Source organism: Streptomyces sp. MGP-BFMKR1, assembly GCF_057766585.1.
Genome location: NZ_CM173408.1, coordinates 1,577,425 through 1,692,767, shown reverse-complemented (window position 1 = coordinate 1,692,767; position 115,343 = coordinate 1,577,425). Strand labels below are relative to the sequence as shown.

General features: G+C 73.2%; 72 protein-coding genes and 2 pseudogenes (2 of these 74 only partly in view). 38 read left to right on the top strand and 36 right to left on the bottom strand.

What is annotated here, in order from left to right:
* Positions 1-365 carry the 3' end of an HvfC/BufC family peptide modification chaperone gene (locus tag AC3CHW_RS06175; protein WP_488469817.1) on the top strand. Its footprint begins 547 nt before the window's first position, so only the last 365 of its 912 coding nucleotides appear in the window; its start codon lies off the left edge, out of view; its stop codon occupies positions 363-365.
* Positions 362-1,714 (top strand): ferritin-like domain-containing protein, encoded by a 1,353-nt coding sequence (locus AC3CHW_RS06170; RefSeq protein WP_488469816.1) that lies wholly within the window; start codon positions 362-364, stop codon positions 1,712-1,714. Before AC3CHW_RS06175 ends, AC3CHW_RS06170 begins: the two co-directional genes overlap by 4 nt.
* Before the next feature lie 101 nt (positions 1,715-1,815).
* Here AC3CHW_RS06170 and AC3CHW_RS06165 read toward each other — a convergent pair whose 3' ends face one another.
* The 3 genes from AC3CHW_RS06165 to AC3CHW_RS06155 form a co-directional block, all read right to left on the bottom strand.
* A complete protein-coding gene (locus AC3CHW_RS06165; RefSeq protein ID WP_488469815.1) occupies positions 1,816-3,378 on the bottom strand; it encodes an alkaline phosphatase D family protein in 1,563 nt (520 codons plus the stop codon).
* Positions 3,375-3,956, bottom strand: coding sequence for a phosphoesterase (locus AC3CHW_RS06160; RefSeq protein WP_488469814.1), 582 nt, complete (start codon positions 3,954-3,956; stop codon positions 3,375-3,377). Before AC3CHW_RS06160 ends, AC3CHW_RS06165 begins: the two co-directional genes overlap by 4 nt.
* A gap of 171 nt (positions 3,957-4,127) precedes the next feature.
* Positions 4,128-4,991 carry an LLM class flavin-dependent oxidoreductase gene (locus AC3CHW_RS06155; RefSeq protein ID WP_488469813.1) on the bottom strand — a complete coding sequence of 288 codons (864 nt, stop codon included), beginning with the start codon at positions 4,989-4,991 and terminating at the stop codon, positions 4,128-4,130.
* Positions 4,992-5,596: 605 nt separating this feature from the next.
* Here AC3CHW_RS06155 and AC3CHW_RS06150 point away from each other — a divergent pair.
* On the top strand, positions 5,597-5,974 hold the full coding sequence (locus tag AC3CHW_RS06150; protein WP_381162814.1) for a hypothetical protein: 378 nt from the start codon (positions 5,597-5,599) through the stop codon (positions 5,972-5,974).
* Between the two features lie 109 nt (positions 5,975-6,083).
* On the opposite strand, the gene AC3CHW_RS06145 is transcribed toward AC3CHW_RS06150, so the two are convergent.
* The 15 genes from AC3CHW_RS06145 to AC3CHW_RS06075 form a co-directional block, all read right to left on the bottom strand.
* On the bottom strand, positions 6,084-6,482 hold the full coding sequence (locus AC3CHW_RS06145) for a hypothetical protein (protein WP_398608316.1): 399 nt from the start codon (positions 6,480-6,482) through the stop codon (positions 6,084-6,086).
* A gap of 132 nt (positions 6,483-6,614) precedes the next feature.
* Positions 6,615-7,493, bottom strand: coding sequence for an SCO6745 family protein (locus AC3CHW_RS06140; RefSeq protein ID WP_488469812.1), 879 nt, complete (start codon positions 7,491-7,493; stop codon positions 6,615-6,617).
* A gap of 232 nt (positions 7,494-7,725) precedes the next feature.
* Positions 7,726-8,466 (bottom strand): class I SAM-dependent methyltransferase, encoded by a 741-nt coding sequence (locus AC3CHW_RS06135; protein ID WP_488469811.1) that lies wholly within the window; start codon positions 8,464-8,466, stop codon positions 7,726-7,728.
* Positions 8,467-8,586: 120 nt separating this feature from the next.
* Positions 8,587-9,456 (bottom strand): glycosyltransferase family 2 protein, encoded by an 870-nt coding sequence (locus AC3CHW_RS06130; RefSeq protein WP_488469810.1) that lies wholly within the window; start codon positions 9,454-9,456, stop codon positions 8,587-8,589.
* Positions 9,453-10,568, bottom strand: a complete 1,116-nt coding sequence (locus AC3CHW_RS06125) for a glycosyltransferase family 9 protein (protein ID WP_488469809.1) — start codon at positions 10,566-10,568, stop codon at positions 9,453-9,455. The genes AC3CHW_RS06130 and AC3CHW_RS06125 overlap by 4 nt, the downstream gene beginning before the upstream one ends.
* Positions 10,565-11,971 carry a PfkB family carbohydrate kinase gene (locus AC3CHW_RS06120; RefSeq protein ID WP_398608321.1) on the bottom strand — a complete coding sequence of 469 codons (1,407 nt, stop codon included), beginning with the start codon at positions 11,969-11,971 and terminating at the stop codon, positions 10,565-10,567. The genes AC3CHW_RS06125 and AC3CHW_RS06120 overlap by 4 nt, the downstream gene beginning before the upstream one ends.
* Before the next feature lie 115 nt (positions 11,972-12,086).
* Positions 12,087-12,749: a D-sedoheptulose-7-phosphate isomerase gene (locus AC3CHW_RS06115; protein ID WP_398608322.1), complete on the bottom strand. Its 663-nt coding sequence runs from the start codon at positions 12,747-12,749 to the stop codon at positions 12,087-12,089.
* A 110-nt stretch (positions 12,750-12,859) separates the two neighbouring features.
* Complete coding sequence (locus AC3CHW_RS06110) at positions 12,860-14,098, bottom strand: glycosyltransferase (protein WP_488469808.1); 1,239 nt, start codon at positions 14,096-14,098, stop codon at positions 12,860-12,862.
* Positions 14,095-15,063 (bottom strand): glycosyltransferase, encoded by a 969-nt coding sequence (locus AC3CHW_RS06105; RefSeq protein ID WP_398608324.1) that lies wholly within the window; start codon positions 15,061-15,063, stop codon positions 14,095-14,097. Before AC3CHW_RS06105 ends, AC3CHW_RS06110 begins: the two co-directional genes overlap by 4 nt.
* Positions 15,060-16,124, bottom strand: a complete 1,065-nt coding sequence (locus AC3CHW_RS06100; RefSeq protein WP_488469807.1) for a glycosyltransferase family 9 protein — start codon at positions 16,122-16,124, stop codon at positions 15,060-15,062. The genes AC3CHW_RS06105 and AC3CHW_RS06100 overlap by 4 nt, the downstream gene beginning before the upstream one ends.
* The gene (locus AC3CHW_RS06095; RefSeq protein ID WP_488469806.1) at positions 16,121-16,804 is read right to left on the bottom strand and encodes a D-glycero-alpha-D-manno-heptose-1,7-bisphosphate 7-phosphatase; all 684 of its coding nucleotides are present in this window, start codon (positions 16,802-16,804) and stop codon (positions 16,121-16,123) included. Before AC3CHW_RS06095 ends, AC3CHW_RS06100 begins: the two co-directional genes overlap by 4 nt.
* Before the next feature lie 3 nt (positions 16,805-16,807).
* Positions 16,808-17,863, bottom strand: coding sequence for a glycosyltransferase family 2 protein (locus tag AC3CHW_RS06090; RefSeq protein WP_488469805.1), 1,056 nt, complete (start codon positions 17,861-17,863; stop codon positions 16,808-16,810).
* Positions 17,860-19,677 (bottom strand): carbamoyltransferase family protein, encoded by a 1,818-nt coding sequence (locus AC3CHW_RS06085; protein WP_488469804.1) that lies wholly within the window; start codon positions 19,675-19,677, stop codon positions 17,860-17,862. Before AC3CHW_RS06085 ends, AC3CHW_RS06090 begins: the two co-directional genes overlap by 4 nt.
* Positions 19,678-19,758: 81 nt before the next feature.
* Entirely contained in the window at positions 19,759-20,721 is a 963-nt protein-coding gene (locus tag AC3CHW_RS06080) for an NAD-dependent epimerase/dehydratase family protein (protein WP_488469803.1), read from the bottom strand.
* A 247-nt stretch (positions 20,722-20,968) separates the two neighbouring features.
* Complete coding sequence (locus AC3CHW_RS06075) at positions 20,969-21,574, bottom strand: flavodoxin family protein (RefSeq protein WP_398608330.1); 606 nt, start codon at positions 21,572-21,574, stop codon at positions 20,969-20,971.
* Positions 21,575-22,317: 743 nt separating this feature from the next.
* Here AC3CHW_RS06075 and AC3CHW_RS06070 point away from each other — a divergent pair.
* Positions 22,318-23,595, top strand: coding sequence for an MFS transporter (locus AC3CHW_RS06070; protein ID WP_488470980.1), 1,278 nt, complete (start codon positions 22,318-22,320; stop codon positions 23,593-23,595).
* 139 nt (positions 23,596-23,734) lie between these two features.
* Here the strand turns inward: AC3CHW_RS06070 and AC3CHW_RS06065 are convergent, their stop codons facing one another.
* From AC3CHW_RS06065 to AC3CHW_RS06055, 3 genes are all read right to left on the bottom strand, one after another.
* A complete protein-coding gene (locus AC3CHW_RS06065) occupies positions 23,735-24,667 on the bottom strand; it encodes a polysaccharide pyruvyl transferase family protein (RefSeq protein WP_488469802.1) in 933 nt (310 codons plus the stop codon).
* Between the two features lie 58 nt (positions 24,668-24,725).
* Entirely contained in the window at positions 24,726-25,652 is a 927-nt protein-coding gene (locus AC3CHW_RS06060; RefSeq protein WP_488469801.1) for a glycosyltransferase family 2 protein, read from the bottom strand.
* Positions 25,653-25,804: 152 nt separating this feature from the next.
* The gene (locus tag AC3CHW_RS06055; RefSeq protein WP_176164700.1) at positions 25,805-26,032 is read right to left on the bottom strand and encodes a DUF6480 family protein; all 228 of its coding nucleotides are present in this window, start codon (positions 26,030-26,032) and stop codon (positions 25,805-25,807) included.
* Positions 26,033-26,128: 96 nt separating this feature from the next.
* Here AC3CHW_RS06055 and AC3CHW_RS06050 point away from each other — a divergent pair.
* Positions 26,129-26,587: pseudogene (locus AC3CHW_RS06050) on the top strand (SDR family oxidoreductase); the annotation flags it as partial.
* 96 nt (positions 26,588-26,683) lie between these two features.
* Here the strand turns inward: AC3CHW_RS06050 and AC3CHW_RS06045 are convergent.
* The 3 genes from AC3CHW_RS06045 to AC3CHW_RS06035 form a co-directional block, all read right to left on the bottom strand.
* Positions 26,684-28,225 (bottom strand): alanine/glycine:cation symporter family protein, encoded by a 1,542-nt coding sequence (locus tag AC3CHW_RS06045; protein ID WP_488469800.1) that lies wholly within the window; start codon positions 28,223-28,225, stop codon positions 26,684-26,686.
* 690 nt (positions 28,226-28,915) lie between these two features.
* Positions 28,916-30,157 (bottom strand): magnesium and cobalt transport protein CorA, encoded by a 1,242-nt coding sequence (locus tag AC3CHW_RS06040; RefSeq protein ID WP_488469799.1) that lies wholly within the window; start codon positions 30,155-30,157, stop codon positions 28,916-28,918.
* A 406-nt stretch (positions 30,158-30,563) separates the two neighbouring features.
* Positions 30,564-31,124: a GNAT family N-acetyltransferase gene (locus AC3CHW_RS06035; protein WP_488469798.1), complete on the bottom strand. Its 561-nt coding sequence runs from the start codon at positions 31,122-31,124 to the stop codon at positions 30,564-30,566.
* A gap of 250 nt (positions 31,125-31,374) precedes the next feature.
* Here AC3CHW_RS06035 and AC3CHW_RS06030 point away from each other — a divergent pair, with 250 nt between their 5' ends.
* The gene (locus AC3CHW_RS06030; protein ID WP_488469797.1) at positions 31,375-32,475 is read left to right on the top strand and encodes an FAD-dependent monooxygenase; all 1,101 of its coding nucleotides are present in this window, start codon (positions 31,375-31,377) and stop codon (positions 32,473-32,475) included.
* 318 nt (positions 32,476-32,793) lie between these two features.
* Here the strand turns inward: AC3CHW_RS06030 and AC3CHW_RS06025 are convergent, their stop codons facing one another.
* The gene (locus tag AC3CHW_RS06025) at positions 32,794-33,630 is read right to left on the bottom strand and encodes a helix-turn-helix transcriptional regulator (RefSeq protein ID WP_187089436.1); all 837 of its coding nucleotides are present in this window, start codon (positions 33,628-33,630) and stop codon (positions 32,794-32,796) included.
* 137 nt (positions 33,631-33,767) lie between these two features.
* On the opposite strand from AC3CHW_RS06025, the gene AC3CHW_RS06020 reads away from it, so the two are divergent.
* From AC3CHW_RS06020 to AC3CHW_RS06010, 3 genes are read left to right on the top strand one after another with little or no spacing between them, the layout of a single operon-like run.
* On the top strand, positions 33,768-35,438 hold the full coding sequence (locus AC3CHW_RS06020; protein WP_488470979.1) for an AMP-binding protein: 1,671 nt from the start codon (positions 33,768-33,770) through the stop codon (positions 35,436-35,438).
* Positions 35,435-37,306: an AMP-binding protein gene (locus AC3CHW_RS06015; RefSeq protein WP_488469796.1), complete on the top strand. Its 1,872-nt coding sequence runs from the start codon at positions 35,435-35,437 to the stop codon at positions 37,304-37,306. The genes AC3CHW_RS06020 and AC3CHW_RS06015 overlap by 4 nt, the downstream gene beginning before the upstream one ends.
* Positions 37,307-37,308: 2 nt before the next feature.
* Positions 37,309-39,018: an AMP-binding protein gene (locus tag AC3CHW_RS06010; RefSeq protein WP_488469795.1), complete on the top strand. Its 1,710-nt coding sequence runs from the start codon at positions 37,309-37,311 to the stop codon at positions 39,016-39,018.
* 13 nt (positions 39,019-39,031) lie between these two features.
* On the opposite strand, the gene AC3CHW_RS06005 is transcribed toward AC3CHW_RS06010, so the two are convergent.
* The gene (locus AC3CHW_RS06005) at positions 39,032-39,772 is read right to left on the bottom strand and encodes a hypothetical protein (protein ID WP_176164704.1); all 741 of its coding nucleotides are present in this window, start codon (positions 39,770-39,772) and stop codon (positions 39,032-39,034) included.
* Positions 39,773-40,328: 556 nt separating this feature from the next.
* Between AC3CHW_RS06005 and AC3CHW_RS06000 the strand changes: the two genes are divergently transcribed.
* From AC3CHW_RS06000 to AC3CHW_RS05960, 9 genes and pseudogenes are all read left to right on the top strand, one after another.
* The gene (locus AC3CHW_RS06000) at positions 40,329-40,580 is read left to right on the top strand and encodes a YkoF family thiamine-binding protein (RefSeq protein WP_176164705.1); all 252 of its coding nucleotides are present in this window, start codon (positions 40,329-40,331) and stop codon (positions 40,578-40,580) included.
* On the top strand, positions 40,577-40,957 hold the full coding sequence (locus AC3CHW_RS05995) for a helix-turn-helix domain-containing protein (RefSeq protein WP_488469794.1): 381 nt from the start codon (positions 40,577-40,579) through the stop codon (positions 40,955-40,957). Before AC3CHW_RS06000 ends, AC3CHW_RS05995 begins: the two co-directional genes overlap by 4 nt.
* Before the next feature lie 489 nt (positions 40,958-41,446).
* Positions 41,447-41,947, top strand: a pseudogene (uraD, locus tag AC3CHW_RS05990) (2-oxo-4-hydroxy-4-carboxy-5-ureidoimidazoline decarboxylase); the annotation flags it as partial.
* Between the two features lie 98 nt (positions 41,948-42,045).
* On the top strand, positions 42,046-42,447 hold the full coding sequence (gene uraH, locus AC3CHW_RS05985; RefSeq protein WP_488469793.1) for a hydroxyisourate hydrolase: 402 nt from the start codon (positions 42,046-42,048) through the stop codon (positions 42,445-42,447).
* A gap of 181 nt (positions 42,448-42,628) precedes the next feature.
* Positions 42,629-43,552: a factor-independent urate hydroxylase gene (gene pucL, locus AC3CHW_RS05980; RefSeq protein WP_488469792.1), complete on the top strand. Its 924-nt coding sequence runs from the start codon at positions 42,629-42,631 to the stop codon at positions 43,550-43,552.
* A gap of 145 nt (positions 43,553-43,697) precedes the next feature.
* Positions 43,698-45,140 carry an 8-oxoguanine deaminase gene (locus AC3CHW_RS05975; protein ID WP_488469791.1) on the top strand — a complete coding sequence of 481 codons (1,443 nt, stop codon included), beginning with the start codon at positions 43,698-43,700 and terminating at the stop codon, positions 45,138-45,140.
* Between the two features lie 603 nt (positions 45,141-45,743).
* The gene (locus tag AC3CHW_RS05970) at positions 45,744-47,087 is read left to right on the top strand and encodes a nucleobase:cation symporter-2 family protein (RefSeq protein ID WP_488470978.1); all 1,344 of its coding nucleotides are present in this window, start codon (positions 45,744-45,746) and stop codon (positions 47,085-47,087) included.
* 164 nt (positions 47,088-47,251) lie between these two features.
* The gene (locus AC3CHW_RS05965; RefSeq protein ID WP_488469790.1) at positions 47,252-48,262 is read left to right on the top strand and encodes a LysR family transcriptional regulator; all 1,011 of its coding nucleotides are present in this window, start codon (positions 47,252-47,254) and stop codon (positions 48,260-48,262) included.
* 261 nt (positions 48,263-48,523) lie between these two features.
* Entirely contained in the window at positions 48,524-49,879 is a 1,356-nt protein-coding gene (locus AC3CHW_RS05960; RefSeq protein ID WP_459247782.1) for a carbohydrate-binding protein, read from the top strand.
* A gap of 255 nt (positions 49,880-50,134) precedes the next feature.
* Here AC3CHW_RS05960 and AC3CHW_RS05955 read toward each other — a convergent pair whose 3' ends face one another.
* Entirely contained in the window at positions 50,135-50,692 is a 558-nt protein-coding gene (locus tag AC3CHW_RS05955; protein ID WP_488469789.1) for a DUF3291 domain-containing protein, read from the bottom strand.
* A gap of 266 nt (positions 50,693-50,958) precedes the next feature.
* Positions 50,959-52,584, bottom strand: coding sequence for a malate synthase A (aceB, locus tag AC3CHW_RS05950; protein WP_488469788.1), 1,626 nt, complete (start codon positions 52,582-52,584; stop codon positions 50,959-50,961).
* 408 nt (positions 52,585-52,992) lie between these two features.
* Here aceB and AC3CHW_RS05945 point away from each other — a divergent pair, with 408 nt between their 5' ends.
* Complete coding sequence (locus AC3CHW_RS05945; RefSeq protein WP_488469787.1) at positions 52,993-53,544, top strand: hypothetical protein; 552 nt, start codon at positions 52,993-52,995, stop codon at positions 53,542-53,544.
* 59 nt (positions 53,545-53,603) lie between these two features.
* Here AC3CHW_RS05945 and AC3CHW_RS05940 read toward each other — a convergent pair whose 3' ends face one another.
* Positions 53,604-54,320, bottom strand: a complete 717-nt coding sequence (locus AC3CHW_RS05940; RefSeq protein ID WP_488469786.1) for a nucleotidyltransferase family protein — start codon at positions 54,318-54,320, stop codon at positions 53,604-53,606.
* Positions 54,321-54,489: 169 nt separating this feature from the next.
* Between AC3CHW_RS05940 and AC3CHW_RS05935 the strand changes: the two genes are divergently transcribed.
* The 3 genes from AC3CHW_RS05935 (at position 54,490) to AC3CHW_RS05925 (ending at position 59,154) form a co-directional block, all read left to right on the top strand.
* Positions 54,490-56,295, top strand: coding sequence for a serine/threonine-protein kinase (locus AC3CHW_RS05935; RefSeq protein WP_488469785.1), 1,806 nt, complete (start codon positions 54,490-54,492; stop codon positions 56,293-56,295).
* Between the two features lie 116 nt (positions 56,296-56,411).
* Positions 56,412-58,598, top strand: a complete 2,187-nt coding sequence (locus tag AC3CHW_RS05930; protein WP_488469784.1) for a serine/threonine-protein kinase — start codon at positions 56,412-56,414, stop codon at positions 58,596-58,598.
* A gap of 247 nt (positions 58,599-58,845) precedes the next feature.
* Positions 58,846-59,154 carry a DUF5955 family protein gene (locus tag AC3CHW_RS05925; RefSeq protein WP_398608352.1) on the top strand — a complete coding sequence of 103 codons (309 nt, stop codon included), beginning with the start codon at positions 58,846-58,848 and terminating at the stop codon, positions 59,152-59,154.
* A gap of 40 nt (positions 59,155-59,194) precedes the next feature.
* On the opposite strand, the gene AC3CHW_RS05920 is transcribed toward AC3CHW_RS05925, so the two are convergent.
* The gene (locus AC3CHW_RS05920) at positions 59,195-59,986 is read right to left on the bottom strand and encodes an IclR family transcriptional regulator (RefSeq protein WP_277319370.1); all 792 of its coding nucleotides are present in this window, start codon (positions 59,984-59,986) and stop codon (positions 59,195-59,197) included.
* A 501-nt stretch (positions 59,987-60,487) separates the two neighbouring features.
* Here AC3CHW_RS05920 and allB point away from each other — a divergent pair.
* Positions 60,488-61,807 carry an allantoinase AllB gene (allB, locus tag AC3CHW_RS05915; protein WP_488470977.1) on the top strand — a complete coding sequence of 440 codons (1,320 nt, stop codon included), beginning with the start codon at positions 60,488-60,490 and terminating at the stop codon, positions 61,805-61,807.
* A gap of 63 nt (positions 61,808-61,870) precedes the next feature.
* Here allB and AC3CHW_RS05910 read toward each other — a convergent pair whose 3' ends face one another.
* Together AC3CHW_RS05910 and AC3CHW_RS05905 are read right to left on the bottom strand one after the other, a co-directional pair.
* On the bottom strand, positions 61,871-62,230 hold the full coding sequence (locus AC3CHW_RS05910; RefSeq protein ID WP_488469783.1) for a DUF6126 family protein: 360 nt from the start codon (positions 62,228-62,230) through the stop codon (positions 61,871-61,873).
* Complete coding sequence (locus AC3CHW_RS05905; RefSeq protein WP_398608354.1) at positions 62,227-62,859, bottom strand: helix-turn-helix domain-containing protein; 633 nt, start codon at positions 62,857-62,859, stop codon at positions 62,227-62,229. Before AC3CHW_RS05905 ends, AC3CHW_RS05910 begins: the two co-directional genes overlap by 4 nt.
* Positions 62,860-63,020: 161 nt before the next feature.
* On the opposite strand from AC3CHW_RS05905, the gene AC3CHW_RS05900 reads away from it, so the two are divergent.
* From AC3CHW_RS05900 to AC3CHW_RS05860, 9 genes are all read left to right on the top strand, one after another.
* Positions 63,021-63,449, top strand: coding sequence for a guanyl-specific ribonuclease (locus tag AC3CHW_RS05900; RefSeq protein WP_187060692.1), 429 nt, complete (start codon positions 63,021-63,023; stop codon positions 63,447-63,449).
* A 1,055-nt stretch (positions 63,450-64,504) separates the two neighbouring features.
* The gene (locus AC3CHW_RS05895; RefSeq protein WP_488469782.1) at positions 64,505-65,485 is read left to right on the top strand and encodes a sugar kinase; all 981 of its coding nucleotides are present in this window, start codon (positions 64,505-64,507) and stop codon (positions 65,483-65,485) included.
* 440 nt (positions 65,486-65,925) lie between these two features.
* Complete coding sequence (locus tag AC3CHW_RS05890; protein ID WP_176164722.1) at positions 65,926-66,552, top strand: bifunctional 4-hydroxy-2-oxoglutarate aldolase/2-dehydro-3-deoxy-phosphogluconate aldolase; 627 nt, start codon at positions 65,926-65,928, stop codon at positions 66,550-66,552.
* Positions 66,553-66,861: 309 nt separating this feature from the next.
* Complete coding sequence (locus AC3CHW_RS05885) at positions 66,862-67,581, top strand: GntR family transcriptional regulator (protein WP_176166512.1); 720 nt, start codon at positions 66,862-66,864, stop codon at positions 67,579-67,581.
* Positions 67,582-67,967: 386 nt separating this feature from the next.
* Positions 67,968-68,975: a sugar ABC transporter substrate-binding protein gene (locus tag AC3CHW_RS05880; protein WP_449658154.1), complete on the top strand. Its 1,008-nt coding sequence runs from the start codon at positions 67,968-67,970 to the stop codon at positions 68,973-68,975.
* Entirely contained in the window at positions 68,972-70,036 is a 1,065-nt protein-coding gene (locus AC3CHW_RS05875) for an ABC transporter permease (protein ID WP_359331468.1), read from the top strand. Before AC3CHW_RS05880 ends, AC3CHW_RS05875 begins: the two co-directional genes overlap by 4 nt.
* A 143-nt stretch (positions 70,037-70,179) precedes the next feature.
* On the top strand, positions 70,180-70,983 hold the full coding sequence (locus AC3CHW_RS05870; RefSeq protein ID WP_398608473.1) for an ATP-binding cassette domain-containing protein: 804 nt from the start codon (positions 70,180-70,182) through the stop codon (positions 70,981-70,983).
* 504 nt (positions 70,984-71,487) lie between these two features.
* Positions 71,488-72,609, top strand: a complete 1,122-nt coding sequence (locus AC3CHW_RS05865; protein ID WP_176164725.1) for an ROK family glucokinase — start codon at positions 71,488-71,490, stop codon at positions 72,607-72,609.
* Entirely contained in the window at positions 72,606-73,148 is a 543-nt protein-coding gene (locus tag AC3CHW_RS05860) for a hypothetical protein (protein ID WP_398608357.1), read from the top strand. Before AC3CHW_RS05865 ends, AC3CHW_RS05860 begins: the two co-directional genes overlap by 4 nt.
* Before the next feature lie 82 nt (positions 73,149-73,230).
* Here AC3CHW_RS05860 and AC3CHW_RS05855 read toward each other — a convergent pair whose 3' ends face one another.
* The gene (locus AC3CHW_RS05855; RefSeq protein ID WP_488469781.1) at positions 73,231-74,529 is read right to left on the bottom strand and encodes a flavin-containing monooxygenase; all 1,299 of its coding nucleotides are present in this window, start codon (positions 74,527-74,529) and stop codon (positions 73,231-73,233) included.
* Positions 74,530-74,823: 294 nt separating this feature from the next.
* On the opposite strand from AC3CHW_RS05855, the gene AC3CHW_RS05850 reads away from it, so the two are divergent.
* Positions 74,824-75,471 (top strand): MerR family transcriptional regulator, encoded by a 648-nt coding sequence (locus AC3CHW_RS05850; RefSeq protein WP_488469780.1) that lies wholly within the window; start codon positions 74,824-74,826, stop codon positions 75,469-75,471.
* 159 nt (positions 75,472-75,630) lie between these two features.
* On the opposite strand, the gene AC3CHW_RS05845 is transcribed toward AC3CHW_RS05850, so the two are convergent.
* The 3 genes from AC3CHW_RS05845 to AC3CHW_RS05835 form a co-directional block, all read right to left on the bottom strand.
* Complete coding sequence (locus tag AC3CHW_RS05845; protein WP_398608360.1) at positions 75,631-76,215, bottom strand: HD domain-containing protein; 585 nt, start codon at positions 76,213-76,215, stop codon at positions 75,631-75,633.
* Positions 76,216-76,393: 178 nt separating this feature from the next.
* Entirely contained in the window at positions 76,394-77,002 is a 609-nt protein-coding gene (locus AC3CHW_RS05840) for a Fic family protein (protein WP_488469779.1), read from the bottom strand.
* Positions 76,989-77,711: a hypothetical protein gene (locus AC3CHW_RS05835; RefSeq protein WP_488469778.1), complete on the bottom strand. Its 723-nt coding sequence runs from the start codon at positions 77,709-77,711 to the stop codon at positions 76,989-76,991. The genes AC3CHW_RS05840 and AC3CHW_RS05835 overlap by 14 nt, the downstream gene beginning before the upstream one ends.
* Before the next feature lie 495 nt (positions 77,712-78,206).
* Between AC3CHW_RS05835 and AC3CHW_RS05830 the strand changes: the two genes are divergently transcribed.
* From AC3CHW_RS05830 to AC3CHW_RS05810, 5 genes are all read left to right on the top strand, one after another.
* Positions 78,207-79,406, top strand: coding sequence for a cytochrome P450 (locus tag AC3CHW_RS05830; protein WP_398608363.1), 1,200 nt, complete (start codon positions 78,207-78,209; stop codon positions 79,404-79,406).
* A 131-nt stretch (positions 79,407-79,537) separates the two neighbouring features.
* Positions 79,538-79,744, top strand: coding sequence for a ferredoxin (locus AC3CHW_RS05825; RefSeq protein WP_176164732.1), 207 nt, complete (start codon positions 79,538-79,540; stop codon positions 79,742-79,744).
* Between the two features lie 262 nt (positions 79,745-80,006).
* Positions 80,007-95,582 carry a type I polyketide synthase gene (locus tag AC3CHW_RS05820; protein WP_488469777.1) on the top strand — a complete coding sequence of 5,192 codons (15,576 nt, stop codon included), beginning with the start codon at positions 80,007-80,009 and terminating at the stop codon, positions 95,580-95,582.
* Between the two features lie 82 nt (positions 95,583-95,664).
* Positions 95,665-105,801, top strand: a complete 10,137-nt coding sequence (locus AC3CHW_RS05815) for a type I polyketide synthase (protein ID WP_488469776.1) — start codon at positions 95,665-95,667, stop codon at positions 105,799-105,801.
* A 25-nt stretch (positions 105,802-105,826) separates the two neighbouring features.
* Positions 105,827-115,343, top strand: partial view of a type I polyketide synthase gene (locus AC3CHW_RS05810; protein ID WP_488469775.1) — the 5' portion only. It continues 4,778 nt past the right edge of the window; the window shows 9,517 of its 14,295 coding nt (coding positions 1-9,517); its start codon is at positions 105,827-105,829; the stop codon falls past the right edge of the window.

Below are 115,343 nucleotides of genomic sequence, written 5' to 3'. Positions count from 1 at the left end.
CGTGCCTGCGGCTGCTGCGCACGCGCGCCGTCGTCCACCCGTACCTGCTGGCGGCGCGGCGCGGCACTACCGCCCCGGACCGGCCGCGGTACCGGCCGACCCACCTGGCCGTCAGCCGCCGCGACTACACGGTCGTCCTGCGCGAACTCTCCCCGGACCAGTACGCCGTGCTCCGCGCGCTGCCCCACGCCGCGACGGCGCGCGAGGCGCTCGGCGCGGTCCCCGCGGCCCGTGGCGCGCGCTGGCTGCGCGCCTGGACGACCGCCGGCCTCCTCATCCCGCCGCCCGCCCCGCGCCACCGTCCCCCCACACCCCCGCGACGCCCCGCGCGCACCCCCACCCGCGAAAGGACGCCCGCCCCGTGACCGCCACGGCACCCACCCAGGCCCCCCGACTCGCCGCCCCGCCCTTCACTCCGCCCGAGCCGCTCGTCCCGACCCGCAGGATCGAGACGTACGAGGAGCTGGTCTCCCACCTGCACGCCGCGGCCAAGGTGGAGATGTGCACCATCGGGCCGTACCTGTACGCCGCGTACTCCATCAAGACCCGCGGCTACTCGCAGTGGTCCCCGGGCATCGGGGCGCTGCGCACCCTCCTCGGCATCGCCGTCGAGGAGATGCTGCACCTGTGCCTGGCGCGCAACGTGCTGGTGGGGATCGGGGCGGGGGACCGCATCCGGTTCTGCGACGCGAACTTCGTCCCGACGTTCCCCAGCGACCTGCCGCACCGCCACCCGGCCCTGCCGCTGGCGCTCGGCCCGCTCTCCACCGACCTGGTGCGCAACACCTTCCTGGAGATCGAGAAGCCGCACAAGGTGCCCGCCAGCGACGACCTGCCCGCCGGCCAGGAGGTCGCCGACGGCATCGTGCACAAGGACGGCGACGTCTGGGAGTACGCCACCATCGGCGAGCTGTACCGCCGGGTCATCGAGGGCGTCAAGCACCTGGACGGCAAGGGCGAGATCCCCTGGAACAAGGACGGCGCGCGCGGGTGCCAGTACAACCGCGGGTTCTGGAACGAGTACGGCGGCGGGAAGCCGGTCATCGTCACCGACCAGAAGACCGCCCTCCAGGCCCTGAACATCATCATCGACCAGGGCGAGGGCGCCGACCCGAGCAAGGGCACGGTGCCCAAGAACCCGAACAACCCGCGCCCGGGCCTTGAGGAGTACACCCACTTCGAGCGCTTCAACCGGATGCTCCGCCACATCGAGGGCATCGGCATCGTGGACGGCACCCGCGAGGCGGAGGTCAACATCGACTCCGACCTCGCCGTCGAACAGACGCTGGCCACCAGCCCGCACCTGAAGGACTACCAGGGCCTGCCCATCCACCGCCCGCTGGCCCTGTTCAACGCCGCCTTCACCTACATGCTGCGGCTGCTCGACCAGTTGTACGCGACGCCCGTCGCCGACGCGCGGTGGGTCAACGACCCCAAGCGCTACCACATGGAGCGCGTCTTCATCGCCGTCATGCAGGGCGTCCTCTACCCCGTCGCCGAACTCCTGGTCTCCACCCCGCTCCCGATGAAGCACGCCCGGGTCGGCCCGCCCTTCGAGTTCTACGCCTTCTCCACCGACCCGCGCGACGGGGACATGCGGGACCAGCTCATCGCGCTCTGCCAGCAGGCGCTGCCGGACTTCCCGCAACTCGGCGGCGACGACGGCGTCCTGCGCCAGATCGACCTGCTCGTCCCCGGCCTGCTCCCGGCCTGAGCCACCGGCGGCGCCGGGCGTGCCCGGCGCGGGGTCGCGGGACCGTGCGGCCCCGCGACCCCGCGACCCCGCCTCCGGGCGCCACGGCGCCGCCCGGCCGGCTAGCGGCCGGTGGGCCTGCGGTACTGCGCCGGCGAGCCCTTGGTGCCCTCGTCCTCGTACGCGCCCGCGCGACCACGGTCCACGTGGAAGGTGGTGAGCGTGGTCACCGGGGACACCGGGTCGCGCCGGTCGCCGATCACCCGCATGTGGGTGCTCCAGCGCTCGGGCGTGACCTCGTACACGTCGTAGCCGTAGCGGTTGCCCTCGAAGTACTGGAGGTGCGGGTTGGCCGCGCCCATCAGCGGCCCGTTGGTCTTGTTCCAGTCCGCGCTGTAGGCGCCCGAGGTGACCGAGTGCGCGGTGAACTCGGTGCCGATGACGGGGGACGAGGCGTCGTCGTAGTCGGGCCGTACGTCGTCCACGAACGCCGAGTGCCAGTCGCCGGTGATCACCACGAGGTCCTCCAGGCCCGCGTCGTGCACGTGGGTGAGCACCTCCTTGCGCTCGGCGAGGAAGCCGTCCCACTGGTCGGTGAACATGTAGCCGCCGCCGGGCCGGCCGCGGAGCTGGCTGAGCATGATCGAGTTGGCCCAGCAGTGCCAGGCGTCACCGGCCCGGTCCACGCCGCGCTTGAGCCACTCCTTCTGCGCGCCGCCCAGGATGGTCCCGTCCGGCAGGTTCTGCGCGGAGCGGTAGGAGCGCAGGTCGAGGACGGTCAGCTCCAGCAGGTCGCCCCAGCGCCGCACTCGGTGGATCTCCGGGTCGGGCAGCGCCGAACCACTGGCGTCGCGGTGCGGCATGTGCTCGTACCACGCCTGGTACGCGGCGGCCCGGCGCCGCATGAACGGCGCCCCGCCGCCGGTCCCGCTGTAGTCGTTGACCACCTCGTGGTCGTCCCAGGTCAGGAACCACGGGTGGGCCGCGTGCGCCTCGCGCAGCGACGCGTCGCCCTTGTAGAGCGCGTGCCGCGCCCGGTAGTCGGCCAGCGTCAGGACCTCGGGCGCGTTGTGGTCGCGCACGTGGTCGCCGCCGACCGGGCCGTGCTCGTAGATGTAGTCGCCCAGGTGCATCACGAAGTCGACGTTCTCGCGGGCTATGCCGCGGTGGGCGGCGTAGAAACCGTCGTGGAACGCCTGGCAGTTGGCGGCGGCGAAGCGCACCGAGGAGACGCGGCCGACCGGCGCGGTCTTGGTGCGTCCCACCCGGCTGCGCTTGCCGAGCGCGCGGAAGCCGTACCAGTAGTGGCGCCCGGGGAGCAGCCCGCGGACGGGCACGTGCACGCTGTGGCCCAGCGTCGCGGACGCGGCGACCGTGCCGCGCGCCACCACCCGGCGCAGCCGCGCGTCGGCCGCCACCACCCACTCGACCTCGACGATCTCGGGCAGCTTCTGCTCGGCGGCCAGCGGCTCGGGCGCCAGCCGGGTCCACAGCACGACGCTGTCCGGCTGCGGGTCGCCGGAGGCTATGCCGAGCGTGAAGGGGGCGGGGTCGTAGTCGGCGCCCAGCGCCTCGGCGGCCTCGCGGGCCTGCGCGGGGGACAGGCCGGCGCTCAGCGGCCAGACGACGTTCAGGGCACCGGCGGCGGCAGCCGCCTTGAGCAGGTCACGACGGTTGAGCTTCACGCCCGGCCTCCGCGGTGGTGGGTGAGGGTCAGGGACAGGGCGTCGGCGTAGCCGTCGTTGGACGTGCCGCCACCGGCGCGGGTGAAGACGAGCAGGGCGCGGGCGGTGCGCGCGCCCGGCGGCACGGTGCCGGAGCTGGTGCGTTCCACCAGCCCGGTACGGCCCGCGCGCTCGGCCGCCGCCACGGGGCCGAGCACGGCCAGGGCGAGCGGCGTGCCGTCGGCGTCGCGGAACTCGACGGACAGCCGGGCCCCGTCCTGCTGCCCCGCGTAGCCGCCGAGCCAGGCGGTGACGGAGAACCGCACGGCGCCCCGGTCGACGGCGCGCCGCCCCACGCGCCCGGTGGCGGGCAGCCGCACGTCCTGCACCAGTGCCGTACGGGGCGAGTCGCCGCCCGAGAAGAACCGGCTGCCGCGCGCGGCCGGGCCGGGGTCGGCCGGCGTCGGGTAGCCGCCGCCCACGTCGTAGCCGACGAGGGCGGGCGCCCCCTCGGCTATCCGCCAGCCGGCCACCTCGGTGACCGGCTCCGCCGTGCCGCCGGGCCCCGCCTCGGCATCGCCGTTGACCAGCAGATTCATCCGCGCCTCCCAGAACTGAGGTGACGCGGGTGCGTCACGCGCCAGGCATCTCACCAGCGATGTGTGAACGGCAGTCGGCGTGCGGTGAAACGTCCCGCCGGGGCGTGCCGGGTGACATACCCCACCGGAGGTGTGCCGGCGGTGGCCGGCGCGCCCCCGGTGGGCGGGCGGCTAGAGCCGCGGCGGGCCCTGCTCGACGCGGCGCATGATCGGCGCCAGCCGGTCCACCTCGTCGTCGATCAGGTGGCGCTCGTCCCACCAGGTGGCCCCCGCGTCCCGCAGCGGCCCGATCAGGTCGCGGGCGCCCGCCGGATCGGCCGGGCTGATGCCGCCCACGACGAACTCGAAGGGCTCGCCCCGCCGCTCGTCGCCCCGCTGCCCGCGCACGTACTCCACCAGCTCGCGGTACTCGGCGGCGGCCGGCGCCTGCCCGTGGTCGGCCGAGGTGAACAGGGGCACGGCCCCGTCCCAGTGGGCGGCCCGGCGCATCGGCGCGCGGCGCGGCCAGAAGCCGGCGACCCAGACCGGCACCCGGGGCCGCTGCACCGGGGTGGGCAACAGGGCCACCTCGCGGGCCGTGAAGTGCCGGCCCTGGTGGGTCACGTCCTCGCCCGACCAGAAGCGGGTCACCAGGTCCAGCCCCTCGTCGAGGCGTTCGGCGAGCACCCGGGGGTCGGTGGACTCGCCGAAGCTGCCGTACTCGTCCTCGATCGGCCCGCCGAGACCCACCCCGAGGATCACCCGGCCACCGCTGAGCTGGTCCAACGTGGCGACCTGTCGGGCCAGTTGCTGCGGCCGGCGCCGGGCGACCGGGGTGACCATGGTGCCGAGCCTGATCCGCGAGGTGGCCAGCGCGGCGGCGGTCAGCAGCATCCAGGGGTCACCGAAGGAGCGGCGGTGGTACTTCTCGTGCACCACGTGGTCCCAGACGAACAGGCCGTCCCAGCCGGCCTCCTCCGCCGCCACCGCGACCTGGGCCACCGTACGGACGTCGGCGAAGTCTCCGAAGTTCGGGATGTTGAGGGAGAAGCGCATTCGAGCATGCTGCGTCATCGGACGGTGCGAGACAAGGACGCCCTGCCGCGCGCGAGCGTTCCGCGAGGAGAAGTTCGCGGAATTCTCCCGCTCACCCGGCCCCGCCTATCCCAGGAAAATCCGCAGCCCCAACCATTCGAGGGAGATGCGGGCCGCCGCCCGGGTGGCGCACGCTAAGGCCGGGTTATCCGGCACCACTACGGCCCTTTCAGGACGGCCGCGCTCGGAATGGTGGCGCATGCGGATACGAGGGGCGACCCCGTGTTCGACGGAATGCGCGCGGTGGGTGAGGGGGCGCGGTGCCACCCCGTGCACGCGCGGCAGAGCCTTCGTCGGAAGGGCTGCGACCAGGGAAGACTGACTCTTTGTCGGCCCGGTCGCGAGGCCGCCCGTGTCGCACGGGGGATCGACTGATGCCACGGCGCGGAAGTACAGCAAGGCGCCGTTTGTTCAGCAATGATGGCCCGCTCAGAGAACAATCGGCGTGGAGCGTGATACCTGCCCGTGCGCGAGAACTGAGACGTGAGGAAAGAGGAAAGCTGAATTCTCGCATGGCGCGGAAACCCCTTCCGGGTACCTGCCGTTGCCTCGCTACATTCATCAGCATGAACGCGAGAAGGAAATTCCTCAGCGTCGGCGCGGCGACAGTAGCCGCCCTCGGCGCCACCCTGGTCACGGCTCCCGACGCCTCGGCGCGGAGCATGCGCGGATGCGACTTCCCGCGCGTCTGCTTCTACAAGACCCAGGCGGACTACGACGCTCATCGTCCGACGGCCGCCTACAAGGACGTCACCAGCGGATTCCAGAAGTTGGGCTCCCGAGCCCGCGGTTCCGTCAAAGCCGTCAACAGCCGCAACGACGACGGCGCGATCGTCAAGTTCGCGAACAAGCCTGGCACGGTGTGCGTCCAGGCCGACTCGTGGTGGCATTTCGGCTCGGACGTGGTGACCCACATCCGAATCGTCGACAGCCCCTCCTGTTAGGGCACGGTCTACGGAGCGAGCGGGGCCGGCGTGGCATCCCGGCCCCGCTCGCGCGGTCTCTCCGACCGCGCCCCGCCCGTCGGTGTCCGCGCTCGCCGGCGGAGCGGCCTCAGTCCCAGGTGACGGACCAGACGAGCGCGCCCTCGGGGACGGCGGGCACGTCGCGGTAGGTGTCCACGAGGCCGATCAGGACGTCGGCCTCGAAGCCGTGCACCCACGTCCGGCAGGTGGCCTCGTCGGCCGTGGTGCAGAGGGCGAGCGCCTCGCCGGCCAGTGTCTGCGCCTCCACGGTCTCCGGGTGTGGTTGGACGCGCACCCACGCCACCTCCGGCCGCGCCTCGATCGCCCGCAGCCGCTCGGCCAACTCGGCCAGTGGCGGGCGCCCGTACCCCCACTGGTTGGGGGCGATGGACTCCTCGTCCGTGTTGCCGTCGAAGAACTCGTCCACGGTGAGCAGCGGCATCGGGCCGGCACCGGTTCGTCTGGTCACATCCGCGACGGAGATCATGCAAACGATCATCGCACCCGTGTTCGCACCACCGGGCGGCGCACCCACCGTCTCCCGGGCCCACCTCCACGCGCCGCGTACGGCCGAGGCCACACCCGAAGGTGCCCGTCCCCGGCGCGCGGTGCGCCCGGCTCACGCGTAGTCGTACGTCATGCCGATGCCCAGGGTGCTCTGCGCCGGGAGGAGGCCGGAGCCGACGAGGGTGAGGACCGGCGGCATGAGCAGGTCGGCCAGGCGGGTCAGCTCGTCGGGGGCGAGTGCGTCCCAGGGGGCGGCGGCGAGTTGGTCGGTGAGCTTCTCGACCGAGGTGCGGACCCGCCGCCCCTCGTCGGTGGCCCGGCCGTCGGCGTGCACCAGCCCGCGGTCGGCCAGCCGCGCGCGGGCGGCGGCCCAGTCCGCGTCGGACCACTGCCGGCTGCGGAACAGTTCCTGCGGCGCGGCGCCGACCGCCGCGTGCGAGACCAGGGCCTCGACGGGCCCGATGTGGTGGGCCTGGAGGGCGGCGACATGGCCGTCGCCGCGGTGCTCGCGCAGGAGGGTGGCCGCGTGCCAGAGCACCTCGTGCGGCTGCTCCGGCCAGGGCAGCGCGGCGTTGGCGGCGGCCATGGGCCGGCCCGCGACGCCCGCCACCTCGGCGGCGCGCCGGGCCAGCCCGGCGGCCTCGCGCAGCTCCGGCGACCCGACGTGGTCGCCCAGCAGCCTCCGCAGCGCGCGGTCCACCGCGACGCCGCGCGCCGCGAGCACCCGCTCGGGCGCGGCGACCCGCCAGGCCGGGCTGGTGTGACGCTCCACCATGTCCGGGCTGAGGCTGTAGAAGAGGGAGGTCACCAGCGCGGGTCCGACCGGGCCGAGGGGCGCCGCGCGGTAGGCGAAGTAGCTGGGCCAGCGCTCGTCGGTGGCGTACCCGAGCGCGGCGGCCTCCTCGAACGCCTCCGGCGCGTAGTACAGCGTGGCGTGCACGGGCTCCAGCAACTGCCACATCCGGCGAACGGTGTCGAGGCGGTGCGTCATGGCGCGGCCCTTCCTGTCACGGTCACTCACGGCAAATCTTGCCATTGACTAGATTGCGTCATCGTGGGGATCTAGTCAATGGCAAGATCCGGGTGGGGTGCGGAAGGGGAAGAGCGGCAGTGGCGGGCGTCGGCCCGTCGCGGGCGGCTCGCCTCAGCGACGTGTGGCACGGAGAGCCCGCGTGGCGCGGGCGGTGGGCATGGTGGGGGAGTGCCGCGACGCCTGCCGGCCGCTACAGGTCGGCGATGACGAGGCGGTAGCCGACGTCGAGCGACGCGCGGTCCAGCAGGTCGGCGTGGCGTTCGTGCCACCGGCCGTGGGACAGGTCCTCGGAGAGCCGGGCCAGGCCAGGGCGGGTCACCGCCTCGTCCGTCATGGCGAACATGGACATGCCGGCACGCACCTCCGGGTCGAGGTACGCCTCGGGGCGGCGCCAGTAGGCGGCGCCGAACCCGTCGGTGCAGTCATGCGGAACGGGGACCGTCTCGGTGCGGGCGCCTGGCAGCAGGGCGGTCAGTCGGTCGATCGCGACGGCCCGGGTGTCGTCGAACGCGGCCACCTCCGGCAGGTACTCGTCCAGCAGCCAGAACCCGCGCTGCACGGTCTGGTCCCAGGTGAGGATGACGACGCGCCGTCGGGCGATCCGCAGCAGTTCCCCGATGCCGGCTTCCAGGTCGGTCCAGTGGTGCACCGTCAGGAGGGCCATCACCGCGTCGGCGCTGTCGTCGGCGAGCGGGATCGACTCCGCGGTCGCGCGCAGGGCCCGCGCGGACCCGGCCGGACGCTGGGCGATCATCACCGGACTGGGCTCGACCGCCAGCACGGTGTGCGGCGGTTCGTAGGAGCCGGTGCCGGCGCCGACGTTGATCACTGTCGCGGCGTCGCCGAGCGCCGCGTGGATCTTGGCGGCGATCCGGGGGTCAGGGCGTCGGGTCTGGCGGTAGGTCGCGCCGATGGCGTCATAGGTCGTCACCCCGGAGAGTATGCCGGCTGGCCCGAAGTCAACTGCCGTGTGGGCGGCCCCGTTCACGGCCCCGTACGTCTCCGCGCCACGCCCACCAAGCCCGGTTTCCAGCCCACCCCCGCCGTGGGCTCACGCCGCCGACTCCACGAGTCGTACCCGGCGCTCGACCCGGGGCGGCAGTCGGCGGCGGTGGGCGAGGGCCGCCGGGAGCCGTCGGGCGGCGCCCCGCAGCGCCGCGCGGGCCTCGGCGTCCCGCAAACTGTCCGCGAGCAGCCGGGCCGTCTGACCGACGGCGTGCCGCAGCGGGCGCCGCATCCACGCCGTGAGCACCACGTTGCGGCGCACCCGGGCCTCGCGTCCGGGCCGGGGGCCGGTGTCCGGGTGGTGCAGGGCGACGACGTCGGGGCAGTGCGCGAGGCCCCACCGGTGCGCGTCGAGGTCGAGCGCGAGCAGCGCCTCCTCCGCGCCGAAGTGCAGTACCGGGTGGAAGCCGCCCACGTCGAGGAACGCGCTGCGGCGCACCACGGCCGCGCAGGCCAGGAAGCCCAGCACGGCGGGGCCCGGCAGGTCCGCGTCCCGGCCGAGCGGCGAGGTGGACAGCGCGTCGTTGATCGGGTCGGGCAGGCCGTCGGCGCCCACCCGCGTGCTGGCGGCGATCAGGGCCAGCCGCGGGTGCGCGTCCAGCAGGTCGGCCGCCCGGCTCAGCGCGCCGGGCTCCCACCACGAGTCGTCGTCGCTGAACGCCACGTACGGGGTGCTCAGCACGGCCGCGCCGTGCGTGCGCCCCACGGCGCCGAGGTTGCGCCCCGGGCTGACGAGGCGCACCTGTGGGAAGCGCCGGCGCACGGCCTCGGCGGTGCCGTCGGTTGACCCGTTGTCCACCACGACCACCGGTGGGCGCTCCGGCAGTCGCGTCAGTCGGTGCAGCGTGTCGAGGACGCGCTCACGGCGGTCGCGGGTGATGACCACGACGCCGACGCGGGGCGGGTGCGCGCTCATGGGACCGCCGGCTCCGCGACCAGCGGGCCGCGTGTCTCCGTGGCGAGGAGCGCGTGCACCGAGGCCAGCACCTCGTCCGGGGTGATGCGCAGCAGCCGCTCGTCCGGCCGCTCGCCGTGCGCGTCGCCGGGCCGGTGCGGGTCAGCCGCCGCGCCGTCGGGGGACGGGTGCCACAGGACGCGGTGCCGGGCGGTACGGGGCGGCCCCCACAGGCCGGGCGACACGGGCCCGAACAGGACGACGGACGGGGTGCCGAGGGCGGTGGCGAGATGGGCCAGGCCCGTGTCGCCGACGACGACCGCCCGGGCGCCGGCCACCAGGGCCGCGAGCCGGTCGAAGGGCACGTCCGCGGCGCCGCCGAACACGGCGTCGGGCGGCAGCCCGGCGCGCTCGGCGACCTCGGCGGCCAGCGGGCCCTCCCCGGCCCCGGCGGTGATCACCAGGCGGTGCCCCGTCGCGCGCAGCGCCGCGGCGACCGCCGCGAACCGCTCCGGCGGCCAGCACCTGGCCGCGGCGTCCGCGCCGGGGTGCAGCACGATGGCGCCGGCGGCCGGGGACAGGCTGGCCGGGGCGGGCAGCCGCAGGTCCGCCGGGTCGGCCGGCAGCCCGTACCAGCTCAGCAGCCGACACCAACGCTCCCGCTCGTGCTCGTCCGCGCGCCACACCGGCCCCGGCAGGTGCGGGGTGTCCGGGTGCGCGTACGCCCACAGTCGGCCCGGGCGCAGCCGGTCGAGCAGCAGGTGGCTGGGCGGGCCGTTGCCGTGCAGGTCGATCGCGACCTCGGGGGGCGGCCCGCTCCAGTCGAGGCGGCGGGGCACGGCCCGGCCGGGCGCGGTGGTGGGCAACAGGTCGTCGACGACGCCGGTGGCGCGGGCGGCGTCGGCCAGCCGGGCGGGCGCGGCGAGCACGATGCGCCGGCCCGGCAGCCCCCGGCGCACCGCCCGCAGCGCGGGCAGCGCGGTCAACAGGTCGCCCAGGCCCAGGGCGCGCAGCACCAACACGCGGCCGGGGCCGGACCCGGTGCCGGACCCGGGGTCGGCCGTGGCGCGCGCGGCGTCCGGTTCGAGCCCCTGGGCGGGGGCCGTGGCGCCGGTGCGCGGCTGCCCGGTCACCGGCGCGGCTCCCCGGCGGCGGCGCGGGCCGCCGAGCGGGCCGCGCGGTCGGCGAGCGAGGTGGTGGAGCGGCCGTCGAGGTAGGGCAGGACCAGCGCCTGGCCGCCCCACTCGCGCAGGGCCGCGGCCTCCGGCAGGGCGTCGACGGAGTAGTCGCCGCCCTTGACCCACAGGTCGGGCCGCAGCTTGCGCAGCAACGGCTCGGGGGTGGTCTCGCCGAACACGGCGACCGCGTCCACGCTGCCCAGACCGGACAGCACCCGCACCCGGTCGGCGACGGGGGTCAGCGGGCGCCCCGGGCCCTTGAGGCGGGCGATGGACTCGTCGGAGTTGACGCACACGATCAGGCAGTCCCCTATCCGGCGCGCGCTCTCCAACAGCCCCACGTGCCCGGCGTGCAGCAGGTCGAAGCAGCCGCCCGTGGCCACCACCGTCCCGCCGGCCGCGCGCACCGACGCGGCCAGCTCGAAGGCGTCCACGGACCGTCGGGCGTCGGTACGGGACGTCGGCGAGACCCCCCACAGGTCGCCCGCGCCCGCCCCGCCGGCGGCGACGAAGGCCGCCGCCTCCGCGACCCCGCGCTGCACGGCCTCCTCCGGCAGCGCGCCGTCGGCCAGCGCGCCGGCGGTGGTCGCGGCGAAGCAGTCGCCGGCGCCGCAGGGGTCGCCCTGGGCGCGGTAGGGCGCGGGCACCAGCATCGGCCGGTCGCTGCTCGCCTCCACCAGCAGCGCCCCACGCTCGCCCAGCGTGACGGCCACGGCCGCCGCCTGCCAGCGGTGCGCCAACCAGGCGCCGCGCGCGGCGTCGGCGCGCACCGAGGTGTCGTCGCGGGGGCACAGCGCGCGGGCCTCCGCCGCGTTGGGCGTGGCCAGCCGGGCCCCCGGCACGGGGGCGCCACCGCGCGGGTGTGGGTCCCACAGCAGCGGTGCCCGCGTGGCGGCCCGCGCCAACTCGGCCCGTACGGCGTCCGCGGCGCCCCGTCCGTAGTCGGCGACCAGCAGCGGCTGGCCGCTGGCCAGCACCGAGCGCACCGCGTCGCCCGGCTCGCCGCAGCGGCCCCCGCCCCGGTCCACGCGCACCAGCGGCCGGCCGGCCGCCCGTACCCGCGTCTTGACGGGCAGGCTGCCGTGCAGCGGGAGTTCGACCAGGCGCACCCGGCCGGCCAGGGCCTCGCGGACCGCCTGGCTCGCCGGGTCCTGGCCGAGCGCGGTGACCAGCGTGACCTCCCGGCCGTCGCGGGCGGCCAGCGCGGCGGCCAGGCCGGCGCCGCCGGGGCGGCTGCGGTCGTCGGTGACGTCCACCACCGGGGCCGGGGCGTCCGGGGCCAGCCGGTGGGCGTCGCCGTCGATGTCCTGGTCGAGCAGGGCGTCACCGACGACGACGAGCGGCGCTCGGGTGCTCACGGGAACCTCCTTCGCACGGTGGGGGCGCCGGCCGACCGGCGGCCCGTGCCGCCACGGCCGGCGGTGGGGCGATGTCCGCGCGGGCCGCCCGCCAGTCGGCCCGCGCCAGGCCGGGTCACAGCGGGCGCTCCCGGCGGGCCCCGGCCGCCTCCAGGGCGGAGCCCGCCGCGCCGGGCGTACGGTGCCGGGCCCGGGCGGCGTCGAAGCTCTCGCACAACAGGTGCACCGCCACCAGGTGGGCCTCCTGGACGGTGGCCGTGCTCTCCGCCTCGACGGCCACCACCTCGTGCGCGGCCCGGGCCAGCGGGTTGGGTGTGGGCCCGGTCAGCGCCCACACCCGCAGCCCGGCGGCCCGGCCGGTCTCGGCGGCGGTCAACAGGTTCTGGCTGCGCCCCGACGTGGACAGCAGCAGCAACACGTCGCCCGGCCGGCCGTGCGCGGCCACCTGGCGGGCGAAGACCTGGTCGAAGCCGTAGTCGTTGCCGATGGCGGTCACGCTGGAGGTGTCGGCGTGCAGCGCGATGGCGGAGTAGGCGGGGCGCTCCTGGCGGTAGCGGCCCACCAGTTCGGCGGTCAGGTGCTGGGCCTGGGCGGCGCTGCCGCCGTTGCCGGCCGCCAGCAGCCGGCCGCCGACGGGCAGCAGCGCGGCGAGTTGGCCGCCCCAGTCGGCGACGTCGTGCAGGCCGCGGCGGCGGAAGCGGAGCAGCGCCTCCTGGAGGGACTGGCAGTGGGCGTGTGCGCTCTCGTGAACGTCGCTGACATCGCTGACATCGCTCATGGTGGGATCGGGCGAGCGCGCGCGGTGCGCGCGGCGGGCCCGCGCCTCCCTTCGCTCTCGGTCTCGGTCGGGCGCCGGACACGCGATCCGGCGGGCGGTCAGGCGGGCGGTCAGGCGACCTTGGGCACGGCCGGACGGCGGGCCAGGGTCTCGCGGTAGACGGCCTCGGTGGCCGCGGCCACCTGGCCCCAGCCGTACCGGGTCAGCACGCGCCGCCGCCCGGCCGCCCCGCAGGCGGCCCGCAGGGACGGGCTGCGCAGCAACTCGGCGACGGCCTGCCCCAGCGCGACCGGGTCGCCCGGTGGCACCAGGCGGCCGGTGCTCGGGTCGGTCACGGTGTCCAGTTGCCCGCCGACGGCGCTGGCGACCACGGGCGTGCCGCACCCCATCGCCTCCAACGGCACGATGCCGAACGGCTCGTACGAGGCAGGGCACAGCACCACGTCGGCCGCCCGCAGCAGCGCCGGCACCTCCGCGCGCGGCAGGCCCCCGACGAAGCGCACCCGGTCGGCGACGCCGGCCGCGCGGGCCAGCGCCCGCAGCCGGCGCACCTCCGGTTCCCGCTCCACCCGCTCGGGCGGCGGCCCGCCGGCGATGACCAACTCGGCGTCGGGCACGTGCGCCAGGGCCGCGATGGAGACGGCGGCGCCCTTGCGCGGCACCAGGCGGCCGATCTGGACCAGCAGGTGCCGGTGGCCGCCGCGTTCGGCGACCGGGCCCCACGGGGTGAAGCGGTCCGGGTCGACGCCGCAGGGCACCACCGTCACCCGGTGCGCGGGCACGCCCATCGCCACCAGTTCGGCGACCTCGTCCCGACAGGTGGCGATGACCCGGTCGCAGCCCTCGCCCAGCTCCGTCTCACAGGCGACGCGCTCGGCCGGGCTGGTGTCGCACTCGCGCTGATGGCGGCGCTTGACGGTGCCCAGCGCGTGGTACGTGTGGGCCAGCGGCAGGTCAAGATCGCGGCAGGCGGCCAGGGCGGCGAGGCCCGACATCCAGAAGTGGGAGTGCACCACGTCCGGGGGCTGCCGCTGCCAGTCGCGGGCCAGGAAGCGGCCGAACTCGTCCATGTACGGAAGGAGTTCGTCCTTCGGGAGCTGCCGGTCCGGCCCGGCCGGCACGTGCCGTACCTCCACGCCGGGCCGCAGGAGCACGCGGCTGGGCAGGTCGACCGCGTCCTTGCGGGTGTAGACGGTCACCCGGTGGCCCCGGTGGGCGAGCGCCCCGGCCAACTGGGCAACGTGGACGTTCTGCCCGCCCGCGTCCACGCCGCCCAGGACCGCGAGCGGGCTCGCGTGCTCGGAGACGAGTGCGATGGACAGTCCACGGGCTTGCTCGACGGCGTTCATCGGGCCACCACCTCCGCTATCAGTTGCTCCCAGTCGTAGAGGAAGCGCTTGAGTCCGTACCGGGCGAGCGCGGCCTGTCGGGCGCGCGCGCCGTCCTCGGCCGCGGCGGCCGGGTCGGCGAGGTAGCCGCGGGCCGCTTCGGCCAGTTCCTCGGGCCGGGTGGACAGCGTCCCGGCGCCCGGCGGCACCGCCCGCACCGCCTCGGTGGTGGCCAGCGCCACCACCGGCATGCCCAGGTGCATGGCCTCCAGGAGGGACAGGCCGAGCGAGGTCCAGCGCACCGGGTGCAGGTACAGGCGGCAGGCGGCCATCGCGTCGTGCAACGACTCCTGCGGGAGGTCGGCCGCGCGGCAGCGGTCGGCGGGCAGCCCGAGGTGGTCGGCGAGCCCCTCGGTGCCCATCCCGAACACGCTCAGCGGGGCGGCCCGGGACAGGGCGGGAAGCAGGTCGGTGCCGGTGGTGCGACCGCGTCGGACGGGCTCGTTGACGACGACGGCGGCCCGTTCGACGTGGCCGCTGTAGCGGTGGCCGGGGTCGACGATCCCGTGCTCGATGACGGTGGTGGGCGTCGCCCCGTTGTCCCAGAACAGCCGGTTGAAGTGGGTGACGTGCACCAGCGTCAGGTCGTCCCGGTCGGCGCACGGGTGCCGGGTGTCCGGCACGGTGCCGTGCGGCGCGTTGTGCTCCAGGTAGACGGCCGGGATGTCGCGGCCGGGCCGGCGCCCGCCGAGCCACCGCTCGGCCAGCGCCTCCTCGTGCGGACGCTGGAGGACCACCAGGTCGACGGGGTCGTCCCGCAGTTGCGCCGGGGTGCGCTCGCGCACCGACTCCGGCCAGCGGAAGGTGCGCGCCCGCCCCAGCCCGTCGGGCCCGCGGTCCTCGGTCACGGGGACCAGGTACGTGTGCGGGCCCTGCACGAAGGCGGTGGTCCACGAGCCGTGCACGTGCCACAGCAGGATGTTCATACGGTCGCCCCTCGGTCGGGTTCGGTGGCGAGTCGGTCCGCCGGCGCCCCGCCGCTGACCAGCGCGTCGACGGCGGAGACCACGGCGGCGTCGGGCACCCCGTTCAGGCACGGGTGGCCGGGCACCGGGCAGCGGCGCGCCCGGGTGTCGGCGCACGGCGCGTCCTGCTGCCCCAGCAGCACGTGCGGCACCCCGTACGGCCGCCACAGCCGGGCCGGCACCACCGGCGCGAACAGGCAACCGACGGGCGTGCCGACGGCGGCGGCCAGGTGCGCGGGCCCGGTGTTGCCGACGACGGCGGCCCGCGCCCCGGCCAGCACGCCGGCCAGTTGGCGCAGGTCCGTCGCGCCGCCGAGGTCCAGCGAGTGGTCCCCGGCGACCCGGGCGGTCAGCGCCCGCTCACCGGGGCCGCCGGTGACCACCAGGCGGTGCCCGGCAGCGGCCAGCGCGGCGGCGACCCGGGCCGCCCGTTCGGGGGAGAGCGCGCGGGCGGGCACGGCGGCGCCGGGGTGGAAGACGACGTACGGCTCGGTGCCGGTCAGCTCCGTCGTCGAGGGCGGCGTCAGCACGCGCAGCCGGCCGTCGTCGCCGGGCGGCAGCGCGAACCCCGCCGCCCGGGCCAGGTCGAGCCCGGCCTCGGCCTCGTGCCGGTGCGGCGCCCGCTGGTGGCGCAGGTCGAGCAGCGAGCCGGGGTAGTCCACGCTGTCCGCCGCGATCCAGTCCACCCCGGCCAGCTTGAGCAACAGCGCGGCCGGCAGCGGGCTCTGGTGGAACGAGACGAGGACCAGCGCCCGGTCGAAGCGGCCCGCGGCCACCGCGTCCACCAGCGCGGCGGTCTGCCGCGCGGACACCGGCGCGGGGTCGAGGCCCACCCACGGCGCCTCGTGCACCAGCACCTCGTCCACGCCGGGAAGCAGGCGCGCGGCCCGCTCGCCGAGCGGACCGCACAGCAGCGCGGTGTACGAGGAGCCGGCCGCGGCGGCCCGCACGGCGGGCCCGGCCAACAGCACGTCGCCGGCGCTGTCCAGGCGGACGACGAGAGTGCGGGGCAGATCGCTCATGCGGCGCCTCCCGCCGGTCGCGCCGGGGCGGTCAGCAGCCGCACGGCCGCCAGCAGGTCGCTCGCCCGCTCGTCGGCCGCCGCCGTCTCGGCGGGCAGGGTGACCGGGGTGGGCACCAGCACGCCGCGCGCGCCCGCGGCGCGGGCCGCCGCCATGTCGGCGCCGATGTCGCCGATGATCGCGCAGCGGGCGGGGTCGGCGCCCAGCCGCTCGCAGGCGGCGAACACCAGGCCGGGGGCGGGCTTGCGGCAGCCGCAGCCGTCGTCGGGCCCGTGCGGGCACACCGCCCACACGTCGAACGGGCCGAGCAGCCGCTCCACCCGCCGGTGTACGGCGCTCACCTGCTCGCGCGTCAGCAGCCCCCGCGCGACGCCCGACTGGTTGCTGACCACCCCCACCGGGATGCCCAGCGCGCGCACGGCCTCCACCGCGGCCCCGGCCGTCGGCAGCGGGCGCACCCGCTCCGGGTCGCCGTTGTACGGCACGTCGACGACCAGCGTCCCGTCCCGGTCGAAGAGCACCGCCTGTGGGAGCCCGGCGTCGTCCGCGTCGCGCGGTACGCGGGTGGGCGGCACGCCGGCGCGCGGGGTGACCCACGGCCCGTCGGGGGCGCCTCCGGGGGCGCCCTCGGCGGGCGAGGGGACGAGCGGCGGGTGGGAGTCGCTGGTGTGGATGCCCATCGGCTACACCCGCTCGGCGCGCGGCCGGGCCGGCTGGCGCGCGGCGGTGGGCGGGCTCCCGGGCGGCAGTGGGCGCGCCGCGCGGTGGCGCACGAGGCCGCGCAGCCAGTGGTAGCTGGCCAGCGGCGGGATCAGCAGGCTGGTCAGCGCCATCGTGGCGACCTCGTCCCCGGTGCGCGGCCCGGGCGCGATGCGGGCCCAGGCGAACTCGGCGGTGCCAAGGCCCCACAGCGCGCCCCACCCGGCGGCGGCCCGACGGCGGCCGGCCAGCGCGCAGGCCGCCGAGGCCAGCGCGGCGCCGGTCACCGCCAGGTGCGCGGGGCGCCTGCCGCGCGGCGCGTCGGCCCGCCGCCACCAGGAGCGGCCGTGCAGCCGCGTCATGAGCACGTCGTCGGCGTTGCCGGCCTGCGCGCGCAGCGACACCAGGCGGTCGGCGGGCCGCACCGGATGGGTGGTCGTCCGACGGCCGGTCGCGATCCGCCAGCCGGCCGAGACCATCCGCAGCGCCAGGTCGGCGTCCTCGCGGAAGGCGCGCCGGAACCGCTCGTCGAAGCCGTCCACGGCCTTCAGCGCGGCGGTGCGGCAGGCCATGTCGGCGGTGATCCAACGCGCCGTGGCCAGGCCCGCGGTGCCGCGTTCCCAGTCCGTCGGCCGGCGGTCGGCGGGCAGCGGCACGGCGATCCGGGCGGTGACGGCGGCCGTGTCGGGCGTCGCGGCGGCCAGGTCGGCGGCGAGCGCGGTGGCCCAGCCGGGGGAGGGGATGACGTCGTCGTCGAGGAAGACCACCCACGGCTCGCGGGCGGCGCGCCAGCCGATGTTGCGCGCCGCGGCGGGCCCGCCCGCGCAGCCGAACGCGATCTCGACCCGGTCGCGCAGCACGTCGGGCACCGCGACCGGCAGCGCCGTGCACAGCTCCGGCGGCCGGTCGTCGACCAGCACGATCCGGCTCGGCCCGGGTTCGCCCGCGTCGGCCAGCGCCCGCAGGCAGGCGCTCAGGCTGGGCCGGCCCAGCGTCGGGATGACGACCGCGTACGGCGGCGTCGCGTCGGCGCCGCTCATCGGCTGCCTCCCTGGTGGTCGGGGGTGGGATAGCGGGCGGGCCCGTGGGCGGCCCAGTCGGGCGGCGCGGCGTCGTCGGCCAGCGCCGCGGCGTCGTCGGCGCCGGCGGTCGGCTCGTAGGAGCCCTGGCGGTACGAGCTCTGCCCGGCCGAGGCCGCCGCCTCGTCGCGGCGCGTGGCGAAGAAGTCCGCGCGGCGCACCACGAACGGCCCGATGGCCAGCAGGTCGACGGGCGCGGAGCCGAAGCACTCCAGCGCGTCGCGCGGGTCGTCGACCATGGGCCGGCCGGCCGTGTTGAGGCTGGTGTTGACGACCACGGGCAGGTCCGTTCGCCGTTCGAAGGCGGCCAGCATCCGGGCCACCAGCGGCTCGGTGGTCGCGTCGACGGTCTGGATGCGGGCGGTGCCGTCCACGTGCACCACGGCCGGGATCCGCTCGCGCCACTCCGGCGCCACGTCGTGCACGAAGAGCATGTACGGGCTGGGCAGCGGCCCGTCGAAGAGGTCGGGCGCCCGCTCGGCGAGCACCATCGGCGCCACCGGCCTGAACTGCTCGCGCCCCTTCACGTCGTTGAGCCGCTCCAGGTTCCCGGCGTGTCCCGGGTGGGCCAGCAGCGAGCGGTGTCCGAGCGCCCGCGGCCCGTACTCGGAACGCCCCTGGAACCAGGCCACGATGGCGTTGTCGGCCAACGCCTCGGCGACCGTCTCCGCGACGTCGTCGGGGCGTTCGTAGGGCACGGCCGCCGTCTTGAGCCGGGCCTCCAGTTCGGCGTCCGACCAGCCGCGGCCCAGCGCGGCGCCGGGCATCGGGTCCGGCGCGGTGCCCCGTTCGGCGCTGAGCAGCAGCGCGCCGCCCAGCGCGGTGCCCGCGTCGCCGGCGGCCGGCTGCACCCACACCGCGCCGAACGGGCCCTCGCGGGCGATCCGGGAGTTGGCGACGCAGTTCAGGGCCACGCCGCCGGCCAGCGTCAACACCTCGTCGTGGGTGTGCCCGTGCAGCCAGCGCGCGAGGTCGAGCAGCGTCTCCTCCAGGCACGCCTGGGCGCTGGCGGCCACGTCGGCGTGGTCCTGGGTCCACGCCTCGTCCGGCCGGCGCGGCGGGCACAGCTCGGGCCAGGGCACGCCCGCCGCGCGGAACCCGCCGTCCCCGGTGGCGTGCACGTACCGGCGCAGCTCGCCGAGCATGCGCGGGCGGCCGTGCGAGGCGAGCGCCATCACCTTGAACTCGTCCGACGAGCGTAGGAACCCCAGGTGCTCGGTCAGTTCCTCGTAGACCAGGCCCAGCGAGTGCGGCAACTCCTGCCCGTACAGCGGTTCCAGGTGCGCGCCGACGCGGCGGGCCGCCAGGTGCGAGGTGCGCTCGCCACGGCCGTCGAGCACGAGCACGGAGGAGGAGTCGGCGCCCGGGGCGCCGAAGGCGCTGGAGGCGGCGTGCGCCATGTGGTGCGGGACGAAGCGCACGATGTCCGGGTCGAGCCCGGGCAGCACGGTGTGCAGGAAGCCGGGCGCCTCCCGCGCGTAGGCGAGCCGCAGGTGGTCCCACGGGTCGTCGAGGCCCATGGTGTCGGCGGGGCGGGCCAGGGTGGGGTCGAAGGAGTACGCGACCGCGTCCAGGTCCTGGGGCCGCAGCCCGGCCTGGGCCAGGCACCACCGCGCGGCGTGCTCGGGCATCTCCCAGGCCGCGAACGGCACGGGGCGCTTGCCGTGCTTGCGGCGCGAGAAGCGTTCCTCCTCGGCCGCGGCGACGGTGTGACCGTCGATGACGAGGGCTGCTGCGGGGTCGTGGAAGAGGGCGTTGATTCCCAGAACGCGCATAGGACCGGGGGCCTTTCGGCGAATGCGACGGTGTCGTCGGGTCGGCGGGGGCAACGGCCGGGGCGGCGGCCGGCGGGCGGGTCAGGCGGCGAGTCGCTGACGGAACCAGCCGATGGTGCGGCGCAAACCCTCGTGCGCGGTGACGCGCGGCTCCCACTGGAGCTTGCCGCGGGCCAACGTGATGTCCGGGCAGCGCACCGCCGGGTCGTCGGTGGGCCGTTCGATGAACCGGACGGTGGACCGGGATCCGGTCAACTCCACGACGAGGTGGGCGAGTTCGAGCATGGTGATCTCGACCGGGTTGCCGAGGTTGACCGGGCCGCGCAGGTCGGACGCGGCGGCGGCGAGGATGCCGCGCACGGTGTCGTCCACGTAGCACAGCGAACGCGTCTGCCGGCCGTCCCCGGTGACCGTGAGCGGCTCGCCGGCCAGCGCCTGCCGGATGAAGGTGGGCACGGCGCGGCCGTCGTACCCGCGCATGCGCGGGCCGTAGGTGTTGAACAGCCGCACGATGCCGGTGTCGACGCCGTTCGCCCCCGCCTCCGCGGTGGTCAGCGCCTCACCGAAGCGCTTGGCCTCGTCGTACACGCTGCGCGGGCCCACCGGGTTGACGTTGCCCCAGTAGTCCTCGCTCTGCGGGTGGCGCTGCGGGTCCCCGTAGACCTCCGAGGTGGAGGCCAGCACGAAGCGCGCCTGGTGGTCGCGGGCCAGGGCGAGCGCGTTGCGCGTGCCCAGGCTGCCGGTCTCCAGCGTGTGCACGGGCAGCCGCAGGTAGTCAGCGGGGGAGGCGGGGGAGGCGAAGTGCAGGACGAGGTCCACCGGACGGTCGACCTCCAACGGCCGGCAGGCGTTGGCGCGTTGGAAGCTGAACCGCTGGCTGCCGAGGAAGGGCGCTATGTTCTGCTGCGCCCCGGTGCTGAGGTCGTCGATGCAGGTGACGTCCGTCCCCTGGTCGAGGAGCGCGGCGCACAGGTGAGAGCCGACGAAGCCGGCGCCTCCGGTGACGACGGCGTGGCGCCAGCGAGGTGCGGCAGAGGTGTTCATGTGCCCTCCTTCGGTGCCGGGCGGGTTGGCCGGTCGCGGGGGTGACGGCCGGCCCGGGCGTGGTGCTCGTGCGTGCTGCCGGTGTCTTCGTCGAAACGAAATACCCCAACAAATGGGCTTAAACAGCTTTCAGACTGACATGAGTGTCTGTGTCCCGCGACACTGCCGGAGCGTTCCGCCCCGACCGGACGGCGCGCGGCGGGCCGTGTCGGCGGCGCGCGGAGCCGGGGCGGCGGTCGGCCGGCGCTCAGGAAGGCGGCGGGCCGAGCGGCCGGACGCTGAGCGCCTCCGCTACTCCGATCAGGTTCGCGGCCATGGCCTTGCCGGTCGACCGCGCCCAGTCGTGCCCACGCTCGTCGTCCAGGAAGTCGGGCCCGGGCCCGGGCCCCAGGTGCCAGTACGTCCACGACTGGCCGGGCACCGTGAACCCGATGTCCACCAGCGCCCCGCTGATCTCACTGATCACGTGGTGCGCGCCGTCCTCGTTGCCCGTCACCACGACGCCCGCGACCCGGTTGAACGCCACCGGCCGGCCGGCGTCGTCGGTCTCGCTGAGCATCGAGTCCATCCGCTCCAGGACCCGCTGGGCCACCGACGAGGGCCGCCCGAGCCAGGTGGGCGACGCGATGATGAGGATCTCCGACGCGAGGATCTGCTCGTGCACGGTCGGCCACTGGTCGTCGCCGCCCATGTCCCGCTCGACGCCGGGGGTGAGCTGGAGGTCGACCGCCCGTACGACATCGGACGGCACCCCCCGACGGGCGCACTCCGCCACCACCACGGCGGCCAGCGCCTCGGTGTTGGAGGGGGCGGGGGTCGGCTTGAGGGTGCAGTTGATCACGAGTGCCTTCATGTCTGCCGGAGTACCCGCCCCACACGGTTCACGCGGGCCAAGCGGGTGAGTCGCGAAGCGTCGCGCGGGGGTAGCGGTGCGTAGGCGGCGGCGCGCCGGCCCCAGGGCGTCCGTACGTACGCCCGTACGCGCCCGTACGCACGGCGCCGCGCCAGGTGCCGTGAACCGCGTGCCGAGGGTCGTACGGCCGGTCGGGAGCGCCCCGTACGGGCGGCCGGAAGGGCTCCGACGGACCTTGTGACCAAGGGCACGTAGGCGTTCAGTCCATGGGAACGCAGGGGAACTTCCCTTCTCACCTGCGAGAGAGAGGCCCGGGTCACAGCGGCGGGCCGCCGTCGTCTGTGACAGTGGTGCCTTGGCTGGGCGCGGTGAATCGATCGATCCCGCCCCACGCGCAGCGGCGGCCCGACCGTGGCCACGACCGCACGGCGCGGGCCAGCCTCCCTCACCCGAGTCCGTTCTCCGAGCCTGCTGGGCTCTTCACGAAACGTGCCGAAGTGCCCCTTTCTGTCTCCACCCTCGCCCGCGTGCCCGCGCCCGCCCCGGCGCCCGACGCGAGCCTTGACGTCCCCCGCGAGACGGCCCACGCCGTAGCCGACCCCGACGCCGCGCCCGCCTTCGCGGACACCCCCTCCCGCACGGAGCGGGCCCGCGCCCGCCTCGGGCGCAGGGGCGCGCCGGGCCGCGCCAACGAGGGCACCACGCGTGAGCGCTCGCCCTGGCGCTGCCTGCGCTACCCGAGCATGCGTTGGTGGTCGCTGGCGAACCTGGTGTCCAACGCGGGCACCTGGATGCAGCTCACCGTGCAGAACCTGCTCGTGCTCCAGGTCACCGGTTCCGCCGCGGCGACCGGTCTCTCGCTCTCCGCGCAGGCCGGGCCCGGGCTGCTGCTCGGCGTGTTCGGCGGCGCGGCCGTCGACCGCTGGCCCCGGAAGCTGACCGCCGCCGTCAGCCAGGCCGTGCTGGGCGCCGTGGCCTTCACCACCGCCGTACTGGTCGCCTTCGACCAGCTCAACCTGGGGCTGCTGATGGCGCTCGCGGTCGTCACCGGCCTCGTCGCCACGATCGACGGCCCGGCGACCGCCCTGCTCGGCAACGACCTCGTCCCGCGCGAGGACGTGCCGTCCGCCATCGCCCTCGGTTCGGTCGTGCACAGCGTCGGCCGCCTCGCCGGCACGGCGGCGGCCGGCGTGGCCATCGGGGTGTTCGGCACCGCCGCGGCCTACGTCACCAACGGGCTGTCGTTCCTCTTCGTCGCCGCCGTCATCCCCTTCCTGCGCTTCGCGCCGCCCGAGCCCGCCGAGCCGGACACCGCCACCACCCGGACGGCGTCCGCCGACCAGGCCGCCAGGGAGAGCGCCGCCGCGCGGATGACCGCCCGCGAGGGGCTGGCCTTCTTCCTCCGCAGGCCGCGCCTGGTGGCGCTGGCCGTCATCACCGGCCTCGGCGCGATCTTCGGCCGCAACTACGGGCTGACGCTCGCGGTGCTGGTCACCGGCGCGCTGCACGGCAGCGCCGCCGACTTCGGCACGGTCTCCACGGTGCTGGCCGCGGGCGGCATCGCCGGCGCCGTGCTCGCCGGCCGCATGCGGAACCCCTCCGTACGGCTGGTCGGCACCCTGACGGCCGCCGGCGCGCTGCTCCAGATCGCCGCCGGGTTCTCCCCCTCGCTGTTCCTGCTGCTCCTGCTGGTGCTGCCGATGGCCATGGTGGAGTCCGTCTCCGACACGGCGGGGACCACCGTCCTGCAGACCGACCCGCCGTCGTACATGCGGGGCCGGGTACTCGGCGTGTGGCGCAGCGCCAGCACCGGCTGGGGCCTGGTCGGCCCGCCGCTGCTCGGCCTGCTGATGGAGTTCGCCGGGGCCCGGGGCGCCCTGATCGTCGGCGGACTGCTCGTCGCCGGCGCCGTGGGCGCGGGCACCCTGCTCCGCTCCCGCCTGCTGACGACCTGGGAGGTCGGCCGGCTCGCGCCGCGCCCGTCCGTCAGCACCCAGGCCGCCCTGGGCCAGGCCGCCTGAGCGCGGACCGCGCGGGCCCCGGGCCCGCGTAGCGACGCTGGGCCCGAGCCGTGGCGGATCCGAGCCGCCGTGGCGGGCCCGCGCCGTCGCGGGCGGGAGACCCCGCCCGCCACGCCTGGCCGCCGCGCCCGGCCACCCGTCACCCCGCACCGGGAGCGAGGTGGCGCAGCAGGTCGGCGAGGAGGCCCGGGCCCGTGGGTGCGCCGGCGGAGTCGGCGAGCTCGCGGGCCCGGGCGCGCCCGGCCGGACTCAGGCACCAGTCCAGCGCCTGGTCGAGTTCGGCCGCCGTCGCCCGCTCGGCCGGCAGCACCATCGGCCAGCCGAGCGCGGCGGCCTGGGCGCTGACCTTCGCGCCCCCCGCCACCGGATCGACGGCCAGCACCGGCGTCCCGGCCCGCAGCCCCAGCACCAGCCCGTGCAGCCGGGTGGTCACCACGGCGTCCAACCGGGCGAAGACCGCGTGCACCTGGTCCGGGCTGGCCGGCAGCCGCCAGTCCTGGGCGTCGAGCCGGGTGTCGAGCGGCAGCCGGGCGGCGTCGAGCCCGCCGGCCCACGCCTCGATGGCCCGCGCCACCTCGCCGTGGCGCCGGCGCGCGCCGTACTCGTGCTGGCCCTCGGTCACCACCACGCCGACCACCGGCACCGCCCGTGGCGGCGGCGCGTGCCGGCTCAGGTCCGGCGCGCCCGTCGCCGCCGCCGCCTCATCGCGCGCCAGCACCACGTCGAACCCGGTGACCGCCGGGTCGGCCGGGTCCACCACGGAGACGCCGACGGCGATGCGCCGGCAGTCGGCGAAGCGACGGTGCAGTTCGAGCAGTGGCGCCGGGACGCCGTCGACCGCGGGCCGCCGCGAGTGCAGCGGCCCGCACGCGAAGACCAGGTGCGTGTACGCGGCCGGATCCACGTTTTCCAGGTGCAGCCCCGCCGGCCGGAAGGTGGGGGACCAGGCGGTGTCGTACGGGATGGACGCCCCGCGCAGCGCGTCGCGCACCACGTCGGCGACGAGCAGGTCACCCGCGGTGACCTCGCCGTGCAGAAAGCTGAACCAGCCGGTCAGCAGGGTGCGGGGCACGGATCAACTCCTTGGGGCCGGCACCGGCCGTCGTCGGTGCGCTGCGGGGACCCGCCGGTCAGCCGACGTAGCGGCGGGCCGACGACGCGTTCTGCGGCGCCTCCAGGAGGGCCAGGCGGCGCTCCACCGCCGCCGGCAGCGGCCGGCGCTCGCGGACCACCCAGGGCAGCCCGGCCAGCGCCTCGCCCACGGCGCGCACGGAGGTCGCGTCGCGCGGCACCGTCGCCGCGAGGTGGGCGGTACGGCGCAGCGCGGCCGGCGCCGAGCGGCGCAGCCAGGCGAACCACAGGGTGTTCCTGATCCCGTGGCGGCGGCGCAGCCGCGCGTCGCGGCTCGCGGACGGCCGGTGGTGGATCGTCAGCTCCCGCGCGTAGGCGAGCCACCAGCCACGGGCGGCGAGGTCGGCGGCGAGCAACTCCTCCTCGCCGCCGAGCCACAGCCGCGGCGAGAAGCCGCCCGCCGCGCGGAAGGCGTCGGCGCGCAGGACGGTGGCGGCGGCCAGGAACGACCCCAGCGCCGGGCCGGGCAGCCAGTCCGGGCCCTCCAGCGGCGAGTCGCGCAGCTCGGCGACGATGGGGTCCTCGAACGGTTCCCCCGCCGGCTCGCCCCCGTCGGTCAGCGGCGGGTGGACGAGGATGCGCGCGGTGACGGAGGCCAGCCGTGGGTGGGCGTCGAGCAGGTCGGCCGCGGCGGTCAGGGAGCCCGGCTCCCACCACGAGTCGTCGTCGCAGAAGGCGATGTAGTCCGTGTCGACCAGGCGCGCGGCCAGGTTCCGGCCGACCGCCCCCAGGTTCCGACCGGGCTCCACCAGCCGCACCGACGGCCGGTGGGCCCGCACGGCGGCGGCCGTGCCGTCCGTCGAGGCGTTGTCGACCACGATCACCGGTGGCCGCTCCGGCAGCGCGGTGAGCCGCTCCAGGGTGTGCAGGAGTTCGGCGCGACGGTTGTGGGTGATCACCACGACGGTGATCCGGTGCTCGCTCATGCGCGGTCCTCGGGGATCGACGGACTCGGTTCGGGGCCGGCGCGGGGCGCCGGGCGCGGGCCGGGCCCGCGCACCGGCACGGGCACGGAGCGGGCGGCGACCGCCCGTGGGCCGGGAGCGACACGGGCGGTCGCGGGGCCCGCGCGGCGGTGTCACTGGAGCCAGATGCGGGCGACGAAGTACACCAGCGCGACCAACACCAGCACCCCGATGAGGAACACCGGGGCCTTCGCCCATCCGGTCGTCGGGTTGTGCGTCTCCTCGGGCCCGGCGTCGGGCGTGCTGCCCTCGGCGGGCGGCGTCTCGCCGGGGGGCACCGACCCACCGGGTTCGAGACCCGGCGTCGTCCGCGGGTCCGGATCGGGATTCTTGTCGTCCATGCCTCTACGAGTAGACGCACCCGGGGGTTTTCACACCTGCGGGCTCTCCTTCCCGTCGGCGGCGGGCCCCGCGGGGCGAGCAGCACGCGGCACCGCATGACGCCCATGACGGTCGCCGAGCCCGTTGCGGCCATTGCGACCGAAAAGGCCCTCCACCCCGGTACGGGGCCAACGCCCCATCCTGGCCACCGGGGCGAGCACGACGCGGCGCGCAGGGGTGGCCGTACAACGCGGCGATCTGTCCGGCGGCCGACGCCTCGCGCGTCACCCGCTCGTCGCCGACCACCCGGGCGAGCAACTCGACGGACTCGGCGGAGGAGAAGGGCACGAGTGGCAGCGGTCGCCTGCCTCGTCACGAGCCCCACCCTGCTGACGCGGGCGGTGCTGCCGGCCGTGCGGGAGCGTGGGGGCGGCCGTGTCATCCGGATCGGCTCGGACGCCCCGCGAGGTGTTCCCTACCTCGCCGCGAAGGCGGCCCAGCACAGCCTGACCGAGTGCTGGGCCCGCGCCCTGGGCCCCTACGGCGTCACGGTGAACACCGTCGCCTCGGGCTGGGTCCCGGCCGACCGTGGGTGGGTGGCGAACGGGCCCGTACTCACCAAGGCGCGAGGTGAGTACGGGCCCGTTCAGGAGCCGGTCCGCGTGAAGCGGTCAGACGGTGGTCTTCGCCGACTCCTGGCTCTCGTCACCCCCGGCCTCGGTGGCCTGGCCCGCCTTCCGGACGCGGACGTACTCCAGGAAGCTGTTGAGTTCGCGCTTGACGGTGGGGGCGAGGAGGTAGAGGCCGATGATGTTGATGACCGCGAGCGAGAACAGGATCGCGTCGGCCAGGTCGATCAGGGTCTGCAGCGTCAGCAGTGAGCCCGCGACGGTGAAGACGGCGTAGATGACCTTGTAGGTCACCTCGCTGGTCCGGCTGCGGCCGAAGAGGTGCGTCCACGCCTTGAGGCCGTAGTAACCCCAGGTCAGCACCGTGGACAAGGCGAACAGCAACACCGCGACGGTGAGGACGTGCGGGAACCAGGGCAGGACCGTCTCGAAGGCGTCGGAGGTGATCGTGACGCCGCCGATCTCCTCGCCCGCGCGGGCCTCGCCCCAACTGTCGGGGTTGGCGATGACGATGGTCAGGGCGGTCATCGTGCAGACGACGACGGTGTCGATGAAGGGCTCCAGCAGCGCGACCAGGCCCTCGCTCGCGGGGTGCTTGGTCTTGACCGCGGAGTGGGCGATCGGGGCGGAGCCGAGGCCGGCCTCGTTGGAGAAGGCGGCCCGCTTGAAGCCGATGATCAGCGCGCCGAGCACACCGCCGGCCACGCCTTCGGGGGCGAACGCGCCCTCGAAGATGGTGACGACGGCGTCCGGGACGGCGGTGACGTTGACCAGGATCACGACCAGGCACGCGACGATGTAGACGCCCGCCATCGCCGGCACGAGTCTGCTGGTGACGTTGGCGATGGAGCGGATGCCGCCGAGGAGCACGATGCCGACGAGCGTGGCGACCAGGACGCCGAAGAACAGTGCGCCGCCGGAGGAGCCGAGCGCGCCGTCCTCGCCGCCGGCGACCGAGACCAACTGCGCGTACGACTGGTTGACCTGGAAGAGGTTCCCGCCGAAGAGGCCGAAGAACAGGATCATGAAGGAGGCGAGGACCGCGAGGACCTTGCCGAGCGTCTTGCCGTTCTTGCCGAAGCGCTCGGCGAGCCCCTTGGGGAGGTAGTGCATCGGGCCGCCGGAGACGGTGCCGTCGGCGTGCACCTCGCGGTACTTCACGCCGAGGGTGACCTCGACGAACTTGGTGGCCATGCCGAGCAGGCCGCACAGGATCATCCAGAAGGTGGCACCGGGGCCGCCGATGGAGACGGCGACGGCCACGCCCGCGATGTTGCCGAGGCCGACCGTGCCGGACACCGCGGCGGTCAGCGCCTGGAAGTGGTTGACCTCGCCGGCCGACCCCTCCTCGTCGTACTTGCCCCGCACGATGTCGACGGCGAGCTTGAACTTGCGTACTTGGACGAGTCCGAACCAGCCGGTGAATATCAAACCGGCGACGACGAGCCAGGCGACGATGAGAGGCAGGTCGGTGTCGCCGACGGGGACGGTGTAGAAGACCACCTCCCCCAGCCACTCGGCTATGGGCTCGAAGAAACCGCTGACGGCATCGTCCACGGACTGGGTGACGGAGTCGAGTGACACGTGACTACCTCGATGACGCGGGGGGACGGCTGGCAAGGGCGTCTCGCCGAGGCGAGCGGGTTGAGGAGCGAACACCGTTGTCCGGCGAAGAAACCGACGAGACCGTTCCGTTTCGGAGCGTGATCGTGCCGGCGGTCTCGTTCAGGGGATGGCGACCCTCCGCAGAGTGGCTGGAAGCCCAGTTACCTGCGGAGTTGCGTTGTTCTACCACGGCCGTCAGAAATACACGAGTGATGTAGATCACATCACCATATGTGGTCAGGAGAAACCCCAAGAGGCGATGCCGGACTGTTATCGGTTCCGCGGTATACGTGGCATAGCCACTTATGTCGGGCGTGGTCGGCGGGCGCAGAGCGCCGCACGCGCCCGAGGGTCCGGCGGGGACGGACGGTACGAGGCCAGGCGCTTTCCGTCACGGCGCATGGCTGGGACGCCACGCGTGCGGACGCGGTGGTGCCGTGCCGCCGCGCCGACGTGCGGGCGCGGAGGGTCGGGTCGTCTCCCGCCGAACCCGTCTCGGGCGCGTCCGCGCGGTACCGCCAGGCCCCCGGCGCGCCTTCGCCCGCCCCGGGGCTCGGCACCGGCGGCCACCGCCGCCCGTCCACCTCGACCAGCGCCCCCGGCGCGCGGGCCCTCCGGTGGCATGAGGCCCGCCTCAGGACGAGAGGGTGCCCCCACGGGCCGGGACCGTCACAGCCAGTCCCGCCGCTTGAACACGACGTACAAGCTCACGCACACCACACCCATCAGCACCACCGCGAACGGATACCCGCCCACCCAGTGCAGCTCCGGCATGTGGTCGAAGTTCATGCCGTAGATCGTGCCGACCAGCGTGGGGGCGAACAGGATGGCCGCCCAGGAGGAGATCTTCTTGATCTCCTCGTTCTGCTCGAAGCCCGCCTCGGCCAGGGCACGCATCTCCGCGTTCTGTTGCTGGGTGACCAGCGTCGCGTTGACGGCCAGGATGTCGGTGAGTGCCGAGCGGAAGCCGTCCACGCGTTCGCTGGTGTGCGTGACGTGGTCGGCGACGTCCCGCAGGTAGCGCTGGAGTTCCTCGTCCGTGCGGTACTTGTCGAAGCCGGCCATCAGCGCCTGCAACATGCCCACCAGCGGGCTGGCCGCTCGCTGGAACTCCACCATCTCGCGGGAGAGTTCGTAGATGCGGCGGGAGACCGCGGGGTCGCCGCGGAAGACCTCGGTCTCGATCTCGTCCAGGTCGATCTGCACGCCCTCCACCACCGGCGCGTAGCCGTCCACCACGGCGTCCAGGATCGCGTACAGCACGGCCTCGGGGCCGAGGGCCAGCAGGTCGGGCGCGGCCTCCATGCGGGCGCGTACCGCGGGCAGGTCGGGGGCGGCGCCGTGGCGGACGGTGATGACGAAGTCCGGGCCGACGAACAGGTGCAGTTCGCCGAACTCGACCTCCTCCGGGGCGTCCAGGTAGCGGGCCGCGCGCAGGACGACGAACAGCGTCTCGCCGTACCGTTCCAGCTTGGGGCGCTGGTGGGCTTCGAGGGCGTCCTCGATCGCCAGTTTGTGCAGGTCGAACTCCGCGGCGAGGGAGACGAGTTCCCCCTCGCTCGGCCGGTAGAGGCCGATCCACGCCATGCCGTCCTGCCGCTCGCGCAGCTCGTGGAAGGTGTCGGCGAGGCTGTCCGGCGAGGCGACCCGCACGCCGTCGCGGTAGACCGCGGCGTCGATGAGGCTGCGCGTCTCGGCGGGCTCGGCATCCTCCGTGTCGCCCCGTGGCGGGCGTGGCGCGTCGGGCGTGGGGCGGGCGGTCGGGCGGAGCCAGGAGTGGCGGCGCGCCGGGCCCTGCGGGGCGGCGTCGGTGGCGCGCGCGGTGTTCGGGGCGGCTTCCGGGGTGTCCTTGCGCGCGTTGCGGCGGGCGTTCATCGCGGACAGGGGCGTACGGCTACGGCGCTCGGCCATGGTCGGTCCTTACGGTCGCGGGCTCGGGGACTTGAGGACGCACGCGCGAGCGCCGCCGCGGGCCACGGGCCGGGTCACGCTCCGGACCGCGGGCGGCGTGCGGCGCTGCCGCGCGGCGTGCGACTGGGGGGTTCACCACTCACGGCGGACCTCACCTCCTGCTCGCACACCTGACTCGCGCACCCGACTCACACGCATGACTCGTACACGTGACTCGTACACGTGACTCGTACAGCCGACGGAACCGTCGAACGTCGAACAGGATATACACCCCCATACGGGAGCAGCCCGCCCCCACCGAGCCAGTCCGCCCCCGGTCAGGCCGCATCCGGCCCGGTCGCCCCCGGCCTGTGCCGCCGGGGCGGCCGGCCTCCCGCCGGGGCGGCGCTCGCGGCGCCGAGGGGGGCTACCCGTGGCCGGCCGGGGGCTTGTTCAGCGCGGCCATCACCAGCGTGTCGTGCCGCTCGCCCGCCCAGAGGAACGCGTGGCGCAGCCGGCCCTCCACTTGGAAGCCGGAGCGTTCGTACGCACGCCTGGCCCGGTCGTTGAACGCGAACACCTCGAGCCACACCCGGTGCAGCCGCACCTGGTCGAAGGCGTAGTCGAGCAGCAGTCGGATGGCCTCGGGGCCGGCGCCCCGGCCGCGTGCCCGGGGGACCAGCGAGATGCGGAGCGCGGCCGACTCGTTGTCCGGGTCCACCTCGGTCAGCGCCAGTTCGCCGAGGAACGCGCCGCTGGCCAGGTCCTCGACGGCCAGGTCGAGCCGGTCCGTCTGCTCCGCGCGGCTCGCGCACCAGGCGGTGATCTGGGCGGGGGTGAACGTGCGGTGCGTGCCGGTCAGTCGCCGCGTTTCGGGGTCGGTGGTCGAGGCGTACATCGCGTCGGCGTGGGACGCGGTGAGGGGGACCAGTCGCAGCCGCTCCCCGGTGAGGGTGGGCTTCGTGGCGAGGGCCTGGCGTTCGATCATGCGCCCCTCCCTACCTGCGGGAGGCGCCGGACGCCACCGCTTTTGTCGCCCCGGGCGCGGGGTGCCGGCTCGCGTGGCGGGCTGCGGAAGCCAAAACGCTAACGGTTGTTAAAAACTAACGGTTACGGCTATGGTCGGCTGCCTGGGGTGCGCGAGGTTAGCCAAGTTCGGGGGCTCGGTGCGGAGTTCGCGCCGTGGGTCGCCGTCGGCCGGCCTCGCGCCACCATCCACCGGACGACGGAGGAAGCACGTGACGCGCACCGTGATCGTGGGAGCGGGACTGGTCGGACTCACCACCGCGGCGGCACTACGGCTGATCGGGCACGAGGTGACCGTCCTGGAACACGCCCCGCGAGTGCGGGCCGCCGGGGCCGGCATCAGCCTGTGGCCCAACGCGCTGCGCGAGTTCGACGCCATCGGCGTCGGGGCGGAGGCGCGGGGCATGGGCAGTGCCGTCGACGCCTGGTTCTACGACGCCACCGGGCGCCCGATCCGCGCGGCCGGCTACGACCCGGCCGCCTACCAACTCCTGATGGTGCCCCGGGCGGGCCTGAACGACCTGCTCGCCGACGCCGTCGGCAGACACCGGATACGCCTGGGCGCCCACGTCACCGGCTTCACCGAACACGACACCCACGTCGACGTGCACCCCGCCGGCGGCGCGCGACTCCGCGCGGACCTGCTGGTCGGCGCCGACGGGGTCTACTCCGACGTACGCGCCGCCCTGGCGCCCGGCAGCGCGGCAGTCGAGCACGTCGGCCACTACGCCTGGCGGGCCGTGCTGCCCTCCGGCGCCGAGCGGCCGGAGGGCACCATGGTCACCATCGGCCCCGGGCGCACCCGAGGCGGCTACACCCGGGTCGCGCGGGGGCAGACCATGTGGTGGGTCGGTCAGTTCGACGCCGGCGAACTGGTGGGCAGCAAGCGGGACCGGGCCCTGCGGCGGGCCCGTAACGTGGCGGCCTCCGGCTGGCACGACGAACTCCTTGAGATGATCGCCGCGACCCCCGAGGACACCATCCTGGAGAACCAGATCATGCTGGTTCCCGAGTTGCCGCGGTGGACCACCGACCGGGTCGCGCTGATCGGGGACGCCGCGCACGGCCTGTCCCCGCACATCGCGGCGGGCGGCGCCCTCGGCCTCGAGGATGTCGGAGTGCTGCGCGCCGAACTGGCGGCCGGGCCCGACACCGCCACCGCCCTCGCCCGCTACGAGCACGCCCGCCGCGCGCGCTTCGCGCGGGTGCGCGAGCACGCCACCGCCATCGAGTTCGCCGACGGAGCCGCCGAGTCCGCGGAGCGCTACGCCGCCTTCAGCCAGTGGATGCTCACCACCGCGCCGACCGGCTGACCCGGCCCGCGCCCGACCGCCCAGGCGTCAGCCGGTCGTGCGCCCCCAGCCGGCGCCCGGACGGGCCCCAGTGCACCAGCGCGCTCCCACGCGCCCCACCATGCACCACGACCATGCCCGTCGACCGCGACTGTCGACCCGTCAACCACGACCATGCCCGTCGACCACGACCACGACCGTGACTCTCAATCACGACCACGACCGTGGATCACCGCCGCACCCACAACCGCACCCACAGCCACCCCACCCCACCCCACGAACCAACACCCACCCCACCCCCACGAACCAGCACCCACCGCGCCCCGCCCTTCCCAGCCGCTACGGCAACAGCCCCGCACGGCGGGCCGAGACCACGGCCTGGAGTCGGGTGTGCGCCCCCAGCTTCCGCATGGACGACCGCAGGTAGCTCTTGACGGTCTCCGGGCGCAGCCCGAGCCGGTCGGCGGCCGTCGCGTTGGTGGCGCCCGACGCCACGCAGGCGAGCACGTCCACCTCGCGCGGCGACAGCTCGACCGAGGGGAGGCCGGGCGCCCGGTCGGGCGGGGGAGCGGCCTCGGGGGAGGCCGTGGCCAGCCGGCCGAGGACGGCGAGCAGGTCGTGGCGGAGCTTCTGATCGTGTACGCGTTGGGCCAGCGCCCGCAGTTCGCCGTGGGCCGCGCGGACCTCCTCCCACGCCGCCGGGTCCGCCTCCGGCGGGCGTGCCGCCGCGGTCAGTACCCGTTGCGCCTCGTCCTGCGCTGCGTCGCGCACGGCGAGCGCCTGCTCCAGCTCGCGGGCGGCCTCGACCGCCACCGACATGGTGCGGTCGCCGAGCGCCATCGGCTGCCGCAGCGCCCCGTACAGCACCCCCCGTACCCGGCGCCGCACCACCACCGGCACCGCGAGCACGCAGCGCAGGCCCTCGGCGGCGACGGCCGCGTCGTACTCGTGGCTGATGACGCGGGAGGCGGGGTAGTCCGATACGTAGACGGGCCGGGAGAGCGCCATGGCCTTGCCCCCGAGCCCGTTGCCGGTGGTGATGGTGAGGCCGAGTAGCACGGGTGTGGCCGTGCCGGCCAGTTCGGCTATGCGGAACTGGCGGGTTCCCTCGAACAGTCCACCGAACGCGACCGGTAGTCCGCCGCCCCGTCGCATCCGCCCGAGTGCGGACCGCATTTCCACGGCGCCGTACGTATCCGCCACCGACACCTCCCCGTAAATACCGTCACCCCCGTCCGGGGGTAGTGAGACTCAGATCACTCGTCGCACGATGCTAGCGAGCGCTTTGGCAATGAGGAGGACATGTGGCGGTAATCGGTCCGACCGAAGAGTTCCGAGCGGCGCGGGACTTCCTACTCCGGCACCGGGAGGACTACGCGGCCGCCTACGCCGGGTTCCAGTGGCCGCGCCCCGAGGTGTTCAACTGGGCGCTCGACTGGTTCGACCCGCTGGCCGAGCGGGTGGACCGAACGGCCCTGCACATCGTGGAGGAGGACGGTACGGAGACCCGTCTCTCCTTCGCCGAGCTGCGCGTGCGCTCCAACCAGGTGGCCAACTGGCTGCGCGCCCAGGGCGTGCGCGCCGGTGACCGGGTGGTGGTGATGCTCGGCAACCAGGCCGAGCTGTGGGAGACCGCGCTGGCCGCCATGAAGCTGCGCGCCGTCGTCATCCCCGCCACCCCGCTGCTCGGCCCCGCCGACCTGACGGACCGGATCGAGCGGGGCGGCGCTCGGCACGTCATCGCCCGCGCCCTGGACACCGGCAAGTTCGCCGACGTGCCCGGCGACTACACGCGGATCGTGGTGGGCGCCGGGGGCGAGGCGCCGGACTGGCTCGACTACGCGGACGCCTACGCCGCCCCCGCCGACTTCACGCCCGAGGGGCCGACCCGCGCCAGCGACCCGCTGATGCTCTACTTCACCTCGGGCACCACGGCCAAGCCCAAGCTCGTCGAGCACACCCATGTCTCGTACCCCGTCGGCCACCTGGCCACCATGTACTGGATCGGCCTGCGCCCCGGCGACGTGCACCTGAACATCTCCTCGCCGGGCTGGGCCAAGCACGCCTGGTCCAACCTCTTCGCCCCGTGGAACGCGGAGGCGACCGTCTTCGTGTTCAACTACACCCGCTTCGACGCGGCGCGGCTGATGGCCGAGATGGACCGTTGTGCCGTCACCACGTTCTGCGCGCCGCCCACCGTGTGGCGGATGCTCATCCAGGCCGACCTGAGCGCGCTGCGCTCCGCGCCACGGGAGGCCGTGGCGGCCGGCGAGCCGCTCAACCCCGAGGTCATCGAGCAGGTGCGGCGGGACTGGGGGGTGACCATCCGGGACGGGTTCGGGCAGACCGAGACGGCCGTGCAGGTCGCCAACACGCCGGGCCAGCCGCTCAAGACCGGCTCCATGGGGCGGCCCACGCCCGGCTTCGCCGTCGCGCTGCTCGACCCGGTCACCGGCGTCCCCGCCGACGAGGGCGAGATCAGCCTCGACCTGTCGGCGCACCCGGTGGGCCTGATGACCGGGTACGCGGGCGATCCGGAGCGCACCGCCGAGGCCATGGCCGACGGCTATTACCGCACCGGCGACATCGGCGCGCGCGACGTGGAGGGCTACATCACCTACGTGGGGCGGGCCGACGACGTGTTCAAGGCGTCCGACTACAAGATCTCGCCGTTCGAGCTGGAGAGCGCGCTGCTCGAACACGAGGCCGTGGCCGAGGCCGCCGTGGTGCCCGCGCCCGACCCGGTGCGGCTCGCCGTGCCGAAGGCGTACGTGGTCCTGGCCGAGGGGTGGGAGCCCGGGCCGGAGACCGCGAAGGAGCTGTTCGCGCACTCGCGCGCGGTGCTCGCGCCCTACAAGCGGGTGCGCCGCATCGAGTTCGCCGAGCTGCCCAAGACCGTTTCCGGCAAGATCCGCCGCATCGAGCTGCGCGAGCGTACCGCCCAGGGGGGCGGCGCCGCCGAATACCGTGAGGAGTCCTCATGACCGGCCCCGCCACCAGCAGCCAGAGCACCACCGAGCCCGCCGTACGCGCCACCACCGGCGCGCCGCCGGCCAGTACGGGACAGGACGCGGGGGCCGCGGCGCAACCGGCCGCCGAGCGGCACTCCGAGGCCGCCGCCGGCCAGACGCTGACCCCGGGGCGCGTGGAGTCGGGCCAGTCGCCGCCCGCGCTCTCGTACGCCAGCGGCGCCGGTGACACGCCGCTGCTCGGCGAGACCATCGGGGCCAACCTCGACGCGGCCATCGCCCGCTTCGGCGACCGCGAGGCGCTGGTGGACATGGCCAGCGGGCGGCGCTGGACGTACACCGAGTTCGGGCGGGCGGTGGACGAGGTCGCCCGCGGCCTGATGGCCAAGGGCGTCGGCAAGGGCGACCGGGTCGGCATCTGGGCGATCAACTGCCCGGAGTGGGTGCTGGTGCAGTACGCGGCGGCCCGGATCGGCGCGATCATGGTCAACATCAACCCGGCCTACCGCGTCCACGAGCTGCGCTACGTGCTCGACCAGGCCGGCGTCCAGGTCCTGGTCTCCTCGATCGAGCACAAGACCAGCGACTACCGGCGCATGGTCGAGCAGGTCCGCGCCGACTGCAAGGCGCTGCGCGACGTCGTCTACATCGGCGACCCGACCTGGGACGGCCTGGTGCGCGCCGGCGCCGCCGTCGCGCCGGAGCGACTCGCCGCCCGCCAGGCCCAGTTGAGCTGCGACGACCCGGTGAACATCCAGTACACCTCGGGCACCACCGGCTTCCCCAAGGGCGCGACGCTCTCCCACCACAACATCCTCAACAACGGCTTCTTCGTGGGCGAGTTGATCAACTACACCGAGCGCGACCGGATCTGCGTGCCGGTGCCCTTCTACCACTGCTTCGGCATGGTCATGGGCAACCTCGCCGCCACCAGCCACGGCGCCTGCGTGGTCATCCCGGCCCCGTCCTTCGACCCCGTCGCCACCCTGCACGCGGTCGAGCGGGAGCGGTGCACGTCGCTGTACGGGGTGCCGACGATGTTCATCGCCGAGCTGAACCTGCCCGACTTCGCCACCTACGACCTGTCCACGCTGCGCACCGGCATCATGGCCGGCTCGCCGTGCCCGGTGGAGGTCATGCGGCGGGTGGTCGCCGAGATGCACATGGCCGAGGTCGCCATCGCGTACGGGATGACCGAGACCTCGCCGGTCTCCACCCAGACCCGGGTCGACGACGACCTGGAGCGGCGCACCGCCACCGTCGGCCGGGTGATGCCGCACATCGAGGTCAAGGTCGTCGACCCGGCCACCGGCGTGACGCTGCCCCGCGGCGAGGCCGGCGAGCTGTGCACCCGCGGCTACTCGGTGATGCTCGGCTACTGGGAGCAGCCCGAGCGCACGGCCGAGGTGATCGACGCGGCCCGCTGGATGCACACCGGGGACCTGGCGGTGCTACGCGAGGACGGGTACGTGCAGATCGTCGGCCGCATCAAGGACATGATCATCCGAGGTGGTGAGAACGTGTACCCGCGCGAGATCGAGGAGTTCCTCTACTCCCACCCGAAGATCGCCGACGTGCAGGTGGTGGGCGTGCCGGACGAGAAGTACGGGGAGGAGATCGCCGCCTGCGTCATCCTGCGCGACCCGGCCAACCCGCTCACCCGGGACGAACTCGCCCGTTTCTGCCGGGGCCGCCTCGCGCACTACAAGGTGCCCCGCTACCTGCGCGTGGTCGAGTCCTTCCCGATGACGGTCAGCGGCAAGGTCCGCAAGGTGGAGCTGCGCGACGAGGTCGCCCGGGCCCTGGCCCCCCAGCGGCCCGCGCCACCCGCCGAGCCCGCCGCCCCGGCCCCACGCCGCTCGGTCGCCGAGAGGGCCCGCTGACGATGACCCTCTCGTACGCGAGCAGCCCCGGCGGCGAACTGACGCTGACCGGACAGACGATCGGCGCGGCACTGGCCGAGACCACCAGCCGGCACGGCGACCGCGAGGCGCTGGTGGAGGCGGCCAGTGGCCGCCGCTGGAGCTACGCCGCACTGGACGCCGCGGTGACCGGTGTCGCCCGCGGGCTGCTCGCGTACGGCGTGGCGGCGGGCGAGCGCGTCGGCATCTGGGCGCCGAGCAGCGCCGAATGGGTGCTGGTGCAGCTCGCCGCCGCCCGCGTCGGCGCGATCCTGGTCAGCCTCAACCCGGCCTACGGCGCCGACGAGTTGGCGTACGCGCTCCGGCAGTCGGGGACCAGCGTGCTCGTCGCCGCCGGCGAGTACCGGGGCGTCGACTGCCGGGCCGTCGTGCGCGCGGCCCGGTCCGGGTGTCCCGGCCTGCGCGAGGTCGTGCACCTCGGCGACGCCTCCTGGACCGCGCTGCTGACGGCGGGCGAGCGCGCCGCGAGCGGCGCGGGCGGGGGTACGGGCCGGGGCGCGGGCCAGGGCGGTGTCTACGGTGCGGGCGACGACGAACTGGCGGCCCGCGCCGCCGCGTTGAGCTGTGACGACCCCATCAACATCCAGTACACGTCGGGCACCACCGGCCACCCCAAGGGCGCGACCCTCTCGCACCACAGCATCCTCAACAACGCCCGCATCGCCGGCAGCCTGCTGCGCTACACCGAGCGCGACCGGATCTGCCTGCCGGTGCCGCTCTACCACACCTTCGGCATGGTCGTCGGCGTGCTGGCCGCCGTCAGCCACGGCGCCTGCGCCGTCATCCCCGCCCCGTCCTTCGACCCCGCCGCCACGCTGCGCGCCGTCGACCGAGAGCGGTGCACGTCGCTGTACGGGGTGCCGACGATGTTCATCGCCGAGCTGAACCTGCCCGACTTCGCCACCTACGACCTGTCCACGCTGCGCACCGGCATCATGGGCGGCTCGCCGTGCCCGGCCGAGGTGATGAAGCGGGTCATCGCCGAGATGCACCTGTCCGAGATCGCCATCGCGTACGGCATGACCGAGACCTCCCCGATCGCCACCCAGACTCTGCTGCCGGCGGCGGACGAGAGCGCCCTGCTCACGCTGCGTCGGCGCACCGAGACGGTCGGCGTGGCCCACCCGTACCTGGAACTCAAGATCGTCGACCCGGTCACGGGGCTCACCGTGGAACGCGGCGAGCGCGGCGAACTGTGCGTGCGCGGCTACAGCGTCATGCTCGGCTACTGGGCGGAGCCCGAGCGCACGGCCGAGGCGATCGACGCGGCCCGCTGGATGCACACCGGGGACCTGGCGGTGATGGGCGACGACGGGTACGTGCAGATCGTCGGCCGCATCAAGGACATGATCATCCGGGGTGGTGAGAACGTGTACCCGCGCGAGATCGAGGAGTTCCTGCACGGACATCCGAAGATCGCCGACGTGCAGGTGGTGGGCGTGCCGGACGAGAAGTACGGGGAGGAGATCGCCGCCTGCGTCATCCTCGCGCCGGGCGCGCGGACGCTGACCGTGGACGAGGTCGCGGCGTACTGCGAGGGCCACCTCGCGCGCTTCAAGACCCCGCGCCTGGTACGGGTCGTGGCCGCCTTCCCGCTGACGGCCAGCGGCAAGGTCCGCAAGGCGGTGCTGCGCGAGGAGACCGTCGAGGACCTGCGCGGCCCGCGACCTTGACCGGCCCGGAAGCTCAGACCTCGGGCGGGCCCATCCGGATCAGGTCGTCCGCCGGGTCGTTGACCGGCTGCGGGGTGCCGGTGAGGTCCATGACGAACAGCGGCAGGTACAGCTCGTCCGCGCGCGATCTCGCGATGCGCGCGTACCCCGCGAGGGAGAAGAAGACGCTGACGGCGGCCTCGCTCAGGCCGTGCAGCCACAGGCACTCCACGTCCCGCACCCCGGTGGGGCGGGTCGTGGGGTCCACCTGGGCGACGATGCCGGGCCCGCGCAGGTCGACCCCGGAGGGGGCGCGGTCCTCCACCCGGCGCATGCTGGTGAAGCCGAGCCACTTCAGGTACTGCGCGGCGGCGGTCACCACGTCGCGCCCGGTACGGATGGTCACCGGGTGGAACGCCGGCCGCAACACCGCCGAACTGGGCGCGGGGTGCGCGCCGGTGGCGCCCGCCGCGCCGGCGCCGCCCGTGGTCGCGAGCCGGCTGCCGGTCTCCTCCGGCGCCTCGGCCACCGGCAGCCGCACCACCGTGCCGCACGGGCAGCCGAGTTCGGGCTGTGGCCAGTGGTCCCTGCGCCCGCAGGAGTGACAGCGCACGGCGACCCAGGAGTCCTCCCAGGTGCGGTGGTCGAGGCGGGCCACGGGGCCGGCCAGGATCGGCACGGTCAGCGGGGCGCCGCAGGCGCAGGGGAAGGTGGGCGGCGTGAACGAGTGCTCACGGCTGCACGCCGGGCACCGCACCGGCACGCTCTTGGCCATCGTCGGCTCCAGCAGGACACGTGGAACGGGGGGTTGGTTACTACGCGGTCCCATCGTCCACGATGCGCGGGGCGTTGGGGAGACGGCGAGCGGGTTTCGGCCGTGGCCACTTAGGGCGTGTCACTTGAGGGCACCACCGCCGGCGCGCGCCCCCGCCGCCCGCCCCTCACCGCGCCGAGCGGCGAGGGGCGCCCGGCCGACCGTGCCGTAGTGCGCGAACCTTCCGCGCGCCGGCACGGTCGCGCCCCGCGCCGGAGCCCGCCCCGGCGCCGAAGGCCCCACCCGCGCCGGTGGCCGAACGCGTCGGCCCGGCCGGCCACGGCACCGAGGTTGGCGCGGAAGCGATCCGTCCTCTCCGCCCGGCGCCGCCCACCCGCGCCCGGCCCGACGCCCCCGCGAGCCGGTCGGCGGACGCCTCCGCGTCCCCGTGAACCTGATCAACTACCGCAGTGCGGAAGGCTTATTCTGCTCTATGAAATAGGAGCGAGAGGGCTGACACACTGCTGCCAGGGGCTCGGAGCGGTCGCGGGGGAGGGGGCGCAGTAGGTTGGGCCGGGTGAGACTCAGGGTTGAATTCACCACCGAGCCGTTCGACCTGGACGAGACGCCGTCCCACGCGTTGGTGGCCCGGGAGGTCGTACGGGCCGCCGATCTGGACGCGGTTGACGTGGGCCCGTTCGGCAACACCGTCCAGGGCCGCCCCGATGTCGTCTACGCGGCCGTGGACGCGCTGCTGCGCCGGTCCATCGAGGCCGGGGCGACGCGCGTTTCGGTGCAGGTCAACGTCGTACGGGAGGAGGGGGCGTGACCGAGGCCGGGGACCACCCCTTCGTCGCGGCGGTCAAGCCGCTCATCGACGCCATGGGGGGCGAGATGGTGCCGCCCGAGCGCGCGGCCGGCGACGATGTCGTGCTCTCCTGGGAGGGGCGGGAGGTGCTCGCGGTGCGCCTGCCCCACCTGTCCGACTCGCTCGACCACATCCTGGCCGACCTGGAGCGGCGGCACGGCATGCCGCTCGCGGACCTGGACCGCAAGGCCAAGCAGTCGGTGGTCCGCGTCCTGGAGGCGCGCGGCGCCTTCTCCGTACGCCACGGCGTGGAGACGGCCGCGACCGCGCTCGGCGTGAGTCGCTTCACCATCTACAACTACCTGAACAGGGAGAAGGTCGGCCGGGCCGGCGAGTAGCGCCCCGGGCGCCGTGGAGTGCAGGCCGTCGACCCAACGCGGGTCGGCGGCCCTGGTGTTGTGCCGCGCGCCACAAGAATTTCAACAAACTGTTGACGATGCGCGGCGCAGGGTCTTAGCTATCCGGAAGCACGAACGAGCACCAGCACCAGCACGAGCACGAGCACGAACGAGTACGCACACGAGCACGAGCACGAACGAGTACGCACACGAGCACGAGCGCTCGCACCGCGCCCGGCCCCGGGCCACGGGCGCCGCCACGCCGGGCACCTGCCGCCCTACCGGACACCCGCCGATTCCCCCGTTGACCGCCGCGCCCGGCGCGGCCCGCCGCGACCCGCCACCCGACGGGCCGGCCACCCGACCGGCCGGTCCTCCGCACCACGCTCCGTACGGCCACGCCCGCACGGCTCCCCACTCGCCCGCCTCGGGAATCCGTACAGCTCCCGGCCCTGCTCAGCCGTTGACCGCACCGCAACGGAGGCTGATGTGACGTCGAGTTCGCCACCGGGTCTCGCCCGGTTCAACGGTGCCGACGACGCCGTGGCGTCCGCCGCCCTGCGCGCGGTGTGCGCGAGCCGCGCGTGGGGCGCGGCCGTCCTCGCGCGGCGCCCGTACGCCAGCGCCGACGACCTGTTCGCCGCCGCCGACGCCGCCCTGGCGGCGCTGGCCGACGCGGACCTGGCCGAGGCCATGGCCGGGCACCCGCCGATCGGCCGTCCGACCCCCGGCGACCTGGCCGCCGCGCACGAACAGCGCGGCATGGCGGGTGCGCCGGAGGCGCTGCGGGCCGAGATGCTCGCGCTGAACCTCGCCTACCAGGAGCGGTTCGGCCACGTCTTCCTCATCTGCGCCACCGGGGTGACGGCCGACGGGCTGTTGGCGGCCATCCGGGAGCGGATCGGCAACACGCCCGAGCGGGAGCGCGCCGTCGCCCGCGCCGAACTGGGCAAGATCAATCGCCTTCGGCTGGCCAAACTGCTGGCTGACGGGGTACTCGCCGCCGAGGGCCCGGCGTCCGGCGCACCCAGCCGGGCGTCCGGAACCACCGCCGGCACGGACGAGGGAGACGAAGGAGCGGCAGCCGGATGAACGACCAGACAAGCGACCGCCACACCAGCGGCGACCCCCAGGCATCGGTGTCCACCCACGTCCTGGACACCAGCGCGGGCCGACCGGCCGCCGCGATCGGCGTCGAACTCTCCGCCCGCGCCTCACCCGACGCCGCCTGGAGCGTGCACGCGCGCGCGGCCACCGACGCCGACGGCCGCTGTACGGGTCTGCCGGCGCTGCCCGCCGACACGACACACGCGCGGCTGCGCTTCGACGTGGGCCCCCACCTCGCCGCGGCCTCCGGACGGGCCGGGGGCGCCGACGGCGGCGCGTTCTTCCCCGAGGTGACGGTGGCCTTCGCCGTCTCCGCCGGCGAGCACTACCACGTACCACTGCTGCTCAACCCGTTCGGCTACTCCGTATACCGAGGGAGCTAGCACTGCCATGACAGCGTCCTCCGCGTCTTCCGGAACCCCCGCGTCTTCCGCGTCCTCCGCAACCCCCGCGTCTGCTGCGTCTGCTGCGCTTTCTGCGTCTGCCGCGTCCGACGCCTCCCCCGTTCCGTCCGCCAACGGCCACCCCACGGCCCGGGTCGGCCCCGGCCGGTCCGGGGCGGCCGTGCTCGGTCAGAACCAGTACGGCAAGGCCGAGTGCCGGGTCGTGAAGGTCAGCCGGGAGGGCGCCACCCACCACCTCAAGGACCTGAACGTCTCGGTCGCCCTCTCCGGCGACATGACCGACGTCCACCGCGAGGGCAGCAACGTGAACGTGCTGCCCACCGACACCGTCAAGAACACCGTGTTCGCCTTCGCGCAGGAGCACGGCATCGCCTCCGCCGAGCAGTTCGGCATCCACCTCGCCCGGCACTTCGTCACCAGCCAGGAGGCCATCACCCGGGCGCGCGTGCGGATCGAGGAGTACGCGTGGCAGCGCATCGAGACCTCCGACGACGCCTCCCGCTTCGTCGGCGCCGACGCGGTCCGGCACTCGTTCGTGCGCGCGGGCCAGGAGGTGCGCACCGCGCAGGTCAGCTACGACGGCCGGGGCTGGGAGGTGATCTCGGGGCTGTCCGGGCTCACCGTGCTGAACTCCACCAACTCGGAGTTCTGGGGCTACGCCAAGGACCGGTACACGACCCTCAAGGAGGCGTACGACCGCGTCCTGGCCACCGACGTGCACGCCCGCTGGCGCTACCGCTGGGCGAGCGACGGGGAGCCCGTGCCGGGGTGGGACACGGCGTACGAGCGGACCCGCACCCACCTGCTCCAGGCGTTCGCCGAGACGTACAGCCTCTCCCTCCAGCAGACCCTGTTCCAGATGGGCGCGCGGGTGATCGACAACCGCCAGGAGGTGGACGAGATCCGCCTCTCGCTGCCCAACAAGCACCACTTCCTGGTGGACCTCGAACCGTTCGGCCTCACCAACGCCAGCGCGGACGGCGCCGTGTACTACGCGGCCGACCGCCCGTACGGCCTGATCGAGGCGACCGTCCTGCGCGAGGGCGCCACCCAGGCCATACCGACGGACCTCACCAGCCCCTGAGGGGCGGGGTGCGCGAAGTCGCCGCCTCCGTACGGCGGTTGGCGCGACACGCGGCGCCGGCGAGTCGCCAGCGGCCCCCGCCGCCGGCCCCACCCGGCGCCCGCCCGCCCGCCCCGCCTCGCCCCGACGACACCGAGGAACCCCCATGGCAGTACCGGAAGCCCCAGCCGACCCGGCGGACCCCGCCCGCGACCCGCGCCCCGACGCGGGCCGCACGGGCGCACCGGTCCGCATCGTCATCGAGAACTGCGCCGTCGCCACCGTGGACGCCCAGGACACCGAGTACGCCTCGGGCCACGTGGTCGTCGCGGGCAACCGCATCGAGTCCGTGGGCCCGAGCCCTGCCCCGGCCGACCTGCCGGGCGTGATCCGGCGCGTGGACGGCACGGGCCACCTGCTCACGCCCGGGCTCGTCAACACCCACCACCACTTCTACCAGTGGCTCACCCGTGGCCTGGCCCAGGACGCGGACCTCTTCGACTGGCTCGTCGCGCTCTACCCGATCTGGGCGCGGATCGACGAGCCGATGGTGTACGAGGCGGCGCGCGGCTCGCTGGCCATGATGGCCAGGGGCGGCGTCACGACGGCGATGGACCACCACTACGTCTTCCCGCACGGCGCCGGCGACCTGTTCGGAGCGGAGATCCGGGCCGCGCGCGAGCTGGGCGTGCGGTTCAGCCCCACGCGCGGCTCCATGGACCTGGGCACGGCGCAGGGCGGGCTGCCGCCCGACTTCGCCGTCGAGACCACGGAGGCGGCGCTGACCGCCACCGAGTCGGCCATCGACGCCCACCACGACCCCTCCTTCGACTCGATGCTGCGCGTCGGCGTCGCGCCCTGCTCGCCGTTCTCCGTCTCCACCGAACTGCTGCGCGACGCCGCGACGTTGGCCCGCCGCAAGGGGGTACGGCTGCACACCCACGGCTCCGAGACGGTGCAGGAGGAACAGTTCTGCAAGGAGACGTTCGGCATGGCCCCCACCGAGTACTTCGAGTCCACCGGCTGGCTCGGCGACGACGTGTGGATGGCCCACTGCGTGCACCTGGGCGACGCCGACATCGCCGCCTTCGCCCGCACCGGCACGGGCGTCGCCCACTGCCCCTCGTCCAACGCCCGGCTCGCCGCCGGCACCGCCCGGGTGCCGGACCTGCTCCGCGCCGGGGTGCCGGTGGGCCTCGGCGTGGACGGCACCGCGTCCAACGAGTCGGGTGAACTGCACACCGAACTGCGCACCGCGCTGCTCGTGCACCGCATCGCCGGCGGCCCCGACGCGCTGGGCGCCCGGCAGGCGCTGCGCATGGGAACGTACGGCGGCGCCCAGGTCCTGGGCCGTGGCGCGGAGATCGGCTCCCTTGAGCCGGGCAAGCTGGCCGACCTGGTGCTGTGGAGGCTGGACGGCATCGGCCACTCCACGATCGCCGACCCGGTCGCCGCGCTCGTCCTCGGCGCCCCGGCGCCCATCACCCTGTCGCTGATCAACGGGGTGCCGGTGGTCGAGGACGGCCGGCTCACCACCGCCGACGAGGAGACCATCGCGCGCGCCGCCGGCGAGCAGGCCCGCCGCCTGGCCCGCATCGCCGCGGCCTAGGCCCGCCGGCGGACCCCGCCGCCCGAACTCGGCCGAGGGGGACGGCCCTCGGCCGGGCTCGCGGGCCACGGCCCGCGAGCACACCGCCGGCCCGGGAGGGCGCCCGCGCACCGCCTCCCCGGGCCGGCCCCCCCGATCGCCACCGCCCGCCGGCCCGCCCCGCACCTGGTCGCGACCGACGCCACGAACGTCACCGGCCCAGCGCCGCCCGCCGGTACCCACGTGCGGCGTCCCCGCGTATCCGCGCACCCGCACCTCGCGTACCTCGCCTCGCCCCCCCCCGTACTTCGCAGCACCCCGCATCTCGCCTCGCCCCCGTGCCCCGCAGCACCCCGCACCCCGCACCCCGCACGGCAAGCGTGTCCACCGCCCGCGCACCGCTCCCCGAACGCCGCGCCCGCGACGGCGCGAACACCGACAGGAGGAACCGCCGTGGCGCCAGTGCCCAGGTTTCGTCGAACCACCGCAGCCTCCACACCCGCGGCGACCTCCGCGGAGCGGAAGCGGACACGCAAGCGCGAGTGGACGGTACGTGGCGAGCGGACGCTACGTCGCGAGGAGGCGCGGGGGCGGTCGGCCGAGGTGCCGCATCCGGTCGACGCGATGCTGCCGCCGGGGAAGACGGTGGCCAGCGGGCTCCAGCACGTGGCCGCCATGTACGCCGGGGTGGTGGCCCCACCGATGATCATCGGCCCCGCCGTGGGGCTCGATCCGCCCGGGACCGCCTTCCTCATCGGGGCCAGCCTCTTCACCGCCGGCATCGCCACGCTGTTGCAAACGCTCGGCGTGTGGCGGATCGGGGCCCGGCTGCCGTTCGTCAACGGCGTCTCCTTCGCGGGCGTGACGCCCATGATCGCCATCGGCGAGTCGGCCGGCCCCGGTGACGCGCTGCCGGTCATCTTCGGCGCCACCATCGTCGCCGGCGTGCTCGGCTTCCTGCTCGCACCGTACTTCCGCCGCCTGGTGCGCTTCTTCCCGCCGGTGGTGACCGGCAGCGTCATCACCCTCATCGGCCTCTCGCTGCTGCCCGTCGCCTTCAACTGGGCCCAGGGCGGCGACCCGCGGGCCGCCGACCACGGAGCCCCCAAGCACCTGGCGCTCGCCGCAGCCACGCTGGTCATCGTGCTGGCGCTGCGCCGGCTGTCGCGCGGCTTCCTGCGGCAGATCTCCATCCTGCTGGGCCTGATCGCCGGCACCCTGGCCGCCGTCCCGTTCGGGATGACCAGCACGGACGGGGTCCGGCAGGCGGACGTCTTCGGCTTCCCCACCCCGTTCGAGTTCGGCGCGCCGCAGTTCCACCTCGCGGCGATCGTCTCGATGTGCGTGGTGATGCTGGTGTGCATGACCGAGTCCACCGCCGACATGCTCGCGCTCGGCCAGATCGTGGGCCGACCCACGGACGGCCGGACGTTGGAGGGCGGGCTGCGCGCCGACGCCCTCGGCACCGCCGTCAGCCCGGTCTTCAACGGCTTCGCCGCCAGCGCCTTCGCGCAGAACATCGGCCTGGTCGCGATGACCGGCGTACGCAGCAGGTACGTGGTGGCCACCGGCGGTGGCATCCTCGTCCTGCTGGGCATGTTCCCGGTCGCCGCGGCCGTCATATCCCTGGTCCCGCTGCCGGTCCTGGGCGGCGCGGGCATCGTGCTCTTCGGCTCGGTCGCCGCCAGCGGCGTCCAGACCCTGGCGCGGGCGGACCTCGACCGGGGCGAGAACGCGCTGATCGTGGCCACCGCGCTCGGCGTGGGCCTGATCCCCATCGCCGCGCCCGGCTTCTACCACGCCTTCCCCGCGGACGTGTTGGTCGTCCTGGACTCCGGAATCAGCACCGGCTGTCTCGTGGCCGTCGCCCTCAACCTCGCCTTCAACCACCTGGGCAGCCCGACGCCAGCGACCCCGTCCGACCAGCCGGCCGGCTCGGCGCCGCCACCGGTACCGACCGCCCCCTGAGCAGCGCGCCCGGCCGCGCCACCCGTCCTCGCCTGATCCCGTCCGCCGCCCAACCCCCGCCCGGCCGCCGCCGATCGCGGGCCGCCGGCGCCGTCGTGGCCTTCCGGAGCACTGGTCTGGACCTGGGTATTGTCCCGGGCGGACGGCGGGTCCAAGCTCGCATCATGGACCTGGAGATGCGGCATCTGAGGGCGATCCGGACGATAGCCGAAGCGGGCAGCCTGACCCGGGCAGCCGCTGTGCTCGGGCTCGCGCAACCCGCCCTGAGCGCGCAGTTGAAACGGATCGAGGCCACCCTGGGCGGGCGGCTGTTCGAGCGGGGCCGGTACGGCGTGCGGACCACCGCGCTGGGCGACTTCGTGTTGGACCGCGCCCGCATCCTGCTGCCCGCCGTGGGGCAGCTCCAGCGCGAGGCCGTGCGCCTGACCCAGGACGGCGAGCAGGCGCCCGCCTTCCGGCTCGGCGGCACCCACGGGCCGCTGCTCGGCGCCATGGTGGACCGCTTGTCCGCCGCCCACCCGGGCGCCCCGGTGACCACCCGCATCTCCTGGTCGGACCGGGAGATCGCCGCGTCGGTCGCCGACGGGCGGCTGAACTTCGCCGTCATCGGTGCCTGCGGCCAGAGCACCCCGCCCGAGCCGGACCGGCTGGCCTGGCGGCAGTTCGCGGTCGACCCGATCTTCGTCATGCTCAGCACCGACCACCCGCTCGCGGCCCGCTCCGAAGTCGAGTTGGCCGACCTCGCCGACGAGGCGTGGGCCGTCGTGCCGGGCGACGGCTGCTTCGGCGAGTGCTTCAACGCCGCCTGCGCCCGGGCCGGTTTCCGGCCCCGGCGCCTGTACGAGACGGACATCGCCTCCTGCGTCTACCTGGCCGAGGTCGGCCGCGCCGCCGGCCTGTGCCGCGCCACCCTGCCCACCCCGCCGGGGCTGGTGACCCGGGCGCTGGCCGGTACGCCGCTGATGTGGCGGCACCTCATCGGCTGGGACCCCTACGGGCCCGCCGCCGACGTCGCGTCCGACGTGGTGGAGCACGCGTACGCCGCGCACGCCGACGCCGCCACCCGCAGCGAGAGTTACGCCGCCTGGCTCACCGTTCACGACGCGGAGGTCCGGAACCCGGCCCCGAACCCGCGCCGGGCGCCGTCCAGGCCGGGGGAGAGGTCCCTGGCGTAGCCGTGGGACAGGACCCGGTCGCGGCCGGGCGAGGGGGACCTGATGTGATGGCCGTGACGCGGCGGCGGTGCAGGTCGCGGGCGCGACGGCGGTGCGGTCGTGGCCCGCGCGGTGGCCGTGGACCGATCGCGGCGGCGCACGTCAAGGGCGGCGCCGCCACAGGTCCATACCGCGAGGCAGGGGTAAATCTGGAATCTTCTGCGGAAGAGATCGCGCCACTTACGGTTTCGCCAACCCCCACCGAAACCGAGGAGACACCCCATGCCCCAAAGACACGCCACCATCGCGTGTGCCGCGGCAGCGGCGGTCGGCGCCCTCGCCCTCAGCCTGCTGCCGGGCACTGCCTCCGCGCGGTCGGCCGACTCCGCCGCCCCGACGGCCGCGGAGACCCTGCGCGTCGCCGACACGTCCCCGGCCGTCCTCGCGGCCATGCAGCGCGACCTGGGCCTCAGCAGCCCGCAGCAGGCCAAGGAGCGACTGGTCAACGAGGCCGACGCCGGCGCGCTCGCCGGCCGGCTCCAGCAGTCCCTGGGCCGCGACTTCGCCGGCGCCTGGGTCAGCGGCGCCGAGTCCGCCACGCTGACCGTCGCCACCACGGACCGCTCCGAGGTCGCCGGCATCACCGCCAAGGGCGCCAAGGCCAAGCTGGTGTCGCACACGCTCGCCGAGCTGGACGCCGCCAAGGCCAAGCTCGACCGCGCCGCGGTCAAGAACAGCTCGGTCGACGCCCCGTACTGGTCGGTGGACGTGCGCACCAACACCGTCGTGGTGAACGCGGTCAAGCCGGCCGCCGCCCAGAAGCTGATCTCCGCCAGCGGTGTCGCCCGCGACCTCGTGCGCGTCGAGACCATCTCCGAGAGCCCGCGCCCGCTGTACGACATCCGTGGCGGCGACGCGTACTACATGGGCAGCGGCGGTCGTTGCTCGGTCGGCTTCGCGGTCACCCGCGGCACCACGGAAGGCTTCGCGACCGCGGGCCACTGTGGCCGGGCCGGCACCACCACCAGCGGCTTCAACCAGGTCAGCCAGGGCACCTTCCAGGCGTCCACCTTCCCCGGCCGTGACACGGCCTGGGTGGCGACCAACAGCAACTGGAAGGCCACGCCGTACGTCGCGAGCCAGGGCCAGAACGTCAAGGTCGCGGGTTCGACGCAGTCGGCCGTCGGCGCCTCGATCTGCCGCTCCGGTTCGACCACCGGCTGGCACTGCGGCACCATCACCCGGCACAACACCAGCGTCACCTACCCCGAGGGCACCATCAGCGGCGTGACCCAGACGACGGTCTGCGCCGAGCCCGGTGACTCCGGCGGCTCGTACATCTCCGGCAGCCAGGCCCAGGGCGTCACCTCCGGTGGCTCCGGCGACTGCCGCTCGGGTGGCACCACCTTCCACCAGCCCATCAACCCGCTGATCCAGGGCTACGGGCTCACCCTGAAGACCGATGACGGCGGTGGCCCCGGCCCCGGCCCGGGTGAGGGCACCTGGGCGGCCGGCACCACCTACAACGCCGGCGACCAGGTCACCTACAACGGCTCCACCTACCGCTGCCTCCAGCCGCACCAGGCCCAGCCCGGCTGGGACCCGGTGAGCGCCCCGGCGCTGTGGCAGCTCGTCTGAACCACACCCCACGGCGACCGGCTTGACGCGGTCCGGGAGACCGGACCCGTGAGCTGACCGGCCGACCGGCGCCCGCACGGGCGCCCCGGCCCCAGACCATCGCCGAGGGAGAAACGGGCGGTGCGGGACAGAGGGGTCCCGCACCGCCCGGCCCCTTTTTCGCGTTTCCGCGTTTTTCGCGTTCTTCACGTTCTTCACCTCCCGGCGGCCGGCCCCGTGACCACGACGGGGCCGGCCGCCGTTCGGGCTTCCGCGTCAACGCACCCGCTCGTCCTTCGGGCCGATGCCCGTGACCCGGGTGGGAGTCGCCTCCGGGGTGAAGGCGTGGTGGAAGGTGAAGGCGTGCGGCGCGGGGCCGTGGGCGTGCAGGTGTTCCAGCCGGGAGACCCCGTCCTGCCAGGTGGGTGTCGCGCCTTCGGGGACCCACCAGAACACGTAACCCGGGTGCGCTGACCGCTCGAACCAGTCGTGACGCCTGTTCAGCGCCGCCCGGTGCAGACCGGTGTAGATGGCGTCGAAGACGGGGCGCAGGTCGGTCCAGAGCGAGAGGGAGGCGGCCAGGGCGATGGTGTCCACCGTCCGGCCCTTGCCGTACCAGGCCGGTACGGCGAACTCGCCCCACGCGCCCCAGTCCAGGTCGAAGTGGGCGCCCGGCTCGCCGTCGGCCGCCTCGGCGTGAGCGAGGTACCCGGGGTGCTGGCTGATCTTCTGGTAAATGGCCTCGCCGCGGTCGAGGAACTCTCCCGTGAGGGGCGCGGGATCGGTGAGGGGCGACCTCAGGACGCCGAACGTGTACAGAGCGAGATGGGGCATGCGTCTCCCTGGAGGGGTGCCTGGCGGGGTCCCGTTCGGTGGCCCACGCGCGGGGCGAGGGCGCGCGGGGCGTGCCCCACGCGTCCCGTCGCGGGAGCGCGCGGCCCGCGGGAACTCCCCGTACGACCGTGGGCGATCGCCGGGGACCAGGTGAAGGTAGCCGCCCCGGCGGACCCTGTCGACGTTGCGTTTTCCCCATCGAGATGGCCTCAGGAACCGGTCGTGACGCGGGTCGGGCAGGTGCCGAAAGTGACCAACTCCCTTGTTCAGTCGAGGAGTTCGTACGCCGGCAGGGTGAGGAAGTCCGTGTAGTCGGCGTCCAGCGCCACCCGGAGCAGCAGGTCGTGCGCCCGCTGCCAGGCGCAGGCCGCGAAGGCCGCCTCGCCCGCCTCGGCGCGGATGGCCGCCAGCTCGTCGGCGGCGACGGAGCGCACCAACGCGGCGGTGACCGGCACGCCGTCCTCCAACACCACGCCCGCGTTGATCCACTGCCAGAGCTGCGAGCGGGAGATCTCGGCGGTGGCCGCGTCCTCCATCAGGTTGAAGATGGCCACGGCGCCCAGCCCGCGCAGCCACGCCTCGATGTACCTGATGCCCACCTGCACCGCGTTGACCAGGCCCGCGCGCGTCGGGCGCGCCTCCAGCGAGTCGACGGCCAGCAGGTCGGCCGCGCGCACCGCGACGTCCTCGCGCAGCCGGTCCTTCTGGTGCGGGCGCGACCCCAGCACCCGGTCGAAGGAGGCCATGGCGATCGGCACCAGGTCCGGGTGGGCCACCCAGGACCCGTCGTAACCGTCGCGCGCCTCCCGGTCCTTGTCGGCCCGCACCTTCTCGAAGGCGACCGCGTTGGCCTCGGCGTCGCGGCGCGAGGGGATGAAGGCCGCCATGCCGCCGATCGCGTGCGCGCCGCGCTTGTGGCAGGTGCGGACCAGGAGTTCGGTGTACGCGCGCATGAAGGGTGCCGTCATCGTGATCGCGTTCCGGTCGGGCAGGACGAACCTCGCTCCGCCGTCCCGGAAGTTCTTCACGATCGAGAACAGGTAGTCCCAGCGGCCCGCGTTCAACCCCGCGGCGTGCTCGCGCAACTCGTACAGGATCTCCTCCATCTCGAACGCCGCCGTGATGGTCTCGATCAGGACGGTGGCCCGCACGGTGCCGCGCGCCAGGCCCAGGTGTTCCTGGGCGAAGACGAACACCTCGTTCCACAGCCGCGCCTCGTGGTGCGACTCGGTCTTGGGGAGGTAGAAGTACGGGCCCCTGCCCCGCTCGGCGAGGTGGCGCGCGTTGTGGAAGAAGTACAGGCCGAAGTCGACCAACGCGCCGGGAACGGCGCGCCCGCCCACCCGCAGGTGCCGCTCGTCCAGGTGCCAGCCGCGCGGGCGTACGACGACGGTCGCCAACTCCGCGTCCGGGCGCAGGGTGTACGTCTTGCCCCCGGGGCCGGTGAAGTCGATGCGCCGGGCGAAGGCGTCGCGCAGGTTGAGCTGGCCGCCGATCACGTTCTCCCAGGTGGGCGCCGAGGCGTCCTCGAAGTCGGCCAGCCAGACCCGGGCGCCGGAGTTGAGCGCGTTGACGGTCATCTTCCGGTCGGTCGGGCCGGTGATCTCCACGCGCCGGTCCTGGAGCGCGGCGGGCGCCGGGGCGACCTGCCAGTCGCCCGCGCGGATGGCCGCGGTCTCCGGCAGGAAGTCGAGCGTGCCGGTACGGGCGATCTCCGCGCGGTGCTCGGCGCGCCGCGCCAGCAGTGCGTCGCGGCGCGGCGTGAACCGCTCGTGCAGCGCGCCGAGGAAGGCGAGCGCCGCTTCGGTGAGGATCTCGTCCTGGCGGTCGAGGCGGTGCGCGGGATCGTCGGCGACGGTGGCGGCCGGCGGGGGCTGGACTGGTACGGCCATGAGAGCTGACTCTCCTTCGACGGGGCGCCCCGGCCGAGCCGCCCCCGGGCGCGGCCGGGGCCAACGCGGCGGCCTGCGGGGCGCGGAGGGCGGGCGGGGGCGCGGAGGGCGGTGGCGGACGCCGCCGCGCGGCGACGGCGAACGGTGACCGGGCGGGTGGTGCCTTGGTGGAGGTGCGGGGGCGGCGGAGCTTCGGCCATGGTGCTTCTGGCTTATGGAGAATAGTTTTCTCATGGTGGAAGTTCAATGGGGCCGATGCTCGGCAGCGGTCACGCCGTGGCCCGCATCCGTCGGGCGCCGCCCACGCGCCCGGCGGGCCGGCCCCCCACGCGCCGGTGTCCGGGCGGCTGACACGGGTTGCGGCGAGTGCGTGGCGTGGTGGGGGGATCGCCGTCGATGATGGCTCATATGACGGGACGACAGCGGGCGTTGGCCTGGGGCGGCGTGACGGCCGGGGCGTTGCTGGCCGTCGGGTTGGTCGCGCTCGTGGTGATCGCCGACCTGGACACGGCGGGCCAGGTGGCGGGCATCGTGGGCACCATCGTCGGCCTGGCCGGCCTGGGCGTCTCGGTGTACGCGCTGCGGCGACCCGCCGCGCCGGCTCCACCCGCCCCGACCGCCCCCGCGAGCCCCGCCGTCACGGCGAGCGGGCACCGGTCCGTCGCCATCGGCGGGGGCGTCTCCGGCACCGTGTCCACCGGCGACGGCCCCACCCCGGCACCGGCCCACTCCCGGCACGGAGCCGCGCCCCTCGCGCCGCCCACCGTGTCGCCCGCGCCGACCCCCACCGCGCATGCCTCGGGGGAACGGTCGGTGGCCATCGGCGGGAACGTCTCCGGGATCGTGACCACCGGCGACGCCACCACGGCCGACTCGACCACCGGCACCACCGCCGACCCGCATGCCGGCCCGCACACCACCCTCGGCCCCGACGCCCACCCCGGCGACACCGATCGCTGACGCGCCGACGGTCCGGCCGGCCGAGCGAGCCGGCACCTCCGACGAACCCGCCCCCGACCTCAGCGGTCGGGGTCGAGCAGCCGCAGGTCGGCCGGGGTGTCGATGTCCGCGCAGGAGGCGACGTCGGCGCACTCCACGAGCGTCAGCTCGGCCGCGTGGGCGCGCAGGAAGTCCCGCGCCCCACGGTCGCCCCGGGCGAGCGCGGCCACCTGTGCCCAGTGCTGTCGGGCGAACAACACGGGGTGGCCGCGCCGCCCCTCGTACGCCGCGGCCACCAGGCCCGCGCCCGCCCGGTGCGCGCGCACCACCCGCGCCACCGCCTCCGCGCCCACGCCCGGCTGGTCGACGAGGAGCACGAGGAGCGCCGAGGCGCCCGCGCCGGACGGCGACCCGCCCGGCCCGAGCCCGCCACCCGGGGCGTCGCGCACCGACGCCAACCCGGCGCGCAGCGAGGAGCCCATACCCGTGGCCCAGTCGGGGTTGTCGGCCACGACGCAGCCCGCGAGGTCGGCCCGCTCGCGTACCCGCTCCGCCGCCGCCCCGAGCACCACGTGCACCGCGGGCGCGCAGCCCCCCGCCCGCGCCGCGCGCACCGCGCGCTCCACCAGCGGCCGACCCCCATGGTCGAGCAGCGCCTTGGGCCGCCCGCCGAGCCGCCGGCCACCGCCCGCCGCGAGCACCAGAGCGACGACGGCCGGCCGCTCCGCGGCGCTCGGCGCCTCGCCCGTCGCCTTCGCCCGTGGTGGTGCTGGTGTGATCGGTGAGGTCGCTGCCATGGCCCTGTCCTACCGCACCGCGCCCCCGGGGCGCGCTGGCGCACCGGCCAACCGGAACGCGCCACCGTCCGCGCCCCGGCCCCCACCGGGCGGGTCCACCGCACCGCGTACCGGGCCCGAAGGCTCGGTTAAGGTCGGGGCGTGCGGTGCTGAAACGGGGAGGACGAAGGTGGCGGAGGTCTTCAAGGCGCTGGGGGAGAAGGACCCGCGCCAGATCGCGGGCTACCGGCTCGCCGCCAAGCTCGGCTCGGGCGGCATGGGCAAGGTCTACCTTTCCTACACGCCGGCCGGCCGCCCGGTCGCGATCAAGGTGGTGCGGCCCGACCTGAGCGAGGACCCCGAGTTCCGGGGCAGGTTCCGCCGCGAGGTGGCGGCGGCCAAGCGGGTGCACGGCCTGTACACGGCGCCGGTCATCGACGCGGAGACCGAGGGCGACACGCCCTGGCTGGCGACCGCGTACGTGCCAGGGCCCTCGCTCCAGTCGGTGATCACCGACCACGGCCCGCTGCCCGTTCCCACCGTGTTGCTGCTGATCGCCGGGATGGCCGAGGCGCTCGCCGCCGTCCACGAGGCGGGCATCGTGCACCGCGACTTCAAGCCGTCGAACGTGCTGCTCGCGGCCGACGGCCCGCGCGTCATCGACTTCGGCATCTCGCGCGCCGCGGACGCCAGCTCGCTCACCGGCAGCGGCATGACCATCGGCACCCCGGCCTTCATGGCGCCCGAACAGGCCGAGGCCACCGACATCACGGCGGCCACCGACATCTTCGCGCTCGGCCAGGTGGCCTGCTTCGCGGCGTCCGGCGCCCCGGCCTTCGGCGACGGCACCCCGCACGGCGTCCTCTACCGGGTCGTCCACAAGGAGCCCGACCTCAGCGGCGTGCCCGAGGAGTTGCGCGAGCTGATCGGCCGCTGCCTGGCGAAGGAGGCGGCCGACCGGCCGACCCCCGCGGAGATCATCGCCATGTGCCGGGCCGCGTCCCCCGGCGCCGAACTGCGCCGCCCGGAGGACTGGCTGCCGACCGTGGTCGCCGCCGACCTCGGCCACCGGTCCGCGAGCCCCGCCCCGGCGGCCGGTGTCTCCCCGCACGACGAGACGCTGGCCCGGGGCCGTGGCGCCGACGCGAGCGCGCACCACGGCGCGGCGGACGGCGCGGCGGCGTCAGGTAGTGGCGCGTTTGACCCGCCGCGGCGCGAGCCGGCCGCCGGCCACCCGAACGCCCCCGACCGCGCCCCCGCTCCCGACTCCGGCGCCGCGCCCCCGGGGCGGGCCGGCCGGCGCGTGGCCGCGCTGGTGGCCGCCGCCGTGCTCGTGGTGGGGGCGGGCGCCGGCGCCGCGTACTACCTCGGTCAGGACGACGACGGGGACAGCTCCGCCCGGCGCGGGGGCGAGTCGAGCGCCCCGCGCACGCCCGACGGCGAGTCGAAGGGCGAGCCGCCGCGCGACGCGTCGGACCCGGCGGGCCAGGGCCCGGGCGGCGGGCCGTCCGGCAGCGGGGACCGCGAGGGCGTGGAGCCGACCGGCGTGCCCAGCGGCCCGGGCAGCCAGTTGCCCGGCGGGATCAGCCCCAAGGGCGTCGACTACGACGACGTGTCGCTGCCCGACGGCTACCACCTCACCCTGGCCACCGACCCGCTGCGGCCCGACAACTCCCCGGCCACCGCCGCCGACTTCGGCTACCGCAACCCCGCCGCGCCCGGCAGCGGCGGCGGCAGCGTGCGCGCGGGCGACGGCGGGAAGCTGGTGCTGCTGCGGGCCGACGAGTACGGCTCCGCCACCTCCTGCCGGGACACCACCCGCTTCACCCCCGAGATCGGCCTCGGCCAGCTCACCCCGGGCTCCCGGGTCTGCGTGCTGGCCGCCTCCGGTGACCTCGCCCTGGTCACGTACCAGGGGGCGGCGCCGCAGGGTGATCCGAGTGACTACATCAGCCTCGACGTGACGGTGTGGCGGGCCGGTTCGCCGCGTACGTGAAGGAGTCAAGGTGACTGCGTCAGCGGCGGTGGCGCGGGTGGCGACTTCCGATAGGGTCACCGCTGTCACATGCAAGCTTGAGGGGCAGCCCTGATGGGGCCGGGGGACGAGACGTCATGAATAGTGTGGATTCCGCGGGAGTCTTCAAGCCACTTGAGGGCGATGACCCAACGACGGTCGCGGGTTACCGACTGAGTGCCAAGCTGGGTTCCGGGGGGATGGGCAAGGTCTACCTCTCGTACACCCTTGGCGGCCGGGCCGTGGCCATCAAGGTGATCCGGCCCGAGTTCAGCGAGGACGCCGAGTTCCGCCGCCGCTTCCGGCAGGAGGTGAAGGCGGCCCAGCGGGTGCAGGGCCTGTACACCGCGCCGGTCATCGACAGCGACCCCGACGGCCCCACCCCGTGGCTGGCGACCGCGTACGTGCCGGGACCCTCGCTCGCCGAGTCGGTGGCCCAGCACGGCAAGCTCCCGGTCTCCACGGTGCTCTTCCTCGTCGCGGGCATAGCCGAGGCGCTCCAGGTCATCCACGGCGCGGGCATCGTGCACCGCGACCTGAAGCCGTCCAACGTGCTGCTCGCCGACGACGGCCCGCGCGTCATCGACTTCGGCATCGCGCGCGCCGCCGACGCCACCTCGCTCACCAGCAGCGGCGTCACGGTCGGCACCCCGACCTTCATGGCGCCCGAACAGGCCGCCGGCCGCGAGGTCACCCCGGCCACCGACGTCTTCGCGCTCGGCCAGGTCGCGGCGTACGCGGCGATCGGCACCCCGGCCTTCGGGGAGGGCACCTCGCACGGGGTGCTGTACCGCATCGTGCACGAGGAGCCGGACCTGACCGGGCTGCCGGCGGAGCTGTCCGACCTGGTCGGCCGTTGCCTGCGCAAGGACCCGGCGGCCAGGCCCGCGCTGGCCGAAATCCTCCAGTTGTGCCAACAGGCGTCGCCGCACACCCAGTTGCGCCGGTCCGAGGACTGGCTGCCGGGCGCCGTCGCGGCCGACATCACCGGCCGGGTGCCCGCGCCGGCCCCCCGCCAGGTCCCGGCGCCGCCCCAGGTCGCGCCGGTGGCCGGAGTGGCCCCGGCGCCCGCCGCGCCGCCCGTACCGCCCGCGCCGCAGCAGGCCCCGAGCCCCGCCTACCCGGCGCACGCGCCCCAGACCCCCGCCGCGCCCCCGCAGGCACCCCCGGCCGCGCCGCCCGCCCAACCGCCGGCCACGCCCGCCCAACCGCCCGCCGCCGCCCCGGCCGTCGCGGCGCAGGCCCCCGCCACCCCGGTCCCCGCGCACACCCCGCCGCCGGCGCAGGCAGCGAACCCGGCCCAGACGCCGAACCCGACGCAGACGCCGAACCCGGCCCACACCCCGCCGCCGGTCGCGGCGCAGCAGCAGTACGGCTACCCGCAGGGCCAGGGGGCCGCCGCGCCACCGCAGCAGTACGGCTATCCGCAGCAGCAGGCGGCCAGCGCGCACCAGGCGTACGGCTACCCGCAGTCGGGCGACGCCACGGGCCAGGGCGGGTTCGGGCCGCCCGCGTACTCCACCACCGCCCTGACCACCCCGACGACCGGGTCGGACGGTGCCGGCCCGGGCTCGACCGGCACCACCGTGCTCGGCTCGCCCGAGGGCGGCGGCGCGGGGCCGCGCAAGCGCGGCCGGGGCAAGCTCGTGGCGCTGAGCGTGGCGGGCCTGCTGGTCTTCGCCGCGGCGGGCGGGGCCACCACGTACGTGCTCTTCCAGGAGGACGACAAGAAGTCCCACCAGGCCGAGAAGAAGGAGCCCTCCACGGCCGCGGAGACGCCCACCCAGGCGCCCACCACCGACGAGCCGTCCACCCAGCCGAGCGACGAGCCCTCGGAAACCCCCTCCGAGACGGCGCCCACCGTCGTCCCCGACCCCGAACCGGTGACGAAGAACGGCATCAACCTGCCGGAGGGCTACCACCTGTTCTTCGCCTCCGACCCCATCCACCCGGAGAACGGCAGCACCGACAGCGACATCGGCTACCACAACAGCTTCGGTGACCGGGAGCTGTTCACCGGCTCACAGGACACCAAGTTGGTGCTGCTGAACAACGCGCAGGAGGGCACGCTCGAAACCTGCCGCAACGAGACCCGGTTCGCCACCTCGATCGGCTTCGACCGGCTCTCCAAGGGCTCCCGGATCTGCGTACGCACCGGCTCCGGCCACATCGGCCTGGTGACCTTCAACGGCCCCGCGCCCGAGTCGGACCCGAGCGACTACGTGAAGCTCGACGTCACGGTGTGGCGCAACGCGCTCGACGTCGGAGTCGAGGACGATTCCTGATCGCGCGCCCCCCGACCGCCTCCCGCTGACCGCCTCCCGCCGGCCGTTTTAGCCGGCTTTGCCGACCGATTTTCGCCCTGTGTATAGCGCACCGTGCGGAGAGTGGCGTTAACTGTGCCGCGTCCTTCGCGTATACGGGGGCGCGGAGGGTCGCGGGCGGACGCATGAGATGGGGAGGCGGTCAGTGTTGCCAGGCGACGAGGCAAGGTACGGTCGGCCATCCGACGTCTTGGCCATGGAGGGCACCGTGGCTGTCAAGCACCGGCGGCCCGCCGACGCCGAAAGAGACCCCAAGGCGGCGGAGCTGGGGCGGGCGGTCTCCCGGTTACGGTGTGAACTCGCGGCCTATCCGGTCGAGTTGTCGGACCGTACGGTGGCCGACGAGGAGCTGACGGCCCTGGACGCGATGGTGCGCGAGGGGCGGGCCGAGGTGCCCGAGCTGCGGCGCTCGCTGCTGCTGATAGCGAGTTCGCTGGGCTCCGTGAGCCGGCTCGGGCCATCGGTGACGGCGGTCCGCACGGCGATCGACCAGTTCGGCGACGCGCCACACCGGTAGCCCCAGCCCCCGGCGGGCGAGGGCGGTTCGGTGGGTGGGCTCAGGCGGGCCCGGTGGCGGCGAGGGTCCTTGACAGGTCCCGCGCGACCTCCTTGAGGAGCGGCACGATCCGTTCCTTCGCCGCGTCCGTGACCCGCCCGGCCGGGCCCGAGATGGAGATGGCCGCGGCGGTGGGGGAGTCGGGCACGGTGACGGCCAGGCAGCGCACGCCGATCTCCTGCTCGTTGTCGTCCACCGCGTACCCCGTGCTGCGCACCGTCTCCAGGGCGGAGACGAACGCGTCGGGTGTCGTGATGGTCTTCTCGGTGGCCGCGGGCATGCCCGTGCGCGCGAGCAGGGCCCGCACCTCGTCGTCCGGCACGGGGGCGAGCAGCGCCTTGCCCACGCCCGTGGAGTGCGGCAGCACCCGGCGGCCGACCTCGGTGAACATCCGCATCGAGTGCCGGGAGGGCACCTGCGCGACGTAGACCACCTCGTCCCCGTCGAGCAGCGCCATGTTGGCCGTCTCGCCGGTCTCCTCCACGAGCCGCGCCAGGTGCGGCCGGGCCCAGGTGCCGAGCAGCCGGGACGCGCTCTCGCCCAGCCGGATCAGCCGCGGGCCCAGCGAGTAGCGGCGGTTGGGCTGTTGGCGCACGTAGCCGGTGGCGACCAACGTACGCATCAGCCGGTGGATGGTGGGCAGCGGCAGCCCGCTGCTCGTGGCCAACTCGCTCAGCCCGACCTCACCGCCGGCGTCGGCCATGCGCTCCAACAGGTCGAAGGCGCGCTCAAGCGACTGGACGCCACCCGAGCTGGCGGTGGAGGCGGTGTGGGACCGGGCGGACGTCGACACGTCGGCTTCCTTTCGGGGCGGAGGTGATCGGCCAAGGCGCCGTGTGGCTCGCTGGCCGACCGGCCATCGGCAGCCTACCCGGCGCCGAAGTTCCGCACCGAGCCGTCCACATGCTGCGATCGCCGGTAGCGACGGGTTTGTCCGCATCGCCAGCGGGGTGCCGGAGCGCCGCGCAACGCTCCGTGCGCTTCTGACGTACGGAATCCCGGTTCCGCTTCGCGAAGCGCGGTGGGTTGGCGGCAGGGTCACGGACGGTGCCGTACGAGCCCTTGACGCCGGCGCGGGACCACGTGAACACTCCTTCAACAGAACGTTGAAGATCGGTGCGACGCGCGGTGTGACGGCGAGCGGCGAGGGGGCAACGTGTCCGAAGCGTCCGGTGGGGCGGTCTCGTCCGGTGGGGCGGCGACGGAGAGCGACCGAACGGGGGGCGCCGCCGCCCCGGGCGGTACCCCGTACGAGAGCGGCGGGGGGCCGCCCGCCCGGGCCCGGGTCGACCTCGTGCTGCGCTCGACGCGCGTCGTCACCCCGACCGGCGTCCGCCCCGCCACCGTGCACGTGGCCGACGGGCGGATCGCCGAGGTGCTCCCGCACGCCGCGCCCGCGCCCGCCGGCGCCCGACGGGTGGAGTTGGGGGACGACGCGCTGCTGCCGGGCCTGGTGGACACCCACGTACACGTCAACGACCCGGGGCGCGCCCACTGGGAGGGCTTCGCGTCCGCCACCAGGGCCGCGGCGGCCGGCGGCATCACCACCCTCGTCGACATGCCGCTCAACAGCGTCCCGCCCACCACCACCGTGCCCCACCTGGCCCGCAAGCGGGCCGTCGCCGGCCCCAAGGTCCTGGTGGACGTGGGCTTCTGGGGCGGCGCCGTGCCCGACAACCTGGCCGAACTGCGCGCCCTGCACGCGGCCGGGGTCTTCGGCTTCAAGAGCTTCCTCTCGCCGTCGGGCGTGGACGAGTTCCCGCACCTGACCCGTGCTCAGCTCGCCGCCGTACTGGACGAGCTGGCCGCCGTCGACGGGTTGTTGCTCGTGCACGCGGAGGACCCGCACCACCTCGCGAGCGCCCCGCCCGCCAGTGGCCCGCGCTACGCCGACTTCCTCGCCTCGCGACCGCGGTCCGTCGAGGGCGAGGCCATCGCCGCGCTCATCGACGCGGCCCGGGCCAGCGGCGGCCGGGTGCACCTGTTGCACCTCTCGTCCGGCGAGGCGCTGCCGATGATCGCGGCGGCGCGCCGCGCCGGCGTCCGGATCACCGTCGAGACCTGCCCGCACTTCCTGACCCTGGCGGCGGAGGAAGTGCCGGACGGCGCCACGGAGTTCAAGTGCTGCCCGCCCATCAGGGAGGCCGCCAACCAGGACCTGCTGTGGCAGGGCCTGCGCGAGGGCGTCATCGACTGCGTCGTCTCCGACCACTCGCCGAGCACCCCGGAGCTGAAGACGGGCGACTTCGGCACGGCCTGGGGCGGCATCTCCTCGCTCCAACTGGGCCTGCCCGCCGTGTGGAGCGCCGCCCGGGCGCGCGGCCACGACCTGGCGGACGTCGCCCGCTGGATGTCGACGGCCCCCGCCGCGCTCGCCGGGCTCACCGCTAAGGGCGCCATCGCGCCGGGCCGGGACGCGGACTTCGCGGTCCTGGCGCCGGAGCAGACGTTCACCGTGGACGTGGCCCGACTGCACCACCGCAACCGGGTCACGGCGTACGCGGGCAGGACGCTGCACGGCGTCGTACGGTCCACCTGGCTGCGCGGCACGCGGATCGCCCAGGACGGCCAGCCGTCCGTGCCCGCCGGCGGCCGGCTGCTCACCCGCCGCTGACCGCTCCCCGGGCCGCCGTCGACGCCGCGCGAGGCGCTGGCACCGCGCCCGCCTCGCGGGCGGCTACTTCGCGCCCAGGTGGAAGAGGAGGAAGAGGAAGGCCGCGAAGATGTGCACGCCCACCAGGTAGAAGGTGACGCGGATGGTGAGCCCCCAGGGCGCGCGGTCCTCCTCGTTCATGGCCGCGCGGCCCGCCCCCACCGGGCCGGGCTCGACGGGGCCGGGCTCCACGGGGGCGGGTACCACGGAGCCGCGCTCCACGGGGTCGGGTGCGCTGGCCGCCGCGCCGCCGGGCCCGCTCGCGGCGCCGGCCCCGGCACCGGTCTCGGGTGCGGCGGGTGTGACGGGTGTGGCCTCGGACGCGCGGTCCGTGGGCGGCTGTGCTGGGCTCGGGTCCTCGGCGTGCGGCGTACGGTCGCTCATGCTCGACCAGTCCTTCCGGTGGCGCGGTGGTCGCGGTCGCCCAGGCACAGCTCGGCGGCGCCGCTCTGCAGCAGGGTGTGCACGAACAGCAGCTCCGCACCGCCGGGCGACTCGGCGGCGATGCGGTGCGGGGTGATCGAGTCGAAGTGGGCCGCGTCGCCGGCGTCGAGCCGGTGCGCGGCATCGCCCAGCACGAGCCGCAGCGGCCCGCGCAGCACATAGAGCCACTCCTCGCCGGGGTGCACCCGCACCAGCTCGTCCTGCGCCCCGCCGTATGGGACGTGCACGCGCAGCGCCTGCATGGCCCGGCCCGAACCACCCGCGCGCCAGTACGTCCAGCCGCCCGCCGGCGACGCCTCCATCCGGTCGGCCCGCACGATCGGATCCTGCTCCGCCGGGACCTCGCCGAGCAGGTCGGATACCGTGATGCCATACGTGCGGGCCAGCGCGAGCAGCATCGGCAGCGAGGGCTGGCGGCGTCCGGTCTCCAGCCGCGACAGGTGGGCGGGGGACAGGCCGGCGCGCTGGGCGGCCGACTCCAGCGTCAGCCCGGAGCGCCGTCGCAGGTCGCGCAGCCGGGGCGCGACCGACGGCAACTCCGCGACGGACTCGTCGGGGGGCGTGGTCATACGTCCGGTATAGCCGGACCGTGCCTCCGGGGCAAAAGTTTTGCCTCACAGGCAAAACGCGGGCCCGTGCTGGGAGACCCCGCGCGGGTCCCGTGAACTCCTGGGAAACATCGCCCAGTTGTCGTTGACATGTCATGGTCTACGCGCGTCATGCTGGCTCCATGAGGATTCCCCCACGCATCGCGCGCATCGGCGCCCTCGGCGCCCTCGCCACGACCCTTCTCATCGGTGGCCCGGCCGTCGCGGCCACCCCGGCAGTCGACACCGCGACCCCCGCCGCGTCGGCGACCTTCTCCCGCCTCGCCGTCGGCGACATCTGCTACTCGGACCTGCCCTCGCAGGCCCACGACACCCTTCGGCTGATCGACAAGGGCGGCCCGTACCCCTACCCGCAGGACGGCACCGTTTTCCAGAACCGCGAGGGGCTGCTGCCCGAGCACCCGCGGGGCTACTACCACGAGTACACCGTGAAGACCCCCGGCTCCTCCGACCGTGGCGCCCGCCGCATCGTGACGGGTGACAGCCACCAGGAGGACTACTACACCGCCGACCACTACCGGTCCTTCGACCTGGTCGACTACGGCTGCTGACGCGGCCAGCGGCCCGCGAGCCAGCGGGTCCGTGACCGAAGCGGCGGTCGGCGCCCCCACCCCCGACCGCCGCTTCTCCCGTTCGCGCCGGCGCGCGGTCGCTGCCCAGTCGCTGCCCAGTCGCTGCGCGGTCGCTGCGCTCGGGCCGGGCCGGGCTGGACGGTCGGCGGTAGGTGGCCGCCGCGCCTGTGGGGGAGCCGGTGGGCCGGCGAGGTTCCACGGCGTCACGGTCTCCGCGTCTGCCTCCGCGTCCGCGCCTGCGTCCGCGCGTAGGCCGCGCATGACCAGGCAATCGGCCTGCCACTCCAGCGTCCTGGCGAACGTTCGGGCCGGTGGCCCGAGGCCCCGCACCCGCCGCTGCGCCTCGGGGCGGCCCCGGCGGCAGGGGAAGGCGACCTCGCGTACGTGGTCGATGTCCCGCTCGGCGTCGAGTACGGCCCACAGACGGTCGGGGCTCGGCCCGTCGTGGCCGTAGCCGAACAGGAGGGTGTTCAGACCGCCCGCCGTCGGCCCGTGCTCCAGCGCCCGCGGGACGGCCGCCCGCTGCCGGGCGTCATGGGTATCGAGCGGGAGGCGGCCCCCGCGCGGCGGTTCGTTCCGCACCGTCGGAGCCCCTGGTGCCCCCAGTGGCCAGCGTCCAGCGGCCCCCGGCCGCCGCGCCGCGTGGGCGCGTACCGCCCGCACGAGGTGCGCGGCATGGGAGTCCACGCTCTCCGGGGCCCAACCTCCCGCCCGCGAGGCGCCCGTTCTCCTTCCTCCGACCCGGCGCCGACCCGGTCCCGCCCCGCCGCCGAACAGTTCGGTCAGCGGGCGCTGGCGCCCGGCCGCCGGCTGCCGCCGCCCAAGGGCCGGGCCACGGCGGGTGAGCGGGCCCGCGACCGAGGTGGTGGTGGGGCGTGCGGGGCGAGTGGGGCGGGCGATGGGGGTACGGGGCGCAGCCGAATGCTCCCGATGGAGCCGAGTGCGCCCCCGCGGGCTCGGATGTCAGTGCCAACCGATAGCGTTTCGGTAGAAACGCGTTCGAGGGGGCGGAAGGACGTAAGGAGGAGGCATCGGTGACATATGGCCCGGGGACATCAGGCCCCGAGGTGGTCACGTGCGGTGAGGCCATGCTGCTGATGCTGGCCGAGCCGGGCGTGCCGCTGGACCGAGCGACCCACTTCCGTCGCTCCATCGCGGGGGCCGAGGCCAACGTGGCGGTCGGCCTCGCCCGGCTCGGGCACCGCGTGCGCTGGCTCGGCCGCCTCGGGGCGGACGCGCCGGGCGCCGCCGTCCTCGGCGAGCTGCGGGCGGACGGCGTGGACGTCAGCCAGGTGGGTGTGGACGAACAGGCGCCCACCGGCCTGCTGCTGCGGGACTGTCACCCCTCCCGCGCCATCGACGTGCAGTACTTCCGCGCGGGTTCGGCTGCCTCACACCTGGAGCCGGTGCACATCCCGCCCGCCGCGCTCGACGGCGCCCGGCTGCTGCACCTGTCGGGCATCACGCCGATGCTCTCGCCGACCGCGGCCGAGGCCACCCGTCGCCTGATCGAGCTGGCCCGCGCCGCGGGCGCGCTGGTCTCCTTCGACCCCAACGTGCGCCACAAGCTCGGCGGCGCCGCCCAGTGGGCGCAGATCGTCGGGCCCCTGCTGGCCGACGCCGACCTGCTTGTCGCGGGCGCGGACGAGTTGGAGCTGCTGACCGCGCGGCCGGCCGACGAGGCCGCCGCCGACCTGGTCAAGGAGGGTGCGCGCGCGGTCGTGATCAAGCGCGCGGACCACTCGGCGACCGCGTACACCGGCGCCGGACGCTGGGACCAGAGCGCGTTCGCGGTCCCGGTGGTGGACCCGGTCGGGGCGGGCGACGCCTTCGCCGCCGGGTATCTCTCCGGCTGGCTGCGCGGCCTGCCCGAGCAGGCGGCGCTCGCCGAGGCGGCCTGCGTCGCGGCGCTGGCCATCCAGTCCCCGACGGACACGGCCGGGCTGCCGAGCCCGGCCGTGCGGGACCGGGCGCTGGCGGCTTACACGGAGGGGATCGACGCCGTGCACCGTTGACCGCCCAGCGCGCGGCCCCCCGCGAGGTCGTGACAGGGCGCCGGAGGCGACGGGCGCGCCGCGAAGAACGCGCCGCGCCGCTTGCGAACGATCACCGTTCCTCGCACGTTGGATTCGTTGGTGCCTCGTGTCGGGCCCACGGGCGAGCGGGTGGGCGCGTACGGGGTCCGCCCGTCGCACCATGGTCCCGCCAGCGGGACACAAGACCGGCGCAGGACGATGCGGGATCTCCGCGAGCGGCGCACCGCCGCCGGCGGCGACGCGCTCTCCGGCCCGGCCCTGTGCCCCGTCCAAAGCTCCCGCACCCCGCTCCACCGCGGCGCCTCGCGCCACCGCCCCGCCCGCTGTCCCGTATCCGTTGCTGCCACCCCCCGCATCCTGTCCTCTGTCCCCTGTCTCTGTCCTCACCCGACGCATGTGAAGAAGGGCGGCGAACTGCCGTGTACCGCTGGGAGATCACCCGGGCCGCGCTCGAACAGCGGGTCTTCGCCATCATCCGTACCGAGAGCTACGACCAGGCCGCGGCGACGGCCGACACGCTCCTCTCGGCCGGGATCACCAGCATGGAGATCTCGCTGACCACGCCCTTCGCGCTGGAGGCCATCACCACCCTCACCCGCGAGGTCGGCGCCGACGCGGTGATCGGCGCGGGCACCGTGCTGGACGCCCAGGCGGCGCGGATGGCCGTGGAGGCGGGGGCCACCTACCTGGTCTCGCCGAGCCTGGACGCCGAGGTCATCCGCACCGGCCACCGGTACGGGCTGCCCGTCTTCCCCGGCGTCGCCACGCCCACCGAGATGGTGCGCGCGCTGGAGCTGGGCGCGGACGCGCTCAAGCTGTTCCCCGCCTCGGCGTACGGGCCGCGCTGGCTGAAGGACGTGTGCGCCGCGCTGCCGCAGGCGCCGGTGCTGCCCACCGGCGGGGTGACCCTGGACGATGCCCCGGAGTGGATCGCCGCGGGCGCGGTGGCCGTCGGCATGGGCACGGCGCTGGCCCAGGGCGACCGGGACGTGGTGGCCAAACGGGCCGCGGACCTGCTGGCGCGGCTGGCGGACGCGCGGGAGTGATCCCGCCGGTCCGCGCGCGGGCCGGTTGGGCCCGGGCCGCGCGCGGTGGGGCCCGGCCCGCGCGCCGGCCGGGCCCGTCTCGGCAGGGGCGCGAGGCCGGCCGCGCCTGGCCCGCGCGGGGTGGCGTACGCCCGTCGTCGGGGCCGCGCGGGGCGGTCCCGACCCCGCCACCCTCGCCGGATCGCGCTTTGTCCGGACAATCAGACTTCACGACTTCCCGTCAACTGTCGGTGCGGATACCCTCGGCCCGTGGCGAAGCAAGGAGACGCATCGGGTGTGCTGCGTTCCGCGGCGGCCGTCCAGTTCAGCGTGGACCGCGGCAGTCCGGTCCCGCTGTACTTCCAGTTGGCCCAGCAGCTTGAGGCCGCCATCGAGCAGGGCGAACTCGCGCCGGGCAGCCTGCTGGGCAACGAGATCGACCTCGCCGGCCGGCTCGGCCTCTCCCGACCCACGGTGCGCCAGGCCATCCAGTCGCTGGTGGACAAGGGGCTCCTGGTGCGCCGCCGCGGCGTGGGCACCCAGGTCGTCCACAGCCAGGTCAAGCGCCCGCTGGAGCTGAGCAGCCTCTACGACGACCTGGAGGCCGCGGGCCAGCGGCCCGCCACCCGGGTCCTGCGCCACACCGTCCAGCCCGCCACCGCCCAGGTCGCCGCGGCCCTCGGCGTTCCCGAGGGGGCGGACGTGGTGCTGGTGGAGCGGCTGCGCCTCGCGCACGGCGAACCCATGGCCCACCTGCGCAACCACCTGCCGAGCGGGCTGCTGACGCTGGAGAGCGCGGCGCTGGAGGAGACCGGGCTCTACCGGCTGCTGCGCGGGGCCGGCATCACGCTGCACAGCGCCCGGCAGACGGTCGGCGCCCGCGCGGCCACCGCCGACGAGGCGGAGCGGCTCGCCGAGTCCACGGGCGCGCCGCTGCTCACCATGGAGCGCACCACCTTCGACGACACCGGGCGCGCGATCGAGTTCGGCTCGCACACCTACCGGGCCTCGCGCTACGCCTTCGAGTTCCAGCTCCTGGTCCGCCCCTGAACCGCACGTCCCGCCGCGTCCCCGGGCCGGGTCCGTCCCGGGTGTCGTGCGGCGGGCCGTACCGCGTACGCTGACCCGCCGCGCCCGGGCGTCGGGCCGGCCCGGCGAAGATCCCTTCGTCAGAATGTTCTGACAAAGCATTGACGGTGGGTGGCGCGCGCCGCTACAACTCCTCCAACCGCTCGCACGCGGCCGGAAGGAGCCGGGGGAACCGGGAGCAAGGCGGCCGTGTCGCGGCACGCCCCGAACGGCGCGAGACGGCGCGTACGCCGCGCGCGGGACCCGCTGGAGCCGCGCCCGGCGGCGGTGACGGATACTTGGGCGGCCGGGGCGGGTGAACGGTACCCGGCCGCACCGTGACATTCAGTGGAGAAGGGCAAGTCCTCGTGGCAAGGGTTCGGACAGGGGTACGCGCCGTGAGCGCCGTGCTGGCAGCGGTGGTCGGCGCGACCCTTGCGGGATGCAGCAGTACGGGCGGCAAGCGCGCGGAGGAGCGGGCGGCCAAGTCCGCGCACGGGCGCGCGGCGGTCGACACGCCGCGCTGGACCGTCGCGATGGTCACGCACTCGGGCGACGGGGACTCCTTCTGGGACATCGTCCGCAGCGGCGCCGAGCAGGCGGCGGTCAAGGACAACATCAAGTTCCTCTACGCGCACAGCGATGAGGGCCAGCAGCAGAGCGAGCAGGTGCAGAGCTACATCGACCAGAAGGTCGACGGGCTCATCGTCACGCTCGCCAAGCCCGACGCCATGAAGGCCGTCGTCGCCAAGGCCCGCAAGGCCGGCATCCCGGTGATCACGGTGAACTCCGGATCGGCCGAGTCCAAGGCGTTCGGCGCCCTCAGCCACATCGGCCAGGACGAGACCATCGCCGGCGAGGCGGTCGGCGACGAGCTGACCAAGCGCGGCCGGAAGAAGGCCCTGTGCGTCCTGCACGAACAGGGCAACGTCGGCCACGAGCAGCGCTGCGACGGTGCCCGCAAGACCTTCAAGGGCAAGCTGGAGAACCTCTACGTCGAGGGCACCAACATGCCCGACGTCCTCTCCGCCATCGAGGCCAAGCTCCAGTCCGGCGACTACGACGCGGTCGTGACGCTCGGCGCGCCCTTCGCCGACACCGCCGTCAAGGCCAAGAAGCAGGCCGGCAGCGACGCGGAGATCAACACCTTCGACCTCAGCAAGCAGGTCGCCCAGGGGCTGGCCAACGGTGACCTCGGCTTCGCCGTGGACCAGCAGCCCTACCTCCAGGGCTACCAGGCCGTCGACCTGCTGTGGCTGTACAAGTACAACGCCGACGTGCTCGGCGGCGGCCAGCCGGTGCTGACCGGCCCGCAGATCGTCACCAAGGACGAGGCGGACGAACTGGCCGAGTACGCGGATCGGGGCACCCGGTGAGCAGTTCCCTGGCGCGCCCCACGACCCCGGCCGACCCGCCCGAACCGGACGAACGGCTGCTGCACCGCTCCACCCTGCGCAGCCTGCTCGGCCGTCCCGAGCTGGGCGCGGTGGTCGGCGCGGTCGCCGTCTTCGTCTTCTTCTCGGTCGTCGCCGACAGCTTCCTCCAGCTCTCCAGCCTCTCCACGGTGCTGTACGCCTCCTCGACGATCGGCATCATGGCGGTGCCGGTGGCACTGCTGATGATCGGCGGCGAGTTCGACCTCTCCACCGGCGTCGCGGTCACCACCTCCGCGCTGGTCTCGTCCATGTTCAGCTACCAGATGACGGCCAACGTGTGGGTCGGCGTCGGGGTGTCCCTGCTGACGAGCCTGGCGATCGGCTTCTTCAACGGCATCGTCCTGGTCCGTACGGGGCTGCCGAGCTTCATCATCACGCTGGCCACCTTCCTCATGCTGACCGGCATGAACCTCGGCTTCACCAAGCTGATCAGCGGCAAGGTCTCCACCAAGACCATCGGGGACATGGAGGGCTTCGAGTCGGCCCGTAAGATCTTCGCCTCGCAGCACACCATCGGCGACGTGAACATCAAGGTCACCATCCTGTGGTGGCTGGGCCTGGTCGCCGTGGCCACCTGGATCCTGCTGCGCACCCGGGCCGGCAACTGGATCTTCGCCGCCGGCGGCAACGCGCACGCGGCCCGCGCGGTCGGCGTGCCGGTCGCCCGCACCAAGATCGCCCTGTACATGGGCACCGGGTTCGGCGCCTGGGTGCTCGGGCAGCACCTGCTGTTCTCGTTCGACACCGTGCAGTCCGGCGAGGGCGTGGGCAACGAACTGCTCTACATCATCGCGGCCGTCATCGGCGGCTGCCTGATGACCGGCGGCTACGGCTCGGCGATCGGCGCCGCCGTGGGCGCGCTGATCTTCGGCATGACGAACAAGGGCATCGTGTACGCGCAGTGGGACGCCGACTGGTTCAAGTTCTTCCTCGGCGCGATGCTCCTTCTGGCCACCCTGCTGAACGCGTGGGTGCGCAAGCGGGCGGAGGCGAGCAAGTGAGCGAGCGCGAGCAGCAGCCGCAGGGCCCGGACGAGGGCGCGCCGGCCACCCCGGCCCCGCAGCCGCCGAGCACCGGCGCGACCGCGACCACCGGCGCCGGGACCGAGACCGGGACCGGGGGCGTCGGCGCCGCCGACGCGCCGCTGGTCGAGCTGACCGACGTCAGCAAGTACTACGGCAACATCAAGGCGCTCGAGGGCGTCTCGCTGGAGGTACGGGCCGGCGAGATCAGTTGCGTGCTGGGCGACAACGGCGCCGGCAAGTCCACCCTCATCAAGATCATCTCCGGGCTGCACCAGCACGACGCCGGCACCTTCCGCGTCGACGGCGAGCAGACCCGGCTCGGCTCCCCGCGCGAGGCCCTCGACCGGGGCATCGCCACCGTCTACCAGGACCTGGCCGTGGTGCCTCTGATGCCGGTGTGGCGCAACTTCTTCCTCGGCTCCGAGCCGACGAAGGGCCGCGGCCTGCTGCGCCGCCTGGACACCGCCACCATGCGCGAGACGACCCGCACCGAGCTGCGGCGCATGGGCATCGACCTGCGCGACGTGGACCAGCCGATCGGCACCCTCTCCGGCGGCGAGCGGCAGTGCGTGGCCATCGCGCGGGCCGTCTACTTCGGCGCCAAGGTCCTCGTCCTGGACGAGCCGACCGCGGCGCTCGGCGTCAAGCAGTCCGGCGTCGTCCTCAAGTACGTCGCCGCGGCCCGCGACGCCGGCCTCGGCGTGGTCCTCATCACGCACAACCCGCACCACGCGTACCTGGTCGGCGACCGCTTCGTCCTCCTCAAGCGGGGCGCGATGGCGGGCAGCCACGCCAAGTCGGAGATCACGTTGGACGAGCTGACCCGGCAGATGGCCGGCGGCAGCGAGCTGGAGGAGCTGAGCCACGAGCTGGCCCGCGCCAGCACGCCCACCCTGCGCCCGGGCCGCCCCACGGCCGGGTGACCCACTGGCGAGTGATCACCGTCGAGTGACCCACCGGCGCGGCGGGCCCAGCGGGCCCGGCCGCGCCGACGGCGTCGATGACCACACCGCCGGTGCCGGCGCCGGCGCCGGCGAGCGCGCCGACAGCCGGCGTGTGCGGCGGGTGCGCCGGTTTCGCGGCCCGGGTCAGGTAACCTCGCCGGTCGCCGCGTCCTTCGTGGTGCGCCACCGCGGAAGTGGTCGAGCGACATTCGACGGTCAACAGGGGCATCCAGCGCGTACCGCCCCGCCCGGCCGAGGACTGCCGCTCCGCCATGCGCCGCGTAGCGCGAGTGAGGCACAATCGCCACGGCGGGTCACGCCCGTCACGCCCGACCGCACGCCCGAGGCCGTTGGCCTCCCACGACACCCGCAGGGACGACGACTCTTGCGCGCACGAACCCGCAGCGACCGAACCCGCAGCGATCGAAGCCATGCACCACGCGGAGCTGCCGCCGCCCCCCACACCGGCGAGAGGGACGGCCGATGAGCCTGTACCGCGAGCGAGTGCACCGCGGCTCCGCCCGGGCCACCGTGCTGCGCACCGTCGGCACCCGCGAGCGCCGCTCGCACCTGACCGCGCCCCGGGTGCCCACCGTGGGCATCGACATCGGGGGGACCAAGGTCGCGGCGGGCGTCGTGGACGCCGACGGCAACATACTGGAGCGGCTCCGCACCGAGACCCCGGACAAGTCCAAGAGCCCCAAGGTCGTCGAGGACACCATCGTCGAGCTGGTGCTCGACCTGTCCGACCGGCACGACGTGCACGCGGTGGGCATCGGCGCGGCCGGCTGGGTGGACGCCGACCGCTCCCGGGTGCTGTTCGCGCCGCACCTGGCCTGGCGCGACGAGCCGCTGCGGGACCGGCTCGCCGGGCGGCTCGCGGTGCCGGTCATGGTCGACAACGACGCCAACACCGCCGCCTGGGCGGAGTGGCGGTTCGGTGCCGGGCGCGGCGAGGACCACCTGGTGATGATCACGCTCGGCACCGGCATCGGCGGCGCGATCCTGGAGGACGGCCAGGTCAAGCGCGGCAAGTACGGCGTCGCCGGCGAGTTCGGCCACATGCAGGTGGTGCCCGCCGGCCACCGCTGCCCGTGCGGCAACCGCGGTTGCTGGGAGCAGTACAGCTCCGGCAACGCGCTGGTCCGCGAGGCCAGGGAGCTGGCGGCGGCCGACTCGCCGGTGGCGTACGGGATCATCGACCGGGTCGGCGGCAACGTCCAGGAGATCACCGGCCCGATCATCACCGAGCTGGCCCGCGACGGCGACGCCATGTGTGTGGAACTCCTCCAGGACATCGGCCAGTGGCTCGGCGTGGGCATCGCCAACCTCGCCGCCGCGCTCGACCCGTCCTGCTTCGTCATCGGCGGCGGCGTCAGCGCCGCCGACGATCTCCTCATCGGGCCGGCCAGGGACGCCTTCCGGCGTACGCTCACCGGTCGTGGGTACCGGCCCGAGGCCCGCATCATCAAGGCCCAGCTCGGCAACGAGGCGGGGCTGGTCGGCGCGGCCGACCTGGCCCGGCTCGTCGCCCGCAGGTTCCGGCGCGCCAACCGGCGCCGGGTCGAGCGGTACGAGCGCTACGCACAGGCAGGACGGCGATGAGTCAGCAGTCCCAGACGAGCGAGACCACGCGGGGCAGGCGTTCCTGGCGGCGCAAGGTGACCCTGTTCCTGTTGATCGCCATCCCGGCCGGGTACATGGCCATCTCGGCCCAGAAGAGCCGGGGCAGCGGCGAGGACAAGCAGGAGAACGCGGCGGCCACCGGGCTGACCCACAGCTGGCCGAGCAAGGTGCAGCGGCGGATCTACGACACGCCCATCCCCTCGTACTCCGTGGACGTCGCCTTCTACGAGACCAACTCGTGGAAGCGGAGCCAGATGTACGTCCAGTTCGTCACCAACCCCAAGGGCCTGGACAAGTTCCTCGGCCGGCTCGGCGCCGACCGCGACGTGCTCAACGACGGCAGGATCACCATCGACGCCAAGACGGCGGGCGTCGTCGGCTGGAAGCTGGACGCCGACCGGAAGTGGGCCGGCGGCGTCATCGACCAGAAGGACCCCGAGCCGACCCTCGACATCACGGTCGACTTCGACAACCCGGACCACCCGAAGGTGTACGTGGTCTCCACCGTCACGCCCTGACGGCCCCGGCTCCCCGGCCGGGGCCCGGCCCCCGGCGGGCGCGCGGGCCCCGGAGGGACGGCTCCGGAGCCCGGGCGCGCTGCTACGCCACGATGACCGGTTCCGCCGAGCCGGACCGCATGACGTGGTCGATGTGGATCTGGCCGGCGATGAACCGCCCGTTGTCGACGCTGGCCGAGATGGCGACCGAGGCCAGCGAGTCCCCGTCCGGCAGCCCGGCGTAGTACAGCCCGGGTACCGCCCCGACGAGGCCCTTCTCGTGGAGCGGCGCCCCGTGCTCGTCGAGCACCTCGGCCGGCAGGACGCGGTAGTCGGGCCCGAACCCGGTGCACCAGATGACGGTCGTGATGTCGTGCTCCGCCAGGTCGAGGCGGGGCCCGAAGTCGGCGATGTGGTCCCGCCTGACCTCCGGCGTCGGCCGTTGCTCCGGGACCACGAACCCCCGCCGGCTGATGCCGGCGTCGATGGTGTCGATGACCTGCCGGTAGGCGCGGGCCGACTGTTCCACCGTGGCCGAGACGTTGTCCGCCAACAGCAGCGTGCGGTGCTCGGCCCCGCGCGTGGACCCGACGAGGACGACGCCCTTGGCGGCCAGCGTGCCGAGGTTCAGGTCGCTGTCGCCACTGGTCACGGCGGTCACCGGCAACCCGGGCAGCACGGTCGGCCCACCCGTGTTCCCGGTGACGAAATCCTCGTAGAGGCCGAAGGCGAACATCCACTCGTGGATGCCGCGACCGCGGTAGCGGTGCGGCCACGCGCGGTGCCGGCCGACCGAGAGGAAGACGCGGCGTCCGGCGTCGGCGAGTTCGTCGGCGATCTGCTGGCCGCTGATGCCCGCGCCCACCACGAGGACGGCACCGGCCGGCAGCGAGGCGGGATTGCGGTAGTAGCGCGAGTGCGTCTGGTGCACGGACGGGTCGAGCGCCGCGGCCACGTCGGGAATGCGCGGGGCCGCGTAACCCCCCACCGCCGCCACGAGGTTGCGCGACTCGATGACGCCGCCCGTGCCGAAACGGGTCCGAAAGCGCACGTCGTCGCCGACGGTGGCGCCTGGCGGGCATTCGACCTTGTGGACGGGCGTGTGCTGGCGTATGCGCAGCCTGCGCTCGGCCGCGTAGCGACGCAGGTGTTCGGCCAGTTCCGGGCCGGACAGCGAGGCGTGGGGATCGTCGCTCACGAACTCCCAACCGGGAAAGCGGATCGAGCGGATTCCGCTCCCCACGAGCAGGCTGTCCCACCGCTCGTGCGCCCATGCCTGGCCGATCTCGCCCCGCTCCAGGACGACCGCTTCGCGGCCGACGTCCTGTAAGGACGCGGCCACCGCGCACCCTTGCTGGCCGGCGCCGATGATGACGGTCTCCACGTATTCGACTGCTTCCACGGTTGAACCTCTCTGTCGCATCGATGTGCGGAACGCGCGCCCGCACGCCCTGCCGCGCGCCGGCTGTGCCGACGGTGTGACGCATTGGCTGTGCGCGTGGCCGCGTGGCGCGCGTGACGGGTGTGGGTGAGGGTGGTGACGGGCGGGTGGTGAGGGCCGTGTCGAGTGCCGCGTGCTGACCGCGCGCGGCCTGCGGGACGCTCCGGAGCGCGGCAGGACCACCCGACCACGACAAGTAAGGCTTGCCTTAGTTAGATCTTGTCTGGTGAAGCCGACTTGATGTCAACTGGACCGGTGACGAAGAGTGCGGTCTCCATCGGGGAAGCAGCGGCCTTGTACGAACTCGCGCCCTCCACGGTGCGCTGGTGGGAGCGGCGGGGCGTGCTGACGCCACCCGCCCGCGACGGCGGCAGACGGCGCTACCGCGACCACGACCTGCGCCGCCTGGGCGTCGCCTATCTGTGCCGCGTGGTGGGGCGGTTGCCGCTCGACCGGGCCGCCGTCGTCACCTCGGGAAAGGCCACGCTCAGCGGCTGGCGGCGCGTCGTCGGCGAGCAGATCGACCTGCTGGACCGCGAGATCGAGCAGTTGGGGGCCGCCCGCGACTACCTGCGCCACCTGCTGCGCTGCGAGACCGACGACATGGCCCAGTGTCCCGTGCTGGAAGGCGAGTTGGCCCGGAACACCCCCGTCGGGCGCGGCCCCGGCGGCGACCTCGTCGCCGCCGCCCGCGCGGCCGGCAAGAGCGGGCGGCCAGCGCGGTCGCGGCGTCCGGCGCGTGACGAAACCCCGCCGGACCAGCCCGCGTGTGACGAAAAGGCGGCCCGCTGCCCCGGCTGCCGGGGGCCCGTCGCGCAGACCCCGCGCGGCCGGCCCCGCACGTACTGCTCCCGGGCCTGCCAGCAACGTGCGTACCGCGCCCGCCGCGACACGCGGAGCTGAGCGCGCCCGCGCACACCGCGAGGGCTCGTCGTCTCGCCACGGGCCCGGCCCAGCACGCGAAACGCCCGCCCCGCGGCGCGTTGGCGACCGCTGGGACGGGCGTCGTCGAAGCCGCGGGACGCGGGCCGGGGGTGACCCCGGGCCGCGCCCCGCCCGGCCTCAGCTCTGTTCGAGCGGGTGGGCGAGGGTCCGCTCGGCGGCGCCGCGCGTGAAGAACCCGGCCGCCGCGCAGTCCGGCTTGCGCTCGGCCTGGTCCCGGAAGAGGCCGACGAAGGACGCGCCGAACCCCAGCCGTGGGTACGCCGTCACGAGCGCTCGCGCGAACTCGGGGTCGTACTCCTCCAGGCCCGTCCCGGTCACGTCCGCGCTGGTCCCCTCCTGCAACAGCCGGCTCTCCACGTCCACTTCCGGCGCCACCTCGTCGCGCATGTGCAGCACGATGATCTCGGCCGCCCGGTCGCGACGCTCGGTCGGCCAGCCGAGGCCGGCCGTGAACACCCGGGCCAGATGGCCGCCGGCCTCCTCGAACGGGATCCTGTGGCTGTCGAAGGGCGCCGTGAGCCCCATGTCGTGCAGCAGCGCGGAGACGTACAGCAACTCGCTGTCGAAGTCGAGCCCGCGCGCCCGCGCCCAGGCCGCACCGAAGAAGTACGACCGCACGGAGTGGTGGTACAGCGCGTCATCCGCGTACTCCGTACAGACCAGCCGCGCCGCCTCCGCCGCCCGACCCGTTGGTACGCGCAACCCCGCAACCTCGTTCAACACCCGCCGACCCCTCACTCGCACCGCGCGCACGCGCCGCGCGTCGTCTCCGTACGTCGTTCCGTGCGGCCCAGCCTAACCAGGGCCGAACTCCCGCCCCAGGGAGCGTTCTCGGCCACATGCTCACCACGGGGCGTGCGGCCGAGGCACCGCCGCACCGTCAGGCTCCACGGCGGTTGAGTACGCCGACGAGCGTGGCCAGGTCGACGGCGCCCACCGGGTCGTCCGCGTAGCGGGTGGTCTGGAGGGGCCCGACTTCGGGCAGGACGACGCCCTCCCGGGCCAGCACGTGGACCAGGGTCAGGAGGGCCGCGCGGGCGTTGCCGTCGGTGAAGGGGTGGAAGAACGCCACGTCGAGGTAGGCACGGGCCGCGCGGGCCGCCAGCGGAAGCCGCGGGTCGGCCGCCTCGCGCAGGCAGGCCGCGAAGGCGGCCGGGGTGTCGGGGCCAAGGCCGTAGCGCTCTCGGCCGGCCTTCGCGTGGGCGTCGCTCGTACGGAACGGAGCCTGCGCCTGGCCCAGGATCTCGCACTGCCAGGCGGCCAGGCGCGGGAAGTCCAGCGGGGCGTGGCGTGCGGCGTCGGCGCTGGCCAGGGCGTGGGCGGTGAGCAGCCGTTCGGCACGGGCGGGGTCGCGCCGGCGCACCGGCCCCTGGCACCAGGCCCGGAACCCGTCGCGCGCGGGGAGCGCCGGTCGCAGGGCCGGTGCCTGGTGCCAGGCGGCGACACGGCGTACGCGCAGCCAGACCGCGAGGCTGTCAGGGGCGGTCATGAAGCTCCTCCAGGGCCGCCCGATCGCGGTGGTCCTGGTAGGGGGCGTGGCCGGTGAGGCCGACCGCCAGGTCCTCACCCACGGATTCGACCAGTGCCCGCCCGGGGTCGACCCAGCTCTGGAACCGGCCGCCGATCGCCTCGTCCACCGCCTGTTCGGCCTCGGCCTGGCCGATTCCCGTGCTGCTGAGGAACCACTGCAGTACCCGCGTGGCCTGGCCGTGCCAGCCGCCCTCCGCGCCCGAGTCCAGCGCGAGCGTCACGAGCCGGACGCAGGCCCGCTCCAGATGCCAGCTCCGGTCCTCGGGCGTGGCCTCCGGCGGCGGAGCCAACTCGGCGAACAGGCGAGCCATCCGCTCCAGCCACTCCCGCCACTCCAACAGCGCGGCCACGGCGCGGGCGGCGGTCTCGTCGGGCGTGGTCACCGAACTGGCCCCGGTCGCCCAGGCGCCGATGGGCCCGCCGTACCGGTAGCACCAGTTCCATCCCTGGGCCCAGTTCCCGTAGCGCTCCCGGATGATCGCGTCGAACTGGCTCTCGCACCAGTGCTCCCCCTGCCACCAGCCAGCCATTCCGGAGAGCACGGGCGGCACCCACTCGCGCAGCAGCGCGCACAGCCGGGCCTCCTCCTCGGCGTCCCAGTCGAACGGGTGGCGGGCGGGATCGAGGCCCTCCCAGTCCCGAAAGCCCCCCGACGGGGCCGGCGGCACGCGGTTCTCCGGCAGGGGAAGGGTGTCTCGGTCGTACGTCAGCGCTGGCCCACTCTCTGCGATGCGGTCGGCCCACAGTCTCGGCCCGTCGGACGCGGCCCGCGAACGATTTTCCGCAATCGCTTCACGTGCCGCGCCGGGCACCTGACCTGGAGGCTTCGGGCGGAGCTGGGCCCGTCGTCGAGGGAGGGGAACGGGAGCGGTGAGGTGAGGGGCGGCCATGTGAGGTCCCGTGAGGGATGAGCGGGTCTGACGGGTGAGCACGACACCACCGCGCACTCCGAACACCCGCCCACGTCGCGGCCGGCACGGTGAGTGCACCCGCGCGCAGAGGTCAACAGCTCCCGCCCTTTGTCTAAGGGATTCCACAGAATGCGCCCGCAGGAGGCTTTCTGGGGGGCTGCCGGGTCTACGGCGAAGCTAGCATCGAGATCGAGCCAGCCGGTGTAGCCGCCGACGACCTCGATGCATGGATTGTGAATCGATGGAGGAGTCTTGGTCGACGTCCTGCGCCCCCCTGTTTCGCTGCCCACCAAGCGGAGCTGCCCCTTCGATCCTCCGGATGGCTACACCCCCCTGCGCGAGCGGGAGCGGATAACGCGCATGAGTTATCCGGACGGCACGCCAGGGTGGCTCATCACCCGGCACGCCGAAGCGAAGGAACTGCTCACCCATAAAAGCTTCAGCGCCCGCCAGGAAGGGATAATCTCCCCCGTCCCCACGGAGCTGGCGTACGAGGGTCCTGCCGATCCGGGAGCTTTCGCGAAGACGGACGACCCGGTCCACAGCAAGTACCGAAAGCTGGTCACCGGCTTTTTCACGGTCCGGCGCACGCGTCAACTCGCCCCCATGATCGAACGCATCGTGCACGAGCAACTCGACGATCTGGAAAAGGCCGGGCCCGGCGCCGACCTGGTGGAGGTCTTCACCGAATCCGTTCCCTCCCGGGTGATGTGCGAGATGATCGGCGTCCCCGAGTCGGAGCGGAAGAGCCTCCAGCGTCATGTGGAGACGCTCGGCCGGCTCTCCACCACCGTTCCCGAGGCGCTCGCCGCCGTGTCCGGGATGAGCGGGTTCCTGGCCCGCTTCGTCCCCAGCCGGATGAACGACCCCCGGGACGACATCCTCGGGGACCTCATCCGCGGTGGGCAGCTCACCGAGCGAGAACTCATGGGCATGACCGCCACGTTGATCACCGGGGCCTTCGACACCACGGGCAACATGCTCGCCATGGGCGTCTACACCCTGCTGGAGCACCCCGACCAACTGGCCAAGCTCCAGGAGGACCCGGAGCTCATGGGGGCCGCCGTCGAAGAACTGCTCCGATTCCTCACCATCTCCCACCTCGGAGCCAGCCGGTGGGCGCTCGAGGACGTCGAGTTCGCCGGTCAGACCATCAAGAAGGGCGAGGTGGTCACCGTCGCCCTGCCCGCCGTCAACCGCGACCCCGAGCGCTACGAGAACCCCGATCAGCTGGACATCGGCCGTACGGATCACGGGCACCTGGGGCTCGGCCACGGCGTCCACCAGTGTCTCGGCCAGCACCTCGCCCGCACGATCCTGCGCGTCGGCTACGAGGCCCTGTTCGACAGGTTCCCCACGCTGCGACTGGCCGTACCGGCCGACGAGGTCCCGATGCGGGACGACTGCGTGCACTACGGCCCCAGGTCGCTTCGCGTCACCTGGGACGACTGATCGAGACGTACAAGCGGTAAACGCGACGGACGGTGGGACGCCCTCCCGCCGTCCGTCACCGTCATGCAAGAGGGCCCCCAAGACGTGGACATGTCGGCCCATCGCGAACAACAAGGTAGGACTGAGACCCGATGAGGATCACCGCCGACCGTGAGGTGTGCTGTTCGGCGGGCCAGTGCGCGCTGATCGCGCCTGACCTGTTCGACCAGAGCGACGAGGACGGCTCCGTCGTCCTGCTCGACGCACAGCCCGACACCGGACAACTGGACGTTCTGCGCGAGGTCGTCTCCCGTTGCCCGACCGGTGCGATCCGCTTCGAAGAAGACCCTGGCGCGTGAGAACAGGGCCCGACATTTCGGGGGCATGAACGCCGGCGGAAAACCTGACCATGGCAAGGGTCACACCGCTGGCGAAGCGCCACTGAAACCAAACCCCCGGTAAATACGTCCGGGGCGTCAATCATGCCTGAGTGGGTTTCTAGGGTTTCCCTTACGAAACCAGAGCTAGTGTGGCCGATGTCCGTCTGGCAATGCGTGTTCTCACAACTTTCAGGGCCGTTGCGCTCTTCCGGCGAACGACGCGTCAAGTGTGGAGTTTCTGATGCCTGCTGCATCCAACCAGAACAAAGCCGTTGAAGCGCTGCGCAAGTCGTTCAAGGAAATCGAGCGGCTCCGGCGTCAGAACCGCCAGCTGATCAGTTCGGCCACCGAGCCCATTGCCATTATCGGTATGGCCTGCCGGTTTCCGGGTGGCGTGAATTCCCCCGAGGCGCTGTGGCGCCTGGTCGCCGACGGATCGGACGCCATTACCCCCTTTCCGACAAACCGTGGCTGGGACGTGGAGGGGATCTACAATCCGGACCCGGAACACCCGGGTACCAGTTACGTTCGCGAAGGCGGCTTCCTCCACGACGCGGACCAGTTCGACTCCGCGTTCTTCGGCATCTCGCCCCGCGAGGCGCTGGCCATGGACCCGCAGCAGCGGCTGCTCCTTGAGACGTCGTGGGAGGTCATGGAGCGGGCGGGCATCGACCCCGCGTCGTTGCGTGGCAGCCAGACAGGCGTCTTCACCGGCGCCATGCACACCACCTACGCTTCCGAGGCCGCGCAGATCCCGGACGAGATCGAGCCGTACCTCCACAACGGCGCCACCACCAGCATCGCCTCGGGCCGTGTCTCCTACACCTTCGGTTTCGAAGGCCCCGCCCTGACGGTGGACACCGCCTGCTCATCGGCGCTGGTCGCCCTGCACCTGGCCGCGCAGGCGCTGCGTCAGGGCGAGTGCTCCATGGCGCTGGTCGGCGGTGCGACGGTCATGGTGAGCCCCAAGGGCTTCGTCACCTTCAGCCGCCAGCGCGGACTGGCCGCCGACGGCCGGTGCAAGGCGTTCGCCGACGCCGCCGACGGCACCACCTGGTCCGAGGGCGTCGGTGTGCTGCTGGTGGAGCGGCTGTCCGACGCGCGGCGCAACGGGCACGAGATCCTGGCGGTGGTGCGCGGCTCCGCCGTGAACCAGGACGGCGCGAGCAACGGCCTGACGGCCCCCAACGGCCCCTCGCAGCGCCGCGTGATCCGGCAGGCCCTCGAGAACTGCGAGCTGACCCCCAGCCAGATCGACGCGGTCGAGGCGCACGGCACCGGCACGACGCTGGGTGACCCGATCGAGGCGCAGGCGCTGCTGGCCACCTACGGCCAGGAGCGGCCGGAGGGCCGTCCGCTGTGGCTGGGTTCGCTGAAGTCGAACCTCGGTCACACGCAGGCCGCTGCCGGCGTGGCCGGTGTCATCAAGATGGTGATGGCGATGCGGCACGGCGTCCTGCCGAAGACGCTGCACGTGGACGAGCCATCGAGCCACGTGGACTGGTCCGAGGGCGAGATCGAGCTGCTGACCGAATCCAGGCAGTGGCCGGAGACGGGCGAGCCGCGCAGGGCCGGTGTGTCCTCGTTCGGCGTGAGCGGGACGAACGCGCACGTGATCCTGGAGCAGGCGCCGGAGGCCGAGGCGGCCGATGCCGAGGTTGCCGAGGAGCCTGCCGACGGCGGTGTCGCGGGTCCGGTGGCCTGGGTGGTGTCGGGCAAGACCGACACCGCGTTGCGGGCGCAGGCCGGCCGACTGCGGGAGTTCGTGGCCGAGCGCTCCGAGCTGAGCGCCGCTGATGTGGCGCTCTCCCTGGCGACGACCAGGTTCGCGTTCGAGCAACGCGTCGTGGTGACCGGCACCAGCCGTGAGCAGCTCATCGAGCGCCTGGAGGCGGTAGCTGAGGGGACGAAGCTCCCCGGTGTGGTCTGGGGAGACGGCGCCGAGACACCTGGCCGTTCGGTGTTCGTCTTCCCGGGTCAGGGTGCGCAGTGGGTGGGTATGGCGGTGGGGTTGTTGGACTCCTCGCCGGTGTTCGCGGAGGCGGTGGCCGAGTGCGAGGCGGCCCTGTCGGCGTATGTGGACTGGTCGTTGACGGATGTCCTGCGTGGTGTTGAGGGCGCTCCCGGTTTTGATCGGGTGGATGTCGTTCAGCCGGTGTTGTTCGCGGTGATGGTGTCGCTGGCGAAGTTGTGGCGTTCGGTGGGTGTGGTGCCGGATGCGGTGATGGGTCACAGTCAGGGTGAGATCGCGGCTGCGTGTGTGGCTGGCGCGTTGTCGCTGGAGGATGCCGCGAAGGTGGTGGCGTTGCGGTCGCGGGCCATCGCGGGTGGTCTGGCGGGTCGCGGTGGCATGGTGTCGGTGGGGTTGCCGGTGGACCAGGCGCGGGAGCGCATCGCGAGTTGGGGCGGTGCGATATCGGTCGCCGCGGTTAACGGGCCGGGTTCGGTTGTGGTCGCCGGCGATCCGGGTGCGTTGGATGAGATGGTGGCCCAGCTTGAGGGTGAGGAGGTGCGGGTTCGCCGGGTGCCGGTGGACTACGCCTCGCACTCGGCGCATGTGGAGTCGATCCGCGAGGAACTGTTGAAGGTCCTGGTGGACATCGCGCCGCGTTCGTCGCAGGTGCCGTTCTACTCGACGGTGTCGGGTGAGCTGGTGGACACGGCGGGTCTGGACGCCGAGTACTGGTACCGGAACCTGCGCCAGACGGTCGAGTTGGAGGCAACGACCCGTCGCCTGCTCGATGAGGGCCACACCGTGTTCGTCGAGGTGAGCCCGCACCCGGTGCTGACCCTGCCGGTGCAGCAGACGGTGGAGGCCGCTGACGCCCAGGCTGTGGTCGTCGGCACGCTGCGCCGTGACGAGGGTGGGGCCGAGCGGTTCCTGACCTCTGCGGCTGAGCTCTATGTCAGCGGGGCAAGCGTCGACTGGCGGAAGGTGTTCGCCGGGCACGGTGGCCGGCAGGTCGACTTGCCGACGTACGCCTTCCAGCGGGAGCGCTTCTGGCTTGATGCCCCTGCGGGTGTGGGTGATGTGGGTTCGGTGGGGTTGGGTTCGTTGGGGCATCCGTTGTTGGGTGCGGTGGTGTCGTTGGCCAGCGGTGGCGGGGTGCTGCTGAGTGGTCGGTTGTCGGTGGCCACACATGAGTGGCTGGCGGATCACGCCGTCCATGGGATGACGCTGCTGCCCGGGACGGCGTTCGTGGAGCTGGCGGTACTGGCGGGCGATCAGGTCGGCTGTGGCCGGGTTGAGGAACTGATCCTTGAGGCGCCGCTGATCCTGCCTGAGCACGGTGGGGTGCACCTTCAGGTTGAGGTGGGGGAGGCGGACGCTTCCGGCTTCCGCGAGGTGAGTGTGTTCTCGCGGGAGGAGGCGGAGAGCGAGGGCGCCGTCTGGACGCGGCATGCCCATGGCCTGCTGGGTTCGGCTGTGCCCGGTTCCGAGGCTCCCTTCGACTTTGGTGTGTGGCCGCCGGTGGGGGCTGAGTTGGTTGATGTGTCGGGTGAGTATGTGCGGGCTGCGGCCAGTGGGTTGGAGTATGGGCCGGTTTTCCGGGGGTTGAGGCGGGCGTGGCGGCGTGGTGGTGAGGTGTTCGCGGAGGTCGAGCTTCCGGAGGGTGAGCGGGAGCGGGCGGGCCGGTTTGGTTTGCATCCGGCGTTGTTCGACGCGGCGTTGCACGCGATGGGTGTGAGCGAGGGTTTGGCGGGTGGTTCGGGGAGCTTGTTGCCGTTCTCGTGGCGTGGGTTTGCTTTGGCGGCGGTGGGTGCGACGTCGTTGCGGGTGCGGTTGGCTCCGGCGGATCAGGGTGCGGGTGCGGTGTCGGTGTGGGTGGGGGATGAGTCGGGGCGTGGGGTGGCGTCGGTTGAGTCGTTGGTGTTGCGGCCGGTTGACGCGGGCCAGTTGAGTGCGGCGGGTGGGGCGGCGCGCGATGCGTTGTTCCGGGTGGAGTGGGTGGATGCGCCTGGGGTTGTGGCGGCGGGTGAGGTGGCGTCGGGGACTGAGGTTGTGCGGGTGGTCTCTGGCGATGTGGGTTCGGGTGTGGTGGGTGAGGTGTATAGGCGGGTTCTTGAGGTGTTGGAGCGGGTGCAGGCGTGGGTGGGGGATGAGGGTGTTACGGGTGAGCGGTTGGTGGTGGTGACGCGGGGTGCTGTCGACGCGGGTGATGGTGTGGTGGATGTGGCGGGGGCTGCGGTGTGGGGTTTGGTGCGGTCCGCGCAGTCGGAGAATCCTGGGCGTTTGGTGTTGGTGGACACCGATGACCTGGAGGGTGTGGACGGTCTGCTTCCCGGGGCGTTGGCCTTGGGGGAGGAGCAGGTGGTGGTGCGGTCGGGTGTGGTGCGGGTGCCGCGTTTGGGTCGGGTGGTGTCTTCGGGTGAGGTTCCGGTGTCGGGGGTGTTTGGTTCGGGTGCGGTGTTGGTGACGGGTGGCACAGGTGTGCTGGGTGGTTTGGTGGCCCGGCACCTGGTGGAGCACCACGAGGTCAGGAAGTTGGTGTTGCTCTCTCGTCGCGGTGTGGAGGCTGAGGGCGCGGTGGGGTTGCGGGAGGAGTTGGAGGCTGCGGGCGCTGAGGTGGTGGTCGTGGCGTGTGATGCTGCGGATCGTGAGGCGTTGGCTGGGGTGTTGGCGGGGTTGCCTGAGGGTTTCGCGTTGAGCGGTGTGGTGCATGCGGCGGGTGTGTTGGATGACGGGTTGTTGACGTCGTTGACGCGTGGGCGGGTTGAGTCGGTGTTGCGGGCGAAGGTGGATGCGGCGTGGAACTTGCATGAGTTGACGGAGGGGATGGGTCTGTCGGCGTTTGTGTTGTTCTCGTCGGCGGCTGGTGTGTTGGGCAGTGCGGGGCAGAGCAACTACGCGGCGGCGAATGTGTTCCTGGATGGGCTTGCGTCGTGGCGGCGGGCTCGGGGGTTGCCGGGTGTGTCGATGGCGTGGGGTTTGTGGGCCGAGGCCAGCGGCATGACCGGACACCTCGGCGAGGACGACGTCCAGCGGATATCCCGCTCGGGCCTGGTACCACTGGCCACGGACGAGGGGCTTGAGCTGTTCGACGCGGCCCTGGTCTCGGATGCGGTCGTTCCGGTTCTCTTCCGGCTGGACGTCCCGGCGCTGCGTGCGCAGGGTGCCGAACTCCCCGCCCTCTTCCGCAACGTCGTGCCGGGGGTGACGGTCCGGCGCGTCGTGGGCGCCGGCGCCGCGGACGTGGACGACGTCGCCACCCGCCTGCGGCGGCGACTGGCCGACATGTCCGAGGCGGACCAGGAGCAGTTCCTGCTCGACGAGCTGATACGCGTCCAGGCGGCTGCCGCCCTGGGTCACGCGAAGTCGGACACGGTCGGGGCGGGACGGCCCTTCAAGGAGCTGGGCTTCGACTCGCTCACCGCCGTCGAACTACGGAACCGCCTGAGCGCGGAGACGGGTCTGCGCCTCCCAGCCACGCTCGTCTTCGACTACCCGAACCCGACCGTACTGGCGGGCTATCTGCGCTCGGAGATCCTCGGGGCGCAGGACACGGCCATCGCGGCGCCGGCGACGGGCGGATCCGCCAACACCCCGGCACACACGGACGACGACCCCATCGCGATCGTCGCCATGAGCTGCCGTTTCCCCGGTGGGGTGCGGACGCCCGAGGAATTCTGGCACCTGGTGATGGGTGGCACCGACGCCATCGCCCCGCTCCCGTCCAACCGCGGCTGGGACCTCGAAACGACGTACGACCCGGACCCCGCGCGCGAGGGCACGTACTACGCCCGCAACGGTGGTTTCCTCTACGACGCGGACCAGTTCGACCCGGCGTTCTTCGGGATCTCGCCACGTGAGGCGCTCTCGATGGACCCGCAGCAGCGGCTGCTGCTTGAGACCTCGTGGGAGGCGTTCGAGCGGGCCGGTATCGACCCCGAGTCGGCGAAGGGAAGCCGGACCGGAGTCTTCGTCGGCGTCGTGTACAACGACTACGGCACCCGGCTACAAGGGAACGCCCCCGAAGGCTTCGAGGGCTATCTCGGCACCGGCAGCGCGGGCAGCGTGGCCTCGGGCCGGATCTCGTACACCTTGGGCTTGGAAGGGCCCGCCGTGACGGTGGACACCGCGTGCTCGTCGTCGCTGGTCGCGCTGCACCTCGCGGTCCAGGCGTTGCGCCAGGGCGAATGCGACCTGGCGCTCGCCGGTGGTGCGACGGTGATGTCCACACAGGCCGGGCTGGTGGACTTCAGCCGTCAGCGCGCGCTGTCCGCCGACGGCAAGTGCAAGGCGTTCAGCAACGCCGCCGACGGATTCGGATTCGCCGAGGGCGTCGGGCTGCTGCTCGTCGAGCGGCTCTCGGACGCCCGGCGCAACGGCCACGAGGTGCTGGCCCTCGTCCGGGGGTCGGCGGTCAACCAGGACGGCGCGTCCAACGGCCTGACCGCCCCGAACGGACCGTCACAGCAGCGGGTGATCCGCGCGGCGCTCAAGACCGCCCGCCTGTCGGGCGCCGACGTGGACGCGGTCGAGGCGCACGGTACGGGTACGTCGCTGGGTGACCCGATCGAGGCGCAGGCGCTGCTGGCCACCTACGGCCAGGACCGGCCCGCGGACCAGCCGCTGTGGCTCGGATCGGTGAAGTCGAACATCGGCCATTCGCAAGCGGCGGCCGGTGTTGCCGGTGTCATCAAGATGGTGATGGCGATGCGGCACGGCGTACTGCCGCAGTCGCTGCATGTGGATGAGCCGTCACAACACGTGGATTGGTCGGCGGGCGACATCGAGCTGCTGGCCGAGGCCAGGCCGTGGCCGGAGTCGGGCCACCCGCGCCGCGCCGGCGTCTCGTCCTTCGGCGTGAGCGGGACGAACGCGCACGCGATCCTGGAGCAGGCCCCGGAGGCCGAGGCGGCTGGCGACGCTGAGGCCGAGGTCACCGGTGGTCCGGTGGCCTGGGTCGTCTCGGGCAAGAGTGACACCGCGTTGCGGGCGCAGGCCGGCCGGTTGCGGGAGTTCGTGGCCGAGCATCCTGAGTTGGGCGCTGCTGATGTGGCGTTCTCGTTGGCGACGTCGCGTTCGGTGTTCGAGCACCGTGGGGTGGTGACGGGTGCCGATCGTGAGGAGTTGTTGGGCCGGTTGGGTGCGTTGGCCGGGGACGAGGTGGTCTCGGGTGTGGCGCGTGGTGTGGCCGATGTGCGTGGCCGTTCGGTGTTCGTCTTCCCGGGTCAGGGTGCGCAGTGGGTGGGTATGGCGGTGGGGTTGTTGGACTCCTCGCCGGTGTTCGCGGAGGCGGTGGCCGAGTGCGAGGCGGCTCTGTCGGCGTATGTGGACTGGTCGTTGACGGACGTGTTGCGTGGTGTCGAGGGTGCTCCCGGGTTTGATCGGGTGGATGTGGTGCAGCCGGTGTTGTTCGCGGTGATGGTGTCGTTGGCGCGGTTGTGGCGTTCGGTGGGTGTGGTGCCGGATGCGGTGATGGGTCACAGTCAGGGTGAGATCGCGGCGGCCTGTGTGGCCGGTGCGTTGTCGCTGGAGGACGCCGCGAAGGTGGTGGCGTTGCGGTCGCGGGCCATCGCGGGTGGTCTGGCGGGCCGTGGTGGCATGGTGTCGGTGGGGCTGCCGGTGGACCAGGCGCGGGAGCGCATCGCGGGTTGGGGCGGTGCGATATCGGTTGCCGCGGTCAACGGGCCGGGTTCGGTTGTGGTCGCCGGTGATCCGGGTGCGTTGGATGAGATGGTGGCCCAGCTTGAGGGTGAGGAGGTGCGGGTTCGCCGGGTGCCGGTGGACTACGCCTCGCACTCCGCGCACGTGGAGTCGATCCGCGAGGAACTGTTGAAGGTCCTGGCGGACCTGAAGCCGCGCACCTCGCAGGTGCCGTTCTACTCGACGGTGTCGGGTGAGCTGGTGGAGACGGCCGCTCTGGACGCGGAGTACTGGTACCGGAACCTGCGTCAGACGGTGGAGTTGGAGGCCACGACCCGCCTCCTGCTGGGTGACGGTCACACCGTGTTCGTCGAGGTGAGCCCGCATCCGGTGCTGACCCTGCCCGTGCAGCAGACGGTGGAGGCCGCTGACGCCCAGGCCGTGGTCGTCGGCACGCTGCGGCGTGACGAGGGTGGCCTGGAGCGGTTCCTGACCTCCGCCGCCGAGTTGCATGTCAACGGCGCTGACGTCGACTGGCGGAAGGTGTTCGCCGGACACGGTGGCCGGCAGGTCGACCTGCCGACGTACGCCTTCCAGCGGCAGCGGTACTGGCTGGACGCCGTCTCGGCTGCTGAGGTGGCGGTCGCCGGTGATGGCTTGAGCGCGGATGCGGTGGACGCGCGTTTCTGGGAAGCGGTGGAGCGTGAGGATCTGGAGGCGTTGGCGCGGACGTTGGAGGTGGAGGACGAGGAGCGGCAGTCGTCGTTGACGGCGTTGCTTCCGGCGCTCTCGTCCTGGCGTCGTCAGCGGCGTGAGCAGAACACGGTGGACAGTTGGCGCTACAAGGTGGTCTGGAAGCCCCTGGCGTCCGCCACCGGCGCGACCCTCTCGGGCACCTGGCTCGTTGTCCTTGCCGCGTCGCACGCCGATGACGCCCTCGTGTCCGCCACGGTGAACGGGCTGGAGACGAAGGGGGCCGAGGTCGTCCGGGTGGTGCTGGACGGATCGGGTGACGACCGTGGGGCGGTGGCGGAGCGCTTGCGGGGAGCGCTCGACGAGGCTGGGGTGGAGCCGTCGGGTGTGGCGGGTGTGCTCTCGCTGTTGGCGTTGGATGAGGCGGGGCACGCGTCGTTTGAGGGTGTTCCTGCCGGGCTTGCCGCGATGGTGGGGTTGGTTCAGGGGTTGGGTGATGTGGGTGTGGGGGCCGCGTTGTGGTGTGGCACCCGGGGTGCGGTGTCGGTGGGTCGCTCTGACCGGCTGGTGAGCCCGGTGCAGTCGATGGTGTGGGGCCTGGGCCGGATCGTGGGGGTGGAGTATCCGCAGCGTTGGGGCGGGCTTGTCGACCTTCCCGAGACGTTGGATGAGCGTGCTGTGTCGCGTCTGGTCGGGGTGTTGGCGGGTGTGGAGGGTGAGGACCAGGTCGCGGTGCGTGGTTCGGGTGTGTTCGCCAAGCGGCTGGTACGCGCTTCCGCTCCCCAGGCCACGGGTGTTGAGGGGTGGCGGCCGAGTGGTTCGGTGTTGGTGACCGGTGGTACGGGTGCGCTCGGTGGCCATGTGGCCCGTTGGTTGGCGCGTACAGGTGCTGAGCATCTGGTGTTGACGAGTCGTCGTGGGTTGGGGGCTTCAGGTGCCGCTGAGTTGAAGGCGGAGCTTGAGGGCCTGGGGGCTCGCGTGACCGTGGCCGCGTGTGATGTGGCCGACCGTGAGGCGTTGGCGGCGGTGTTGGACGGCATTCCGGAGGAGTTGCCGCTGACTGCCGTGGTGCATACGGCGGGTGTGTTGGACGACGGTGTGGTGGATGCCCTGTCGGTGGAGCGGGCGGCCGGGGTGTTGCGTCCGAAGGTGGTTGCCGCGTGGAACCTGCACGAGTTGACGGCGGGGTTGGACCTGTCGGCGTTCGTGCTGTTCTCCTCTGCGGCGGGCACGTTGGGTGGGCCGGGTCAGGGGAGTTATGCGGCGGGTAACGCGTATCTGGACGCGTTGGCGTTGCAGCGGCGCGCGGATGGTCTTCCCGCGACGTCCATCGCCTGGGGCGCCTGGGCCGACAGCGGTTTGGCGGTCGCCGGGGGGCACGAGGAGCAGATGAGCCGCTCGGGGATGCTGGCCATGTCCCCCGAACTGGCGATCTCGGCGCTGCACCAGGCGTTGGACCACGACGAGACGTTCCTCGCCGTCGCGGACATCGACTGGACACGTTTCGAAGCGGACTCTTTCGCCACCCCCCTCTTCCGCGAGTTGCGCGACGCGCGGGCCACGGCCACGGCCACGGGGAAGCAGTCCGCGCCGGGCAGCGCCGACCGCGGGCGGGCCGAGCTTCACGACCGGCTGGAAGCTCTGCCCCGGGAGAAGCGCGAAGCCGCGCTGCGCGATCTGGTGCGTGCCCAGGCCGCCGATGTCCTCGCTCACGACAGCGCGGACGCGGTCGCCTCGGACCGTGCCTTCCGCGACCTCGGATTCGACTCGCTGACCGCCGTCGAACTGCGCAACCGGATCGGCGCGGCGACCGGGCTGCGGCTGCCGGTCAGTCTGGTCTTCGACTACCCCACGCCCACGGTGCTGGCCCGGTTCCTGAACGGTGAGATGTTCGGAACCGAGGAAGACGGCGCCGCCGAGATCACGCCGCCCCGATCGGACTCGTTTGACGAGCCCATCGCGATCGTGGCGATGAGCTGCCGCTTCCCGGGCGGCGTGCGGACCCCTGAGCAGTTGTGGGACGTGGTGAACGCCGGAGTCGACACGATCTCCGGATTCCCCGCCGACCGTGGCTGGGACCTCGAAGGGCTCTACGACCCCGACCCTGACAAGCCCGGCAAGACCTACGCGCTCACCGGCGGCTTCCTGGACAACATCGCCGACTTCGACCCGGACTTCTTCGGTATCTCACCGCGCGAGGCCCTGGCCATGGACCCCCAGCAGCGGCTGCTGTTGGAGACGTCCTGGGAGGCGTTCGAGCGGGCCGGTATCGACCCGGCGGCGTTGCGCGGCAGCCAGGCGGGTGTCTTCATCGGCTCGAACTACCAGGATTACAGCGGCCGGGCCATCAGCGCGCCGGACGGTGTGCAGGGGTACCTCGGACTCGGCAGCGCGTCCAGCGTCTCCTCCGGCCGTATCTCCTACACCTTCGGCTTCGAGGGCCCGGCCGTCACGGTGGACACCGCGTGTTCGTCGTCGCTGGTCGCCCTGCACCTGGCCTGCCAGTCGCTGCGCCAGGGAGAGTGCGACATGGCGCTGGCCGGCGGTGTGACGATCATGGCCACGCCGGGCACGTTCGTCGAGTTCAGCGCCCAGCGTGTGCTGTCGCCGGACGGACGGTGCAAGGCGTTCTCCGCCGAGGCCGACGGCACCGGCTGGTCCGAGGGTGTGGGCATGCTCCTTGTGGAGCGCCTGTCGGACGCCCGGCGCCGCGGCCACCGGGTGCTGGCCGTCGTCCGGGGCTCGGCCATCAACCAGGACGGCGCGTCCAACGGCCTCACGGCCCCCAACGGCCCGTCGCAGCAGCGGGTGATCGGTAAGGCCCTTGAGAACGCGGGTCTGTCGGCCGCCGATGTGGACGCCGTCGAGGCCCACGGCACGGGCACCTCGCTGGGTGACCCGATCGAGGCGCAGGCGCTGCTGGCCACCTACGGCAAGGACAGGCCCGAGGACCAGCCGCTGTGGCTGGGTTCCATCAAGTCGAACATCGGTCACACGCAGGCCGCCGCCGGTGTCGCGGGTGTCATCAAGATGGTGATGGCCATGCGCGAGGGCGTCCTGCCCAAGACGCTCCACGCGGACGAGCCATCCCCGCACGTCGACTGGACCAGCGGCGCCGTGTCGCTGCTGAGCGAGGCGACCGCGTGGCCGCAGACGGACCGCCCGCGCCGGGCGGCCGTGTCGTCCTTCGGGATCAGCGGCACCAACGCGCACACGATCATCGAGGCGGCCGACCCCGTTGAGTCGCCGTCGCCGTCGCCGGAGTCGGGTGGCGATGCCACCGGTTCGCCGGCCGGTACCGCGGTGGTTCCCTGGCTGCTCTCCGGCAGCAACGCCGATGCGCTGAGCGCCCAGGCCGGGCAGCTGCGCGAGTTCGACGGTGTGCGCACCGCTGGCGCCGGTGACGTCGCCGACATCGGCTACTCGCTGGCGACCACCCGTTCCGCCCTGCCCTACCGCGCTGCCGTGGTCGCGGAGGACCCGGCGCAGTTCCGCTCCGGGCTCGAAGCGCTGGCGGAGGGCAGGAACGCGGCCACGCTGATCCAGGGCGTGGCACGGGCCGAGCACAAGACGGCGTTCCTGTTCTCGGGCCAGGGCGCACAGCGGCTCGGCATGGGCCGGGAGTTGTACGACGCCTTCCCGGTGTTCGCGCAGGCGCTGGACGAGGTGTGCTCGTACCTCGACATGCTGCTCGACCGCCCGCTGACCGAGGTGATGTTCGCGGTCGAGGGCAGTGCCGACGCCGAACTGCTGCACCAGACGGCGTTCACGCAGCCCGCGCTCTTCGCGATCGAGGTGGCGCTCTACCGACTCCTGGAGCACTGGGGCATCACCCCCGACGTGCTGATCGGCCACTCCATCGGTGAGATCGCCGCCGCCCACGTGGCCGGGGTGTTCTCCATCGAGGACGCGTGCGCCCTGGTGGTGGCCCGTGGCCGGCTGATGCAGGCGCTGCCCGAAGGCGGCGCGATGGTGGCCGTCCAGGCACCCGAGGAGGAGGTCGCCGCGTCGCTGGCCGGTCGTGAGGCCGAGGTGAGCATCGCGGCCGTCAACGGCCCCACGGCCGTGGTCGTCGCGGGCGACGAGCCCGCCGTGCTGGAGATCGCCGGACAGTGGGAGCGAGAGGGCCGCAAGACCCGCCGCCTACGGGTCAGCCACGCCTTCCACTCCCCGCGCATGGACGGTGTGCTCGGTGACTTCCGGAAGGTCGTCGAAGGGCTGTCGTTCGCCCCGCCGACCATGTCCCTGGTCTCCAACGTCACCGGTACCCCGGCCCACGCGGACGAGATGTGCTCGCCGGAGTACTGGGTCCGGCACGTGCGCGAGGCCGTGCGGTTCGCGGACGGCATACGGACCCTGGAGAACCTGGGCGTGACCTCGTTCGTCGAGGTGGGCCCGGACGGTGTGCTCACCGCGATGGCGCAGGACTGCCTGACGGCCGCGGACCCCGACGGCGCGGTCGCTCCCGCCCTCGTGGCCGTGCTGCGCAAGGACCGGCCCGAGCTTCAGTCGCTGACCACGGCGCTGGCCGAACTCCACGTCCACGGTGCCACGGTGGACTGGGAGGCGGTGTTCGCCGGGCACGGCGCCCGGCGGGTGGAACTGCCCACCTACGCGTTCCAGCGGCAGCGCTACTGGCTCGACGCCGCGCCGACCACCAGTGGAGACGTGACGTCGGCCGGCCTGGACTCGCCCGACCATCCGCTCCTCGGCGCCGCCGTCGCCCTGGCCGAAACCGACACCTACCTGTTCACCGGGCGCCTGTCGGTCGCCACTCAGCCGTGGCTGGCCGACCACGCCTTCGCGGACACCGTTCTCTTCCCCGGCACGGCCTTCGTGGAACTGGCCCTGCGCGCGGCCGAGCAGGTGGGCTACGAGCGGGTCGAGGAACTGACCATCGAAACGCCGTTGGTCCTGCCCGTACACGGCGCGGTCCAGATCCAGCTCACCGTGGGCGCGCCCGACGAGTCCGGAGCCCGTTCGCTCAACCTGTACTCCAGGCCCGAGGGCGCCCAGCCGGACGACCCCTGGACACGTCATACGACCGGCCTGCTCAGCAGGGACCCGTCCACCACGGCACCGGCGTCCCTGGCCGCCGACTTCGCCGTGTGGCCGCCCGCGGAGGTGGAGGCCGTCGACGTGGCGGATCTCTACGACCGCTTCATCGACGTCGGCTTCGCCTACGGCCCGGCCTTCCAGGGGCTACGCGCCGCCTGGCGCCGTGGCGACGAGATCTTCGCCGAGGTCGACCTGCCCGAGGCGCAGGAGGGCGAGGCCGCGCGCTACGGCCTCCACCCAGCGCTGCTCGACGCGTCCCTGCACACCGTGGCGTTCAAGCCGTCCGGTAGCGACGGCAGCACCCTCCCGTTCTCGTGGAACGGCGTGACCCTCCACGCGAGCGGCGCGTCCGCGCTGCGCGTACGGCTGGCGAGCGTCGGCGAGGACACGGTCTCCCTGCACGTCACCGACGTCTCCGGCGCGCTCGTCGCCTCGGTCGACTCCCTCGTCCTGCGGCCCGTGGCCCCGGAGCAGGTCAACTCCGCCCAGCCGCACGAGTCGCTGTACCAGGTCGACTGGGTGCCGACCGCCCCCGAGCCGAGCGGCGCGACCACCGGGCACTGGGCGCTCGTCGGACCCGACCAGGCCGAGCTGACCGGCGCCCTCGCATCGACCGATGTCACCGTCGACACCTACCCGGACCTCGCGGCCCTGGCCGAGGCCGTCAACGCGGGCGCGACCACGCCCGACGTCGTCCTCGCCGCGATCGTGTCCCGCACCGGCCGGACGCGGGAACTGGCACAGGCGGTACGAGAAGCCGGCCACCACGCCCTCGACCTGCTCAAGAGCTGGCTGGCCGACCACCGCCTCGGCGCCTCCCGGCTGGTCTTCCTCACCCAGGGGGCCATCGCCGCGGGCGACGACACCGATGTGGCCGACCCCGCCAGCGCGGCCGTCTGGGGCCTGGTGCGCTCGGCCCAGTCCGAGAACCCCGGCCGGTTCGTCCTGGCCGACCTGGACGACGAGGAGGGCTCGCGCCGGCTCCTCCCCGCGGCGCTCGCCACCGACGAACCCCAGGTCGTGCTCCGGAACAGCACGGTCCTGGCCGGCAGGCTGGCCCGGGTGACGGTGCGCGGCAGCGCGTCCGAGCAGGGCGGCGCGCGGTCGGCCACGACCGGCGCCACCTGGAACCCGCGGGGCACCGTCCTGGTCACCGGGGCCGCGTCCGGCCTCGGCGGCCTGGTCGCCAAGCACCTCGTCGGCGAGCACGGCGTCCGCCACCTCGTCCTGGTCAGCCGCCGCGGCCTCGCCGCGGACGGCGCGGCCGAACTGCGGACGGAGCTCACGGACCTCGGCGCCCATGCCGTGGTCGCCGCGTGCGACACCGCCGACCGCGACTCCCTCGCCGCGCTCCTGGCCTCCCTGCCGGACGAACACCCGCTCACCGCCGTGGTGCACACCGCCGGAGTGCTGGACGACGGCGTCGTCGAAGCGCTCACCCCCGAGCGGGTCGACCGTGTGCTGCGGCCCAAGGTGGACGCGGTGCTCAACCTGCACGAGCTGACCGCCGGTCTCGATCTGTCCGCGTTCGTGCTCTTCTCCTCGCTCTCCGGGACCCTCGGCGGCACCGGCCAGGCCAACTACGCTGCCGCCAACGCCTTCCTGGACGCCTTCGCCCACCGGCGCAGGGCCGAGGGCCTTCCCGCCCAGTCGCTCGCCTGGGGCCTGTGGGAGGAGCGCAGCGGCATGACCGGCAAGCTGGACGAGGCCCACATGCGGCGCCTCGCCCGCGAGGGCGTGACCCCGATGTCCTCCGCGGAGGCCCTGGCCCTGTTCGACACCGCCTGCGGCATCGACGCGGCCACCCTCGTCCCGGCACGGCTCAACGCCGCGGCGTGGCGAGCCCAGGACGGGCCGGTCCCCGCGCTGCTGCGGGGCATCATCCGCACCACGGCGCGGCGCGGCCCCGCGAAGACACCCACGGGCGGGACCGGCGCCGACTCCGCCGACCTGCGGCGCCGTATCGGCTCGATGCGACCCGCCGCCCGGCAGCAGGAACTCCTGGAACTGGTGACCGAGCACGCGGCCATGGCGCTGGGCCACGACAGCCCCCGCATGATCGCCCCTGACCGTGGCTTCCTCGAACTCGGCTTCGACTCGCTGACCGCGGTCGGACTGCGCAACCAGCTCGGCACGGCGACCGGCCTCCGGCTCCCCGCCACCCTGCTGTTCGACTACACGACGTCCAGGGCACTGGCCGGATACCTGGCGCAGGAGCTCGTGACGGACGAGCCGGACGCGTCGCTGGTGCTGCCGGTCCTGTCGGAGCTGGAGAAGTTGGAGACCTCGATCGCCGAGGTGGTGGCGGACGAAGCCGCCACGGAACGTCTCACCTCGCGCCTCCAGCAGGTCCTGGCGAAGCTGACCGTGAGGCAGCAGGCGGGGACGGCGAAGGGTGAGGTCGCCGCCGCCGACACGTTCGAGTCGGCGACCGACGACGAGATCTTCGACTTCCTCGACGAGGAACTCGCGTGACGCGGACGCCCCTGTCCCCGGAAGTGACCGGCCGAAGGCTTTCCACCCCTGTCCGGGGTGCTCAGAGGAGTGACCAGAAACGGTGAGCGAGACCAAGCTGCGCGACTACCTCAAGCGCGCGACGGCCAGCCTGCACGAAACTCGTCAGGAGCTGAAGGAACTCAAGGACAGGGACCGGGAGCCCATCGCGATCGTCGGCATGGGATGCAGGTATCCCGGAGGGGTGGAGTCGCCCGAAGACCTGTGGGAGCTGGTCGCCTCGGGCACCGACGCGATCTCCACCTTCCCCGTGGACCGGGGGTGGGACGAGGACCTGTACGACCCCGACCCGGAGAAGCCGGGCAAGAGCTACACGCGTGAGGGCGGGTTCCTGCACGACGCGAACGGCTTCGACGCCTCCTTCTTCGGTATGAGCCCGCGTGAGGCACTGGCGACCGACCCGCAGCAGCGGCTGCTCCTCGAGACCTCGTGGGAAGCGCTGGAGCGGGCGGGCATCGATCCGGCGTCCGCGCGCGGCAGCCGAACCGGCGTGTTCGTCGGCGTGATGTACAACGACTACGGCTCCCGCATCCAGGCCATACCGGAGGGCCTCGAAGGCCACCTCGGCAACGGCAGCGCCGGAAGTATCGCCTCCGGCCGCATCTCGTACACCTTCGGCTTCGAAGGCCCCGCCGTGACCGTGGACACCGCGTGCTCCTCGTCACTCGTGGCGCTCCAACTGGCCGTCCAGGCGCTCCGCAAGGGCGACTGCTCGCTCGCGCTCGCCGGCGGCGTGGCCATGATGGCGACACCAGGGGTGTTCATCGAGTTCAGCCGGTTGCGCGGCCTCGCCGCGGACGGACGCTGCAAGTCGTTCTCGAACGCCGCCGACGGCACCGGATGGTCCGAGGGCGCCGGTGTGCTGCTGCTGGAGCGGCTGTCCGACGCCCAGCGCAACGGGCACCAGGTGTTGGCCGTGGTACGGGGCGCCGCCGTCAACCAGGACGGGGCGAGCAGCCGGCTGACGGCGCCCAACGGCCCCTCCCAGCAGCGGGTGATCCGCGACGCGCTGCGCAACGCCGGCCTGTCCGCCGCCGATGTGGACGCGGTGGAGGCGCACGGCACCGGAACACCGCTGGGCGACCCGATCGAGGCGCAGGCGCTGCTGGCCACGTACGGCAAGGAACGCTCCGGAGCCGACCGGCCGTTGTGGCTGGGCTCGTTCAAGTCGAACGTGGGGCACACACAGGCGGCCGCGGGCGTGGGCGGCGTCATCAAGATGGTGATGGCGATGCGGCACGGCGTGTTGCCCAAGACGCTTCATGTGGGCGAGCCGTCGGAACATGTGGACTGGTCGGCGGGGGCGGTGTCGCTGCTGACCGAGTCGACCCCGTGGCCGGAGACGGGTGAGCGGCGCAGGGCCGGTGTGTCCTCGTTCGGTGTGAGCGGGACGAACGCGCACGTGATCCTGGAGCAGGCGCCGGAGGCCGAGGCGGCGGAGGAGCCCGAGGCCGGGGTCGTCGATGGTCCGGTGGCCTGGGTGGTGTCGGGCCGTAGCCAGGAGGGGCTGCGGGCGCAGGCGGGCCGGTTGCGGGAGTTCGTGGCCGAGCGTCCGGAACTGGGCGCCGCCGACGTGGCGCGGTCGCTGGTCCTGACTCGGTCGGTGCTGGAGCACCGCGCGGTGCTGGTGGGCCGGGACCGGGACGCGTTGCTGTCCGGCCTGGACGCCGTCACGGAGAAGTCCGCTCGTCCGGGCGTGGTGGTGGGCGAGAGCGCGCCTCCCGGTCGTTCGGTGTTCGTGTTCCCGGGTCAGGGTGCGCAGTGGGTGGGTATGGCGGTGGGGTTGTTGGATTCCTCGCCGGTGTTCGCCGATGCGGTGGGTGAGTGTGAGGCGGCTCTGTCGGCGTATGTGGACTGGTCGTTGACGGATGTGCTGCGTGGCGCCGAGGGTGCGCCCGGTTTTGATCGGGTGGATGTGGTGCAGCCGGTGTTGTTCGCGGTGATGGTGTCGCTGGCGAAGTTGTGGCGTTCGGTGGGTGTGGTGCCAGATGCGGTGATGGGTCACAGTCAGGGTGAGATCGCGGCGGCCTGTGTGGCGGGCGCGTTGTCGCTTGAGGATGCCGCGAAGGTGGTGGCGTTGCGGTCGCGGGCCATCGCGGGTGGTCTCGCGGGTCGTGGTGGCATGGTGTCGGTGGGGCTGTCGGTGGACCAGGCGCGGGAGCGCATCGCGGGTTGGGATGGCGCGATATCGGTTGCCGCGGTTAACGGGCCGGGTTCGGTTGTGGTGTCTGGTGATCCGGGTGCGTTGGATGAACTGGTGGCCCAGCTTGAGGGTGAGGAGGTGCGGGTTCGCCGGGTGCCGGTGGACTACGCGTCACACTCCGCGCATGTGGAGTCGATCCGCGAGGAGTTGTTGAGGGTCCTGGCGGACATCGCGCCGCGTACCTCGCAGGTGCCGTTCTACTCGACGGTGTCGGGTGAGCTGGTGGAGACGGCCGCTCTGGACGCGGAGTACTGGTATCGCAACCTGCGTCAGACGGTTGAGCTGGAGGCCACGACCCGTACTCTCCTGGGCACTGGGCATGGTGTGTTCATTGAGGTGAGCCCGCATCCGGTGCTGAATCTGCCGGTGCAGCAGACGGTGGAGGCCGTCGAGGCGCAGGCCGTGGTTGTGGGGACCTTGCGGCGGGACGAGGGCGGCCTGGAGCGGTTCCTGACCTCCGCCGCCGAGGTGTTCGTGAACGGCGTCGAGGTGGACTGGGTCACTGTGTTGGAGGGCCGAGGCGGTCGGCAGGTCGACTTGCCGACGTATGCCTTCCAGCGGGAGCGCTTCTGGCTTGATGCCCCTGCGGGTGTGGGTGATGTGGGTTCGGTGGGGTTGGGTTCGTTGGGGCATCCGTTGTTGGGTGCGGTGGTGTCGTTGGCCAGTGGTGGCGGGGTGCTGCTGAGCGGTCGGGTGTCGTTGGCCACGCATGAGTGGCTGGCGGACCACGCCGTCCACGGGGTCGTGCTGCTGCCCGGGACGGCGTTTGTCGAGCTTGTGGGGCAGGCCGGGGACCAGGTCGGCTGTGGCCGGATTGAGGAACTCGTCCTTGAGGCGCCGCTGATCCTGCCCGAGCACGGTGGGGTGCGCATCCAGGTCGAGGCCGGGGAGGCGGACGCTTCCGGCTTCCGCGAGGTGAGCGTGTTCTCGCGGGAGGAGGCAGCGGGCGAGGACGTGCCGTGGACGTGCCATGCCCGCGGTGTCCTCGCACCGATGCCAGCCGCCGACGTGGCTCCCTTCGACTTTGGTGTGTGGCCGCCGGTGGGGGCTGAGTTGGTTGATGTGTCGGGTGAGTATGCGCGGGCTGCGGAGAACGGACTGGAGTATGGGCCGGTTTTCCAGGGGTTGAGGCGTGCGTGGCGGCGTGGTGGTGAGGTGTTCGCGGAGGTCGAGCTTCCGGAGGGTGAGCGGGAGCGGGCGGGCCGGTTTGGTTTGCATCCGGCGTTGTTTGACGCGGCGTTGCACGCGATGGGTGTGAGCGAGGGTTTGGCGGGTGGTTCGGGGAGCTTGCTGCCGTTCTCGTGGCGTGGGTTTGCTTTGGAGGCGGTGGGTGCGACGTCGTTGCGGGTGCGGTTGGCAGCGGCGGGCGATGGTTCGGACGCGGTGTCGGTGTGGGTGGGGGATGAGTCGGGGCGTGGGGTGGCGTCGGTTGAGTCGTTGGTGTTGCGGCCGGTTGACGCGGGCCAGTTGAGTGCGGTGGGTGGGGTGGCGCGGGATGCGTTGTTCCAGGTGGAGTGGGTGGAGGCGCCTGGGGTTGTGGCGGCGGGTGAGGTGGCGCCGGGGACTCAGGTTGTGCGGGTGGTCTCTGGCGATGTGGGTTCGGGTGTGGTGGGTGAGGTGTATGGGCGGGTTGTTGAGGTGTGGGAGCGGGTGCGGTCGTGGGTGGGGGATGAGGGTGAGGGTGTTGTGGGTGAGTGGTTGGTGGTGGTGACTGGGGGTGCTGTTGATGTGGGTGGTGGTGTGGTGGATTTGGCGGGGGCTGCGGTGTGGGGTTTGGTGCGGTCTGCGCAGTCGGAGAGTCCTGGGCGTTTGGTGTTGGTGGACACCGATGATCTGGAGGGTGTTGAGGGTGTTCTTCCCGGGGTGTTGGCCTTGGGGGAGGAGCAGGTGGTGGTGCGGTCGGGTGCGGTACGGGTACCGCGCTTGGGCCGGGTGCCGGTGCCGGATCCGTCGGGGCCGGGGGTGTTTGGTTCGGGTGCGGTGTTGGTGACGGGTGGCACGGGTGTGCTGGGTGGTTTGGTGGCCCGGCACCTGGTGGAGCGCCACGGGGTGAAGAAGTTGGTGTTGCTCTCTCGTCGTGGTGTGGGGGCTGAGGGTGCGGCGGAGTTGCGGGCGGAGTTGGAAGCGTCTGGCGCTGAGGTGGTGGTCGTGGCGTGTGATGCTGCGGATCGTGAGGCGTTGGCTGGGGTGTTGGCGGGGTTGCCTGAGGGTTTCGGGCTCAGTGGTGTGGTGCATGCGGCGGGTGTGTTGGATGACGGGTTGTTGACGTCGTTGACGCGTGTGCGGGTTGAGTCGGTGTTGCGGGCGAAGGTGGATGCGGCGTGGAACTTGCATGAGCTGACGGCCGAGTCGGGCCTGTCGGCGTTTGTGTTGTTCTCGTCGGCGGCTGGTGTGTTGGGCGGTGCGGGGCAGAGCAATTACGCGGCGGCGAACGTGTTCTTGGATGGTTTGGCGTCGTGGCGGCGGGCTCGGGGGTTGCCGGGTGTGTCGATGGCGTGGGGTTTGTGGGCCGAGGCCAGCGGCATGACCGGACACCTCGGCGAGAGGGACCTGCGCCGAGTGTCGCGTTCCGGCCTGGTGCCGCTCTCCTCCCAGGAGGGGCTTGAGCTATTCGACGCGGCTCTGGTCTCGGATGCGGTCGTTCCGGTTCTCTTCCGGCTGGACGTCCCGGCGCTGCGTGCGCAGGGTGCCGAACTCCCCGCCCTCTTCCGCAACGTCGTGCCCACCGTGACAGCGCGCCGTGTCGTGCGATCGGAGCAGGACGAAAGCCTTCCCCATGAACTGCGCCGCCGCCTCGCGGGCCTGCCGCAGGCAGCGCAGGATCAGATGTTGCTGGAGCTGGTCCGCGCGCAAACCGCGGCGGCCCTCGGACACTCCACCGCCGAGACCGTCAACACACGACGGCCCTTCAAGGAACTCGGCTTCGACTCGCTGATGGGGGTCGATCTCAGGAATCGGCTCACCGCGGAGACAGGTCTGCGGCTGCCCGCCACGCTGGTTTTCGACTATCCGACCCCGATGGCACTTGTCGGCCACATTCGTGACGAAATCCTGGGCGGAGACAGCGCTGCCTCGTCGGCGGGCGCGGTGGCGCTGGCCACGCCGGGCACGCCGGTGGACAACGACCCCATCGTGATCGTGAGTATGAGCTGCCGCTTTCCGGGCGGGGTGCGGACCCCCGAAGAGCTGTGGCAGTTGGTCATGGCGGGCACGGATGCGATGTCCGAGTTCCCGTCCGACCGTGGATGGGACCTTGAGCGCCTGTACGACCCGGACCCCGACCGCGAGGGCACGTACTACGCCCAGAACGGCGGGTTCCTCTACGACGCGCACCAGTTCGACCCCGCGTTCTTCGACATGAGTCCGCGCGAGGCACTGGCGACCGACCCGCAACAGCGGCTGCTCCTTGAGACCTCGTGGGAGGCGTTCGAACGGGCCGGTATCGACCCCACGACCAAGCGGGGCAGCCGGTCCGGTGTGTTCGTGGGCGTGATGTACAACGACTACGGCACCCGGCTGCGGCAGGTTCCCGAGGGCTTCGAGGGATCTCTCGGCAGTGGAAGCGCCGGAAGCGTGGCATCCGGTCGTATCTCGTACACGCTCGGTCTTGAGGGACCCGCGGTGACGGTGGACACGGCGTGTTCGTCGTCGCTGGTCGCGCTGCACCTGGCCGCGCAGGCGCTACGCCAAGGCGAATGCGACCTGGCGCTCGCCGGAGGCGTCTCGGTGATGTCGTCGCCCGGTGCGTTCGTGGAGTTCAGCCGGCAGCGTGGCCTGGCCCCCGACGGCCGCTGCAAGCCGTTCGCGGACGCGGCGGATGGTACGGGTTGGTCCGAGGGTGTGGGCATGCTGCTCCTGGAGCGGCTGTCGGACGCGCGGCGCAACGGCCACCAGGTGCTGGGCATCGTGCGGGGTTCGGCGGTCAACCAGGACGGCGCCAGCAACGGTCTGACCGCGCCCAGCGGCCCGTCCCAGCAGCGGGTGATCCGCCAGGCGCTGGCCAGCGCCGGACTGTCCGCCGCCGAGGTCGACGTGGTCGAGGCGCACGGCACGGGTACGACGCTGGGTGACCCAATCGAGGCCCAGGCGTTGTTGGCCACCTACGGTCAGGAGCGGCCGGAGGATCGTCCGCTGTGGCTGGGCGCGCTGAAGTCGAACATTGGTCATACGCAGGCGGCTGCGGGCGTGGCTGGGGTCATCAAGATGGTGATGGCGATGCGGCATGGTGTGTTGCCGCAGTCGTTGCATGTGGATGAGCCGTCGCGGCAGGTGGACTGGTCGGCGGGTGAGGTGCGGCTGCTGACGGAGGCCACCGAGTGGCCGGAGACCGGGCGTCCGCGTCGGGCCGGTGTTTCCGCCTTCGGCGTGAGTGGGACCAACGCGCACACCATCATCGAGCAGGCCCCGCCGGCCGGCGAGGAAGAGTCCGGGGCCGGGGAAGTTCCGGCTTCCGGTGTCGACGGTGGTGTGGCCACGTGGTTGCTGTCGGCGCGTGGTGCGGACGCGTTGCGGGCGCAGGCGGCGCGGCTCAGGGCGTTCCTGTTGGAGCGGGCTGAGTGGAGTGCGTGGGATGTCGGTCACTCGCTGGTGGCGACGCGGTCGATGTTCGAGCACCGTGCGGTGGTGTCGGGCGCGAGTCGTGCGGAACTCCTCGCCGGACTCGATGCCGTCGCATCCGGCGAAGCCGCCCCGGGACTGGTTCAGGGCGTCGCGAACGCTTCCGGGCTGCGGGCGTTCCTGTTCTCGGGCCAGGGTGCGCAACGCCTCGGTATGGGGCAGGAGTTGTACGACGCCTTCTCGGTGTTCGCCCGCGCCCTGGACGAGGTGTGCGCCCATCTGGACGTGCTCCTTGACCGTCCGCTGAAGGACGTGATGTTCGCGGCGGAGGGTGGTCCGGATGCTGAGCTGCTGGATCGGACGGGATTCACGCAGCCGGCGTTGTTCGCTGTCGAGGTGGCGTTGTTCCGGTTGCTGGAGCACTGGGGTGTCGCCCCGGATGTGGTGATGGGCCACTCGGTGGGTGAGATCGCTGCCGCGTATGTGGCGGGGGTGTTCTCTCTGGAGGACGCGTGTGCGTTGATCGCGGCGCGTGGTCGGTTGATGCAGGCGCTGCCGGAGGGTGGCGCGATGGTGGCGGTGCAGGCGTCCGAGGAGGAGATCGCTGGGTCGCTTGCCGGTCGTGAGGCGGAGGTGAGCATCGCGGCGGTCAACGGCCCGACGGCCGTGGTGATCGCGGGTGATGAGGCCGCCGTACGGGAGATCGCCGGGCAGTGGGAGCAGCAGGGCCGCAAGACCCGTCGCCTGCGGGTCAGCCACGCGTTCCACTCGCCGCGTATGGACGCCATGCTGGGCGACTTCCGCAAGGTCGTCGAGGGGCTGTCGTTCGCCCCACCGACCATCGCGCTGGTCTCCAACGTGACCGGTGAGCCAGCGGGCGCGGACGACGTGTGCTCGGCGGAGTACTGGGTGCGGCATGTGCGGCAGGCGGTGCGGTTCGCGGACGGGGTGCGGGCGCTGGAGAAGCTCGGAGTGACCTCGTTCATGGAGGTGGGTCCCGACGGCGTGCTCACCGCGATGACGCAGGACTGCCTGCGGGCGGACGCGGGCCCGGCCTCGGTCGTGGCACCCGCTCTGCGTAAGGACCGCCCGGAGATACAGGCGCTGACGGCGGCGCTGGCCGAACTCCATGTGCACGGTGTCGAGGTGGGTTGGGAGCAGGTCTTCGCCGGGCGTGGTGGGCGAACAGTGGAGCTGCCGACGTACGCCTTCCAGCGTCAGCGCTACTGGCTGGAGGACCCGGCGGAGGCGTCGGCCAGCTCCGTGCCGGGTGGTTCCGCCGCGGTGGACAGCGTGGACGCGCGGTTCTGGGACGCGGTGGAACGTGAGGACCTGGAGGCGCTGGCGGAGACGCTGGACGTCGACGGGAGCGGTTCGCTGGGCGAGTTGTTGCCCGCGCTGGCCTCGTATCGCCGTCAGCAGCGCGAGCGGACCACGGTCGACGGCTGGCGCTACCGGGTCGCCTGGAAGCCGGTTCCGGAGGCGGCGGCGGGGACACTGTCGGGCACGTGGCTGCTGGTGGTGCCCGCCGGGCTCGCGGGCAGCGAGTTCACCGAGACGATTTCCCAAGGGCTCGAGAAGTCCGGTGCCCGTGTCGTACCGGTGGCGGTGGACGCGGGCGCGGACCGTGACGTGCTCGCCCGGGCACTGCTGGCCGCGGCCGACGGCGAATCCGAGGTCCGGGTGCTGTCGTTGCTCGCGTTGGACGAGGAGCCGATGGCCGGGCAACCGGTGTCCGCCGGGCTCGCGCTGACGCTGTGGCTGGTGCAGACCGTGGCAGGGCTGGGCGTGCGCGCTCGGCTGTGGTGTGGCACCCGGGGCGCGGTGTCGGTGGGTCGTTCCGACCGGCTCGCGAGCGCCACACAGGCGCAGGTGTGGGGCCTCGGCGGCGTCGCGGCGCTTGAACAACCGCAGCGTTGGGGAGGGCTTGTCGACCTTCCCGAGACGCTCGATGAGCGTGCTGTGTCGCGTCTGGTCGGGGTGTTGGCGGGTGTGGAGGGTGAGGACCAGGTCGCGGTACGTGGTTCGGGTGTGTTCGCCAAGCGGTTGGTACGCGCTTCCGCACCTCAGGCCGCGGGTGTTGAGGGGTGGCGTGCGAGCGGTTCGGTGCTGGTGACCGGTGGAACGGGCGCGTTGGGCGGCCATGCGGCTCGTTGGTTGGCTCGTCGGGGTGCTGAGCATCTGGTGTTGACGAGTCGTCGTGGGTTGGAGGCCGAGGGTGCCGTCGAGTTGAAGGCCGAGTTGGAGGGTCTGGGGGCTCGGGTGTCGGTGGTGGCGTGTGATGTGGCGGATCGTGAGGCGTTGGCGGCGGTGTTGGCGGGCATTCCGCGGGAGTTGCCGCTGACTGCCGTGGTGCACACGGCCGGTGTGCTGGATGACGGTGTGGTGGATGCCCTGACGGTGGAACGGGCCGCTGGGGTGTTGCGTCCGAAGGTGGTCGCGGCGCGGAACGTGCACGAGTTGACGGCGGAGATGGATCTGTCCGCGTTCGTGTTGTTCTCGTCGGCGGCGGGGACGTTGGGTGGGCCGGGTCAGGGGAGTTATGCGGCGGGTAACGCGTATCTGGACGCGTTGGCGTTGCAGCGGCGCGCGGATGGCCTTCCGGCGACGTCCATCGCCTGGGGCGCCTGGGCCGGCAGCGGCATGGCGGTCGACGGGGAGCTCGAAGAGCAGATGAGGCGGGGCGGCATGGCCCCGATGGACCCGGACCTGGCCATCTCCGCACTTCAGCGTGCTCTCGACCTGGACGAAGCCTTCCTCCTCGTAGCCGATGTCGCATGGGAGCGGCTCGCGGGCGAGCTGGGGGCGGACCGGGCGACAGCGTTGCTGAGCGAGCTGATGGAGACGCAGCGGCCGACGGCGTCACTGACGCCTTCCGACCCGGCGGCGACCGAGTCGGCGGCGACCGAGCTGCGCACCAGCCTGGAGGCGCTGCCCTCGGCGAAGCGTCAGCGCCAGCTACGCAAGCTGGTGCGCCAGCACGTCGCCGCTGTCCTGGCGCACACGGCCCCCGACGCCATCGGGAATGACCGGTCGTTCACAGAGCTGGGATTCGACTCCCTGACGGCCGTTCAGCTTCGCAACCGGCTGGGCGCGATCACCGGCCTGGAGCTGCCCACCACTCTGGCATTCGACTACCCGAACCTCATCGCCCTGGCCGAGCACCTGGAAGCAGGCATGTTCCCGCAAGGCGGTGGGGCCGAGCGAAACGGCTCGGAAGAGGACCGGATACGCGAGGCGTTGGCTTCCATTCCGCTCGCGCGTTTCCGTGAAGCCGGACTCATGGACACCCTGCTCGAACTCGCTCAGATATCGGAGAGCGGCTCTGAGTCGGCGCCGCAGGAAGAACTGAGTAGCGCGGTCGACACGATGGATGTCGATGACCTCGTCCAGAGGGCTCTGGGCGGCGCTGACCTTTGATGTTGTTGGAAGTGTGGAGCTACTGATGGCTACGTCCTCCGAAAAAGTTGTCGAAGCGCTGCGCGCCTCTCTGCGGGAAAACGACCGCCTCAAGCTACAGAACCAGCGTCTGGTCGCGGCCTCGAAAGAGCCCATCGCCATCGTCGGTATGAGCTGTCGCTTCCCCGGCGGCGTGCGCACCCCCGAGCAGCTCTGGCAACTCGTCATGGATGGTGTCGATGCCATCTCCGAGTTCCCGACCGATCGCGGTTGGGAGAACGAGACGCTGTACCACCCGGACCCGGACAACCCGGGGACGAGCTACACCCGTGAGGGCGGCTTCCTCTACGACGCCGACGAGTTCGACCCGCAGTTCTTCGGGATGTCTCCGCGTGAGGCGCTGGCGACCGACCCACAGCAGCGGCTGCTGCTGGAAGCCTCATGGGAGGCGTTCGAGCGGACCGGTATCGACCCCGTCTCCCTGCGCAACAGGCCGGTCGGGGTGTTCGTCGGCACGAGTGGCCTGGACTACGCGACCCATCTCTATGAGGTGGGAGGCGAACTCGAGGGCTATCTGACGGGCAGTGCGGCCAGCGTGGTGTCGGGCCGTATCTCCTACACCTTCGGTCTTGAGGGGCCCGCGGTGACGGTGGACACGGCGTGTTCGTCGTCGCTGGTGGCACTCCATATGGCCATGCAGGCGCTGCGTCAGGGCGAGTGCGACATGGCGCTCGCCGGCGGCGTGTCGGTCATGTCGTCGCCCGGTTCGTTCATCGAGTTCAGCCGGCAGCGTGGGCTGGCGGTCGATGGCCGGTGCAAGCCGTTCGCGGAGGGCGCGGACGGCACGGGCTGGTCCGAGGGTGTGGGCCTGCTGCTGGTGGAGCGGCTGTCGGACGCGCGCAAGAACGGCCATCCGGTGTTGGCGATCGTGCGGGGTTCTGCGGTCAACCAGGACGGCGCGTCCAACGGACTCACGGCGCCGAACGGGCCGTCCCAGCAGCGGGTGATCCGGCAGGCGCTGGCGAGTGCGGGGCTGTCGGCGGCCGAGGTCGACGCGGTGGAGGCGCACGGTACGGGTACGACGTTGGGTGACCCGATCGAGGCGCAGGCGCTGCTGGCCACCTACGGTCAGGAGCGGCCGGAGGAGCAGCCGCTGTGGCTGGGGGCCATCAAGTCGAACATCGGGCACACACAGGCAGCCGCCGGTGTCGCGGGCATCATCAAGATGGTGATGGCGATGCGCGAGGGCGTGTTGCCGAAGGTCCTGCATGTGGATGAGCCGTCGAGTCAGGTGGACTGGTCGGCGGGTGAGGTGCGGCTGCTGACGGAGGCCACCGCGTGGCCCGAGACCGGCCGTCCGCGTCGGGCGGGCATCTCCTCGTTCGGGCTGAGCGGGACCAACGCCCACACCATCATCGAGCAGGCGCCGGAGGCCGACCTCGATGAACAACAGGAGGCCACCGCCCCCCAGGCCGACGTGGCGAAGCAGCCCGCCGTCCTGCCGTGGCTGGTGTCCGGTAAGAGCGCGGAGGGGCTGAGCGCCCAGGCGAGCCAGCTCCATGCCCACATGAGTGCGCATCCGGAGTTGTCACCGACCGATGTGGCCTTTTCCCTGGCCACGACCCGTTCGGCTTTCGATCACCGCGCGGCCGTGGTCGCCGAGGATCGTGATGGCCTCCTCCGCGCCCTGGAGGCTCTGGCCAACGGTGAGAACGCGGCTCAGGTCGTCCAGGGTGTGGCACGGACCGAGGACACCCTCGCGTTCCTGTTCTCGGGCCAGGGTGCGCAGCGCCCGGGCATGGGCCGGGAGTTGTACGAAGCCTTCCCGGTGTTCGCTCAGGCTCTGGACGAGGTGTGCGCGCACCTGGACGTCGTACTGGACCGTCCGTTGCGGGACGTGATGTTCGCGGCGGAGGGCAGTGCGGATGCCGAGCTGCTGGATCGGACGGGGTTCACGCAGCCGGCGTTGTTCGCCGTCGAGGTGGCGTTGTTCCGGTTGCTGGAGCACTGGGGTGTCACCCCGGATGTGGTGATGGGCCACTCGGTGGGTGAGATCGCTGCCGCGTATGTGGCCGGGGTGTTCTCGCTGGAGGACGCGTGCGCGTTGATCGCGGCGCGTGGTCGGTTGATGCAGGCGCTGCCGGAGGGTGGCGCGATGGTCGCCATCCAGGCGTCCGAGGAGGAGGTCGCCGCCTCGCTTGCCGGTCGTGAGGCCGAGGTGAGTGTCGCGGCGGTCAACGGCCCGACGGCCGTGGTCATCGCCGGTGATGAGGCCGCCGTACGGGAGATCGCCGGGCAGTGGGAGCAGCAGGGCCGTAAGACCCGTCGCCTGCGGGTCAGCCATGCCTTCCACTCGCCCCGCATGGACGCGATGCTGGACGACTTCCGCCGCGTCGTGGGAGCCCTGTCGTTCGCCTCTCCCTCCCTCGATCTCGTCTCCAACGTCACCGGCAAGGTGGCGGACGCGGAGGTGTGCTCGCCGGAGTACTGGGTGCGGCATGTGCGGGAGGCCGTGCGGTTCGCGGACGGGGTGCGGACGCTCGACGCGCAGGGCGTGACCACCTTCCTGGAGGTGGGCCCCGACGGTGTGCTCTCGGCGATGGCACAGGACTGCCTGGCGGAACGGGCCGAGTCCGGCTCGGCGCCCGTGGTCGTGCCGGTGCTGCGCAAGGACCGTCCGGAGGCCGTCGCCCTGACCACGACGCTGGCGCGGCTGCATGTCCATGGCTCCGTTGTCGACTGGCGGCCGGCGTTCGACGGTCTCGAAGCTCGCAGGGTCGACCTGCCGACCTACCCGTTCCAGCGTCAGCGCTACTGGATCGAGAAGTCCGCCGACGGATCATCCGGTGTTGACGCCGGCATCCGGGACGAGGTGGACGCGTGGTTCTGGCAGGCCGTGGAGCGCGAGGATCTCGAAGCGCTGGCCAAGACGCTCGACTTCGATGACGAAGCGACGCTGGGCGCGGTTCTGCCCGCGCTCTCGGCGTACCGGCGCAGCAGCCGCGACCAGTCGACCATCGATGGTTGGCGTTATCGGGTGTCGTGGAAGCCGGTTGGGGATGTGGTGGGTGGGTCGTTGTCGGGGACGTGGTTGGTGGTGGTCCCGGGGGCGTGTGTTGAGGACGAGTTGGTGGCGGGGGTTGTTTCGGGGCTTGAGCGGCATGGTGCGGGTGTGGTGTCGCTGGTGGTGGATGAGGAGGACTTCGGGTCCGGGGTGCTGAGCGGGCGGTTGCGCGAAGCCCTGAAGTCTGCGCCGGAGTTGGGTGGTGCGGTGTCGCTGCTTGCTCTGGATGAGGGGCCGTGTCCGGGGCATCCGGGGCTGTCTGTTGGTTTTGCTTCGACGTTGACGTTGGTGCAGGCGTTGGTGGAGGTGGGTGCTGGGGGTTTGTTGTGGTGTGTGTCGCGGGGTGCGGTGTCGGTGGGGCGTTCGGATCGGTTGGCGAGTGCTGTGCAGTCGCAGGTGTGGGGTTTGGGTCGGGTGGTGGGGTTGGAGCATTCGGGGTTGTGGGGTGGTCTGGTGGATCTGCCCGAGGTGCTGGATGAGCGTGCGGTCGCGCGGCTGGTGGGTGTGCTGTCTGGCGGGGTCGGTGAGGGCGGCGAGGATCAGGTCGCGGTGCGTGGGTCTGGTGTGTTCGTGCGTCGTTTGGCCCGGTCGGCGGTGCCTGTTGCTGACGTAACGCCGTGGCGGGTGCGTGGCACGGTGTTGGTGACCGGTGGTACGGGTGCGCTGGGTGGCCGGGTGGCTCGCTGGCTGGTGGGTAATGGTGCCGAGCATCTGGTGTTGACCAGCCGCCGTGGCCTTGAGGCGCCGGGTGCTGTGGCGTTGCGGGATGAGTTGGTGGGTCTAGGTGCTCGGGTGTCGGTGGTGGCGTGTGATGTGTCTGATCGGGACGCGCTGGCTGGGGTGTTGGAGGCGGTTCCGGAGGAGTTTCCGTTGCGGGCTGTCTTCCACGCGGCGGGTGTGGAGCAGGTGACGGAGCTTGTGCGTGTTGGGTTGGCGGATGCGGCGTCCGTGGTGTCGGGCAAGGTGGCCGGCGCCGTCAACCTGGACGCGTTGTTGGGTGATCGTGAGTTGGACGCGTTCGTGGTGTTCTCCTCGATCGCGGGTGTGTGGGGCAGCGGTGGTCAGGCTGCTTACGCTGCGGCCAACGCCTATCTGGACGCGTTGGTGGAGGACCGTCGGGGCCGGGGCCTGGCTGGTACGGCTGTGGCCTGGGGGCCGTGGGCGGAAAGCGGTATGGCGGCCGGTGACAGTGGTGATCAGTTGGCTCGTCGTGGTCTGTCCGCGATGGCGCCTGATCTGGCTCTCGCGGCGTTGCGTGGGGCGGTCGCGGGTGATGACGGTGTGGTGACGGTCGCCGATGTGGACTGGGAGTGGTTCGCGCCCTTGTTCACCTTGGAGCGGCCGAGTCCGCTGCTCGGTGACCTGCCCGAGGTTCGAAGGGCACTCGACGCCGCGAGCTCGTCCGGCCAGGCAGGCGACGCGTCGACGGGGCTGCGGGAGCGTCTGGCGGGGCTGACCGAGGCCGAGATCGATCGGGCTCTGCTGGACCTCGTGCGTGGTCAGGCCGCGGCGGTGTTGGGTTTCGCGGGTGCGGAGGTGGTTGAGCCGGGGCGGGCGTTCAAGGAGCTTGGTTTCGATTCGCTTACCGCGGTGGAGTTCCGTAACCGGTTGAACGCGGAGACGGGGTTGGTGTTGCCGGCCACGCTGGTCTTCGACTTCCCGAGTCCGTCGGTGTTGGCCGCTCATCTGCGTGCCGAGGTGTTGGGTACGCGGGAGGCGGTGGTGGTGCCTTCGGCGGTGGTGAACCCGGTCGATGACGACCCGATCGTGATCGTCGGGATGAGCTGCCGCTTCCCGGGCGGCGTCGGAAGCCCCGAGGACCTGTGGCGGCTCGTGGCCAGCGGTGGTGACGCCATCTCCGACTTCCCGTCCAACCGTGGGTGGGACGTGGAGGGGATGTATGACCCGGACCCCGAGCGTCTGGGCACCTTCTACGCCCGTGAAGGTGGCTTCCTGCACAACGGGGGCGAGTTCGACGCGGGCTTCTTCGGGATCTCGCCGCGCGAGGCGCTCGCCATGGACCCGCAGCAGCGGCTGCTGCTTGAGACGTCCTGGGAGGCGTTCGAGCGCGCCGGCATCGCTCCCACCTCCGTACGTGGCCGCCAGATCGGCGTGTTCGTCGGAGCCGCGACCTCGGGCTACGGAGTCGGTCACGACGGCGCGGCCGGGGAACTGGAAGGGCAGATCCTGACCGGCAACGCGACCTCGGTCGTCTCCGGTCGCATCTCCTACACGCTGGGTCTTGAGGGGCCGGCGCTGACGGTGGACACGGCGTGTTCGTCGTCGCTGGTCGCCCTGCACCAGGCCGCGCAGGCGCTGCGTCAGGGCGAATGCGACATGGCGCTCGCCGGCGGTGTCACCGTCATGGCCACCCCCGGCGCGTTCGTGGAGTTCAGCCGGCAACGTGGGCTGGCCCCCGACGGCCGCTGCAAGCCGTTCGCGGACGCCGCGGATGGTACGGGCTGGTCCGAGGGTGTGGGCATGCTGCTGGTGGAGCGGCTGTCGGATGCTGAGCGCAACGGTCACCAGGTGCTGGCGATCGTGCGGGGTTCGGCGGTCAACCAGGACGGCGCCAGCAACGGTCTGACCGCGCCCAACGGGCCGTCGCAGCAGCGGGTGATCCGACAGGCCCTCGCCAACGCCGGGGTGTCGGCGGCCGAGGTGGACGTGGTGGAGGCGCACGGTACGGGGACGACGCTGGGTGACCCGATCGAGGCCCAGGCGTTGTTGGCCACCTACGGCCAGGAGCGGCCGGAGGGTCGTCCGCTGTGGCTGGGTTCGCTGAAGTCGAACCTGGGCCACACGCAGGCCGCGGCCGGGGTGGGCGGCATCATCAAGATGGTGATGGCGATGCGGCATGGTGTGTTGCCGCAGTCGCTGCATGTGGATGAGCCGTCGCGGCAGGTGGACTGGTCGGCGGGTGGGGTGCGGCTGCTGACGGAGGCCACCGAGTGGCCCGAGACCGGCCGTCCGCGTCGGGCCGGTGTCTCCGCCTTCGGCGTGAGCGGTACCAACGCCCACACCATCATCGAACAGGCCCCGCCGGTCGAGGACGAGGCGCGGCCCGCCCCGGCGGCCCCGGTCGAGGATCACGGCGTCGTGCCCTGGGCGCTTTCCGCCAGAAGCGCGGAGGCTCTGCGTGCCCAGGCCGAGCGGCTCCGGTCGTATCTGGTCGAGCGTGCCGAGCTGGGCGCGCTGGATGTGGGCTACTCGCTGGTGGCGACCCGGGCGGCGCATGAACACCGCGCGGTGATCGTGGGTGCCAACCGCGCGGAGTTGTTGCGCGGCGTCGAGGCTGTCGCGACCGGTGAAGTGGCACCCGGAGCGGTACAGGGCGTCGCGAACACGTCGGGTGTGATGGCGTTCCTGTTCTCGGGCCAGGGTGCGCAACGCCTGGGTATGGGGCGGGAGTTGTGCGAGGCGTTCCCGGTGTTCGCCAGCGCCCTTGACGAGGTGTGCGCGCACCTGGACGTCGTGCTTGACCGTCCGTTGAAGGACGTGATGTTCGCGGCCGAGGGCAGTGCGGATGCCGAACTGCTGGACGGGACCGCGTTCACGCAGCCGGCGTTGTTCGCCGTCGAGGTGGCGTTGTTCCGGCTCCTTGAGCACTGGGGTGTCACTCCTGATGTGCTCATCGGTCACTCGGTGGGTGAGATCGCTGCCGCGCATGTGGCGGGGGTGCTCTCGCTTCAGGACGCGTGCACGCTGGTCGCCGCGCGTGGTCGGCTGATGCAGGCGCTGCCGTCCGGTGGGGCGATGGTGGCCATCCAGGCGTCCGAGGAGGAGGTCTCAGGATCACTCGCCGGTCGTGAGGCCGAGGTGAGTGTCGCGGCGGTCAACGGCCCGACGGCCGTGGTCATCGCGGGTGACGAGGTCGCCGTACTGGAGGTCGCCGCACAGTGGGCCGAGCAGGGCCGTAAGACCAGCCGACTGCGCGTCAGCCATGCCTTCCACTCGCCCCGCATGGACGCCATGCTCGGCGACTTCCGCGAGGTCGTCGAGGGGCTGTCCTTCCAGGCGCCGTCGATCGCACTGGTGTCGAATGTGACGGGTGAGGCGGCGGGCCCCGACGAGGTGTGCTCGGCGGAGTACTGGGTGCGCCATGTCCGGGAGGCCGTGCGGTTCGCGGACGGGGTGCGGGCGCTGGAGAAGCTGGGCGTGACCCGGTTTGTCGAGGTCGGCCCCGACGGTGTGCTGTCCGCCATGGCGCGCGACTGCCTGCGGGCGGACGCCGGTTCGACCCCGGTCGTGGCCCCTGTTCTGCGTAAGGACCGCCCGGAGGTTCAGGCGCTGACGGCGGCGCTGGCCGAACTCCATGTGCACGGTGTCGAGGTGGCCTGGGAGCAGGTCTTCGCCGGGCGCGGTGCGCGGACGATGGAGCTGCCGACGTACGCCTTCCAGCGTCAGCGCTACTGGCTGGAGGACCGTGCGCCTGCTTCGCTTGCTTCCGCCGCCGACTCGGTGGACGCGCGGTTCTGGGACGCGGTGGAGCGCGAGGACCTGGAGGCACTGGCACAGGCGCTGGACGTCGACGGTGGTGGCTCGCTCGGCGAGCTGCTGCCCGCGCTGTCCTCCTACCGCCGTCAGCAGCGCGACCGGGCCACGGTCGACGGCTGGCGCTACCGGGTCTCCTGGAAGCCCGTCCCGGATGCGGCGGCGGGGACACTGTCGGGCACCTGGCTGCTGGTGGTGCCCGCCGGGCTCGCCGACAGCGGACTGACCGTCACGATCACACAGGGGCTGGAGAAGCACGGCGCTCGCGTCGTACCGGTGCCGGTCGGCGGCGACGTGGACCGCGATGGGCTCGCCGAGTTGCTGCGCGGTGCGCTCGGTGGCGAGCCCGACGCGAGTGTGCTGTCGCTGCTCGCCCTGGACGAGGAGCCGTGTGCCGCGGAGCCGGTGGTCGCCGCCGGACTCGCGCTGACGCTGCGGCTGGTGCAGGCCGCGGCCGGGCTGGACGTGGGCCTTCGGCTGTGGTGTGCCTCGCGGGGCGCGGTGTCGGTGGGCCGTTCCGACCGGCTCACGAGCACCGCGCAGGCGCAGGTGTGGGGCCTCGGCCGGGTGGCGGCGCTGGAGCATCCGCAGAGCTGGGGCGGGCTCGTCGATCTGCCCGAGACGCTGGACGAGCGCGCCGTGGCGCGGCTGGCCGGTGTGCTGTCCGCGGAGGACGGTGAGGACGAGACGGCGATCCGGGGCTCCGGTGTGTTCGGCCGGCGGCTGGTGCGTACGGCGTCGACGGGCGGCGAGGCATGGCGGCCGAGTGGCTCGGTGCTGATCACCGGGGGTACGGGTGCGCTGGGCGCGCATGTGGCGCGCTGGGCGGTGCGTGAGGGTGCCGAACACGTGGTGCTGACCAGCCGTCGTGGGCTCGCGGCGGAGGGCGCCTCCGAGCTGAGGGCGGAACTGGAAGGGCTCGGCGCCGCCGTGCAGGTGGTGGCCTGTGACGCCTCCGACAGGGAGGCGCTGGCCGAGGTGCTGGCGGGGATTCCCGAGCGCTACCCGCTGCGCGGTGTGGTGCACGCGGCCGGCGTGCTGGATGACGGCGTCCTGGACGGCCTGACCATCGAGCAGCTCGCCGGGGTGTTGGGGGCGAAGGTCGAGGGCGCGCGGCTGCTGCACGAGCTGACGGCCGACCTGGAACTGGACGCGTTCGTGCTGTTCTCGTCGTTCGCCGGCGTGGTGGGCGGCGCCGGGCAGGGTGCCTACGCGGCGGCGAACGCGTATCTGGACGCGCTGGCCGTGGCGCGCCGTGGTGCCGGGCTGGCCGGTACGGCGGTGGCCTGGGGGCCCTGGGCCGAATCCGGTATGGCCGCGAGTGGCCGCGCAGGGGAGCGGGTGCGCGGTGGCGCGGTGTCCGCGATGGCTCCGGCGCTGGCGGTGGACGCGCTGAGCTGGGCCGTCGGCCAGGAGGAGGCGTCACTCGTCGTCGCGGACGTCGACTGGGAACGCCTGGCCCCGGCGCTGGCCGCCGCGCATGGCGGCACTCTCGTCAGCGGCATCCCCGAGGCGCGCGAGCACCTGGCCACATACGACGACGGCGCCGGTACGCAGGCGGCCACCTTCGCCGGGAAGCTCGCCGGACTGTCGGCGGCCGAACGCAACGAGACCGTGCTGGAGCTGGTCCGCGGCCACGCGGCCTCGGTGCTCGGCCACACCTCGGCGGACTCGATCGAACCCGGCCGCGCCTTCCGCGACCTCGGGTTCGACTCCCTCACGGCGGTCGAGCTGCGCAATCGGCTGGACCTCGCGACCGGCCTGCGCCTCCCGGCGACGCTCGTCTTCGACTACCCGACGGCCGTCGAACTGGCCGACTACCTGGACGCCGAGGCGTTCGGCACGGCCCGGCCGGCCCTCGACACCGCCCAGCCGAACGCGGTGGCCGTGGACGACGACCCCATCGCGATCGTGGCGATGAGCTGCCACTTCCCCGGAGATGTCCATACCCCGGAGGACCTGTGGCGGCTGGTGGCCGAAGGCGCCGACGCCATCTCCGCATTCC

What these genes read in the sequence shown, in the direction of transcription:
- AC3CHW_RS06160 (WP_488469814.1), bottom strand. Translation starts at nt 3,956, where the DNA reads ATGAATCTGCTGGTCAACGGCGATGCCGAGGCGGGGCCCGGCGGCACG.
- AC3CHW_RS06155 (WP_488469813.1), bottom strand. Translation starts at nt 4,991, where the DNA reads ATGCGCTTCTCCCTCAACATCCCGAACTTCGGAGACTTCGCCGACGTC.
- AC3CHW_RS06150 (WP_381162814.1), top strand. Translation starts at nt 5,597, where the DNA reads ATGAACGCGAGAAGGAAATTCCTCAGCGTCGGCGCGGCGACAGTAGCC.
- AC3CHW_RS06145 (WP_398608316.1), bottom strand. Translation starts at nt 6,482, where the DNA reads ATGATCTCCGTCGCGGATGTGACCAGACGAACCGGTGCCGGCCCGATG.
- AC3CHW_RS06140 (WP_488469812.1), bottom strand. Translation starts at nt 7,493, where the DNA reads ATGACGCACCGCCTCGACACCGTTCGCCGGATGTGGCAGTTGCTGGAG.
- AC3CHW_RS06130 (WP_488469810.1), bottom strand. Translation starts at nt 9,456, where the DNA reads ATGAGCGCGCACCCGCCCCGCGTCGGCGTCGTGGTCATCACCCGCGAC.
- AC3CHW_RS06115 (WP_398608322.1), bottom strand. Translation starts at nt 12,749, where the DNA reads ATGAGCGATGTCAGCGATGTCAGCGACGTTCACGAGAGCGCACACGCC.
- AC3CHW_RS06110 (WP_488469808.1), bottom strand. Translation starts at nt 14,098, where the DNA reads ATGAACGCCGTCGAGCAAGCCCGTGGACTGTCCATCGCACTCGTCTCC.
- AC3CHW_RS06105 (WP_398608324.1), bottom strand. Translation starts at nt 15,063, where the DNA reads ATGAACATCCTGCTGTGGCACGTGCACGGCTCGTGGACCACCGCCTTC.
- AC3CHW_RS06100 (WP_488469807.1), bottom strand. Translation starts at nt 16,124, where the DNA reads ATGAGCGATCTGCCCCGCACTCTCGTCGTCCGCCTGGACAGCGCCGGC.
- AC3CHW_RS06095 (WP_488469806.1), bottom strand. Translation starts at nt 16,804, where the DNA reads ATGGGCATCCACACCAGCGACTCCCACCCGCCGCTCGTCCCCTCGCCC.
- AC3CHW_RS06090 (WP_488469805.1), bottom strand. Translation starts at nt 17,863, where the DNA reads ATGAGCGGCGCCGACGCGACGCCGCCGTACGCGGTCGTCATCCCGACG.
- AC3CHW_RS06085 (WP_488469804.1), bottom strand. Translation starts at nt 19,677, where the DNA reads ATGCGCGTTCTGGGAATCAACGCCCTCTTCCACGACCCCGCAGCAGCC.
- AC3CHW_RS06080 (WP_488469803.1), bottom strand. Translation starts at nt 20,721, where the DNA reads ATGAACACCTCTGCCGCACCTCGCTGGCGCCACGCCGTCGTCACCGGA.
- AC3CHW_RS06075 (WP_398608330.1), bottom strand. Translation starts at nt 21,574, where the DNA reads ATGAAGGCACTCGTGATCAACTGCACCCTCAAGCCGACCCCCGCCCCC.
- AC3CHW_RS06070 (WP_488470980.1), top strand. Translation starts at nt 22,318, where the DNA reads ATGCGTTGGTGGTCGCTGGCGAACCTGGTGTCCAACGCGGGCACCTGG.
- AC3CHW_RS06060 (WP_488469801.1), bottom strand. Translation starts at nt 25,652, where the DNA reads ATGAGCGAGCACCGGATCACCGTCGTGGTGATCACCCACAACCGTCGC.
- AC3CHW_RS06055 (WP_176164700.1), bottom strand. Translation starts at nt 26,032, where the DNA reads ATGGACGACAAGAATCCCGATCCGGACCCGCGGACGACGCCGGGTCTC.
- AC3CHW_RS06040 (WP_488469799.1), bottom strand. Translation starts at nt 30,157, where the DNA reads ATGGCCGAGCGCCGTAGCCGTACGCCCCTGTCCGCGATGAACGCCCGC.
- AC3CHW_RS06035 (WP_488469798.1), bottom strand. Translation starts at nt 31,124, where the DNA reads ATGATCGAACGCCAGGCCCTCGCCACGAAGCCCACCCTCACCGGGGAG.
- AC3CHW_RS06025 (WP_187089436.1), bottom strand. Translation starts at nt 33,630, where the DNA reads ATGCGGTCCGCACTCGGGCGGATGCGACGGGGCGGCGGACTACCGGTC.
- AC3CHW_RS06015 (WP_488469796.1), top strand. Translation starts at nt 35,435, where the DNA reads ATGACCGGCCCCGCCACCAGCAGCCAGAGCACCACCGAGCCCGCCGTA.
- AC3CHW_RS06010 (WP_488469795.1), top strand. Translation starts at nt 37,309, where the DNA reads ATGACCCTCTCGTACGCGAGCAGCCCCGGCGGCGAACTGACGCTGACC.
- AC3CHW_RS06005 (WP_176164704.1), bottom strand. Translation starts at nt 39,772, where the DNA reads ATGGCCAAGAGCGTGCCGGTGCGGTGCCCGGCGTGCAGCCGTGAGCAC.
- uraH (WP_488469793.1), top strand. Translation starts at nt 42,046, where the DNA reads ATGAACGACCAGACAAGCGACCGCCACACCAGCGGCGACCCCCAGGCA.
- AC3CHW_RS05975 (WP_488469791.1), top strand. Translation starts at nt 43,698, where the DNA reads ATGGCAGTACCGGAAGCCCCAGCCGACCCGGCGGACCCCGCCCGCGAC.
- AC3CHW_RS05970 (WP_488470978.1), top strand. Translation starts at nt 45,744, where the DNA reads ATGCTGCCGCCGGGGAAGACGGTGGCCAGCGGGCTCCAGCACGTGGCC.
- AC3CHW_RS05965 (WP_488469790.1), top strand. Translation starts at nt 47,252, where the DNA reads ATGGACCTGGAGATGCGGCATCTGAGGGCGATCCGGACGATAGCCGAA.
- AC3CHW_RS05960 (WP_459247782.1), top strand. Translation starts at nt 48,524, where the DNA reads ATGCCCCAAAGACACGCCACCATCGCGTGTGCCGCGGCAGCGGCGGTC.
- AC3CHW_RS05955 (WP_488469789.1), bottom strand. Translation starts at nt 50,692, where the DNA reads ATGCCCCATCTCGCTCTGTACACGTTCGGCGTCCTGAGGTCGCCCCTC.
- aceB (WP_488469788.1), bottom strand. Translation starts at nt 52,584, where the DNA reads ATGGCCGTACCAGTCCAGCCCCCGCCGGCCGCCACCGTCGCCGACGAT.
- AC3CHW_RS05945 (WP_488469787.1), top strand. Translation starts at nt 52,993, where the DNA reads ATGACGGGACGACAGCGGGCGTTGGCCTGGGGCGGCGTGACGGCCGGG.
- AC3CHW_RS05940 (WP_488469786.1), bottom strand. Translation starts at nt 54,320, where the DNA reads ATGGCAGCGACCTCACCGATCACACCAGCACCACCACGGGCGAAGGCG.
- AC3CHW_RS05930 (WP_488469784.1), top strand. Translation starts at nt 56,412, where the DNA reads ATGAATAGTGTGGATTCCGCGGGAGTCTTCAAGCCACTTGAGGGCGAT.
- AC3CHW_RS05910 (WP_488469783.1), bottom strand. Translation starts at nt 62,230, where the DNA reads ATGAGCGACCGTACGCCGCACGCCGAGGACCCGAGCCCAGCACAGCCG.
- AC3CHW_RS05905 (WP_398608354.1), bottom strand. Translation starts at nt 62,859, where the DNA reads ATGACCACGCCCCCCGACGAGTCCGTCGCGGAGTTGCCGTCGGTCGCG.
- AC3CHW_RS05900 (WP_187060692.1), top strand. Translation starts at nt 63,021, where the DNA reads ATGAGGATTCCCCCACGCATCGCGCGCATCGGCGCCCTCGGCGCCCTC.
- AC3CHW_RS05865 (WP_176164725.1), top strand. Translation starts at nt 71,488, where the DNA reads ATGAGCCTGTACCGCGAGCGAGTGCACCGCGGCTCCGCCCGGGCCACC.
- AC3CHW_RS05860 (WP_398608357.1), top strand. Translation starts at nt 72,606, where the DNA reads ATGAGTCAGCAGTCCCAGACGAGCGAGACCACGCGGGGCAGGCGTTCC.
- AC3CHW_RS05840 (WP_488469779.1), bottom strand. Translation starts at nt 77,002, where the DNA reads ATGACCGCCCCTGACAGCCTCGCGGTCTGGCTGCGCGTACGCCGTGTC.
- AC3CHW_RS05825 (WP_176164732.1), top strand. Translation starts at nt 79,538, where the DNA reads ATGAGGATCACCGCCGACCGTGAGGTGTGCTGTTCGGCGGGCCAGTGC.
- AC3CHW_RS05820 (WP_488469777.1), top strand. Translation starts at nt 80,007, where the DNA reads ATGCCTGCTGCATCCAACCAGAACAAAGCCGTTGAAGCGCTGCGCAAG.